111 protein-coding genes and 2 tRNA genes (1 of these 113 running past the window's edge) are annotated in these 115,343 nt (G+C 41.0%); 71 read left to right on the forward strand and 42 right to left on the reverse strand.

The window, feature by feature from the left end:
- From EXE30_RS11045 to ribF, 6 genes are all read right to left on the reverse strand, one after another.
- On the reverse strand, window positions 1-470 hold a 470-nt coding region (locus EXE30_RS11045), incomplete at its 3' end, for a DJ-1/PfpI family protein (RefSeq protein WP_130162432.1).
- Window positions 471-798: 328 nt separating this feature from the next.
- A complete protein-coding gene (locus EXE30_RS11050) occupies window positions 799-1,341 on the reverse strand; it encodes an NADPH-dependent FMN reductase (protein WP_130162433.1) in 543 nt (180 codons plus the stop codon).
- A 118-nt stretch (window positions 1,342-1,459) separates the two neighbouring features.
- On the reverse strand, window positions 1,460-1,942 hold the full coding sequence (locus tag EXE30_RS11055; protein ID WP_130162434.1) for an FKBP-type peptidyl-prolyl cis-trans isomerase: 483 nt from the start codon (window positions 1,940-1,942) through the stop codon (window positions 1,460-1,462).
- A 1-nt stretch (window position 1,943) separates the two neighbouring features.
- Entirely contained in the window at window positions 1,944-2,474 is a 531-nt protein-coding gene (lspA, locus tag EXE30_RS11060; protein ID WP_004667903.1) for a signal peptidase II, read from the reverse strand.
- A complete protein-coding gene (ileS, locus tag EXE30_RS11065; protein ID WP_130162435.1) occupies window positions 2,467-5,304 on the reverse strand; it encodes an isoleucine--tRNA ligase in 2,838 nt (945 codons plus the stop codon). Before ileS ends, lspA begins: the two co-directional genes overlap by 8 nt.
- 53 nt (window positions 5,305-5,357) lie before the next feature.
- Window positions 5,358-6,359: a riboflavin biosynthesis protein RibF gene (gene ribF / locus EXE30_RS11070; RefSeq protein ID WP_130162436.1), complete on the reverse strand. Its 1,002-nt coding sequence runs from the start codon at window positions 6,357-6,359 to the stop codon at window positions 5,358-5,360.
- A 206-nt stretch (window positions 6,360-6,565) separates the two neighbouring features.
- Between ribF and EXE30_RS11075 the strand changes: the two genes are divergently transcribed.
- The gene (locus EXE30_RS11075; protein WP_130162437.1) at window positions 6,566-7,699 is read left to right on the forward strand and encodes a TDT family transporter; all 1,134 of its coding nucleotides are present in this window, start codon (window positions 6,566-6,568) and stop codon (window positions 7,697-7,699) included.
- Between the two features lie 72 nt (window positions 7,700-7,771).
- On the forward strand, window positions 7,772-8,338 hold the full coding sequence (locus tag EXE30_RS11080; RefSeq protein WP_130162438.1) for a 5'-methylthioadenosine/S-adenosylhomocysteine nucleosidase family protein: 567 nt from the start codon (window positions 7,772-7,774) through the stop codon (window positions 8,336-8,338).
- Window positions 8,339-8,488: 150 nt separating this feature from the next.
- On the opposite strand, the gene EXE30_RS11085 is transcribed toward EXE30_RS11080, so the two are convergent.
- From EXE30_RS11085 to ubiG, 13 genes are all read right to left on the reverse strand, one after another.
- Window positions 8,489-9,928 carry an ATP-binding protein gene (locus EXE30_RS11085; protein WP_130162439.1) on the reverse strand — a complete coding sequence of 480 codons (1,440 nt, stop codon included), beginning with the start codon at window positions 9,926-9,928 and terminating at the stop codon, window positions 8,489-8,491.
- A gap of 133 nt (window positions 9,929-10,061) precedes the next feature.
- Window positions 10,062-10,505, reverse strand: coding sequence for a selenium binding protein (locus EXE30_RS11090; RefSeq protein WP_130162440.1), 444 nt, complete (start codon window positions 10,503-10,505; stop codon window positions 10,062-10,064).
- Between the two features lie 292 nt (window positions 10,506-10,797).
- Window positions 10,798-11,409 carry a TetR/AcrR family transcriptional regulator gene (locus EXE30_RS11095; RefSeq protein WP_004667910.1) on the reverse strand — a complete coding sequence of 204 codons (612 nt, stop codon included), beginning with the start codon at window positions 11,407-11,409 and terminating at the stop codon, window positions 10,798-10,800.
- 241 nt (window positions 11,410-11,650) lie between these two features.
- Window positions 11,651-12,451 carry an ABC transporter ATP-binding protein gene (locus EXE30_RS11100; RefSeq protein ID WP_130162441.1) on the reverse strand — a complete coding sequence of 267 codons (801 nt, stop codon included), beginning with the start codon at window positions 12,449-12,451 and terminating at the stop codon, window positions 11,651-11,653.
- 13 nt (window positions 12,452-12,464) lie between these two features.
- Complete coding sequence (ssuC, locus tag EXE30_RS11105) at window positions 12,465-13,268, reverse strand: aliphatic sulfonate ABC transporter permease SsuC (protein WP_130162442.1); 804 nt, start codon at window positions 13,266-13,268, stop codon at window positions 12,465-12,467.
- On the reverse strand, window positions 13,265-14,440 hold the full coding sequence (ssuD, locus tag EXE30_RS11110; RefSeq protein ID WP_130162443.1) for an FMNH2-dependent alkanesulfonate monooxygenase: 1,176 nt from the start codon (window positions 14,438-14,440) through the stop codon (window positions 13,265-13,267). The genes ssuC and ssuD overlap by 4 nt, the downstream gene beginning before the upstream one ends.
- 32 nt (window positions 14,441-14,472) lie before the next feature.
- Complete coding sequence (locus EXE30_RS11115; protein WP_130162444.1) at window positions 14,473-15,459, reverse strand: aliphatic sulfonate ABC transporter substrate-binding protein; 987 nt, start codon at window positions 15,457-15,459, stop codon at window positions 14,473-14,475.
- 9 nt (window positions 15,460-15,468) lie between these two features.
- Window positions 15,469-16,464, reverse strand: a complete 996-nt coding sequence (locus EXE30_RS11120) for a sulfonate ABC transporter substrate-binding protein (RefSeq protein ID WP_130162445.1) — start codon at window positions 16,462-16,464, stop codon at window positions 15,469-15,471.
- 307 nt (window positions 16,465-16,771) lie between these two features.
- Window positions 16,772-18,127, reverse strand: coding sequence for an amino-acid N-acetyltransferase (gene argA, locus EXE30_RS11125; protein WP_130162446.1), 1,356 nt, complete (start codon window positions 18,125-18,127; stop codon window positions 16,772-16,774).
- Between the two features lie 111 nt (window positions 18,128-18,238).
- Window positions 18,239-18,619 carry an RcnB family protein gene (locus EXE30_RS11130; protein WP_130162447.1) on the reverse strand — a complete coding sequence of 127 codons (381 nt, stop codon included), beginning with the start codon at window positions 18,617-18,619 and terminating at the stop codon, window positions 18,239-18,241.
- A 176-nt stretch (window positions 18,620-18,795) separates the two neighbouring features.
- Window positions 18,796-19,542, reverse strand: a complete 747-nt coding sequence (locus EXE30_RS11135) for a YciK family oxidoreductase (protein WP_130162448.1) — start codon at window positions 19,540-19,542, stop codon at window positions 18,796-18,798.
- A gap of 27 nt (window positions 19,543-19,569) precedes the next feature.
- Window positions 19,570-20,268: an HAD family hydrolase gene (locus EXE30_RS11140; RefSeq protein ID WP_130162449.1), complete on the reverse strand. Its 699-nt coding sequence runs from the start codon at window positions 20,266-20,268 to the stop codon at window positions 19,570-19,572.
- Complete coding sequence (gene ubiG, locus EXE30_RS11145; protein ID WP_018678339.1) at window positions 20,268-20,981, reverse strand: bifunctional 2-polyprenyl-6-hydroxyphenol methylase/3-demethylubiquinol 3-O-methyltransferase UbiG; 714 nt, start codon at window positions 20,979-20,981, stop codon at window positions 20,268-20,270. Before ubiG ends, EXE30_RS11140 begins: the two co-directional genes overlap by 1 nt.
- 169 nt (window positions 20,982-21,150) lie before the next feature.
- Here ubiG and EXE30_RS11150 point away from each other — a divergent pair, with 169 nt between their 5' ends.
- Window positions 21,151-21,771 carry a thiol:disulfide interchange protein DsbA/DsbL gene (locus EXE30_RS11150; RefSeq protein ID WP_130162450.1) on the forward strand — a complete coding sequence of 207 codons (621 nt, stop codon included), beginning with the start codon at window positions 21,151-21,153 and terminating at the stop codon, window positions 21,769-21,771.
- A gap of 54 nt (window positions 21,772-21,825) precedes the next feature.
- Here EXE30_RS11150 and EXE30_RS11155 read toward each other — a convergent pair whose 3' ends face one another.
- A complete protein-coding gene (locus EXE30_RS11155) occupies window positions 21,826-22,461 on the reverse strand; it encodes a TetR/AcrR family transcriptional regulator (protein WP_121930436.1) in 636 nt (211 codons plus the stop codon).
- Window positions 22,462-22,567: 106 nt separating this feature from the next.
- Window positions 22,568-23,218: a TetR family transcriptional regulator gene (locus tag EXE30_RS11160; RefSeq protein ID WP_130162451.1), complete on the reverse strand. Its 651-nt coding sequence runs from the start codon at window positions 23,216-23,218 to the stop codon at window positions 22,568-22,570.
- A 313-nt stretch (window positions 23,219-23,531) separates the two neighbouring features.
- Here EXE30_RS11160 and EXE30_RS11165 point away from each other — a divergent pair, with 313 nt between their 5' ends.
- From EXE30_RS11165 to EXE30_RS15915, 6 genes are all read left to right on the forward strand, one after another.
- Window positions 23,532-24,572, forward strand: coding sequence for a ferredoxin reductase (locus EXE30_RS11165; RefSeq protein ID WP_130162452.1), 1,041 nt, complete (start codon window positions 23,532-23,534; stop codon window positions 24,570-24,572).
- Window positions 24,573-24,601: 29 nt separating this feature from the next.
- Entirely contained in the window at window positions 24,602-25,792 is a 1,191-nt protein-coding gene (locus EXE30_RS11170) for a fatty acid desaturase family protein (RefSeq protein ID WP_130162453.1), read from the forward strand.
- 124 nt (window positions 25,793-25,916) lie between these two features.
- On the forward strand, window positions 25,917-26,633 hold the full coding sequence (rph, locus tag EXE30_RS11175) for a ribonuclease PH (protein ID WP_121930432.1): 717 nt from the start codon (window positions 25,917-25,919) through the stop codon (window positions 26,631-26,633).
- A 147-nt stretch (window positions 26,634-26,780) separates the two neighbouring features.
- The gene (locus tag EXE30_RS15910) at window positions 26,781-26,924 is read left to right on the forward strand and encodes a hypothetical protein (protein ID WP_165382406.1); all 144 of its coding nucleotides are present in this window, start codon (window positions 26,781-26,783) and stop codon (window positions 26,922-26,924) included.
- Between the two features lie 24 nt (window positions 26,925-26,948).
- Window positions 26,949-29,129: a phosphocholine-specific phospholipase C gene (locus tag EXE30_RS11180; protein ID WP_130162454.1), complete on the forward strand. Its 2,181-nt coding sequence runs from the start codon at window positions 26,949-26,951 to the stop codon at window positions 29,127-29,129.
- 238 nt (window positions 29,130-29,367) lie between these two features.
- Window positions 29,368-29,535, forward strand: a complete 168-nt coding sequence (locus EXE30_RS15915) for an ABZJ_00068 family colistin stress protein (protein ID WP_004667933.1) — start codon at window positions 29,368-29,370, stop codon at window positions 29,533-29,535.
- Here the strand turns inward: EXE30_RS15915 and nadC are convergent.
- Complete coding sequence (gene nadC, locus EXE30_RS11185; protein ID WP_004667934.1) at window positions 29,532-30,377, reverse strand: carboxylating nicotinate-nucleotide diphosphorylase; 846 nt, start codon at window positions 30,375-30,377, stop codon at window positions 29,532-29,534. The genes EXE30_RS15915 and nadC overlap by 4 nt on opposite strands.
- Before the next feature lie 144 nt (window positions 30,378-30,521).
- Between nadC and ampD the strand changes: the two genes are divergently transcribed.
- The 3 genes from ampD to EXE30_RS11200 all read left to right on the forward strand — a co-directional run bounded on the left by ampD (window position 30,522) and on the right by EXE30_RS11200 (window position 33,961).
- Window positions 30,522-31,103 carry a 1,6-anhydro-N-acetylmuramyl-L-alanine amidase AmpD gene (gene ampD / locus EXE30_RS11190; RefSeq protein WP_130162455.1) on the forward strand — a complete coding sequence of 194 codons (582 nt, stop codon included), beginning with the start codon at window positions 30,522-30,524 and terminating at the stop codon, window positions 31,101-31,103.
- A gap of 73 nt (window positions 31,104-31,176) precedes the next feature.
- Complete coding sequence (gene murJ, locus EXE30_RS11195) at window positions 31,177-32,727, forward strand: murein biosynthesis integral membrane protein MurJ (protein WP_171457365.1); 1,551 nt, start codon at window positions 31,177-31,179, stop codon at window positions 32,725-32,727.
- 46 nt (window positions 32,728-32,773) lie between these two features.
- Entirely contained in the window at window positions 32,774-33,961 is a 1,188-nt protein-coding gene (locus EXE30_RS11200; RefSeq protein ID WP_130162457.1) for a hypothetical protein, read from the forward strand.
- A 96-nt stretch (window positions 33,962-34,057) separates the two neighbouring features.
- Here the strand turns inward: EXE30_RS11200 and EXE30_RS11205 are convergent, their stop codons facing one another.
- The 5 genes from EXE30_RS11205 to EXE30_RS11225 all read right to left on the reverse strand — a co-directional run bounded on the left by EXE30_RS11205 (window position 34,058) and on the right by EXE30_RS11225 (window position 39,445).
- The gene (locus tag EXE30_RS11205) at window positions 34,058-34,750 is read right to left on the reverse strand and encodes an FKBP-type peptidyl-prolyl cis-trans isomerase (protein WP_130162458.1); all 693 of its coding nucleotides are present in this window, start codon (window positions 34,748-34,750) and stop codon (window positions 34,058-34,060) included.
- 59 nt (window positions 34,751-34,809) lie between these two features.
- Complete coding sequence (locus EXE30_RS11210; protein WP_004667945.1) at window positions 34,810-35,517, reverse strand: FKBP-type peptidyl-prolyl cis-trans isomerase; 708 nt, start codon at window positions 35,515-35,517, stop codon at window positions 34,810-34,812.
- A gap of 198 nt (window positions 35,518-35,715) precedes the next feature.
- Window positions 35,716-37,899 (reverse strand): polysaccharide biosynthesis tyrosine autokinase, encoded by a 2,184-nt coding sequence (locus tag EXE30_RS11215; RefSeq protein ID WP_130162459.1) that lies wholly within the window; start codon window positions 37,897-37,899, stop codon window positions 35,716-35,718.
- 17 nt (window positions 37,900-37,916) lie between these two features.
- The gene (locus EXE30_RS11220; RefSeq protein WP_130162460.1) at window positions 37,917-38,345 is read right to left on the reverse strand and encodes a low molecular weight protein-tyrosine-phosphatase; all 429 of its coding nucleotides are present in this window, start codon (window positions 38,343-38,345) and stop codon (window positions 37,917-37,919) included.
- Window positions 38,345-39,445 carry a polysaccharide biosynthesis/export family protein gene (locus tag EXE30_RS11225; protein WP_130162461.1) on the reverse strand — a complete coding sequence of 367 codons (1,101 nt, stop codon included), beginning with the start codon at window positions 39,443-39,445 and terminating at the stop codon, window positions 38,345-38,347. Before EXE30_RS11225 ends, EXE30_RS11220 begins: the two co-directional genes overlap by 1 nt.
- A 315-nt stretch (window positions 39,446-39,760) precedes the next feature.
- Between EXE30_RS11225 and tviB the strand changes: the two genes are divergently transcribed.
- The 16 genes from tviB (at window position 39,761) to pgi (ending at window position 58,226) form a co-directional block, all read left to right on the forward strand.
- On the forward strand, window positions 39,761-41,059 hold the full coding sequence (gene tviB, locus EXE30_RS11230) for a Vi polysaccharide biosynthesis UDP-N-acetylglucosamine C-6 dehydrogenase TviB (protein WP_130162462.1): 1,299 nt from the start codon (window positions 39,761-39,763) through the stop codon (window positions 41,057-41,059).
- 30 nt (window positions 41,060-41,089) lie between these two features.
- Window positions 41,090-42,040 (forward strand): Gfo/Idh/MocA family protein, encoded by a 951-nt coding sequence (locus tag EXE30_RS11235; protein ID WP_130162463.1) that lies wholly within the window; start codon window positions 41,090-41,092, stop codon window positions 42,038-42,040.
- Window positions 42,037-42,615, forward strand: a complete 579-nt coding sequence (gene wbpD / locus EXE30_RS11240) for a UDP-2-acetamido-3-amino-2,3-dideoxy-D-glucuronate N-acetyltransferase (RefSeq protein WP_130162464.1) — start codon at window positions 42,037-42,039, stop codon at window positions 42,613-42,615. The genes EXE30_RS11235 and wbpD overlap by 4 nt, the downstream gene beginning before the upstream one ends.
- A 1-nt stretch (window position 42,616) precedes the next feature.
- Window positions 42,617-43,696, forward strand: a complete 1,080-nt coding sequence (locus tag EXE30_RS11245) for a DegT/DnrJ/EryC1/StrS family aminotransferase (protein ID WP_130162465.1) — start codon at window positions 42,617-42,619, stop codon at window positions 43,694-43,696.
- A 7-nt stretch (window positions 43,697-43,703) separates the two neighbouring features.
- Window positions 43,704-44,981, forward strand: a complete 1,278-nt coding sequence (locus EXE30_RS11250; RefSeq protein WP_130162466.1) for a lipopolysaccharide biosynthesis protein — start codon at window positions 43,704-43,706, stop codon at window positions 44,979-44,981.
- Between the two features lie 59 nt (window positions 44,982-45,040).
- A complete protein-coding gene (locus EXE30_RS11255; RefSeq protein ID WP_130162467.1) occupies window positions 45,041-46,360 on the forward strand; it encodes an O-antigen polymerase in 1,320 nt (439 codons plus the stop codon).
- A gap of 71 nt (window positions 46,361-46,431) precedes the next feature.
- The gene (locus tag EXE30_RS11260) at window positions 46,432-47,502 is read left to right on the forward strand and encodes a glycosyltransferase (RefSeq protein ID WP_165382407.1); all 1,071 of its coding nucleotides are present in this window, start codon (window positions 46,432-46,434) and stop codon (window positions 47,500-47,502) included.
- 32 nt (window positions 47,503-47,534) lie between these two features.
- Window positions 47,535-48,650, forward strand: coding sequence for a glycosyltransferase (locus tag EXE30_RS11265; RefSeq protein WP_130162469.1), 1,116 nt, complete (start codon window positions 47,535-47,537; stop codon window positions 48,648-48,650).
- A gap of 15 nt (window positions 48,651-48,665) precedes the next feature.
- Window positions 48,666-49,889, forward strand: coding sequence for a glycosyltransferase family 4 protein (locus tag EXE30_RS11270; protein ID WP_130162470.1), 1,224 nt, complete (start codon window positions 48,666-48,668; stop codon window positions 49,887-49,889).
- On the forward strand, window positions 49,886-50,500 hold the full coding sequence (locus EXE30_RS11275; protein WP_130162471.1) for a sugar transferase: 615 nt from the start codon (window positions 49,886-49,888) through the stop codon (window positions 50,498-50,500). The genes EXE30_RS11270 and EXE30_RS11275 overlap by 4 nt, the downstream gene beginning before the upstream one ends.
- Window positions 50,490-51,149, forward strand: coding sequence for an acetyltransferase (locus EXE30_RS11280; RefSeq protein WP_130162472.1), 660 nt, complete (start codon window positions 50,490-50,492; stop codon window positions 51,147-51,149). The genes EXE30_RS11275 and EXE30_RS11280 overlap by 11 nt, the downstream gene beginning before the upstream one ends.
- Before the next feature lie 31 nt (window positions 51,150-51,180).
- Window positions 51,181-52,356, forward strand: a complete 1,176-nt coding sequence (locus EXE30_RS11285) for a DegT/DnrJ/EryC1/StrS family aminotransferase (RefSeq protein ID WP_130162473.1) — start codon at window positions 51,181-51,183, stop codon at window positions 52,354-52,356.
- A gap of 151 nt (window positions 52,357-52,507) precedes the next feature.
- A complete protein-coding gene (locus tag EXE30_RS11290) occupies window positions 52,508-54,382 on the forward strand; it encodes a polysaccharide biosynthesis protein (protein ID WP_130162474.1) in 1,875 nt (624 codons plus the stop codon).
- A 13-nt stretch (window positions 54,383-54,395) separates the two neighbouring features.
- Entirely contained in the window at window positions 54,396-55,274 is an 879-nt protein-coding gene (gene galU, locus EXE30_RS11295; RefSeq protein WP_130162475.1) for a UTP--glucose-1-phosphate uridylyltransferase GalU, read from the forward strand.
- Between the two features lie 16 nt (window positions 55,275-55,290).
- Complete coding sequence (locus tag EXE30_RS11300; RefSeq protein WP_130162476.1) at window positions 55,291-56,550, forward strand: nucleotide sugar dehydrogenase; 1,260 nt, start codon at window positions 55,291-55,293, stop codon at window positions 56,548-56,550.
- A 2-nt stretch (window positions 56,551-56,552) separates the two neighbouring features.
- Window positions 56,553-58,226, forward strand: a complete 1,674-nt coding sequence (pgi, locus tag EXE30_RS11305) for a glucose-6-phosphate isomerase (RefSeq protein WP_407641641.1) — start codon at window positions 56,553-56,555, stop codon at window positions 58,224-58,226.
- Between the two features lie 81 nt (window positions 58,227-58,307).
- Here pgi and EXE30_RS11310 read toward each other — a convergent pair whose 3' ends face one another.
- Window positions 58,308-59,678 (reverse strand): phosphohexomutase domain-containing protein, encoded by a 1,371-nt coding sequence (locus EXE30_RS11310; RefSeq protein WP_130162478.1) that lies wholly within the window; start codon window positions 59,676-59,678, stop codon window positions 58,308-58,310.
- Between the two features lie 117 nt (window positions 59,679-59,795).
- Window positions 59,796-61,001 (reverse strand): amino acid aminotransferase, encoded by a 1,206-nt coding sequence (locus EXE30_RS11315; RefSeq protein ID WP_130162479.1) that lies wholly within the window; start codon window positions 60,999-61,001, stop codon window positions 59,796-59,798.
- Window positions 61,002-61,427: 426 nt separating this feature from the next.
- On the opposite strand from EXE30_RS11315, the gene EXE30_RS11320 reads away from it, so the two are divergent.
- The 14 genes from EXE30_RS11320 (at window position 61,428) to EXE30_RS11390 (ending at window position 74,873) form a co-directional block, all read left to right on the forward strand.
- The gene (locus tag EXE30_RS11320; protein ID WP_121930457.1) at window positions 61,428-62,138 is read left to right on the forward strand and encodes a GntR family transcriptional regulator; all 711 of its coding nucleotides are present in this window, start codon (window positions 61,428-61,430) and stop codon (window positions 62,136-62,138) included.
- Complete coding sequence (prpB, locus tag EXE30_RS11325; RefSeq protein WP_004667983.1) at window positions 62,131-63,012, forward strand: methylisocitrate lyase; 882 nt, start codon at window positions 62,131-62,133, stop codon at window positions 63,010-63,012. The genes EXE30_RS11320 and prpB overlap by 8 nt, the downstream gene beginning before the upstream one ends.
- Window positions 63,013-63,316: 304 nt before the next feature.
- Window positions 63,317-64,474, forward strand: coding sequence for a bifunctional 2-methylcitrate synthase/citrate synthase (prpC, locus tag EXE30_RS11335; RefSeq protein ID WP_121930405.1), 1,158 nt, complete (start codon window positions 63,317-63,319; stop codon window positions 64,472-64,474).
- Between the two features lies 1 nt (window position 64,475).
- Window positions 64,476-67,085 carry a Fe/S-dependent 2-methylisocitrate dehydratase AcnD gene (acnD, locus tag EXE30_RS11340; protein ID WP_130162480.1) on the forward strand — a complete coding sequence of 870 codons (2,610 nt, stop codon included), beginning with the start codon at window positions 64,476-64,478 and terminating at the stop codon, window positions 67,083-67,085.
- A gap of 101 nt (window positions 67,086-67,186) precedes the next feature.
- Window positions 67,187-67,405 (forward strand): hypothetical protein, encoded by a 219-nt coding sequence (locus EXE30_RS11345; RefSeq protein WP_121930403.1) that lies wholly within the window; start codon window positions 67,187-67,189, stop codon window positions 67,403-67,405.
- A 67-nt stretch (window positions 67,406-67,472) separates the two neighbouring features.
- Window positions 67,473-68,411: a hypothetical protein gene (locus EXE30_RS11350; protein ID WP_130162481.1), complete on the forward strand. Its 939-nt coding sequence runs from the start codon at window positions 67,473-67,475 to the stop codon at window positions 68,409-68,411.
- A 112-nt stretch (window positions 68,412-68,523) separates the two neighbouring features.
- Window positions 68,524-68,667, forward strand: a complete 144-nt coding sequence (locus tag EXE30_RS11355) for a zinc ribbon-containing protein (protein WP_004667998.1) — start codon at window positions 68,524-68,526, stop codon at window positions 68,665-68,667.
- 124 nt (window positions 68,668-68,791) lie between these two features.
- Complete coding sequence (locus tag EXE30_RS11360) at window positions 68,792-69,367, forward strand: DUF4126 domain-containing protein (protein WP_130162482.1); 576 nt, start codon at window positions 68,792-68,794, stop codon at window positions 69,365-69,367.
- A gap of 148 nt (window positions 69,368-69,515) precedes the next feature.
- Entirely contained in the window at window positions 69,516-70,472 is a 957-nt protein-coding gene (locus EXE30_RS11365) for a carbon-nitrogen hydrolase family protein (RefSeq protein ID WP_130162483.1), read from the forward strand.
- Window positions 70,473-70,642: 170 nt separating this feature from the next.
- Complete coding sequence (locus EXE30_RS11370; RefSeq protein ID WP_130162484.1) at window positions 70,643-71,530, forward strand: DMT family transporter; 888 nt, start codon at window positions 70,643-70,645, stop codon at window positions 71,528-71,530.
- A 753-nt stretch (window positions 71,531-72,283) separates the two neighbouring features.
- The gene (locus EXE30_RS11375; RefSeq protein WP_130162485.1) at window positions 72,284-73,084 is read left to right on the forward strand and encodes a 4-hydroxy-tetrahydrodipicolinate reductase; all 801 of its coding nucleotides are present in this window, start codon (window positions 72,284-72,286) and stop codon (window positions 73,082-73,084) included.
- A gap of 121 nt (window positions 73,085-73,205) precedes the next feature.
- Window positions 73,206-73,871 carry a pseudouridine synthase gene (locus tag EXE30_RS11380; protein ID WP_130162486.1) on the forward strand — a complete coding sequence of 222 codons (666 nt, stop codon included), beginning with the start codon at window positions 73,206-73,208 and terminating at the stop codon, window positions 73,869-73,871.
- A gap of 24 nt (window positions 73,872-73,895) precedes the next feature.
- A complete protein-coding gene (locus EXE30_RS11385; RefSeq protein ID WP_130162487.1) occupies window positions 73,896-74,378 on the forward strand; it encodes a GNAT family N-acetyltransferase in 483 nt (160 codons plus the stop codon).
- Between the two features lie 129 nt (window positions 74,379-74,507).
- The gene (locus tag EXE30_RS11390) at window positions 74,508-74,873 is read left to right on the forward strand and encodes a ribonuclease E inhibitor RraB (protein WP_121930395.1); all 366 of its coding nucleotides are present in this window, start codon (window positions 74,508-74,510) and stop codon (window positions 74,871-74,873) included.
- A 54-nt stretch (window positions 74,874-74,927) separates the two neighbouring features.
- On the opposite strand, the gene EXE30_RS11395 is transcribed toward EXE30_RS11390, so the two are convergent.
- Window positions 74,928-77,018, reverse strand: a complete 2,091-nt coding sequence (locus EXE30_RS11395; RefSeq protein ID WP_130162488.1) for a TonB-dependent siderophore receptor — start codon at window positions 77,016-77,018, stop codon at window positions 74,928-74,930.
- A 79-nt stretch (window positions 77,019-77,097) separates the two neighbouring features.
- On the opposite strand from EXE30_RS11395, the gene EXE30_RS11400 reads away from it, so the two are divergent.
- Window positions 77,098-78,246, forward strand: coding sequence for a DUF1624 domain-containing protein (locus EXE30_RS11400; RefSeq protein WP_130162489.1), 1,149 nt, complete (start codon window positions 77,098-77,100; stop codon window positions 78,244-78,246).
- A gap of 79 nt (window positions 78,247-78,325) precedes the next feature.
- Here the strand turns inward: EXE30_RS11400 and EXE30_RS11405 are convergent, their stop codons facing one another.
- A complete protein-coding gene (locus tag EXE30_RS11405) occupies window positions 78,326-78,796 on the reverse strand; it encodes an Lrp/AsnC ligand binding domain-containing protein (RefSeq protein ID WP_004668012.1) in 471 nt (156 codons plus the stop codon).
- Window positions 78,797-78,933: 137 nt separating this feature from the next.
- Here EXE30_RS11405 and EXE30_RS11410 point away from each other — a divergent pair, with 137 nt between their 5' ends.
- The 4 genes from EXE30_RS11410 (at window position 78,934) to EXE30_RS11425 (ending at window position 83,312) form a co-directional block, all read left to right on the forward strand.
- Window positions 78,934-80,190, forward strand: coding sequence for a D-amino acid dehydrogenase (locus EXE30_RS11410; RefSeq protein WP_130162490.1), 1,257 nt, complete (start codon window positions 78,934-78,936; stop codon window positions 80,188-80,190).
- Between the two features lie 24 nt (window positions 80,191-80,214).
- On the forward strand, window positions 80,215-81,342 hold the full coding sequence (gene alr, locus EXE30_RS11415; protein ID WP_130162491.1) for an alanine racemase: 1,128 nt from the start codon (window positions 80,215-80,217) through the stop codon (window positions 81,340-81,342).
- Entirely contained in the window at window positions 81,329-81,688 is a 360-nt protein-coding gene (locus tag EXE30_RS11420) for a RidA family protein (RefSeq protein ID WP_005194535.1), read from the forward strand. Before alr ends, EXE30_RS11420 begins: the two co-directional genes overlap by 14 nt.
- Before the next feature lie 199 nt (window positions 81,689-81,887).
- Window positions 81,888-83,312 (forward strand): amino acid permease, encoded by a 1,425-nt coding sequence (locus EXE30_RS11425; protein WP_165382410.1) that lies wholly within the window; start codon window positions 81,888-81,890, stop codon window positions 83,310-83,312.
- A gap of 73 nt (window positions 83,313-83,385) precedes the next feature.
- On the opposite strand, the gene EXE30_RS11430 is transcribed toward EXE30_RS11425, so the two are convergent.
- Window positions 83,386-84,267, reverse strand: a complete 882-nt coding sequence (locus EXE30_RS11430) for a LysR family transcriptional regulator (RefSeq protein WP_130162546.1) — start codon at window positions 84,265-84,267, stop codon at window positions 83,386-83,388.
- A 166-nt stretch (window positions 84,268-84,433) separates the two neighbouring features.
- On the opposite strand from EXE30_RS11430, the gene EXE30_RS11435 reads away from it, so the two are divergent.
- The 8 genes from EXE30_RS11435 to EXE30_RS11470 all read left to right on the forward strand — a co-directional run bounded on the left by EXE30_RS11435 (window position 84,434) and on the right by EXE30_RS11470 (window position 93,686).
- Window positions 84,434-85,951: a CoA-acylating methylmalonate-semialdehyde dehydrogenase gene (locus tag EXE30_RS11435; protein WP_130162493.1), complete on the forward strand. Its 1,518-nt coding sequence runs from the start codon at window positions 84,434-84,436 to the stop codon at window positions 85,949-85,951.
- Between the two features lie 11 nt (window positions 85,952-85,962).
- Window positions 85,963-86,853: a 3-hydroxyisobutyrate dehydrogenase gene (gene mmsB / locus EXE30_RS11440; protein ID WP_130162494.1), complete on the forward strand. Its 891-nt coding sequence runs from the start codon at window positions 85,963-85,965 to the stop codon at window positions 86,851-86,853.
- Between the two features lie 90 nt (window positions 86,854-86,943).
- On the forward strand, window positions 86,944-88,593 hold the full coding sequence (locus EXE30_RS11445) for an AMP-binding protein (RefSeq protein ID WP_130162495.1): 1,650 nt from the start codon (window positions 86,944-86,946) through the stop codon (window positions 88,591-88,593).
- Between the two features lie 11 nt (window positions 88,594-88,604).
- Window positions 88,605-89,732 (forward strand): acyl-CoA dehydrogenase family protein, encoded by a 1,128-nt coding sequence (locus EXE30_RS11450; RefSeq protein WP_121930385.1) that lies wholly within the window; start codon window positions 88,605-88,607, stop codon window positions 89,730-89,732.
- 21 nt (window positions 89,733-89,753) lie between these two features.
- Window positions 89,754-90,527: an enoyl-CoA hydratase gene (locus EXE30_RS11455; protein WP_130162496.1), complete on the forward strand. Its 774-nt coding sequence runs from the start codon at window positions 89,754-89,756 to the stop codon at window positions 90,525-90,527.
- A gap of 13 nt (window positions 90,528-90,540) precedes the next feature.
- Window positions 90,541-91,566 (forward strand): enoyl-CoA hydratase/isomerase family protein, encoded by a 1,026-nt coding sequence (locus EXE30_RS11460; protein WP_130162497.1) that lies wholly within the window; start codon window positions 90,541-90,543, stop codon window positions 91,564-91,566.
- Window positions 91,567-91,686: 120 nt separating this feature from the next.
- On the forward strand, window positions 91,687-93,039 hold the full coding sequence (locus EXE30_RS11465; RefSeq protein ID WP_130162498.1) for an MFS transporter: 1,353 nt from the start codon (window positions 91,687-91,689) through the stop codon (window positions 93,037-93,039).
- A gap of 188 nt (window positions 93,040-93,227) precedes the next feature.
- On the forward strand, window positions 93,228-93,686 hold the full coding sequence (locus EXE30_RS11470) for a GNAT family N-acetyltransferase (RefSeq protein ID WP_130162499.1): 459 nt from the start codon (window positions 93,228-93,230) through the stop codon (window positions 93,684-93,686).
- Between the two features lie 49 nt (window positions 93,687-93,735).
- Here EXE30_RS11470 and EXE30_RS11475 read toward each other — a convergent pair.
- Together EXE30_RS11475 and EXE30_RS11480 are read right to left on the reverse strand one after the other, a co-directional pair.
- A tRNA-Gly gene (locus tag EXE30_RS11475) sits at window positions 93,736-93,811 on the reverse strand.
- Between the two features lie 41 nt (window positions 93,812-93,852).
- Window positions 93,853-93,925: transfer RNA gene (locus EXE30_RS11480), tRNA-Gly, on the reverse strand.
- Between the two features lie 189 nt (window positions 93,926-94,114).
- On the opposite strand from EXE30_RS11480, the gene EXE30_RS11485 reads away from it, so the two are divergent.
- From EXE30_RS11485 to EXE30_RS11505, 5 genes are all read left to right on the forward strand, one after another.
- On the forward strand, window positions 94,115-94,423 hold the full coding sequence (locus EXE30_RS11485) for a BolA family protein (RefSeq protein WP_004668077.1): 309 nt from the start codon (window positions 94,115-94,117) through the stop codon (window positions 94,421-94,423).
- Window positions 94,424-94,432: 9 nt separating this feature from the next.
- Complete coding sequence (locus EXE30_RS11490; RefSeq protein ID WP_130162500.1) at window positions 94,433-94,825, forward strand: SirB2 family protein; 393 nt, start codon at window positions 94,433-94,435, stop codon at window positions 94,823-94,825.
- An 82-nt stretch (window positions 94,826-94,907) separates the two neighbouring features.
- Window positions 94,908-95,750 (forward strand): ParA family protein, encoded by an 843-nt coding sequence (locus tag EXE30_RS11495; RefSeq protein WP_130162501.1) that lies wholly within the window; start codon window positions 94,908-94,910, stop codon window positions 95,748-95,750.
- A gap of 9 nt (window positions 95,751-95,759) precedes the next feature.
- Window positions 95,760-96,152 carry a hypothetical protein gene (locus EXE30_RS11500; protein ID WP_130162502.1) on the forward strand — a complete coding sequence of 131 codons (393 nt, stop codon included), beginning with the start codon at window positions 95,760-95,762 and terminating at the stop codon, window positions 96,150-96,152.
- 208 nt (window positions 96,153-96,360) lie between these two features.
- Window positions 96,361-96,951: a LysE family transporter gene (locus tag EXE30_RS11505; protein ID WP_130162503.1), complete on the forward strand. Its 591-nt coding sequence runs from the start codon at window positions 96,361-96,363 to the stop codon at window positions 96,949-96,951.
- A 22-nt stretch (window positions 96,952-96,973) separates the two neighbouring features.
- Here EXE30_RS11505 and EXE30_RS11510 read toward each other — a convergent pair whose 3' ends face one another.
- On the reverse strand, window positions 96,974-97,609 hold the full coding sequence (locus tag EXE30_RS11510; protein ID WP_130162504.1) for a DedA family protein: 636 nt from the start codon (window positions 97,607-97,609) through the stop codon (window positions 96,974-96,976).
- Window positions 97,610-97,841: 232 nt separating this feature from the next.
- Between EXE30_RS11510 and EXE30_RS11515 the strand changes: the two genes are divergently transcribed.
- Together EXE30_RS11515 and EXE30_RS11520 are read left to right on the forward strand one after the other, a co-directional pair.
- Window positions 97,842-98,264, forward strand: coding sequence for a DoxX family protein (locus EXE30_RS11515; RefSeq protein ID WP_130162505.1), 423 nt, complete (start codon window positions 97,842-97,844; stop codon window positions 98,262-98,264).
- A 130-nt stretch (window positions 98,265-98,394) separates the two neighbouring features.
- Window positions 98,395-98,763 (forward strand): NirD/YgiW/YdeI family stress tolerance protein, encoded by a 369-nt coding sequence (locus EXE30_RS11520; protein WP_130162506.1) that lies wholly within the window; start codon window positions 98,395-98,397, stop codon window positions 98,761-98,763.
- A 50-nt stretch (window positions 98,764-98,813) separates the two neighbouring features.
- Here EXE30_RS11520 and EXE30_RS11525 read toward each other — a convergent pair whose 3' ends face one another.
- Window positions 98,814-100,040, reverse strand: a complete 1,227-nt coding sequence (locus EXE30_RS11525; protein ID WP_171457366.1) for a DUF445 family protein — start codon at window positions 100,038-100,040, stop codon at window positions 98,814-98,816.
- Window positions 100,041-100,499: 459 nt separating this feature from the next.
- On the opposite strand from EXE30_RS11525, the gene guaA reads away from it, so the two are divergent.
- From guaA to EXE30_RS11565, 7 genes are all read left to right on the forward strand, one after another.
- Window positions 100,500-102,068 (forward strand): glutamine-hydrolyzing GMP synthase, encoded by a 1,569-nt coding sequence (gene guaA, locus EXE30_RS11530; protein WP_121930372.1) that lies wholly within the window; start codon window positions 100,500-100,502, stop codon window positions 102,066-102,068.
- Window positions 102,069-102,956: 888 nt separating this feature from the next.
- A complete protein-coding gene (locus EXE30_RS11540) occupies window positions 102,957-103,958 on the forward strand; it encodes a DUF1852 domain-containing protein (protein WP_130162509.1) in 1,002 nt (333 codons plus the stop codon).
- Between the two features lie 27 nt (window positions 103,959-103,985).
- Window positions 103,986-105,014, forward strand: a complete 1,029-nt coding sequence (locus tag EXE30_RS11545; protein WP_004668092.1) for a methionine synthase — start codon at window positions 103,986-103,988, stop codon at window positions 105,012-105,014.
- Between the two features lie 161 nt (window positions 105,015-105,175).
- The gene (locus EXE30_RS11550; protein WP_130162510.1) at window positions 105,176-105,667 is read left to right on the forward strand and encodes a flavin reductase; all 492 of its coding nucleotides are present in this window, start codon (window positions 105,176-105,178) and stop codon (window positions 105,665-105,667) included.
- Window positions 105,668-105,822: 155 nt separating this feature from the next.
- Entirely contained in the window at window positions 105,823-106,770 is a 948-nt protein-coding gene (locus EXE30_RS11555) for a pirin family protein (RefSeq protein WP_130162511.1), read from the forward strand.
- A complete protein-coding gene (locus EXE30_RS11560) occupies window positions 106,767-107,165 on the forward strand; it encodes an OsmC family protein (RefSeq protein ID WP_130162512.1) in 399 nt (132 codons plus the stop codon). Before EXE30_RS11555 ends, EXE30_RS11560 begins: the two co-directional genes overlap by 4 nt.
- A 98-nt stretch (window positions 107,166-107,263) precedes the next feature.
- Window positions 107,264-107,917: a glutathione S-transferase family protein gene (locus tag EXE30_RS11565; RefSeq protein WP_130162513.1), complete on the forward strand. Its 654-nt coding sequence runs from the start codon at window positions 107,264-107,266 to the stop codon at window positions 107,915-107,917.
- 56 nt (window positions 107,918-107,973) lie between these two features.
- Here EXE30_RS11565 and EXE30_RS11570 read toward each other — a convergent pair whose 3' ends face one another.
- The 3 genes from EXE30_RS11570 to EXE30_RS11580 form a co-directional block, all read right to left on the reverse strand.
- The gene (locus EXE30_RS11570; protein ID WP_130162514.1) at window positions 107,974-108,576 is read right to left on the reverse strand and encodes an SPOR domain-containing protein; all 603 of its coding nucleotides are present in this window, start codon (window positions 108,574-108,576) and stop codon (window positions 107,974-107,976) included.
- 126 nt (window positions 108,577-108,702) lie between these two features.
- Window positions 108,703-110,502: an arginine--tRNA ligase gene (gene argS, locus EXE30_RS11575; protein ID WP_130162515.1), complete on the reverse strand. Its 1,800-nt coding sequence runs from the start codon at window positions 110,500-110,502 to the stop codon at window positions 108,703-108,705.
- Between the two features lie 170 nt (window positions 110,503-110,672).
- Window positions 110,673-111,593 carry a Dyp-type peroxidase gene (locus EXE30_RS11580; protein WP_130162516.1) on the reverse strand — a complete coding sequence of 307 codons (921 nt, stop codon included), beginning with the start codon at window positions 111,591-111,593 and terminating at the stop codon, window positions 110,673-110,675.
- 162 nt (window positions 111,594-111,755) lie between these two features.
- Here EXE30_RS11580 and EXE30_RS11585 point away from each other — a divergent pair, with 162 nt between their 5' ends.
- The gene (locus EXE30_RS11585) at window positions 111,756-112,382 is read left to right on the forward strand and encodes a LysE family transporter (protein WP_130162517.1); all 627 of its coding nucleotides are present in this window, start codon (window positions 111,756-111,758) and stop codon (window positions 112,380-112,382) included.
- A 10-nt stretch (window positions 112,383-112,392) separates the two neighbouring features.
- On the opposite strand, the gene znuB is transcribed toward EXE30_RS11585, so the two are convergent.
- Genes znuB through EXE30_RS11600 form a run of 3 tightly spaced genes read right to left on the reverse strand, consistent with a single transcriptional unit; the run spans window position 112,393 to window position 114,464 of the window.
- Entirely contained in the window at window positions 112,393-113,202 is an 810-nt protein-coding gene (gene znuB / locus EXE30_RS11590; protein ID WP_130162518.1) for a zinc ABC transporter permease subunit ZnuB, read from the reverse strand.
- 3 nt (window positions 113,203-113,205) lie between these two features.
- A complete protein-coding gene (znuC, locus tag EXE30_RS11595) occupies window positions 113,206-113,994 on the reverse strand; it encodes a zinc ABC transporter ATP-binding protein ZnuC (protein WP_130162519.1) in 789 nt (262 codons plus the stop codon).
- The gene (locus EXE30_RS11600) at window positions 113,967-114,464 is read right to left on the reverse strand and encodes a transcriptional repressor (RefSeq protein ID WP_121930359.1); all 498 of its coding nucleotides are present in this window, start codon (window positions 114,462-114,464) and stop codon (window positions 113,967-113,969) included. Before EXE30_RS11600 ends, znuC begins: the two co-directional genes overlap by 28 nt.
- 258 nt (window positions 114,465-114,722) lie before the next feature.
- Here EXE30_RS11600 and EXE30_RS11605 point away from each other — a divergent pair, with 258 nt between their 5' ends.
- Window positions 114,723-115,343: the 5' portion of a metal ABC transporter solute-binding protein, Zn/Mn family gene (locus EXE30_RS11605; RefSeq protein WP_130162547.1), read on the forward strand. 219 nt of this gene lie beyond the right edge of the window; only the first 621 of its 840 coding nucleotides appear in the window; it begins with the start codon at window positions 114,723-114,725; the stop codon falls past the right edge of the window.

Raw genomic sequence — 115,343 nt, forward strand, 5'->3', positions numbered from 1 at the left:
GGCCATTCATGGGTATTACAGCGGTGGACGGCCTTATCTACCCAATGAGCGCCCGCATTTTCAAGATCTAAGCGGATGCTTTTATATGAGGTCAGATTCTTATCTTTGATTCGCTCTGCATTGATTAGAACCCAAGGTGCATGGCAAATTGCAGCAATAGGTTTTTTCTGATCAGTAAAATATTGAATAATCTTGTGTGCTGTTTCATTAAGGCGAAGACTATCTGCATTTACAGTACCGCCCGGAATGATCAAAATGTCATAATCTTCTGCTGAAACCTGATCTAAAGAAGTTTGAGGGGAATAGCTAGGCCCTATTTCTTTATCACTTTTCACTGTTTGTACTGTTTGAGATGTCTCTGCGGCATGTATGACTTCAACCCCTTTAGCTTTTAAGAACTCAAGGGGCTGGATAAGTTCATCGTGTTCAACACCAACATTTGAAGTTATAAATAATGCTTTTTTAGCCATCGTAGTTTCTCCTCAAGATTACTTTTAGTTAGGTTAGCAATGCAAAAGCGGGAGAAATGTAGTGCTTTAAGTGGCAGATTGTATCTTAAGAGACAAGATGTCTAGTTCTGTTACATCCTAATAAAAGTAATAAAAAAAGCCCCATCATCCTGATGGGGCTTTTTTCGTATTTAGTTTATTGTCGTTTATTTCCTATAAACAACCACTTCCTGTGGGTCTTGTTATTTTCAATGAGACTTCCTGTCTCTGTATGGTTTATATATTAAAGTGAATACAGGGCACTGTATATTCGTCAATGACCCCGATCACTGTACGTTCAGGCTTACAGCTAAGCTGAATGATATTTCTGTAATTTCTCAACCATTCCTTTTAAACCTTTCACCTCAAACTCATTTGCTTCAAAGGTTTGTTCTTTATTACGTTTGAAAATATCCCGAATTTCTAAGGTCGCATTAGAATCAATCATGCCAAGTTGTGTACCCACCTGACGGATCTGGTCAATTGAACGAGAGCCATTGGTTGAGCCATAACCGATGTAAGCAGCAGGTTTACCTTGCCATTCCTTACCTAAGTAGTCCAATGCATTCTTAAGCGCTGGGCTATAACCATGATTATATTCAGGGCTAATCAAGATAAAAGCATCAGCAGTTGCAATTTTATCGGCCCATTGTTGTTGTTTGGGTTGATCATAAATTCCTGTGGCAGGAGGGTTAGCACCTGCAAAAATAGGCAGATCCCATTCTTTCAAGTCTACGATTTCTGTTTGGATGTTTTCCAATGAAAATGCTGTAATCGCCTGCTGTAGCCAATTAGCAACTTTAATCGCAGTGCGTCCTTCACGAACACTTCCAACAATAATATGAATGAGCATTTATTAATTCCTATAATTTATTTGTTTGACGATTTAATTTTCACGAATATGAGAAGGTTTAAATAATCTTATACTTATCTTGAGTGATAAAAAAAGCTCTCATTTGAGAGCTTTTGTATTACATCAGTTTAATGGCTTGCTGACCCGCAGGGGTGACTTTAAAGATTTCGACCTCAAAAGTGATGTTTTTCCCTGCCAATGGATGATTAAAATCGATTTCTGTGATGTCATCATTGACTGATTTCACGATACCAAACAAGGTTGCTTTGGCTTTATCTTCGAATTCAATCATATGACCAATGATTGGGCGTTGTTCAAACTTAACAGTATCAAAGGTTTGAATATTTTCAGGATTCCAAGGGCCAAAAGCATCTTCAGGTGGCAAATGTACGGTACGACGGTCGCCTGCACGTAAGCCAAATAAAGCCTTTTCAAATCCAGGTAACAAGTTACCATCACCAATCACAAGACTAACCGGTTCTTCACGGCCGCGTGTGTTGTCAATCTCAACGCCATTTTCAATCGAAACAGAAAAATGCAAATCAACTTTTGAGCCATCTTGGATACGCGTTTCTTCGTTCGGTTGGATAATGTCAGTCATATTATGCATCCTTGTTTTGGTTGCGTTTCTTTTCAAGGAAGAAGGTATCAATCAATAGCAGAATAGTTCCTAAAGTAATGGCACTGTCTGCAATGTTGAATGCTGGGAAGTGGCTGTTTTGATAGTAAACATGGATAAAGTCCACCACATAGCCCAAACTGACGCGGTCAATTAAATTACCCAGCGCGCCACCAAGGATCAATGCAATCGCCATCGGTAAAACGATCATTTTCTTCGGCATGCGCATCAGCCAGAAAATAAAAATGACTGAAACTAATGCTGCTAACGACGTAAAAAAGTAGCGTTGCCATCCACCAGCGTCTGATAAGAAGCTAAATGCTGCGCCATAATTATGCAGCAATGTCCAATTTAGAAAAGGCAGTACTGGAATAGGATCTGCATAATTTAAATGCGAGCTTGCAATCCACTTGGTCCATTGATCCAACACAATGGCTAGGAGTGAAAGTCCAAGCCAAAGTAGATTGTGTGGGTAAAATTGGAACAAGCCCGTTTTGGTTTGTGAATTAGGCATACTTTCTCACTTCGCCACTGCCAGTGACGTTGACGATACAGCGGGAGCATAAACCAGCATGACCAACATGTGTATTTACATCAGGCAATACATGCCAGCAACGTACACATTTTTCACCTTCAGCAGCCGAAATTCGAACACGTAAACCAGCAAGGTCTGTGCTTTCACCTTGCTCAGCATAAGGGTGAACGATGACTTGAGAGGTGATCAAGACGAAACGGAGTTCGTTAGCCAATTGGTTTAATACTTTTTCTAGCGCTTCATCTGCCCAGAGTTCAACTTTAGCAGATAAGTTACTGCCCACCAGTTTAGCGTTACGTGCTGCTTCGATCTGTTTATTTACTGCTGACTTTACGCTAATCAATGTTTGCCAATCTGCTTCAGTGATTTGTCTTTCAGCTGAGGCAACAGGGATGTCATACCACTCAGCGGTGAACACGTATTTTTCAGTTTGTTCTGGAATCAGTGACCAAGCTTCTTGCGCAGTAAAGCTCAAGATAGGAGACATCCAGCGGACAAAAGCCTGAACGATATGATACAGCGCAGTTTGAGCAGATAGACGTGCTTGTGAATCGGCTTTAGTGGTGTATTGACGATCTTTGATGATATCGAGATAGAAACCACCCAAATCGTTAATACAGAACGTGGTTAATGCGCTACACACCGCATGGAAGTTCATTTCTTCATAAGCTGCAACAATGGTTTTTTGTACATCGTGAGCACGTTGTAAAATATATTGATCAAGCTCGATCAATTGGTTTACAGGGAGCGCATCGGTACTTGGTTTAAAACCATTTAAGTTGGCAAGTAAGAAACGTAAGGTATTACGAATACGGCGATAGCTATCGCTGACACGACTAAAGATCTCTTTACTCGCTGCGATTTCATAGCGGTAGTCGCTAGAGGCAACATACAGGCGTAAGCCATCTGCACCCAATTGCTTGATGATTTCTTCTAATGGGATGTAGTTACCCAATGATTTAGAGAGTTTACGACCATTTTCATCAACCGTGAAACCATGGGTTAACAATGCTTTGTAGGGTGCACGATTATGGGTTGCGATCGAAGTGAGTAGTGACGACTGGAACCAGCCACGATGTTGGTCTGAACCTTCTAGATATAAGTCAGCAGGACATTCAAGATCTTCACGCTGCTCAAGTACTGCATAGTGTGTCGTACCTGAATCGAACCATACATCTAAGGTATCGCGAATAGCATTATATTGTTCAGCATCTGCACCTATGAAGTCTTTTGCTTCACGATTAAACCACGCATCAATGCCTTCTTGCTCGATCAGTTTTGCAACTTCTTCAATCAGTTCAGGGGTACGAGGATGTAATTCATTGGTGTCTTTATGCACGAAGAATGGGATTGGAACACCCCAAGTGCGTTGACGAGAGATACACCAGTCTGGACGGCCATCAATCATTGACTCAATACGGCTCTTACCCCAGCTCGGTACGAACTCAATGTCATTCTCGATTGCATTGAGTGCTTTACTACGCAAGTTTTCTTGATCCATGCTAATGAACCATTGCGGTGTTGCACGGAAGATAATCGGTGTTTTATGACGCCAGCAATGTGGGTAACTGTGTTTGATCGGTTGATGTGCCCACAAACGACCTGTCGCCCCTAAAGCTTCAATGATTTTTGGATTGGCTTTATAGATGTGCTCGCCAGCAAAGATAGGGGCAGTCGGTAAATACACACCATTGCCACCCACTGGATTATCGACTTTAAGGTTATATTGTAAGCCGACTTTATAGTCATCCACACCATGTCCAGGTGCTGTGTGTACCGCCCCTGTACCGCTGGTTGCAATAACGTGCTCACCTAAAATGATTGGAACCTGACGATCTACCAGTAATGGATGCTGAAGCAACAAGTTTTCAAGTTTGTTACCGGTAAAATCAGCCAAAACAACAGGATGCTCAAGCTTGTAACGCTCAATCGCCGATTCAACTAAATCTTTTGCCAAAATAAAGTTTTGTTTAGCGCGATCAGTGCTGACCTGAACCAACTGGTAGTCAATTTCAGCGTGTAATGCCACAGCTTGGTTGGCAGGCAAGGTCCACGGTGTGGTGGTCCAAATCACGATATCAGTCACGTCTTGTACATCTATACCGAGACGTGCACTTAAATCTTTGAGATCAACAACGGTAAAACCAACGTCAATCGCATCAGATTTTTTATCTTCGTATTCAACTTCAGCTTCAGCAAGGGCAGAGCCACAGTCCATACACCAGTTCACGGGCTTTAAGCCTGGCTGTACGTGACCATTTTTTTGAATTTGACCTAAAGCACGCACAATATCGGCTTCTTGCTTAAAGTTCATGGTCAGATAGGGATTATCCCAATCACCTAACACACCTAAGCGTTTAAAATCAGCGCGTTGTATATCGATTTGTTGTTGTGCATATTCACGGCAGTGCTTACGGAACGTCGCAGCATCCACTTTCTCACCGACTTTACCGACTTTTTCTTCCACTTTAAGTTCGATAGGTAAACCGTGGCAGTCCCAACCGGGTACATAAGGCGCATCAAAACCTGCCAAAGTACGACTTTTGACGATAATGTCTTTAAGCACTTTATTGACAGCGTGACCTAAGTGAATGGTACCGTTTGCATACGGAGGACCATCATGCAAAATATATTTTTTCTTACCAATACGCGATGCACGAATCTGCTGATAAATGTTGTCGGCATACCACTCTTCTAACCATTTGGCTTCACGCACAGCCAAATTTGCCTTCATCGCAAATTTAGTGTCAGGCAAATTGAGTGTGGCTTTATAATCCACTGCATTTTCAGGAGTTTGCTTATCGCTCATGCAAGTTGTCTTCCAGTTTGATCAGTCTAAACTGACAGGTTTTACAATTAAATTTAAAAAGGAAATTCAGGTGTACGCTTACGATAATCTCGTAACTGCTGTACATCATCATCAATTCCAGCTTTGAGTGCTTCAAGCGAAGGATAATTCAGTTCACCATGTAAATAGTGAAGAAAGGTTACCCGCATTAATAAGCCATACAGATTAGCAGAAACATCGGGGAAATGTACCTCTAATCGCCATTCAGGTTGAGCTTGTTGAATCGCAGGGCGTGTCCCCACATGACCTGCACCAAACAAACTGTCACCTTGGTATCCTGCAATACCATTTAGCGCAGGATCTGCATGTTTTATTGTTGCTGTAAGTGAAGCATTTTCACATACGACATCTACAGCATAAATCCCACTTAAACACGGTCTATGGCGGTTTAAGCGGACATTAATCGTTGGGAAATCAAGCGTACGTCCTATTTGATCTCCGTATTGCACACGACCTGTGATGCTATAAGGGCGACCCAGTAACTTTGCTGCTAATGCGAGATCACCTTCTTGTAAGACTTGACGAATACGCGTTGAACTAACACGGTCACCATTTAAGGCAACGGTATTAAGGTTGATCACATCAAAACCATAATCGCGTAAAAAACTGCTATTGCCTTGACGATCTTTGCCAAAATGAAAGTCATCGCCTAACACCAAGCTTTGGGCATTGAGTTTGAGTTTGAGTAATTCAGCGAATTCAGTGGCGTTTAAACTTCTAAAATAATGATCAAATTTGGCTACAGCAATATAGTCGACGCCAAGCTCTGTCAAATATTCTACTTTTTCACGTAGAGAGCTAATGCGTGGCGGAGCTTCGTAACCTTTAAAAAATTCGAGGGGTTGCGGCTCAAAAATCATCACTAATGTTTTTAAGCCTTTGGCTGCTGCCAATGTTTTGAGTTGAGCAATCATCGCTTGATGTCCTAAATGGACACCATCAAAATTGCCAATCGTTACCGCAGTCGGAGGTAACTGAAAATCTGGCGATAAAGCGTTGAGACGAAGCAACTTCATGGGCGTTAAATTCAGCGAATTTTGCAAAGGCTGTATTTTGCCATATTCTCAGCGTTTCGTCTTGTTGTTGTGTTTTTATACAAGATATTTTCAATATTTAAGAAATATATATCAATTAAATTGATTCATTAAATAAAAATAAATCAATTTTTCTTATTTATGGATTGGAATAAGATTCCTTTATCGCCGCTTACTTAGAGCTAGAGATGAAAAAGCCATTTTACCAGTTACAACAGAGCAGAGATGTGATTCGTCATTTTACCCCGAACTGGTTTACTGCAACCATGGGAACGGGTGTCGTGGCAATGATTTTAGCACAGTTACCTTTTGCGTCATCGCTCATGTTTATGCTGGCAACCAAATTATGGCAGTTCAATATTCTGTTATTTAGCACTTTTAGTGTTCTCTATATCTTACGTTGGATTCTGTTTCCAGCAGAAGCCAAGCAGATTTTCACGCATCCCAATATGAGCTTATTTTTGGGTGCAATTCCGATGGGCTTGGCAACGATTGCCAATGGGTTTCTCAATTTTGGTACAGCGTTATATGGTGATATTGCCATTCAAATTGCACAATATCTTTGGTACATCGATGTGTTTCTTGCCGTTGTGATTGCGTGGCTCGTGCCATTTTGTATGTTTAGCTGTCAAGATCATCATTTACATCGTATGACCGCAGTCTGGTTATTACCCATTGTGGCGTGTGAGGTTGCAGCAAGTTCTGCTGGTCTGTTAGTACAACATTTGGCCGCAGATCAACATGCTTTTTATATTTTGATCACGGGTTATGTGCTGTGGGGAATTTCTGTTTTGCCTGCTTTTGCGGTATTGACGATTTTGATGTTGCGCTTGGCCTTGCATCAATTGCCTGAGAAAGAAGTGGCGATCTCAAGTTGGTTGTGTTTGGGACCGATTGGCACAGGAGCATTGGCCTTACTGTTATTGGGCGAACAAGCACCACGGATTATGCAAGCCATGGGTTTGGAAAGCTTAGCAATATTATTGCCAGCTCTTGGGATTGTGGCGAGTCTAGTGTTGTTAGGCTTTGGGGTATGGTGGTTTGGTATCGCCATTTTAACCACACTGAGACATGCACGAACTGGCATTCCATTTAACTTAGGGTGGTGGGGTCTGACCTTTCCATTTGGGGTCTTTATCTTAGCGATCTTTAATTTGGCACATCAGTTACATATTGATGCGCTACAGTATGTCGCTGTGGTTTTAAGCTTACTTTTAGTTGGCTTATGGGCTTTGGTCATGAAGAAAACAGTGGTGGGTGCATATAGTGGCCAATTATTTTTCTCTCCATGCTTGGTCGCATTGCAGCAGAAGATGCAATAATATTTGAGCTGTGGGAGACCACGGCTTTTTTTATATATGGTTTTCAATTTCACCTAAAACGAGTTCTAGTGTATGCGTGCTGATGTTGCCTTGATTATGGCTTTGCCAAATGAATCTAAAGGTCTGTTTGAACAGGCGGGGATTAATGTTCATTACAGCGGAATTGGCAAAATCAATGCGGCATTTAAAGCCTTTGAGGTGATTCAAAAAACAGGATGTAAGACTTTAATCAATTTGGGTAGTGCGGGAAGTTCGCATTTTAATGCACATAGTCTGGTTGAAGTAATCACATTTGTGCAGCGGGATATGGATGTTTCCCCCTTAGGTTTTGCGGTGGGTGTCACGCCAATGGATGATGATATTCCTGCCGAAATTCATGCACAGCCCCATTTTGAGTATTTACCTAAAGGGGTTTGTGGAACGGGAGACTCCTTCGAAACAGGGCAGCCGAAAGTAAGCTGTAATTTAGTGGATATGGAAGGCTATGCTTTGGCAAAAGTCTGCCGAAAGTTGGATGTGCGCTTGATTTCAGTCAAATATATTACCGATGGTGCGAATGATACGGCCCATCTAGACTGGGAAGAGAACTTGCTCTTGGGCGCTCAAAAATTATTGGCTTTGTATCAGGCACATTTTTAAATGTAAAGGTCTAGCCTTGTAGTTTGTATGGGTGGGCTTTTGCGTATCGGTAGATTGTTGAAATTAAAAGTTACTTTAGCTTGCAAGCTGGTTACGCATAAGAGATTTTATGTTAAACAAGCATCCTAATTAGGATGCTTGTTTATTTTTTTATTTGCCAATTCTTTTTAATGAGTTAAAACCAACTATATATGCGTATAAACTTGATGGTTTGAAAGTAAATAGTTCATCTCTATATATCAATTCATCATCAATAGTTTTACTAGTAACTAAAATAGAATTAGTTTGTAGGCTAGGATTTTTTCGTTTAAAGTTTATGCAGTTATCTAATTCTTTATGATCTGTAAATGGACGATCTGTCCATTTTATTTCGATGAACCACAGTGGCTTTTGTAGGTTACCTAGATAAACAATATCAATTTCACCATTATCCCATCTAGCATAATATAAAGAATCAATGGCTCCATGTTGCCATTGACTATAGATTGCTGTCTCTGTCAACGCTCCCATATGTGGAGAATCAGGTTCTATTTGTCCAAATAAGGCTGCTCTCATAGATGGATTAGTTAAATAGATTTTAAAGAAATTTGCTCTTTTAAATCGCTTACAGTTGTTGTCAATCCTTTCAACTCTTTTAATCAAGAAGGCTGCCTCTAGATATTCTAAATAGCGTTTGATCGTATTTTTCGCTACCCCAGAATCCTTTGACAGACCGTCTAAAGATACTTCCTGCCCTGTGTTATAAGCTAGGGTAGTAAATAATCTATTTAGTTCCTGAATATCATTAATACCATACAGACTAGGCAAATCTCTTAAAAGAACCTTATCGATGATGTCACTCTTAATATATTGTGACTGATTTTCTCGAATTGTTTTAGAAAAAACAGTTTCAGGATAGCCACCATAATTAAGATAATTAACAAACTCTTTATTTAGATCTTCAATATTATTTGTAGTGTATCCATGTTCATCATTTTCATCGTCTCCCTCATCTTCAATATAGTTAATTAAGTCAGACTCTTTACCTATAAAAGAAAGGTATTCAGCAAATGTTAAAGGTGGAAGTACATAGTCACTAAATCGTCCAGCACCAGATTCATTACTTTTTAAGCGTAATGCGGCAGCAGCAGATCCTGTAACCACAAATTTATAGTCTGGATATGAATCTACTAACGACTTTAGATGGACTTCCCAATCTCTTAGATATTGAATTTCATCGAAGTATATATATAGTTCATCGTGTCTTTTATGATCATGTAATGAATTAAAAATATTTAGAAGTTTTTCTAAAGCAATACCTGTATAAATAGGTGTTTCTAAAGATAAAAATAATATTTTTTTATGATCAACTGAATTTTTATGAATTAGCCCATAAATACTTTGCATGACCATCACAGTTTTACCCACACGCCTCGGTCCCATCAATACAAGCGCTCTGTTCACAGAACGATCTAAGATGTTTTCATAGAAGCTAAAAAAGTATTTCCTTTTGGGGTGTTTGCTATGGGGAATAGCCGTATCTCTATCTTCCCACCATGGATTATCAAATTTTAGGCGCGCTATGATTTCATTTTCCGAAATAGTTAGCATAAGAAATACTCTAAAGATTTTGTAGACATATATCTATAATACTCTAAAAAGCCAGAATAAGATCAGATCTCTGATCTTATTCTGGCTTTTTATTTTTTAGGTTCTTATACCAGCCATTATGTTAAATAAGCGATTAGAATCCTCTAAATTGATGCAGTTTAGTTGAAAGTTCTTCATTCAGCTTTATGAAATTCATCAAATATTCTTCAGTAATTCTCTCTTGTCTTCCATCTCTATGCTTAGTTGCGAGCATTTGATTATCTACGTCATCAATAACACCAGCTGGAGCTGTAATTTGAAAGCTATGTACTATTCGATTTCTTATATCAACGATATCACTAAAAAGTTGTGCAATAGTTGCATCTGAATTAGCTGTAATCGTCTGTTCAATATCACCACTAAGGCGACCTGACACTTTGTCTATGAGTTTATGCCATTCATATTGACCAGTCTGATCTCCTCTTAAGATGTTTTCGATCACAAAGCTATTATTTGAATTAAATACGCAAATAGCCGTTCCTATAAGTTCTCTATACTTTTTTGATGGCAAAGCTTGATGTGTATAACTTTCATACATGTTATGAAGTCCTGAATTTAAGTTTTTAAAGATTTTCTAAAATTAACATAATACGCCTTATGCGTAATTTTTTAACTTTTCCTTTTTATCTCAATATCTTAACGTAAGCCGTTCTAAGGTTCAGCACACTGGAACGGTTTTTCATAATTTTTTCATGTTCCATAAAATAAGTCTCTTAATATGTAAACTTATTTCAGGATGGGTCAGGTCACGCATTTAATAGAAAAAAGCGACTAATAAAGTCGCTTTTTAGTGTATTTCAAACGCTAAAATTAAGGCTTGTGAAGAAAATCTAACGTGGTAATGCGCCGTACAGCATCAAATGAACTGTGTGTTCAACAGAGCGTTGGTACATACTGCGATTGCGCAAGGTTTTACCCGTCACCATTTCCATTTGAGTGGAAAAATCAGCATAGTTTTGGGTGATTGCCCAAATATTGATAATAAACAGTTCAGGATCAATTTCTTTAGACAATTTACCTTGTTCTTGCCAAATCTGGATCACTTTGGTTTTGCGTTTAAATAGCTTTTTCAAAGGACCTTTTAAGATCGGTAAAATATGCGGTGCACCTTGGATAATCTCCAGTGCAAACAAACGCGATGCTTTCGGTTGATCGCGTGAGCTTTCTAGCTTTTGAATTAAATAGTGGGTGAGTGCTTCGGTCGGCTCAAGTTCTGATTCCAGTGTTTGCAAGGGCGCAAGCCACTTTTGCAACACCGTGGTTAGCACCTCGACGTATAGAGACTCTTTATTTTCATAGTAATAGAAAATATTAGATTTGTGCATACTAGCGAGTTGTGCAATCTCATCCAAACTAGCGCCACTGAACCCATAGACGGAAAAAACATCTAGGGCAGCATTCAGCAGTTGATTGCGCTTTTGTGTACTTTTTTTCTGTTCCATCTGCGAGCTTGATTCAAAAAATGTCATTGACATTGTAAGATAAATTGTCGGTTTTGTGCACAAGAACACAGTTTTTTATTAAAAAAAATGTAGTTCTTAGATTAACGGTAACGATGTGTTTGATAATGATGAATATCTAAAAATTGAATTACATGATTTGTAAATTATTCCTGCTGCATTGAAGGGCAAGCGCTTCGTATTTTTATGCTTTTAACCACATTTTAAAGTCGATGAGACGGTTTCAGGTAGCTAAAACCGCATCTAGGACGTGCTGTTCGAGTTGTGCAAACGCAATACTTTTTTTACGTGGACGTGGCAGATTGACCTGAAAGTTGTGAGCGATGTGTCCTTGATCGAGTAAAATAATCCGATCGGCAAGTTGGACTGCTTCACTAACATCATGCGTGACTAAAATCGCCGTAAAGCCTTGTTCTTTCCACAACTGTTCTATGAGCTTTTGCATTTCCAAACGAGTCAATGCATCTAATGCCCCTAATGGTTCATCCAGCAACAGAATACGTGGCGTATGGGAGAGGGCACGCGCTAAAGCTGCTCGTTGGCGCTGCCCCCCAGAAAGTTGTGCGGGCCACTGCATGGCTTTGTCTTTTAAACCGACTTTTGTTAAAAGCGTTTCTGCTAGGTGATGCTGGGTTTTGGTTAAACCTAATTGTACATTTTGTAAAACGTTCTTCCATGGTAGTAAGCGAGGGTCTTGAAACATCACTCGAATATCAGCACTGGTGATGCCTTCCCGAAAGTTACGTGCAGACTGGAATTTAATTTCACCATAACTTGGTTTTTCCAGTTGGGCAATCAGACGCAGTAGCGTGCTTTTGCCGCAACCACTACGCCCTACAATGGCAACAAACTCCCCAGCTTGAATATTCAGATCTAAATCTTCTAAAACTTTGACCTCGTCATAAAACTTATAGAGTTGTTCAATCAGAATGTCTGCACCATTTGCGGGAGCGGTTGGCGTTTCTGGCTCAGCCACAGGCTGGATCAAACTGTCATCAAAAAAATTTAAATTCAAGTTACTCATATTCGTCTCCTTTTTATTTTTGATAGCCTGCATGCCAGCGTAATAAATAGTGTTCTAAAGCTTGTGCCAATACGTCCGCTAATTTGCCCAGCAAGGCGTAGAGTAAAATGCCGACCAATACGATATCAGTTTGTAAAAACTCGCGTGCATTCATGGTCATATAGCCGATTCCTGCTTGCGCTGAAATGGTTTCCGCCACGATGAGCAAGACCCAAACCAACCCTAAAGAAAAACGCAGCCCGACCAAAATAGAAGGCATTGCGCTGGGTAAAATAATGTCTTTATAGAGTTGCCAACGATTGAGTCCGTAACTTTTACCCATTTCAATCAGTTGAGGATCGATTGAACGAATGCCATGATAAGTATTGATATACATCGGAAAAAATACACCGACAGCAACCAAAAATAATTTGGCCGTTTCATCGATTCCGAACCATAAAATCACCAATGGAATCAGTGCCAGTGCAGGGATGTTACGGATCATCTGTAAGGTGGTATCAAGCAAGGTCGAAGCAATCCTTGATGAACCATTTAACAATCCTAAAATCAGCCCCAAGCCACCCCCAATCAACAAACCCAACAACGCTCGACCAGCACTAACTTTGACGTGTTGCCAAAGCTCGCCACTGACCAATAAATGCCAAAAAGCACTCACGACAGCTGTAGGGGCAGGTAGAACTCGACTTTGTAATAAGCCAGAACTAGAAGCTCCTTGCCAAATCAAAACCAGTAAAATTGGAAACAGCCAAGGCAATAAACTTTTGCCTATTTTTTGTGTTCCACGTGAAACATCATTGAATAGCGTCTGTACACTCATACGCTCTCCTTAACCACTTTTCTGGGTTGCTTGACCTCAGGCACATAGTTATTGGCAATGATTTCACCGAATGGTCCTGTTAAATGCGGCTGTGCCAGTTTCTCTCGGGTTTTAAGCGGCAGTAATGGGAACACCAATTCAGCAAACCGAATTGATTCTTCTAGATGTGGGTAGCCAGAGAAGATAAAGGTATCAATCCCCAAATCAGCATATTCTTGGATACGTGCCGCAACGGTTTCAGGATCACCGACTAAGGCGGTTCCTGCGCCACCCCGAACTAGACCAATACCCGCCCAAAGGTTAGGTGAGACTTCAAGCTGATCTTTACGGCCCCCATGTAGCGCAGCCATGCGTTGTTGCCCAACAGAATCCATTTGTGCAAATTTTTTCTGTGCTGCGGCAATGGTTTCATCATCAAGGTATTGGATCAATTCATCCGCAGCAGCCCAAGCCTGTTCATTGTTTTCGCGGACGATGACATGTAAGCGAATACCATAATTCAGCGTACGTCCTTTAGCCGCCGCTTTTGCACGTAGGTGTTCGATTTTTTCTTTCACCGCAGCAGGCGGTTCACCCCAAGTCAAATAGGTATCCACTTGCTCAGCGGCAAGCTCAGTTGCCGCGTCTGATGAGCCACCGAACCATAAAGGTGGATAAGGCTTTTGTACGGGTGGGTAGAGTAGTTTGGCATCATCGACACTGAGACGTTCGCCGTGAAAAGTAAATGATTCACCCGTATGCGAGCGAGTGAGAATTTCTCGCCAAATTTTTACATATTCAGAAGCTGTCTGATAACGAGTGCTGTGGTCTTCATACAGACCATCACCTTTTAGTTCTTGCTCATCTCCGCCCGTAACAAGGTTGAGGAGAATACGACCATTCGACAAACGATCAAAAGTTGCTGCCATGCGTGCAGCAAGTGAAGCTGTGGTGATCCCTGGACGTAATGCAACGAGGAATTTAAGTTGTTTGGTTGCATCGATTAAGCTTGCCGCCGTAATCCACGGATCTTCACAAGAACGACCCGTAGGAATCAAAACACCGGCATAACCTAAATGGTCGACTGTAACGGCAATTTGTTTCATATAAGCATGATCGACCTGACGAGCACCCTTACTGGTACCTAAATAACGACTGTCACCGTGAGTGGGGATAAACCAGAAAATATTCATGTCGATGTTCCTCATGAAAATAAAAGCAATGATTATTGGGCAGACCAAACACTTTGTTGGATATCAATCTGCGTAGGAATGAGTTGCGCTTGTTTAAATAAATCGGCGATTTGTTGTTGATGCTGTATGACCTCTGGAAGGAGCGGCTGAACAGGTGAGGGTTTTGGTCGTTTGTCTAGTACCCGTTGGGCGACTGGTATACTGAGCCCCGTGCTTTTGGCATAAATCTGTAGTGCTTGATCTTGATGTTGCACAATCCATTGATCTGCAAGATTGTTGGTCTTGATCAGTTTCTGGACGGAATCAGGATATTTTTGAATGAAGTCAGGATTGCCAATATAAAAAGAATACGTGGTTGGGAACGCGCGACCATCAACCAACGTTCGGGTGTGACCTTGTATTTCGGCAGTGCCTAAGTAGGGTTCCCAAATCGCCCATGCATCAACCGCTTTTTTATCAAATGCGGCACGTGCCTCGGCTGGGGCTAACCAAATGGGTTGAATGTCTTGCCAAGATAAACCTGCTTTTTGCAAAGTTTTGGCTAATAATTCATGCGCACTTGAGCCTTTCTGTACAGCAACACGTTTACCTCTTAAATCTTGAAGTGAATTAATCGTGTGATCTGCGTGAACTAAAACCGCTTGTGCCGTCGGTGCCACTACTTCATAAGCAACATAGCTCAATGGTTTTGCTGCGGCTTGGGCAAAGATCGGTGGCGTGTTTCCAACATAGCCAAAATCGACAGCACCGACTGCGAGGGCTTCTAACATTTGTGGCCCAGCTGGAAATTCTCGCCACTCAATTTTGGCATTTGGAAATGCTTGTTCAAACAGCTTATGTTGTCTTGCAACCAATAAATTGAGTGATGATTTTTGAAAGCCAATTGAAAGGGTTTTGACGCTTTGTGTCTCAGTTGATGAAGTGGTTTTTCCAAGCGTTTGTTCTGATTTCTGGCATCCAATGAGTGTAAATGTGGTGAAAGCTAAACCAATGACCGAAATTTTAACGAACAACTTCATACTGAGCCTCTATTTTTTAAGTTGGTTTTTTAAGACAGCATCTTGAATCACCAATTGCTTTGGAATGAGTTTCTGAGCAAAGAACGCATCGGCAACATACTGCTGTTCTTTGGCGACTTGTGCAGAAATGGGCTGAACGCCAAATCCCATACGTGAAATAGAGGTTTTTAAAACATCAAACCCCAGTCCAGTCGGTTTTTCTAATAATTTTGCAGCATCGTTAGGATGGTTTTTAACCCAATCTGTGGTTTGATTGAGGGTACTGACCAGTGTTTTTAGTGCTTCAGGATGACTCTCCGCAAATTTACGATCTGCTAAATAAAATTGATGGTTATTGACCAAATGTTCACCGCTTGCAAGCACACGTGCATGAATTTGATGTTGTGCCGCTGCGAAGAAAGGATCCCAAATCACCCAAGCATCAACCGCACCCTTTTCAAAGGCAGCGCGGGCATCGGAGGGTGGAAGATAGACGGGTTGAATGTCATTTAAGCTGAGTTTATTTGCCTCTAAAAGCTTGAGTAATAGGTAATGCACATTCGAACCTTTATTGAGTGCAATACGTTTCCCTTTGAGATCTTGTATGGATCGAATAGTCGAGTCTTTTTGCACAATGAGCGCTTCGGCAGTCGGAGCAGGAGGTTGATTGGCGACATACACCAAGTTTGGATTGGCTGCTTGTGCAAAAATTGGGGGCGCTTCACCTGCTTCACCAAAAACTACACTGCCAACATTGAGACCTTCTAAAAGCTGGGGACCTGCAGGAAATTCAACCCATTTGACATGAACACCTTGAGCAGCAAGACTTTTTTCTAATTCACCTTTTGCTTTAACAATCGGCAAGATGCCATATTTTTGAAAGCCGATGCTTAATGTTGTGGTCTGTTGTTTTGTGGTGTCTTGCTGCTCAGTTTCTTTTGCACAACCTGCAATCCCGATCACGCTGGCAAGACCTGCTGCTAGAAGAGTGTATGTTGCCCATGAGCGATGAATAGGACTGGTCATGTTGGTGGTTCTCCCCGAAAAATCAAAAAAGACTTCAATAAGATGAGCAACCAAGCTAAAACTTTTTTTAATGCATAAAAAATAAATAATCGGGCATTACTTATGATGAAAAGTGCAAAAAAGAAGAACGAATAATCTTATCTTTAGATGGAATAACAGGAAATCATTTTTAATTTATTAAAATATTGTTTTAATTCATTTTTATTATTTTTGTAGATCAAGTGGATTGATGTTCTTGTCGTTGTTAAACAGAAATCATGATGAATTGGAGATATCTTTATCAGAAATAAAAATATCTCCAGTTTCATTAGGCCAGTACTTTTTTAAACACCAGCGAGTTACGTTGGTAGTTATATAGGGCTTGGCGCGCATTGGGTAAATCATCAATATGAGCGGGTACAAAGCCATGTTCTAAAAACCAGTGCGCTGTTCGTGTCGTGAGTACGAATAGCTGTTGAATCCCTTGTTGTTTGGCTTTGTTTTCTAAGAATTGCAGAATTTGACTGCCACGATTGGATTTGCGGTAGCTAGAATCAACCGCAACGCAGGCAATTTCAGCTGAACGCGTTTCATTTTCTGCCGATGAAATCGGGTAGAGTGCTGCACATGCCAAGATCATTCCATCGCGTTCAATTACTGCAAATTGCTCGATTTCACTTTCAAGCAGTTCGCGAGAGCGATAAACCAAAATTCCTTCTTGCTCAAGCGGGCGAAGTAAATTAATTAAGCCACCGACATCGTTGATATTGGCAATACGCACTTCTTCATAATGTGCATCGGTGATCATGGTTCCTATGCCATCACGGGTAAAAAGTTCCTCAATCAACGCGCCATCGTAGGTATAAGAAATCAAATGCACGCGATGTACGCCAGACAAAGAGGCTTGCTGTGCTTGTTTGAGATGTAAGGCAAATTCTGGATAGTGTGCTTGATATTGTTGAATATAAGATTCAAGCTGGCGAGGGCTTAACTCACGTAATAATTGTTGCTTTTCATTCATCAGGCCTTGTTTTTCACCCAAGAAAATCAGCTTATCCGCATTTAAGGCAGTCGCCGTTTTGGTTGCTACCTCTTCCGCCAATAAGTTGAAAACTTCACCTGTGGTTGAGTAACCCGTAGGTCCCAATAATACGATATTGTGGTTGTCCAAATGCCGCTGAATCGCATCGGTATCGATTGAACGAACTTCACCTGTCAATTGGAAGTCAACGCCATCACGAATACCGTAGGGCTTGGCCGTGACAAAATTACCTGATACGACATCAATGCGAGCGCCGTACATTGGCGAGTTTGCCAACCCCATAGAAAGAAGTGCTTCAATTTCTAAACGGATAGAGCCCACTGCGTTCATCACAGCGGGTAATGATTCACGTGTGGTTATGCGACGATTTTGATGAAAAGGTGTTTCAATTTCTCTTTCACCCAGATTCTGATTGATTTGCGGGCGTGCACCATAGACCAAAATCAGGCGAATACCGAGAGAGTGTAAGAGTGCGATATCATGAATGATATGTTGGAAATTTTGGTGTTGGACTGCTTCACCACTAAACATCAGCACAAAGGTTTTATGGCGATGCGCATTGATGTATGGTGCAGAATGGCGAAACCAATGTACATAATCTTGTGTTGTACTTTGTGAAGTTTCAGTGATTTGATTCGCCATGTCGATCTCAGATATACATCAATGAATCTGATTCTAACTAAAAAAACCAAAAGATAAACCGATTCCTAAAACAACAGTTCAATTTTCTTTGGTTTAACAAGCGTAAAGCGTCTAGAAAGCCATAATACGCACAATGCTATTATCATTTGAGTTAACTAAGATGTAATCATTATTGATTTTGTACCATTGTTGATCACGCCCAGGCTTAGGTAGATTATTGTCTTTATAATCAATCTTATAACCATTTCCTCGATAATGTTGAGGCATGACGTAACCTGCTTGCCAGCGATGTTGTTTTAATCGCTCTACACCACGTTCTTCACGCATACGACGTTCACGCATACGATTATCATTATCCGGACGTTCAAAATTTCGACCATGTTTATTACCACGTGAATCATCATCACGATCAAATCGTGGACCTGCAAAACTGCCCATGCTGCTAAACAGGGTGGTTGAACTTAAGATTAAGATAATGAAAAATTTTTTCATGATGCACCTAATATCGGATGTCTCTCATGTGAAAACTGTACCTTAAAAATGCAGAGAAACTGTGAAGATCGATTCAGTATTCCATTAATAATATGGAGCATCTCTCCTCGTTTCGATCATAAAGGCAAGTTTAAGGTCAGTTTGCAATGTTGTTTTGAATTGTTCTGATCAAGTTGTTAACTTTGCGCATCAATACTTTGGCCATTCATCTCTAAACTATCATCGCCCATCAAATAAAGATAAGCAGGCATGATGCTATCAGGTGTTGGCAATACTTTAGGATCTTCATCTGGATATGCTTTAGCGCGCATTGCGGTACGCGTTCCACCTGGATTGATGCAATTAAAGCGAATATTTGGATAACTGTTTTCTAAAGCAAAAATTTTGCTCATGGCTTCAGTCGCGATTTTAGAAACTGAATAAGCACCCCACAAGGCACGTGCTTCACGGCCCACACCAGAACTGGTAAAGATCACAGAAGCATTTTCAGATTTTTCGAGTAAAGGTAGCAATGCTTGAGTCATAGCAAAGGGTGCACGTAAATTCACCGCCATCACATCATCCCAAACATCTACAGGATAATTTGCCAGCTCAACCCGATCGCCCAACATACCAGCATTATGCAAAATACCATCTAAACGTCCGAATTGTTGTTGTAGCGTATCAACTAAAAGCTCATAGTCATGGCTAGACGCTGTTGAAAGTTGCAAAGGCAAAATAGCAGGTTGTGGAGCGCCTAATCCCTCGATTTCATCATAGATGACTTCGAGTTTATTGAGGGTTCGGCCATGCAATACAACTGTTGCGCCGTGCAGGGCATAACTCATCGCAGCAGCTCGACCAATACCATCACCCGCACCAGTAATGAGGATGATACGATCTTTAAGTAAATCTGGACGAGGTTGATATTCTGAATATTTCATTGTTATGCCTCCTGTTATCTTGCTTATTTAACTAATCATACCCTGATTTTCTGACAACACCGTGATTTTCTGTTTGAGTAGTTGATGAAGTTCAGGGACGGTTTGAATAACTGCATCTGCTTGCCAAGCGGCGAGATCATCTCGTGATTCGACTGGTAAATAACCATAGGCAGCTAAGATGGTATACATGTCTGCGTTGCGACCTGCGTCTATATCACGTGGATGATCACCAACATAAATAATGTCTTTCGCATCGAGCTGGAGCTGCTTTGCTGCTAAATACATCGGTTCAGGATCAGGCTTCGTTTTACTGACATCTTCGGGACAAACCAGCACCGCACAACGCTCTGTCAGCTGTAAGGCAGCAAGCAGTAATTCACTTAAGCCACGGGGTTTATTGGTCACTATGCCCCACGGAATCTGATGTGCTTCCAGTTCTTCTAATAAAGGATACATGCCTTCAAACAGATTGGTATCAACCACGATATTTTCGCCGTAAACATCTAAAAAGCGTTGGCGGTGTGCGAGAAATACGGGATCAGTAATATCCAATTCTGGATAAACCAATTTCACCATGGCACGCGCCCCCTCAGAAACCTGAGTGCGAATGGTTTCAGGGTCTACAACTGGACGTTGTTCATCCCGACACATCTGCTGAATAATACGAATAAAGTCCGCAGCCGTGTCAATCAGCGTACCATCAAGATCAAATAAAACAGCTTTCATTACGCACCTGTATTCGTGGTGTGAACCATGTAGTTGACGTCAACATTCGGCGCTAACCAATAATGTTTGGTGATCGGGTTGTAATGTAAGCCGGTCATCTCTTTAAGGCTTAGACCTGCATTACGAATATCATGTGCCATTTCTGATGGACGAATGAATTTATGATAGTCGTGGGTGCCTTTAGGCAATAAACGTAACACATATTCCGCGCCAATAATCGCGAATAAATAGGATTTTGGATTACGGTTAATGGTGGAGAAGAACACGTGTCCACCAGGTTTGACCAGTGTTTGACAGGCTTTTACGATAGACGCTGGATCTGGTACGTGCTCCATCATTTCCATGCAAGTGACCACATCGTATTGACCTGCTTGTTCTTGTGCCAATTGTTCTACCGGAATTTGACGATATTCAATGTTTTGCACATTGTCTTGTTGGGCATGTAAGCGACCAACAGCAAGTGGCGCTTCACCCATATCAATACCTAATACATCTGCACCACGACGCGCCATGCTTTCTGCCAAGATGCCGCCCCCACAGCCGACATCAAGGACTTTCTTGCCGGCTAAGCCGCCAACGCGTTCATCAATCCAGTTAAGACGTAAAGGGTTGATTTGATGCAGTGGACGGAACTCCGAATGTTGATCCCACCATTTGGCAGCCAATGCTTCAAATTTTGCGATTTCTTGCGGGTCAACATTCAATTGCGACATGGAGTCACCTCTATTTATTGGCATAATGATCTGACCCTAGTGTAGCGATTCTAGAAAAAAAAGCGATAAATCGAATAAAAAACTTCACAGAAGCAAAACGAATTGCTCGTGTTTGTTTTATATTTAGCATATAAACTTACGAAAAATGCTTAGAGGAAAAGCAAAGGCAATGAAAAAGTTAGTATTTGGTGTTTTAAGCACGGCTGTTATCTCATTTTCGATGAATGCAATGGCTGCAGATTTTGTGGCAGGCAAAGATTATACCGTGGTGGCAAATCCTGTTAAGACCGTAGCACCTGCTGGTCAACTCGAAGTGCGCGAATTTTTTTGGTACGGTTGTGGGCATTGTTTTAACCTTGAACCACACATGCAAACTTGGTTAAAGAAAATTCCAAAAGATGTTTATTTCCTGCGTACTCCAGCTGCTATGAATAAAGTATGGGAACAGGGTGCTCGCGGTTACTATGTGTCTGAAGCTTTAGGCGTGCGTAAGAAAACCCATATTCCACTTTTCCATGCCATCCATGACGGTGGTCAGCAGATTTTTGATCAAGCGTCTCAAGCAAAATTCTTTGCGCGTTATGGCGTGCCAGAACAGAAATTTAATAGCATGTTTAACTCATTCCCGATTACTGCAAAAATCGCGGAGTCAAATAAATTGGCACAGCAATATCAGTTGACTGGTGTTCCTGCGGTGGTGGTGAACGGTAAGTATGTAGTACAAGGTGAAGATGCTAAAGTTACTCAAGTGGTTGATTATTTGTTAGAAAAAGAGCGTAAAGGTAAGTAAATTACCAATCCTTTAGGCTAAAAAAGGACTGTATTAACAGTCCTTTTTTTGTATTTATTGTTGTTCTTGTTGGAACGCAGTTAAATCAATTTGCACCGTTTGGGTCGGCAAAGACAAAGCCTGATTAATATATAGATTAATCAGTTTTTCGCGGGAACCGATCGAACGCTGGTAATAGCTCGAATTGAGTAAAAGCGCTGCACCATAAGTCAGTGACCAGATATAGGACAAATAATCACGAATCGACATATCATAATTCAGTGATTTTAAATATTTCTCAGTCATGTCTTTGAGTGAAACAATACGTTGCTGACGAATTGCATACAGCTCATCAAAGAGATGCTTGAGCTTAGACTCCGTCATGGTCAAGTGTTCTTCTAGCTGATGCAGCAAAATAGTACGACTAGGGGCCATGAGATGATGCAACATATAGCGAGGCGCATATTCTTTGATATCAGTATGGTATTGGTCTGAAATTTTTAAAATTTCTTTTTCGTTTTGAATAATAAGTTCAAGTAATAACTCATTTTTACTTCTGAAATGCTTGTATAAGGTACCTTTGGCAATGTCCAATTCGGCAACCAGTTCATCGAGGGTCATTTCTTGGTTATTTTCTAATAATAACTTTTCAGCAACCTGTAAAATTTTTTCTTTACGAATTAAGAACTGAGTATGACGATCAGGATTCATGATGCTTTTAAGCTCCTCATAGTGTTCTAAACGGCATCGCGTTATTGTCTAATGCATCATAACGCTAAGCAATGCTTTTATATATCAAACTGTGGCGTCGATATGATCAAGCGTTTTGTGGTTCCCAGTTAGAGATACCCCGGAACAACAACCGTACTTGAGTGGTTGCATTCTCAATAAACAAATTTTGTTGTTCTAATAAATCATCAATCGAAAATTGTTTAGGTAGATTGATCCACGTCATCGCCCACGTAAAGGACATGTTGATCAAGATGGTTGAGAGTACTTGTAGATATTTGTCTTCTTTAATGTGCTTAAAGGTGTCGAGTTTGTATAAATCAACCGCCAAATCTTCAATCAGAAATTCAATCTCGCGTGCGATAGCAATGCGTACCGTTTCAGAGCCACCCCAACGTTCTGCGATCATAAACTGCCATTGTTGTGGGCTATGGTTCACGGCTTGTACAAAAAGTTCGATGCTATTGCGAGTTTTGGCTGCGCCACTGTGTTGTAGGTAGCTTTGACCCAACTGATGAATCAAGCTCTTGAGATGTAATGACACCTGATCAACCAGCTCTTGCCCCAGTGCCTCCATATCTTGGAAATGACGATAAAAAGCGGTTGGTACTAAACCAACTTCGCGAGCAACTTCACGCAAACTAATACTACTAAATGAGCGCCCAGACGTGCTGAGATGGAGCGCCGCATCCAGTAGAGCCTGACGACTCTGTTGTTTTCGTTCATCTCTAATCGACATGAATAAGATCCATAAAATTTATACTATAGAGTCTAGCAAAAAAAATAGGTTTTTTTTAGTCTTAATCGGCTGCTAAATCAGATAGATTCTTTGGCTTTTGAAATGAATGGCTTTGTTTTAACGGCTAAATGTGCTCCATGCCTTACTTATTTCTTCATTCTTTTTAATTATTTAAAAAAAAGTAGAAAAAATAATCAAAAAATTAGTGAACAAGTGTTGACTCAGTGAACACAAATAAATATAGTGTACACATGTTCACTATACGAACAGTTGTTCACTCAATATAAATAGCCAGATACAAAACGAGGAACTTATGAGCGCACAGTTAAGCTATCAGCCACATTGGGTTAGAGAAGATTTCGTTGATTTTATCCTTGCAAAGGTTAACCCGATGTGGACTTTGCGCCGCATTATGGCAAAAATCGAAGCGATTGAGCCTATTGCAGATGAAATGATCAAGGTCACTTTAAGCACTAACAATAAATTTACAACCTATCAGCCTGGTCAATTTGTGATGGTGACGGTTCGTATTGATGGTGTGCAGCATCAACGAGCGTATAGCTTGGTAAGTTCACCAAGTCACGACAAATTGGTGTTAGGTATCAAAAAACAAGGTTGTGTATCTAACTATTTAGCTAACAGCGCACGTGCTGGTGATGTGATTGAAATTACTCAGGCGATGGGCGAATTTACGCTAAAAGACTTTGATACAGAAGAAGGTAAACAACCGATTCTTTTGGTATCTGCGGGTAGTGGTATTACGCCGATTATTCCGATTGCGAAACAGGCATTAGCACGTTCAAATCAACCTGTGACGTTGATTTATTACTCACGTGATCCAGCGTTCCGTACTGAATTGGAAACACTGGCAGCAGAATATGCGCACTTTAACCTACATATTATTGTCGATAGTGCTGAACAACCTGCTTATTTTGATGAAGAAACTTTGGACCGTTTGTGTGCCGATGCTGTTCAACGTCAAACTTATGTGTGTGCTGCTCCAGGTTTGATGAAAGCGACACGTCAAATCTGGACGAAACGTGGTTGGTTAGACCGTTTAACGCAAGAAAGCTTTTTGCCAGTGACGATGGATGTGGATGCTCAAATCCAACCAGTCAATTTCCGTCGCAGTATGCAAGAATTTGAAGGCCGTGGCAACCTGTTGGCCAGTGCTGAAGCTGCGGGTTTGAAACCATCTTTTGGTTGCCGTATGGGGATTTGTAATACCTGTGTTTGTACCAAGATCAGTGGTGCAGTGAAAAATCAACTTACAGGTGAAATCGATAACCAAAACAATGTGCAAATCAAGTTGTGTGTGAGTGAAGCAGTGAGTCCCGTTGAGATTGACCTTTAATTCATATTGACCAGATAGAGTATAATATTATGAACATGATGACAGTAAATCCGACTAAAACGATTCCTCCAATCAAATTTGGCAGTAACACAAGCCGTGCATTAACACCAGAAGAAGTACAAGAGTTTGGCCGTAAGATTGATGCCATCCGTACTGAAACAATGGCTAAAATTGGCAAAGAAGATTCTGATTATATCTATAAAGTACGTAACTTTGTACGCTACACCGAAATTGCATCACGTGGCATGTTGATGTTCGGTGGCTGGATTCCACCTGTTTGGTTGCTTGGTACAGCGATGTTGGGTGTGTCTAAGATCGTCGAAAACATGGAATTGGGCCATAACGTGATGCACGGTCAGTTTGATTGGTTAAACGATCCATCGCTTAACGGTGCAACCTATGACTGGGATACGGTGTGTACCGGTGAAGACTGGAAATATACCCATAACTATAAGCATCATACTTATACCAATGTGTATGGCATGGATCATGACATTAGCGGTTATGGTGTGATGCGCATGAGCCGTGAGCAAGAGTGGGAACCACGCTTTTTGTTCAACGTGCCAATGGGATTGTTTTTATCGACGGGTTTTGAATGGCTATTGGCTTTGCAACGTCTAGAGATGGAAAAAGTGTTGTTTGATGGCACCAAAACCTGGAAAGAAGTATATGTAGAATCTAAAAATCTACGTAAAAAAATGCTACGTCAGTTTGGTAAAGATTATGTGTTGTTCCCAGTGATTGCAGGACCAATGTTCTTGCCAGTATTGGCTGGTAACTTTGTTGCTAACTTGATCCGTAACTACTGGGCATCGACCGTGATTTATTGTGGTCATTTCACAGAAGACTCTGAAATTATCACTGACAACATTGATAATGAAACCAAAGCAGAGTGGTACTTACGTCAGATTCGTGGTTCAGCAAACTTTACTGGCGGTAAAATCATGCATTTCTTGAGCGGTAACTTGAGCCATCAAATTGAACATCATTTGTTCCCTGATGTGCCTGCCAACCGTTATATCGAGATGGCACCTAAAGTACGTGAAGTCTGTGCAGAGTATGGTCAACAATACAATACTGCTCCCTTTGGATCTCAGATCGTGAGTGTGTATAAACGTCTGGCGGTTCACTCATTGCCTGACAATGTGGTAGATCGTTTGGTGGCGACCAAACGTACCTTTACTGCTGCGGTGAAAGGCATGTTTGGTAAAGCTGCTTAATCAAGATAGAGCATCGTTTGAGCCATAAAGCGGTGCTCGTCACCAATAAGTAAAAGGGAAAGTGCGTGTAATTGAGATATACTATGGTGCAATTATATTTGTGCCATCGTTTTAAGGAATCATTATGCGTATTGACCAAAGAGCATTAGACCAATTACGTGAGGTAAAAATTACCCGTAATTATACCCGTTACGCAGAAGGTTCAGTTCTGGTTGAGTTTGGTCATACCAAAGTGTTGTGTACCGCCAGCATTGATAATTCGGTTCCACGCTTTTTAAAAGGAAAAGGACAGGGTTGGGTAACTGCAGAATATGGCATGTTACCGCGTTCAACCCATACCCGTAGTGATCGTGAAGCAGCGCGTGGGAAACAGTCGGGCCGTACTCAGGAAATCCAACGTCTGATTGGTCGTAGTCTCAGAGCGATGGTTGATCTGAAAAAACTCGGTGAAAATACCATTACGATCGACTGTGATGTGATCCAAGCTGATGGCGGTACACGTACTGCAGCGATTACAGGGGCAGCTGTGGCATTGGTTGATGCTATGAATGTGTTGTTAAGTAATAAAAAGATTAAACATGACCCGTTAAAAGGTTTAGTCGCAGCCATCTCGGTAGGGATGTATCAAGACGAAGTTCACCTCGACTTGTGCTACGAAGAAGATTCAAATTGCCAAACTGATTTAAATGTGGTGATGACACAGGCGGGCGAATTTATTGAGATTCAAGGAACGGCAGAAGATAAACCGTTTACTCGCCAACAGTGTAATGACATGTTAGAGATTGCTGAAAAAGGAATCGCGGAATTGATTCTGAAGCAACAGCAAGCACTCGGTTGGTAAGCTCCAGTTGATAGTGCGGGCGGTCTGTAAATTTTAGACCGCCTTTTTTTTTGTCCGGTTTTCTGTCATCGAATTGCTATCAAAGGATCATCGTATTGTCATTGATATTGTATTGACTATCTGCACTGATATTTAACGGATAGTAAAATGCGAAACGTCCTCTTAGCGTTACTCAGCAGTAGTTTTTTCTTATTAAGTGCTTGTAATGAAAGTGATAATGGCGATAACAATAATACCACGCCAAATCCAAAACCGCCGACCTCAAACTGTACCATTCATTGTGCACCCTAAATAATAAGAATAAGGAAATAATTAATGAACCGTCGTGACTTTTTATTAAATTCAACCAAAGCATTATTTGGTACCGCTGCACTTACCAGTTTTCCAATGAGTATTCAAAAAGCCCTCGCGATTGATGCTAAGGTCGAGACTGGAACCATTAAAGACGTTAAACATGTGGTGATCTTGACCCAAGAAAATCGTTCTTTTGACAATTACTTTGGGACGTTAAAAGGGGTACGTGGCTTTGGTGATCGTTTTACCATTCCTTTAAGTGAAGGTCGTACAGTGTGGGAACAATATGATGCCAATAAAAATAAAGTTTATCCCTATCATTTAGACAGTAGCCGTGGCAATGCACAGCGGGTGAGTGGCACACCACATTCATGGACAGATGGTCAGTATGCTTGGGATCATGGACGGATGGGCAATTGGGTGCAATATAAGCAGCCACAGTCAATGGGCTATTACAAGCAACAAGAGGTTGAATTCCAATTCGCATTAGCCAATGCCTTTACCCTATGTGATGCATATCACTGTGCCATGCATACAGGCACCAACTCAAACCGTATGTTTATCTGGACAGGAACCAATGGCCCAACAGGCGCCAACGTTGCCAGTGTAGTCAATGATTTGGACTCAATCGGGCCATCCACCGTTGGTTATGACTGGACCACATATCCTGAACGCTTACAACAGGCGGGTGTAACGTGGAAGGTCTATCAAAACATGCCTGATAATTTTACCGACAATCCCTTGGCTGGTTTTAAACAATACCGTCGTGCCAATGTGTTATCAGGTAAACCGGTGAATAATATTACCATTTGCCCAGCCTATGATCCGGCTATTGATGCCGCTCAGCCTTTGTATAAAGGGATCGCCAATACCATGCCAGATGGTGGTTTTTTGGGTTCGTTTAAAGAAGATATTGCCAATGGACAGTTACCCCAAGTAAGTTGGTTAATTGCACCAGCAACCTATAGCGAACATCCTGGACCGTCTAGCCCAGTTCAAGGAGCGTGGTATATCCAAGAAACGTTAAATGCGTTAACTGAGCATCCAGAAGTATGGAGTCAGACAGTTTTCTTAATCAATTTTGATGAAAATGATGGTTTCTTTGATCATATACCTTCGCCAAGTGCACCTTCGATGGATGCTTCAGGTGTAGTACATGGCAAATCCACTTTAAGCCCAGAGCAGATGTCCTATGAGTATGCCACGCATGCCAAAGCTTCAGTAGGACAACCAAACTTTACTGATCCAAAAGTGAGTAATGGCGTGGGTGTATACGGCCCTGGTGTTCGAGTACCGATGTACATTATTTCCCCATGGAGTCGTGGTGGCTGGGTCAACTCTCAAGTATTTGACCATTCTTCAGTGATTCGTTTCTTGGAACAATGTTTTGATGTACAAGAACCTAATATTAGTCCGTATCGTCGTGCGGTGTGTGGGGACTTAAGCTCAGCATTTAACTTTAAAACGCCAAATCTTTTACCTTTGCCTGATTTAGCTGGTAAGAAAACAAAAACAGAGGTTGATGCGATTCGTAAAGCTCAGGAACGCTTGGCACAGGTCAGTCGTCCTTTAAGCCAAACCTATCCTGTTCAAGACATGGGAATACGACCATCACGTGCATTGCCGTATGTTTTGCATAGCAGTGCCAAAGTCGATGTGGTTATGAAAACTGTTAAATTAATGTTCTCCAATACAGGAGCACAAGCCGCAGTATTCCATGTTTATGACAAATTGAATTTAGACGCGATCCCACGCCGTTACATGGTGGAAGCGGGGAAGCAACTCGATGATATCTGGCAGACTAAAGATCATCAATATGATCTATGGGTGTTGGGACCGAATGGTTTCCATCGCAGTTTTGCTGGGAACTTGATACAAGCCACGCAGTTAGAAGCACTTCCAGAAATTCGCGTGTGTATGGAGGAGTGCGATTCCAAGCTTTTCTTGAAAGTGCGAAATGATGCAGCCCAAACAGCGCAGTTGGTTGTGACAGCCAATGCTTATTTACCCAATAAAACATGGCAAATCGAAACTGCGGCGAATGAAAAAGAACTCAGTTGGGATATGTCTGAGTTTGGTGGATGGTATGATTTCACAGTCAGCATTCAAAACGAACCAAGTTATCGCCGTCGTTTTGCTGGGCGCATTGAAACCAATGAAGATTCTATTTCTGATCCATATATGGGCTTTATTCAATCATAAGCGCTTTATATGTGTTTGAAATAAGCAGTCTAGGCGGATGCTAGGCTGCTTATGCTGAAAGCTAACGAAAAAAGAACCAGTAAACACAAAGTAAAATAATCAATAGCCAAGTGAGGAAGCCGATACGACTCATATCTTAAACATAAGCACACTGAGCCTTTGCATACTGTAACAGAGCATGCAAATTTGCCCCATTTTGCTTTGCTATATTGAGGGCACTGCAAGAAAAGAGATAATGATGTTACAAGTTTTTTTAATATTTCTCACCGCCGTCACTTTTATTTTAATGGCGATTGACCCACGATCTAGCCAATCGACTGAAGCGAAATCAGCATGGCAAGAGACTGAATCTCAAGCACTGGATTCGCCACAATCGACTCAGCAGCAAAAAGACCAACAGGTTTAAGCATTAAAACGCATAGATAAATCCACAGCGCGAACATCTTTGGTTAAAACACCCATCGAAATGTAATCCACGCCAGTGCTGGCAACTTCACGCAAATTTTCAATGGTGATATTGCCAGAGGCTTCTAATTTACAACGCCCCGCAACATGCTTCACTGCATCAATCATTTGTTGTTGGCTGAAATTATCCAACATCACAATATCAGCACCTGCTTCAAGTGCTTGATTAAGCTCATCCCACGTTTCAACTTCAACTTCGACGGGTTTTCCAGGTGCAATCTGATGGGCTTGAGCAATCGCTTGAACAATACCACCAGCCGCCATAATGTGATTTTCTTTAATCAAAAAGGCATCAAATAAACCAAGACGATGATTTTGACCACCACCTACGGCAACGGCATATTTCTGCGCGATACGCAAACCCGGAAGTGTTTTACGGGTATCAAGCAATTTGGTGTGTAAACCATCGAGCTGTTTCACGTAGCTGGCTGTTTTGGTCGCCACAGCGGAAAGGGTTTGTACAAAGTTTAAAGCTGGGCGCTCCACAGTTAATAAACTACGTGCCGAACCAGCAAGTTTTAAAAAAGCTTCATTGGCCGTAACCACATCACCTTCTTGTTTTAACCACGTGATTTGTACTGAGCTGTCAAAAGCCTGAATTAAAGCGTTAACCCAAGGTTGACCTGCCAAAACCATATCCTCACGCGTGATAATGGTGGCTGTAGCTTGTTCATCCGCAGGTGAAAGCATGGCGGTAATGTCGCCGTCCCCAATATCTTCTTGTAATGCTTGTTGAATATTGATTTGAATAGATTGTTCAAGCAAAGATTGAGGAATACTCATAGCATTTCCAGTATATTCTGACCAAAAAACGTGTGCGTTATATTAGCATCGTCCTCGTAAAAAATAAGTATTTGATCTCGATTATTGCGAATAAAGCATGTCAGAATGGGAAATATTAATATTAAATTGCTGATTCGAGTGACAATGCCGCAATCTAGATTTGCTCAAGTTCGAGATGGAATATTACAAGGTGCAACGCAAATTGCTTCACCTAACTTTAATGCGCGTCCTGCAGAGACGGACATTCAGCTGATCGTGATTCATAATATTAGCTTGCCGCCATCTCAATTTGGTGGGGGTTATATTCAACAATTCTTTCAGAATCAGCTGGATTGGTCGGTACATCCTTATTTTCAAACCATCGAAGGTATGCAAGTTTCAGCGCATCTGCTGATTTTACGCACAGGCGAAGTGATTCAATTTGTCAATTTTAATAACCGGTCTTGGCATGCAGGTCGTTCTAGTTATTTAGCCCAACCAGAATGTAATGATTATTCGATTGGCATTGAGCTAGAGGGGAGTGATGATTTGCCGTTTGAACCAGAACAGTATCAGTCACTGGTCGAGGTGGTACAGATATTACGTCAAGCTTATCCCAAAATCCAAAATCATCTTGCAGGTCATTCTGATATTGCACCTAAACGTAAAACAGATCCAGGTTTGCACTTTGATTGGTCGCTGTTCCGTCGTTTGCTAGCGATTCAGGCAAGCTCTAAAAAAACATGATCGAATTTATGATTTCACAACGAAATCTATTTTTACTTTCATTACAATAACGCTTTTGAAAGATAAGCCGTAGGTGAGTGCGATGGCATTGTGGCGATCGACAGTAATTGTCAGTGCAATGACGATGTTATCCCGAGTTCTGGGATTGGTACGTGATATCGTGCTGTTGAATGTATTTGGGGCGGGCAAAGATTTTGATACCTTTGTGGTTGCTTTTCGTATTCCCAACTTTTTTCGGCGCTTGTTTGCTGAAGGGGCATTTTCTCAAGCTTTTATTCCTGTTCTGACGGAATATAAAACCAGTCGTACCCATGCAGAAGTTCAAATTCTAATTAGTCGTGTTTTTGGTTGCTTGCTGACCGCAATGACATTGCTCACTTTTGCGGCGATGGTTGCTGCCCCTGTGATTATTTATATCTATGCGCCCGGTTTCCATAGCGATACTGAGAAGTTTAACCTTGCTGTGGATCTGTTTCGTCTAACCATCCCTTATCTGATGTTTATGTCATTGACGGCTTTTGCCAGCAGTATTCTAAATAGTTATGGTTCGTTTGCTTCACCTGCATTTGCTCCAGTATTGCTGAATATTGCCATGATTGCAGGAGCATGGTGGCTAACTCCCTATATGGCAGAACCGATCATGGCGCTTGGATGGGCCGTGGTGGTCGCTGGTGTTTTGCAGCTTGCCATTCAAATTCCTGAACTCTGGAAGAAAAACTTACTGATACCACCTAAAGTTGACTTTAAACACGAAGGTGTGAATCGTATCTTAAAGTTAATGTTACCTGCTTTATTTGGAGTATCTGTTACGCAAATTAACTTATTGCTAAATACGATCTGGGCATCCTTTATGCAGGATGGCTCGGTGTCATGGTTATACAGCGCAGAGCGTATGACTGAACTGCCACTGGGTTTGATTGGGGTTGCGATCGGGACGGTGATTTTGCCATCACTCTCAGCACGCCATGCTGAACAAGATCAGAGTAAATTTAGAGGTATGTTGGATTGGGCTGCTAAAATCATCATGCTGGTAGGGATTCCAGCCAGTATTGCTTTATTTATGCTGTCCACACCGATTATTCAAGCGCTTTTTCAACGTGGTGAATTTACTTTAGAAGATACACAAATGACTGCTTTGGCGTTGCAGTGTATGAGTGCTGGTGTGATCTCATTTATGTTGATTAAGGTGTTTGCCCCGGGTTTCTATGCCCAGCAAGACACAAAAACACCAGTACGGGTCGGGTTAATCGCCGTGGCGACCAATGCGATTTTAAACGTGATATTTATTGGTATCTTTAAGTTGAATGGTTGGCAAGCAGAGCATATGGCGCTGGCGATGGCCTCTTCAGGTTCAGCTTTGGTCAATGCAGGTCTACTTTATTTCTATTTACACAAACGCAATATCTATCGCTTTGGCGCGCATTGGAAAAAACTGGCATTCCAGTTTGCAGTGGCCAATCTCATCATGATTTTAGCGTTATGGTATGGCCTTACGTGGTATCAAGGTGATATTTCTCAATGGCTACGTGTGGCTGAAGTTGCTGGTTTGTGTGTGCTTGGTGTGGTGGCGTATGTTGTCGGATTATTGCTAACAGGGTTTAGACCGAGACATTTGAAATCTTAAATAATGAATGTCTCTTAGTATTTAAATAGTATGTAAGGAAATAACAGTGATTATACGAATAGTTTTTTTATATATAATATTGATACTAAGTAGACAAGTTTATGCTCAAGATCCATTGATATTAGGAGCAGAAGCATATCTCTCTCTTGATACTTGGAATACAAATGAAAGATATAATGCGTCACATGCATTAATGGTACCTTTGCACTACGCTTACAAACATAATAACCAGCCCTTGAAAAAAGATTTTGAATCAAATGTGAGTCGATTTTTGAAGGTGGGAAAAAATGAGATAAATATAAGAAAGAAAGAGGAGCGACTAAGCGGGTTACAATATTTATATTTTTTAAGTGAGTATGTGGGTTTAAATGAAAATAAAGAATTAGCTGACTATTTACTTATACAAGTTAGGGGGATTTGGAATGATATTCCTGCATGGCAATGGGGGCGAGAACCTTTTAATAATATGAAAGAAAGAATTTCATGGAAGCTGCAGGCGAACAAAGATGTTGGGTATAAAAGAATTATTATTGATGAAGAGTTCTTTAGTTTTGGAATCGCTGCTAATTTAACCAAAATCTATCCTAAAGATCCTGTGCTAAAGGAAATAAACCAATATGCACTAGAAGTATTTAAACAGAGGAGCCATTTTGAGGATGGGCGATGGTTATTTGATAAAGGTAATTACGATGATTATAAAGATCATGCTTTTGCTGGGTATGTAAATAAATTTGTTAAAGAAAAGAGACCATTAACGGGTATGGTATCAGACTCCTCCCATTTCTTTAGAATGCCTAAAATTCTTTCATCATTGCAATACTCCTATCCGATTGGAAGTTATAACTTTAATTTATATAAAAGTTATAGAAAGGGGCTTACCAAACAATTTTTGAATAAAGTTGTCCATATTAGGGATAATAAAATATATCTAACAAATTATATGGATGGTCGAAATGGGATCTATAGATGGGAATACCCTAGTTTGGGTAAGGGCAATGGTTATGGTCCCTATGAACTCACAGGCTCATTTAGTATAGGGTGGTGGGGATTCTTAGAAAATAAAGAAGTTAGCAATCTTTACTACAAATATTATCGAATGCTTCGAGTAAAAGATGATAAAGGTTTATGTCAAAAGATTATAGAAGAAACAAAACAAAAACAGAGCATTCTTGATTCTAGAAAATTTCATAATTGTGTGCGAATATATAATTCTTATATGGCCTCAAAATTATAAATGAAACTTATTAGGTTTTGATTTTAATATAAAAAGTATCTTTCATTTTGGAGATATAAATATCTAATCTGAAAGATACTTTTTAAGGCGATATGGTTACTTTTTAGATGAAATTTCCAGTAATTCAATATCAAAAATCAGGGTGCTATTTGGGCCAATTCCATCACCAGCACCAACTTCACCATAGGCGAGATTGGCTGGGATAAAGAAACGGCTTTTACCGCCTACCTTCATGGTTTGAACGCCTTCAGTCCAACCTGCGATCACTTGATTCAGTTGAAACTCGACAGGGTGGTTGCGTGCGATCGAACTATCAAACACGGTCCCATCAAGTAAACGCCCTTCATAATTGACTTTAACCGTAGAGCTCGCTCTCGGTGATTTACCTTTGCCCGCTTGAATGACTTGGTACTGTAAACCTGATCTGGTGGTTACAATATTGGCCTTTTTCGCATTTTCAGCGAGAAAGGCTTTTCCTGTTTGATCATTCTTTTGAGCGATCTCTTGAAATTCAACCAGTTGCTTTGCTTCTATACGTTTTTTATATTGATTAAGCACATTTGCCATGTCTTCATCAGTCAAAGATGCTGCTTTTCCCTGTGTCGCTTCTTTCAAGCCTTGCACGAATGCATTAATATCCAAATCTTTCAGGGTATTGGCATTGCCTTTACCCATCAAATAACCGTAACTATAACCCAACTGTTCTTGTTGTGGGCTTTTTAAAGTAATTGGTGCTGCGTGAGCAATACCCATCACGGATGTTATTAAAATAAGACTTAATTTTTTCATTATTTCTTCCAAAATGCTTTTCCGAAAATAAAGGAGAGCATATGCTCTCCTTATATCCGTTATTTTACTGCAATGAGTTCGACATCAAAAACTAAAGTACTATTCGGTGGAATAGAACCAGGCACACCTTGTTCACCGTAGCCTAAGTTGGCAGGAATATAAAGTGTTGCCTTACCGCCTTCTTTCATTAATTGTAAGCCTTCAGTCCAGCCAGGTATGACTTGATTGAGCGGGAATTCGATTGGTTCACCACGGTCATATGAACTATCAAACACAGTGCCATCGGTCAATTGACCTTTATAATGAACTTTGACGACAGACGCAGCCGTTGGTTGTTTACCTGTTCCTGCTGTAATAATTTTATATTGCAATCCTGAGGCTGTAGTTTTCACACCTTCTTTTTTCGCATTTTCAGCTAAGAAGGAGTTACCTGTTGCTTCTGCTTTCTGGGTTGCTTCGATTTGTTTTTGCTGTAATTCTTTTTGGAATTCTACATAAGCAGCTTGTAGTTCTTCCTCGGTATAGGCGGCAGGTTTTTCTGCATGGCCATCGCGGAAACCAGTGATGAAAGCAGCTGTTTCTAATTCTGGTGGAGTTTGTTTCGCAACTTCATAACCTAAAGCATAACTGATTTTTGCGCCTGGCCCTGCATTTTTGTCTGCTTTTGCGCCAAGTTCAGTGGTAGGGTGTTGAGTTGCATAATAAATCGGTATAAGGGCTGCTCCGCCTAAAACGGCTGCGACAATAACAGGTAAAGCTTTACTCATGAGATGTCCAAAGGTGAGATTTTAGTAAAAAATATGGCACTGATCTTAGCATGTCTACGCTTCAGCATTGAATAACTGATCTGAAAAATGCGTGTATTTTTTATAGGGTTTATGTTTATTCAGTTTTGTTATATTTTCAAAATAAGTATAAAAAAGCCAGATCATGCGATCTGGCTTTTGCTCATCTTTTCGGATTAATTAATCATCTTTGTGTGCTTTATAGGCATAAGCATAGTTATAGCCATAGCCATAGCCAGCACTTGCACGTTGGATATCATTCAGAATAAAGCCATTCACTTTAACGCCAGCCTGCTCAAAGCGATTTAAGCTGAGTTCAAGCTCTTTCATTTGTGATTTAGCATAACGAGCAACCAACAAATTGACGCCGACATATTGCGAAATGATAATCCCATCAGTCACTGCCAAAATAGGCGGCGTATCAATAATGATATGGTCATATTCGGAACTGAGTTTTTCAAGTAAAGCTTTAAATTGCTCAGAACCTAAAATCTCAGAAGGATTGGTTGGGTTTTTCCCTCGAGTAATCATACTTAAGCCCGCGACTTCAGTTTCATGAATCACTTGACCTAGCTCAGCTTGACTACTCAGCAACTCAGATAAGCCTGGTTTTACGTCTAAATTAAAGTACTTATGCAAATAACCACGACGTAGATCCGCATCAATCAATAAAACCTTTTTATTGCTTTGGGCAAAGATGGTTGCAAGGTTGGTGGAAATAAAAGACTTACCAACCTCAGGTGATGGACCTGCGACCATAATAATATTATTTTTTGCATTACTTAGTGCAAAATGGATCGCGGTACGAATACTACGTAAGCTTTCAATCGCAATATCATCACTGTTTTTAACCGCAAGAATAGGAATACTCTTCTTTTTCTTCAGAATACTCATACGAGTTTCTTGAACAGGAGAGCGGGGAACCGTTGCATAGACAGGTAGATCAAGCTCGCGCTCAATTTGGCTTGAATCCTTAATTCCCGTACGTAACATATTGCGTAGTAGGGCAATTAAAGTACCAAGGAAGCCACCTAGGAAAACAGCAAGAATAAGGATTTGAAGTTTCTTTGGTTTAATCGGCTCGACGGGTTCAACTGCAGTGTCGACAATACGGACATTACCGATCTCACCTGCTTTTGCGATTCTTAACTGTTGGTAAGAGTTTAAAAGTGCCGTATAGAGCTGCGTTTTAACTTCCACTTCACGATACAGCTGCAAATATCTTCTTTGTAAATCTGGCAATTGTTTTAAGGTGCTATTCAGTTCACCAATCATTTTATTTAATGCTGCAATTTGAGCATTAATCTCACGCATCGCAGGATGTTCAGCAGTATATTTGGCAGCGATATCCGCCTGTTGCTGTTGTAATTCAATTTTTTTGGTTTCTAAGGTAATACTTTGCGTCAGGTATAATTCAGACTCTTTCGTGACATCAACAGTATTATATTCTTGGCGGAATTTATTGAATTCTCTTTCAGCAACATCAAGTTGTTGTTTTAACTCAGGGAGTTGTTCATCGAGAAATTTCAAGGTTTGGGCGGTTTCTGCAGATTTGCGTGCCACATTTTGTGCGCTATAAGCAGATAGGATTGCATTGAGTACTTTGGTAATGTGCTCTTTGTCTTGGCCTTGATAACTAAGACCCAATATACCAGTCAACTTGCCCTTTTCAGCAACAGAATAATTTGCACTGATGGCGCTAACAGCAGTTGGTAAAGATCGCTTACGGATTAAATAATCGTTAGTGAATTGATCTTTTGAAAAAATACTAACTTTCCAAATGCCATATCTGTTTGACAGTTGATTGATCTGATTTAACGGTGCAGCAAGTAAGATATCATCAGTTTTGCTATCTATTAATTGGAATTTCCCTTCGTTTAAGTTTAGACGGAGAGTTTTATCGAGGAAGTTTTGTGGTACCTCAAACTGACGAAATTGAAGAGATTTTTCAGCGTCACGAAAAATCACAGCTTTAGGTGTGTACTCCGTGGCATAACTGGGTTTACCTAATAAACGCTGAGCAAATGTATCGTCAGCACTGGAAATACTTAAATCAAGATGCATTGCCTCAATTACTGAACCTAACACTAAGCGTGATTTTAATATTTCGATCTCAGATTGAGCCGGGGATTTTTGATCCACCATTTGTGAAAGATCACCTAATAGTGCGGCAGAAGCACCTTTACTACTTTCAACCTGTACTAGGGCATCAACAGCATATGTATTTGGTGTCGTGCGCAGATACAATAATGCACATACAAGACTCAGAATGACGCATAACGCGATAAGCTTCCATTGCGCAAGCAAGGAGAAGAAAAGTTCTTTTAGGTCAATTGTATCTTCAGTATTGATATTTTGGCTCATAATCTTAAATCTAAAAGTTAAATGTAATTTTTCCAATCAGTCACACACTGCTGAATCAGCTGGCATGTACTATCAAAAAAAGCTTGATCGTGTTGATAGGGATCTGACACATTTTTATTTTGCCAATGTCCGAGGCGGAAGACTTTACCTTTAGCAAATGGCCAAGTTTGCTCAATATGTTTTTGCTGATTCTGACTCATGACTAATACTAAATCCGCTTTTTTGAGATGTTCAGCCGTGAGTTTTTTGGCGATATGCGCACTCATATCAATATTGAGTGCGTGCATACAGTGTTGAGCCTTTTCATCTGCCGGATGGCCAGTTAATCCAGAGATACCAGCAGACTCAATATTGAGTTGGGGGTGAGCTTGTTTGAGCAAATATTCTGCCATTGGACTGCGACAGATATTTCCCACACAAATCACTAAAATATTCTTAATCTGCATTAATTGCCCAAACGATCAATATTATATAACGCATTAGAGAATGGAATGACTTGATTGACGATACGTTGCCAACGTGTCAAACCTGTTGCATCGACATACACAATATCATTGCTACGCAACCTAAACTGGTTAGCCAAGCCAAAATCACCCAAGCTCATTAAGTTCATATGATAGAGTGCAGTACTACGATCATTTGGATTGCTTCTGAGTACATAGATACGGCTAGCGCTGGCAGAATTTGGGTTAATTCCTAAACTTTCACCTAAGGCATCGCTCAGTGTCATGCCTTGATCGCGCATCGGCAAGGCTTGGTTTTTACCTGATTCACCCATAACATAAACTTTTTGATTTTCTCTGGTGCTGACATAAATGGTGTCATTGGGCTGAACCAAAAGTTTATGTAATGAATAGCCTGCTTTTTCAAGCTCTATGGTGTTGAGATCATAGGTTTGACCATTGCGAATCAATTGGATATAGGTATTTGCACCTTGATCATTGATACCACCAGCCATCCCCAGTGCTGTATAAATACTGGTTGGTTGGTCATTTAAATAGAATTGTCCACCTCTCAGTACGCTACCTTGTACCGAATAGCGCTGTCCTTGATATGACAAGACACGAACAATAACATCAGGTGTTTTTACATAACGTGCAAACTGGCCGCGTAGCTCGGTATTGAGTTGGGCCAAGCTTTTTCCAGCGGCTTTATAGCGGCCAACTAACGGGAGTTGAATATAACCGCTCGCATCAATCGGATAGCCCAAAGCCTGAACAGCTTGTTCGTTGTTGACCGTGGTGGTCGGCGGGGTAATTTCTGGGTATGCCCAGAGTTGAATAGAGAGTACATCACCTGCACTTAATCGATAGCCTGTTTGTTGTTTTTGAAATAAAGCTTTGTAGTCATGTTGATAATCGATTTGCGCTGGCTGTACCGCAACTAAGTTTTCCTGATCAATTTTAATGACATTCACAGTTGTTCCAAGGTCAGTGGTGTATACCCCTTCAGTTGGAATGTCATACGTTTGCAAACCGGAGGTAACAGCACAACTTGTAGCAGCGATACTTATGCTAAGAATAGAAAAAAGCTGATAGTACTTCACACATGACCCTTGGATTATTTATATCTAATTAATATCAGTTGCCAAAAAACAATTCGTTTTGAGGCCCAGAATTTGTCCAATTCTAGCTGAAAAGGAGTAAAAAAGCATAGATAAATGTCTTGGCTTTGTATGTTTAGTATTTCTAAAAAGAAATCCTTATAAGTGGGCTTTCGCCTAAAATGTGAACCAGCACACAGCTTGTTAACACATTCATACAATTGCAATGTGGCTGTTATAAATATTCTGATATAGTACGCGCAAATATTCATGACTGTTTATACACAGCAAAAACTGTAAGGGATAAGGCTTTAATTTATGTTAACACTTGCCGAATTAAAAATAGCAATTATTGGTTTAGGCTATGTCGGGTTGCCGCTGGCCGTGGAATTTGGGAAGAAATTCCCAGTTGTTGGTTTTGATATTCATCAAAAACGTGTAGATGAGCTTAAGAGTGGTCAAGATCACACTCTAGAAGTTTCACCTGAAGAGTTAAAACAAGCAGAACATTTGACATATACAGCAAATTTAGAAGATTTAAAAGACTGTAATTTCTTTATTGTCACCGTGCCTACACCTGTTGATCATGTGAATCGTCCAGATCTTAGCCCTTTAAGAAAAGCCAGTGAGAGTTTGGGTAAAGTACTTGCAAAAGGCGATATCGTAGTTTATGAGTCTACGGTTTATCCTGGTGCGACTGAAGAGGTATGTATCCCTGTGTTAGAGCAAGTATCTGGTCTGAAATTTAATCAGGATTTTTTTGCAGGTTATAGTCCAGAACGTATTAATCCTGGTGATAAAGTTAACACCCTAACTAAAATTACAAAAATCACCAGTGGTAGTACTCCTGAAGTAGCAGATTTTGTTGATCAAGTGTATGCCAGTATTATTACTGCAGGAACGCACAAAGCTTCGAGTATTAAAGTCGCTGAAGCTGCCAAAGTGATTGAAAACACCCAGCGTGACTTGAATATTGCCTTGGTGAACGAGCTCTCTGTGATTTTTGATCGGATTGGCATTGATACTCTAGATGTACTTGAAGCGGCTGGTAGTAAATGGAACTTTTTACCTTTCCGCCCAGGTTTGGTCGGTGGGCATTGTATCGGTGTAGATCCGTATTATTTAACCCATAAAGCCGAAGAAGTTGGTTACCACCCACAAGTAATTTTGGCGGGACGTCGTATCAATGACAATATGGCGCGCTATGTTGCACGTAATACTATTAAACTTATGTTACAAAATGGCATAGACGTACCGCGTGCTAGAGTTGGAGTTTTGGGCGTTACTTTTAAAGAAAACTGTCCAGATATTCGTAACAGTAAAGTCTCTGATTTAATCAAAGAGTTTGAGGCATGGGGTGCACAAGTTGTGGTGGCAGACCCGTGGGCAGATGCAAATGAAGTGAAGCATGAATACGGGATTGAATTAGGTCTTGTTGATGCAGAACATCCTGTCGATAGTCTTGTGGTCGCTGTAGGACATAATGAGTTTCGCTCCCTTTCAACCGCTGAACTTAAGTCGTATGTCAACAGCGCAAAACCAGTGTTGGCGGATGTGAAGTGTTTGTTTGACCGCAAAGAGATGGCCGATCAAGGTTTTACTGTATTCCGTCTCTAGCTTAAACGATTGAATTAAATGGTTTTAAATATGAAGAAATTTGCCCTTATTGGTGCTGCTGGATATATTGCACCACGTCATTTGAAAGCGATTAAAGAAACTGGAAACACATTGGCTGTGGCCATGGATGTGAATGACTCAGTTGGAATTATGGATAGCCACTTCCCAGAAGCAGAATTCTTTACTGAGTTTGAAGAATTTGAAGCCTATGTGGAAGATCAAAAATTAAAAGGTGACAAACTCGACTATGTTGCGATTTGCTCGCCAAACTATTTACATGCCCCACACATGAAATATGCTTTAAAAAATGGCATTGATGTAATTTGTGAAAAACCATTAGTATTAACATCAGAAGATCTTGATCTTTTATCTACCTATGAAAAACAATATGGTGCAAAAGTAAATTCAATTCTACAGTTACGTTTACACCCTTCAATTATTGCTTTACGGGATAAAGTCCAATCTGCGCCAGCAGGTAAGATTTTTGATGTCGACCTTACTTATTTAACTTCCCGCGGTAAATGGTATTTAAAATCATGGAAAGGGGTAGACAATAAATCAGGTGGTGTGGCAACGAACATTGGTGTGCATTTCTACGATATGTTGCATTTTATTTTTGGCAAAATTGTAAAAAATGAAGTGCATTTCCGTGATGAGAAAACAGCGTCAGGTTACTTAGAATATGAGCGTGCTCGTGTGCGTTGGTTCTTATCTATTGATGCGAATAACTTGCCAGAGAATGCAGTGCAAGGTGAGAAACTGACCTACCGCAGTATTACGATTGAGAATGAAGAATTAGAATTTTCGGGCGGTTTCACCGATTTACATACACAAAGTTACCAACGTATTTTAGAAGGTAAAGGCTACGGTGTAGAAGAAAACCGTGCAGCGATTGAGACTGTTGAAGTAATTCGCGTATCTCCAATTGTTGAAAATCCTGCGAACCCTCATCCACTTATGGCGAAGGTGAAGCAAAGATGAGTTTCTACAAGCATGACAGTGCAATCGTAGATGATGGTGCGCAAATTGGTGAAGACTCTCGAGTTTGGCACTTTGTTCACGTGTGCGGCGGTGCCAAAATTGGTAAGGGTGTTTCTCTAGGACAAAACGTTTTTGTTGGAAATAAAGTCGTGATTGGCGACCATTGTAAAGTGCAAAACAATGTTTCCGTTTACGATAATGTGACTTTGGAAGAAGGTGTCTTTTGTGGTCCAAGCATGGTGTTTACCAATGTCTATAATCCTCGTTCGCTGATTGAGCGCAAGGATCAGTATCGAAATACATTGGTAAAAAAGGGTGCAACACTCGGGGCAAACTGTACCATCGTGTGTGGTGTGACCATTGGTGAGTATTCATTTGTTGGGGCGGGAGCCGTAGTCAACAAAGATATTCCTGCGTATGCTTTGATGGTCGGTGTTCCTGCGAAACAAATTGGCTGGATGAGTGATTTTGGTGAGCAGCTTGATTTGCCATTACAGGGACAAGCACAGGCCATATGCCAACATACAGGCGCAGTTTATCAACTTGATGGAACGACACTGACCAAGCAGGTTTAATATGATTGACTTTATTGATTTAAAAGCACAGCAACATCGAATTAAAGATAAAATTGATGCGGGTATTCAAAAGGTTCTTCAGCATGGGCAATACATCTTGGGGCCAGAAGTTACCGAACTAGAAGAAAAGCTGGCTGCGTACGTAGGTGCAAAATATTGCATCACATGTGCCAATGGTACCGATGCTTTACAGATTGCCCAAATGGCTTTTGGTATCGGTGTGGGCGATGAAGTCATTACCCCAGGATTTACCTATATAGCGACCGCAGAAACAGTTGCACTTTTGGGGGCAACACCTGTATATGTTGATGTTAACCCTAAAACATATAACCTTGATATAGAAAGGCTAGAAGCTGCGATTACACCACGTACCAAAGCCATTATTCCTGTAAGTTTGTATGGTCAATGTGCGGATTTGGATGCGATTAACGCGATTGCTGCAAAATATAATATTCCTGTCATTGAAGATGCGGCGCAAAGTTTTGGTGCGACCTATAAGGGTCGTAAAAGCTGTAATTTAAGTACGGTCGCCTGTACCAGCTTTTTCCCAAGTAAGCCATTGGGTTGCTATGGCGATGGCGGTGCTATTTTCACCAATGATGATGAGTTGGCGAAAGTGATTCGTCAGATTGCACGTCATGGGCAGGATCGTCGCTATCATCATATTCGTGTTGGTGTAAATAGCCGTTTAGATACGATTCAGGCTGCCATTTTATTGCCAAAACTAGAAATTTTGGATGATGAGATGCAGGCGCGCCAAAAAGTAGCTGAAGTTTATAATCAGTTATTTAACCAAGTTGGTATTCATACCACACCATATGTTGAGTCACATAATACCAGCGCTTGGGCACAGTATACGATTCAGGTTGATAATCGTGTAGAAATTCAAGAGAAGCTGAGAGCTGACGGTATTCCAACGGCTGTGCACTATCCAATTCCCTTGAATAAGCAGCCTGCTGTGGCAGATAAAGATGTTGTATTAGTAGTAGGTGATACGGTTGCGGAAAAAGTGATGAGTTTGCCAATGCATCCTTATTTAACTATTGAAGCTCAAGAGAAAATAGCTCAGGCATTAGGTTGATTTAGTAGTGAAAAGCCTTTTTGAAAAAGTTACTGCAAAGTTAAATGCTCAAGGAGGCTTTTTAAAAGCTGTATCAGTTCTAGTGGGGGGGACGGCTTTTGCTCAAGTTGTTGGCTTAGTTTGTTTGCCTATTCTAACTCGATTGTATAGCCCCGAAGATTACTCAGTACTAGGAATATATGTTGCAATAGTTTCTATTTTAGCAGTAATTTCTTGTTTGCGGTTTGAGATTGCGATTCCAATCCCAGAAAAAGATGAAGAAGCAAAGGCACTATTTTTTCTTTCTTTACTTAGTAATATTTTTCTAATTCTAATTCTATATATTGTACTATATTTAACCTACCCATTTTTGCAGGGTTTCGAAATTATCCAGAAATTAGCTATATGGATTTGGCTAGTTCCATTAGGTGTTTTTTTATCTGGATTATATTCAGCACTTCAATATTGGTCTACTCGTAGAAAAAGATTTAAGGAAATTGCTCTAACTCGCATGACACAGGCTGTCTGGGGCAATGGAAGTAATCTTGCTATAGGCTTTGCGACGGGTAGTTTTGCGGGACTTATTGTAGGACAACTGATGAGTTTTAGTGGGGGGCTTCTAAGACTCGGGAATAGTACATATTATGATTTGAAACATATACATAAAACTAGTTCTTTAAAAGAAACTATTTATAAATATAAAGATTATCCAAAATATTCAACGTTCGAAGCTTTAGCTAATATAAGCGCAGTACAGTTACCCCTTCTTATTATTGCAAGTTATTTGATGGGTCCAGAAGTTGGTTATTTAATGTTAGCAATGAAGGTCTTAGGAATTCCTATGGGCCTGATTGGAAGGGCAATGGCACAGGTGTATTTATCCCAAGCACCAGGGTATTTTAATAAAAAACAATTATATGGTTATACAATTTCTATTTTAAAGAAAATATTTAAAATTATTGTTATTCCTTTTATTTTATTAGCTTTATTAAGTCCCTATATATTTGACTTTGTTTTTGGTGAAAAATGGGTTGGGTTGGGGGGGTATATCCTAGTAATGATACCATGGTATTTTATGCAGATTTTATCTTCTCCGGTTTCTATGGCATTGCATATAATAGGTTCTCAGAAAACTGCTCTGATTTTGCAAATGTTGGGTTTTATATTTCGTGTGGTTGTTTTATTGTGTTTGGCCATATTTGGAAGTGATCTAATAGTAGATTACTATATATTCTCTGGTTTTTTATTTTATCTGATTTACATGGGGGTCGTTGTTGCCTCAATAAAGCGGAAAAATATTATATGATGTATTTTATCTTTTTTTAGTTGTTTTTCTAATTGCACATTTTAGAAAATGGAGATTAAATGTTTGAAATCTTATTCTTAATTTTATTTATTTTATTTCCTTTTTTGATGGTCTTATTGTATAAAACTTTATTGCAAGAAAGTTTTCTTAAGGTTGGTATTCTAAATCTTCTTATAGTTAGTATTTTTGTTTTTGCATATGCTGGTATAGTATTTTTATTCTTTCATATAGACCCCCTTAGGGTTGCCACAGGCGTGGTTGATAAAGAAACTATATTTTTGGTGTGGTGTTTTTCTTCACTTTCATTGTTTTTTATAATATTGGGTGCTTACTTCTCAAAAAAAACTTTTTCAATATTAGAGGTATCATTTAATCCATCGAATATCCAAGAGAATAGTAAGATTCAAAGATATAAAATATATATATTTATATTGATAGGTGTGGCAACTCTTTTTTTATATATTAGACAAGTACCTGATCTAGCAATACTTAGTATATTTTCTTTTGAGGGGAAAAGTGATATACAAGGGTTGAGAAGTGAAATGGGTAATAACTTCCAAGGTTCTTATTTTTTATATCGTCTTTTTATGAAAGATGTTTTGCAATTTTTAATGTTTTCATTCTATGCTCAGTGGCTAGTTTTTAATAAAAAGAAAGATTTTTATGTTGTTGTTATTTTGTTTGCTATTAATTGCTTTACTGCATTAATGGCAACTGAAAAAGCTCCTATAATATGGTTGATTGTAGGGATGTTTTTAGTTCACCTTATTCTTAGTAAGAATGGTGTAATTCCTGTTAAATCTATACTTAAAATTTTAATACCAGTTTTTTTTATATTAATCGGTATGTATATGTTTTTTATGAAAAGTGCATCTATATCAGATGCATTTAATTCTGTATTATCTAGAACCTTCACAGGTAGTATTACTCCTGCTTATTTCTATTTGGATTTATTCCCAGAACATCATGAGTATCTGTATGGAAAAAGCTTTCCTAATCCTGTAGGCATATTTCCATACGAACCTGTCAGACTTACCGTTTTAGTTATGAATTGGGTAAATCCTCACCTAGAACAGTTGGGAATAGTTGGGTCTATGCCGACCGTCTTTTGGGCTGAGATATATGCTAATTTTGGACCAGTACTTATTGCACCTTTTTCTTTTTTTATTGGTTTTATATTGAATTCTCTGGATGGATTAATTAAGAGATTCAGGAATCTTCCTATGTGTGTTGGGTATTATGTTTGGGTTATTTTATATTTTCGATATTTATCTGCTACAAGTTTCTCAAATTTCATTTTAAATATTGATTTGATTGTTATTACTCTAATCTTTGTTTTTATTTCAACAAAAAACTTTAAGTTAAACTATGTTAAGTAGGATACATTATGAAGGTCCTTAATGTCGTGTTAAATAACTTTACAAATGATAGTAGGGTATTAAAGACCTCTATGTCATTAAAAGAGTCAGGTTATAATGTTACTATAGTTGCATATCATGATGAACAAGTGAAAGAGGAGGAGGTTGTACAAGGCATCTCTGTAAAACGCTTGAAGCTTCTCTCTAAAAAGGTAGGCTCTAATCCAATTGCTATATTGATTAAGTTTTTAGAATTTATTTTTAAGGTTGTTTTTCTATCTAAGAGGATGGGTATAGAAATTGCACATGTTAATGATTTACAAGGTCTTATGGTTGGTGTTTTTTTAAAAATATGTAAACCAAGTATTAGGATTGTATATGACTCACATGAGTGGCAAATTGATCATGTTCCAAATCAGTCGATATGGAAGCAAAAAGTATTATATATAATAGAGAAAATGGCTATTAACTTTGCGAATAAAGTGATAGTTGTCAGTGATTCTATAGCGGATGAATATGTTAAGGTTTATAATATTGATAAGCCATATGTTATATTAAATTGTCCTTATTATACAAAAGTAGAAAAAGATGATATTTATAGGTCTACTTTCAACATTTCTAAAAATATGAAAATTTTTCTTTATCAAGGGGCTCTTAATAAAGGGCGTGGTATTGAATGTCTAATTAGAGTGTTTGAGTCTTTAAGTAATGATTCAGTTTGCATCGTTTTTATGGGTTATGGTGCTCTAGTATCTGAGATTAAAGATGCGGCATTAAGATCGAATAAAATTTATTATCATGATGCGGTGAGACCTGAAATAATATATCAATATACTAGTTCTGCCGATGTGGGAATATGTTTAATAGAAGATTGTTGTTTAAGCTATCGCTACTGTTTACCAAATAAATTATTTGAATATACTATGGCTGGTTTGCCTGTATTAGTTTCAGCTTTACCTGAATTAGAGCGATTTGTTACTAAAAATAAGAATGGCTTAACTGTGGATATTAATGATAGTCATATGATTCTAAATGCTTTGGATGTGCTAAGCCAAAATTCTAATCTTATTGATGAAATGAGTAAGAATGCTGAGAAATTAAGTTCAATTTATCATTGGGATGAGCAAGCTAAAATACTTTTAGACATTTATAATAATCTATAAATTATTTTACTTAGTGGAACTAGGAGTTTTATATGTCATATGAAGTCGTACACCTGACAACAGTTCATCCAAGGAGTGATACACGAATTTTAATTAAAGAGTGTTCCTCATTAGCCCGAAAGTACAAGCTTGCATTAATTGTTGCTGATGGGCTTGGGGGAGAATGTAAGAATGGTATTAATATTTTTGATATAGGGAAATTTAATGGTCGCTTAAATAGAGTCAAGAATGCCTCTAAAGCAATGTATCTTAAAGCTATTGATCTTGATGCTAAGATTTATCATGTTCATGATCCAGAGTTAATACCTGTTGGGCTAAAATTAAAAAAAGCAGGAAAAAAAGTTATTTTTGATGCACATGAAGATCTGCCCAAACAAATTTTGACTAAGCATTATTTAAACCCTTTAGTAAAAAAAATATTGTCGACTTTAATAGAGTTTTATGAAAGAAAACAATGTTGTAAGTTTGATGGGATTGTTGCAGCTACACCCTATATTCGTGATAAATTTAAAAAAATTAATAAAAATGTTGTAGATATTAATAATTTTCCAGTTGTAGATGAATTTTTTTATGATCCTAATTTGTTTAATTCAAATCCTTTGAATTCCGTTTGCTATGTTGGTGCAATAGATATTGCTCGTGGTGTAGGGAATAATATAGAAGCACTACCTACTGATGGTTATATAAGTCTACTATTAGCTGGAAGATTTAGTAATGATAAATTCCATGATAGTTGTCGCAAGCAGTCAGGCTGGGAGAATGTCAAATATTACGGTTTTGCTGATCGAAAATTAGTACAAGAAATTTTTTCAAATTCATTTGCTGGGCTTGTGACTTTATTGCCTATGCCAAGTTATTTAGACTCCTTACCTGTCAAAATGTTTGAATATATGGCATATGGATTACCCGTTATCGCTTCTGATTTCCCATATTGGAGAGAAATTATTGAAAAATATGAATGTGGCATATGTGTTGATCCTTGCGATGTAAATGCTATTAGATCAGCAATAAGTCTTTTATCCAGTGATTTACAGCTTTGTAAAAATTTAGGTAATAATGGTCGTAAGGCGGTATTAGAAATATTTAACTGGGATAAAGAGGAAGAGAAACTTTTTGATTTTTATTTAAAATTACTAAATGAAACTTAATTAGGAAGAAATAAAATGAAAGTTGTTTATCTCCATCAATACTTTAACACACCTAATATGTCTGGTGGTACGAGATCATATGAGATGGCAAAGCGGTTAGTTATTGCTGGACACGAAGTTCATATGGTAACTTCATGGGTGAGAGAAACTGAGGAAAAAGAATGGTTTAATGAGGATGTTGAAGGGATTAAAGTTCATTGGTTTCCAAATCCATATAATAATAAAATGTCTTTTAAGCAGCGTATTCAAGCTTTTTTCCGCTTTGCCTATGCAGCAATGAAAAAAGTATCATCAATTGAAGCTGATGTAATTTTTGCTACTAGTACACCATTAACTATTGCTATTCCTGCTGTATTGGGTGCACGAAAACAGAAAATTCCAATGGTCTTTGAAGTGAGGGATTTATGGCCTGAAGTCCCTATTGCTATGGGTATTCTAAATAAGCCATATCAAATTTTCTTGGCTAAAAAGTTAGAAAAATGGGCATACAAAAATTCTAGCCATGTGGTAACTCTATCTTCAGGAATGAAAGAAGGTGTAGTAAAAACGGGGTTTCCATTAGATAAAATAACGGTTATCCCGAATAGCTCCGATAATGCTTTATTTGATGTAGAAGAGGCTGCTTTTGAGCAATTTAAAAAAGAGAATACATGGTTGCCAAAAGGCAAGGTATTAATCTATACAGGTACCTTTGGAATGGTAAATGATGTCGGAGTTGCTGTTCAATTAGCGAAAGAGTTGAAAAGTCGAAAATCTGATATTTGTATTTTACTGATTGGTGATGGATTAGAATATGACAAAATTTACAGAGATGCTCAAAATTCAGGAGTATTGAATGAGACACTGTTTATTCGTAAACAAGTACCTAAAAATGAAATACCATTTTTTCTTAAATATGCTGCGATAGCATCGAGCTTCGCTATAGACATTCCTGCTATCCAAGCAAACTCAGCGAACAAATTTTTTGATGCTTTAGCGGCATCTAAACCCATTTTAATAAATTATGGTGGATGGCAAAAAGATATTATCGAACATAAGCAGTGTGGGATAGTTGCTTGGAAAATGACTACCGCACAGATTGTGGATGAACTAGAGTCTTTATTAAATGATAAACGTAAATATGATACTTTTTGTAGGAATGCAAAAGTGCTTGCCTTAAATGATTTCTCTCGCGACCGCTTGGCAAAACAATTAGAAATTGTATTAAGAGAAAACTGTAAAGAAAAGGTTGTAAATTGATGAAACGTTTACTAGATATCATCATTGCTTCATCTGCGCTGATTCTACTCTCACCTTTATATTTTTATGTCGCTTATAAAGTAAAAAAGAATTTAGGTTCGCCTGTGTTATTTCGCCAAGTACGCCCAGGTTTACATGGGAAGCCGTTCGAAATGATCAAGTTTCGCACGATGAAGGATGCAGTTGATGCACACGGCAATCCATTACCTGATAATGAGCGTTTGACTCCATTTGGTAAAATGTTACGTTCTAGCAGTTTGGATGAAATGCCTGAGCTGTGGAATGTGATTAAAGGTGATATGAGTATAGTTGGTCCTCGTCCTTTATTGATGGAATATTTACCACTTTATAATAAAGAGCAGGCGAAACGTCATGATGTGCGTCCAGGCATGACAGGGCATGCCCAGGTCAATGGGCGTAATGCGATTAGTTGGGAAGAAAAATTCAAACTGGATACTTGGTATGTTGAAAATCGATCGCTTTGGTTAGATTTTAAAATTATGTTGCAGACGGTTAAAAAAGTCATTGCCAAAGATGATATCAATGAGGCAGGCGAAGCAACGATGACCAAATTTACAGGTTCAACACCGGACAAGCAGAATGAACGCTAATATTTATGCTGTTTATGGAGCTTCGGGGTGTGGACGAAGCTTAATGCCTGTCGCTCGTCAGCAATTACAGCGTTTGGGAGTTCAGGCTGATCTTTATTTTATCGATGATAGCCTAGAAGATTCTCAGACGGTTAATGGCCATATAGCCATAAATTATCAAACTTTTAAAAATTTGGATGCTACTGATAAACATGTACTGATTGCGATTGCGAATAGTCAAATTCGTGAAAAAATTGCAAATCAGCTATCCATTGATGGTATCCAATTATGGACAGTAAAAGCGGATAATAGTGTGATGATGGATAATATTGAAATCGGTGAAGGAGCAGCATTAAGCCCTTTTGTTTCAATTACATCAAATATAAAAATCGGTAAATGCTTTCATGCAAATTTATATAGCTATGTAGAACATGACTGCATCATTGGTGACTATGTCACTTTTGCGCCAGGTGTAAAGTGTAATGGCAATATTCATATTGAAGATCATGCTTATATTGGTACTGGTGCGGTGATTAAACAGGGAACACCTGACAAGCCTTTAGTCATTGGAAAAGGTGCGATTGTTGGCATGGGTGCTGTGGTGACTAAGAGTGTTCCGCCAGGCGTGACTGTCGTAGGAAATCCTGCACGGATTTTAGAGAAAAAATAAACTTTGTAGTGAACGAATTGGGAATATAAATATGTTAAACACAGCATTTGAGCCATGGCCGAGTTTTACTCAACAAGAAGCCGATGCCGTATCGAGAGTATTACTTTCAAACAAAGTAAACTATTGGACAGGGCAAGAATGCCGTGAGTTTGAGAAAGAGTTTGCAGCATTTTCAGGAACACGATTTGCTGTTGCCTTGGCAAATGGAACGGTGGCATTAGATGTTGCGCTCAAAGCTTTAGGCATCGGCGCTGGTGATGATGTGATCGTAACTTCACGAACTTTCCTTGCCTCAGCGAGTTCAATCGTGACAGCCGGTGCAAACCCGATTTTTGCTGATGTTGAATTAGACTCTCAAAATATTTCTAGACGGACCATCGAAGCGGTTTTGACACCGAAGACCAAAGCGATTATTTGTGTGCACTTGGCAGGTTGGATGTGTGATATGGATCCGATTATGCAGCTTGCTGAAGAAAAAGGTTTATACGTCATTGAAGATTGTGCTCAAGCACATGGCGCACAATATAATGGTAAACCCGCTGGATCAATTGGTCATATTTCAGCTTGGTCATTTTGCCAAGATAAAATTATGACTACCGGGGGCGAAGGTGGTATGGTCACCACCAATGATGAGAGTCTTTGGAAGAAAATGTGGTCTTATAAGGATCATGGCAAAAGCTTTGACAGTATTTATAATAAACAGCACCCGCCAGGTTTCCGTTGGTTACATGATTCATTTGGAACCAACTGGCGTATGATGGAAATGCAAGCCGTGATTGGTCGAATTCAATTAACACGAATGCCTGAATGGACTAAAAATAGAACCCAACATGCAGAGAAAATATTCAAGGCATTTGAAAACTCTCCGTACTTCACAGTACATCGTCCAGCAGATAACTATGTACACGCGCACTATAAATGTTATGTACAGATAAATTTGGATAGGCTGCCTGAAGGGTGGTCGCGTGATCGAGTGATGCAAGAAATCAATGCTCTACAAGTGCCGTGCTTCAGCGGTTCATGTTCTGAGGTTTATTTGGAACATGCTTTTGATAGTACCCCTTGGCGACCTGCTGAACGTTTGAAAAATGCAAAGCAATTGGGTGAAACTAGTTTAATGTTCTTAGTTCACCCTAATTTGAGTGAAGAAAGCCTTACAAAAACTATAGATGCTATTCAAAAAGTACAAGCAGCTATAGCTAGTTAAAATCAGTAACTAATCAATAGAAAATAGCAGGATATGAGACGTATATCCTGCTATTTTAAGTATTGCGTATTTGATGTGTAAAAGTTATTTCTAGTTACATCAGAAGTGCGTATAAAGATCAAACTGAATGTGGGATGATTAGAAGATCACTGTGAAAAAGATTATTCATCAATTTGCCTCAGCGCCAAGGCTATATAAACAGTTTTTCCTTGTTTTTTTGGATATTTTAGCTTTTCCTGTCATTTTGTGGCTGTGTTATGTCATTCGTTTATTTGATTTGAAAGCAGATGTTGTTTCAGGCCTTGATCATGGGGCTGTTTTCATTAGCTTGATTGCGATTTGCTGCCTTGCCCTTACAGGGGTATATCGTTTTATTGTCCGAACCTTTAATGAAGTCTTTATCGTCAAATTAGCACTGGCTGTTTTTCTGACTATGCTGGCTTTATATGTACTGACATATATCACCAAAGCATATATTCCGATGTCTATTCCGTTTATGTTCGGTTTTATGATGTTTACGTGGGTTTGGACGAGTCGGGCGTTTATTCGTTTTGTGGTCAAAGTTTCATTTTATTCAGAGCTGGGGCGTAAACGGATTGCAATCTATGGTGCTGGTGATGCGGGACAGCAAATTGCAGCGGCATTACATCGTTCAGATGATCATCTGCCGATCTTTTTTATTGATGATTATGCTTCGTTACAAGGGCAAATCGTTGGCGGTTTAAAAGTCTACTCTGTTGAAAAAGCATTACAATGTTTTGAAAAAGAACATATTGATGAAATTTTACTTGCACTGCCTTCGGTTGGACGAGTACGAAAAACTGAAATTATTCAACAATTTGAATCTTCCGGTTTAAAGATCACTGAATTACCAGGTTTGACTCAGTTAGTCGATGGGGAAATCAGAGTTTCCGACATTCAAGAAGTCGATATTATTGATTTACTCGGACGTGATCCTATTCCTCCAATTGCACATCTTTTGGTTAAAAATATTCAAGCCAAAGTAGTGATGGTCACGGGTGCAGGTGGTTCGATTGGTTCAGAGTTGTGTCGTCAAATTATTAAAAATCAACCGAAACTATTGGTTTTGTATGAGTTAACCGAATTTGCTTTATACAGTATTGATAAAGAATTACGTTTAACTGCAAACTGTGAGATTGTATCGATTTTGGGTACAGTACAAGATCAACAAAAATTAGAACGAATTATTGAACAGTACCAAGTGCAAACGGTCTATCACGCTGCTGCTTATAAACATGTGCCTTTGGTTGAATGCAATCCAATTGCAGGTTTAAAAAATAATGCGATTGGTACTGCAAATAGTTTAAATGCAGCCGTAGAAAAAGGCGTTGAAACATTTGTTTTGATTTCAACTGATAAAGCAGTTCGACCGACCAATGTCATGGGGGCATCTAAGCGTATGGCAGAGTTATATTGCCAAGCGGTTGCTGAAACTAATCCCTCTACTCAAATTAGTATTGTTCGTTTTGGTAATGTTTTAGGTTCTTCAGGTTCAGTTGTACCCTTGTTTAAACAGCAAATTGCAGTCGGTGGTCCGATTACTGTGACTCATCCCGATGTAACGCGTTATTTTATGACCATTCCTGAAGCTTCGCAGCTGGTTATTCAAGCTGGAGCATTAGGTGCAGGTGGGGATGTGTTCTTGTTGGACATGGGTGAACCTGTTCGAATTCAAGATTTGGCACGTCAAATGATCAAATTGAGTGGCCTAAAAGTTCGTGAGCTTGGTTCTACTGAGGGTGATATTGAAATTGCTTATAGCGGTTTACGCCCAGGTGAAAAGCTCTATGAAGAACTATTGATTGATCAGGATAATACTGAATATACGCAACATACTCGGATTTTACGTTCATTTGAAAAGCATTATCCATTACAAGAAATACAAGCGATTTTTGCTAAAATTAATCAAATGACCGCAGTCGATCATGATGTGGATTGGGCTTTAACACAGCTTGAGCATTATGTAGACGGTTATAAGCGTAGTGGTGACGTTCGAGTTAACTAAATTGAGAAATAATATGATCAAAAAAGCAATCTTACCTGTAGCGGGTTTAGGTACACGGTTTTTACCAGCGAGTAAGTCAATTCCAAAAGAAATGGTCACTGTGGTCGATCGTCCAGCGATTGAATATGTGGTTCGAGAGGCGGTCGAGGCAGGTATTGAACAAATTATTTTAGTGACACACTCCTCCAAAGCTTCGATTGAAAATTATTTTGATCGTAACTTTGAACTTGAAACCACGCTAGAACAAAAAAAGAAATTCGATTTACTCAAAGAAATTACGGATATTTTGCCTAAGCATGTCAGTGTGATTAGTGTGCGCCAGCCTCAACCTTTAGGGTTGGGTCATGCAGTATTATGTGCTAAAGATATTGTGGGTGATGAAGCTTTTGCTGTGTTATTACCCGATGTTTTAGTTAAAAATAATCAGTATACAGAAAATGATCTGTCTTTGATGATTCAGCGGTTTCAACAATCTCAAGCGTCCCAGATTATGGTTGAAGCTGTGCCTGATCATTTAGTTGATCAATATGGTATTGTGGATGTTGCCGTTTCGCCGAATGAAGGTGAAAGTGTCATCATGCAAGGGATTGTTGAAAAGCCAGCAGTGGGCAGCGCACCCTCGAATTTGTCGGTGGTGGGGCGTTATATTTTGCCAGCGCAAATCATGGCATTGTTAGAAACAACACCTCGTGGGGCTGGAAATGAAATTCAATTGACTGATGCGATTGCGGCATTACAGCAGTCACAGACAGTCGAAGCTTATCGTATGAAAGGTCAAACTTTTGACTGCGGAAGCAAGATCGGATATCTCAAAGCGGTATTGCACTATGGTATTGAACATCCAAAGTTGGGTGCTGATTTTAAGGGCTTAATTCAAGAATTGGCCCTCTAATTTAGGGTTAATGGTTATGAAAGTCGCAATCTTTGGTAATACTTTATATGCTGGAGTGATGTCCGCGTTATTGTCGGAATCAGGGCACTCCGTATATTGGTGTTCGCATCTCCATGTTGCAACGGATGATCTGCAATATTCATTTCATGATGAAAATGTCAGTCATTTATTGGAGAAACAACGACAAAGCGGTTTTCTAAAGTATAGTGAGTTTGAACAGATACCTTTAGATATTGATGCCTATCTTTTTAGTTTTAATCAGACCCAAGAACCGCAAGTTTATCAATTATTAAATGCGCTCAAACAACGTCCGATTATTCATCCCAAATTAATGATCAATGCTTCAACCTTTGGTTTGCATGGCACAGAAAGATTCCAACAGATATTGTCAGATGATGACTGGGTCTATTTACCTGATACCGTTCAGGAAGGAAATGCTTTACAGAGCTTAACAGAGGCAAAACAACTAATCGTTGGATGTATTCAGGTGGATGTGCAAGCCAAAGTGAAAGAGCTGTTAAGACCCTTTTTTCCTTTAGCACAGCATTATTTATTTATGCCGGTTTTAGATGCGGAATTTACTAAGCTGAGTATTTCTGGCATGTTGGCGACACGGATTAGTTATATCAATGATCTTGCGGTTGTGGCAGAAAAGTTAGGCATTGATATTGCTTCAGTCCGTCAGGGAATGGCTGCGGATAATCGGATTGGCACGGCTTATTTAGCGCCTGGTGCTGGTTTTGGTGGTGAAAACTTTTCACATGATATTTTGACGCTTTCAAATACTGTGGCCAATACGGGTGTCAAAAGCCAGTTGCTTGCTCAAGTTTGGGAAATCAATGAACAGCAGAAAGAAATTCTCTTTCGTAAGTTCTGGAATTATTATCGGGGTGACTTACAAGGCAAAACAGTTGCCATTTGGGGCGCTTCTTTTAAAGAGAATACCTCGAGTATTCAACAGTCCCCGATTCATCAAATGTTGGCTGCACTCTGGGCGCAGGGGGTTACTGTTCAATTACATGATCCACAAGCCTTAGAAGAAATTAGTACGATGTATGGTCAGCGTGATGATCTTATCTTATGTGATGATCAATATGACGCTGTTCAAGCTGCGCATGGTTTATGTGTCTTGACGGCGTGGAAACAATATTGGAGTCCTGACTTTAAGCAATTGGCACAGTGCATGGCACATCCTTTAATTTTAGATGGGCGTAATATTTATGACCCACAATATGTCAAAGCACAAGGCTTTGCATATATGGGTGTGGGGCGTTAATTATGATGAATGATATGCATCCATTTCCAGTTAAAAACCAAAAAGTCGTATTGCAACAGTTATCTGATTTGAAAGAGCAGTTTAAAGAAACGCATCTCAATCAATTGTTTGCAGCGGATACTTCACGTTTCACCAAGTTTTCCGTTGAATACGATCAAATTGTTTTAGATTTTAGTAAACACCGAATTGATCAGCACATTTTAGCGGGATTAGTGGATTTAGCGGAGAGTAAAGATTTAAGTCAGTGGATTAAAAAGTTATTTTCATCAGAGCAAATTAATTTTACTGAGCATCGTGCTGCGATGCATTGGGCCTTGCGGTTACCGAAAAACAGTCCAGATTTTCCTAACCTCAACCAGCAGGTCCAAGCTCAACTTGAGAAAATGTATGCTTTAGTGGAAAAGATTCATGCTGGACAATATCGCGGTGCAACGGGTGAGGTTATTCAGGATGTGGTGAATATTGGGGTCGGTGGATCAGATTTAGGTCCATTGATGGTGACGCATGCACTGTCAGACTTTAAGGTCAGCACGGCTAAATCCTTGGATGTTCATTTTGTCTCGACCATGGATGGTAGTCAGCTTTCTGCATTACTCCATCAACTTCGCCCAGAGACAACCTTATTTATTATTTCATCAAAATCTTTTGGTACGATTGATACGCTTTCGAATGCCGAAACGGTACGCCAATGGTTAGAAAAAGCCTTGGGTACAGATGCCAAAATCTTGAAAAACCATTTTATTGGGGTTTCAACCAAAGCAGAAAAAATGACGGAATGGGGAATCGCCCCTGATAAGCAGTTGTTATTGTGGGATTGGGTGGGTGGTCGTTATTCACTGTGGTCATGTATCGGTTTACCGATCGCTTTAATGATTGGCGTATCAGGATTTAAGCAACTTCTAGCGGGTGCTTATGCGATTGACCAACATTTTCAAACTGCACCGTTTGCTCAGAATATTCCCGTATTGATGGGGTTGTTGGGTATTTGGAATAATAATTTTCTTGATATTCAGACCCATGCTGTTTTGCCTTATGATGGGCGGCTTAAGTATTTTGCCTCCTATCTACAACAATTAGAAATGGAGTCCAACGGTAAATCGACTCAGCGTAATGGTGAAAAGGTAGAGACGGCAACCTGTCCAATTGTATGGGGGGAAGTCGGACCAAATGCGCAGCATGCGTTCTATCAGTTGTTACATCAAGGCACACATTCGGTCAGCTGTGATTTTATTGCCCCTGTTAAACGCTACAATGCCAATCAGTTTACCTATGTGGAAAGTGCAGATGCATTGGTTGAGCAGCATCATCTTGCCTTATCAAACTGTTTAGCCCAATCTCGTTTATTGGCATTCGGTAATCAGGCGCTTGCCGCAGACGAACTCAAAGATTTACCTACTTATAAGCAATACGAAGGCAATCAGCCAAGTTCAACCATTTTACTAAAAGAGTTGAATCCGTATAGTTTAGGTATGTTGATTGCACTGTATGAGCATAAAGTTTTTGTGCAGTCGGTGTTATGGAATATCAATCCCTTTGATCAATGGGGTGTGGAAAAAGGCAAAGAGATTGCCAATCAACTTTTACCGATTTTAAACCGTGAACAAGAGGATTTATCTGCATTTGATGCATCGACTCAAGGCTTGCTTAAAATCTTGCTAGGTCGGTTGGAATATTAGTTTTTTGCTTTTGATATTTCTGTACTTGATTGTTGTTGTGATCGACGCCTCTTTTTTAATAAAAAGAGGCGTTTAACTTATTTAACCCTGAATCAATGCCGTTAACTCATCTACATAAACCTGCATCGGTTGAGGATTTTTGTCGGCACGGCTTTCAATATTTAAGCGCAACAATGGCTCTGTATTTGAGGCGCGTACATTTAAACGCCAAGCACCAAAATCAAGACTTACCCCATCAGTACGGTCGATCTGTGGGTTTTGATCGGCATAATGATCAAAGATCTTTTGTACTGTTGTTTGAGTATCAGCCACTTTAAAGTTGATTTCACCGCTACATGGAAATTTTTCAATCATATTTTCAACGAGAGTCGAAAGTGATTGATCTGTCTCAGAGAGTAGGGCAATTGTTAGTAGCCAAGGGATCATCCCGCTATCGCAATAAGCAAAATCACGGAAATAATGATGTGCACTCATTTCGCCACCGTAAACGGCATTGTGTTCACGCATCACATCTTTAATAAAGGCATGACCAGATTTTGACTGTACCGCAATCCCTTGATATTTCTCTACAATATCAAAGGTGTTCCAAACAAGACGTGGATCATGCACGATCTTCTCACCTGATTGTTTAATCAGGAACGCTTGAGCCAATAAGCCAACAATATAATAGCCTTCTATGAACTGACCTTTTTCATCAAATAGGAAGCAACGGTCAAAGTCACCATCCCATGCAATCCCCATATCGGCTTGATGTTTAAGTACTGCATCACGAGTGCTGTCACGATTCTCGATCAGGATTGGGTTAGGAATGCCATTTGGGAATGTGCCATCTGCTTCATGATGAATCTTAATAAATTCCACTGGAATATTGAGCTGTTGGAACTTCTGTTCGATCGCATCAATCACATGACCAGCTGCACCGTTACCAGCATTTACCACCAATTTAAGCGGTTTAATTTTTTGTGGGTCAATATAGGTCAGTAGGTGCTCGATGAACTCAGGCAGAATATTATAGTTTTCTGTCGTACCTTTTTGTGCGACTTCAACGAACTGACCTGATTCAGCCAATGCTTGAATCTCTTTTAAGCCAGTATCCGCACTGATTGGACGGGCATTTTCACGGACCAATTTCATGCCGTTGTAATCCATTGGATTATGGCTGGCAGTGATTTCAATACCGCCCTGAACATCGAGGTGGAATGCACCGAAATAGACTTCTTCCGTCCCTGTCATCCCTAAATCAAGGACATTTACACCTGCATCATTGAGTCCACGAATGGTGGCTTGTTTTAAGCCTTCACTGCTTAAACGGATATCACAACCGATCACAACGCTGTTCGGTTGATAGATTTGTCCATAAGCGCGACCAATCTTATAGGCAATTTCTTCATTGAGTTCTGTACCAAGTTTGCCGCGAATATCGTAGGCTTTAAAGCAAGTGAGTTGTGTCATTGAGGGTTACGCTGTTATTAGTCATTGCTAAGCAGTATACAAAGACAGCGGGAAATAAAAAATGGCTGCTTCAATTGAAACAGCCATTGTTAAGTAAAGATGTGTAGATGTTACAGGTTAAGCAGATTTCGCTAAAACTTCAGCAACCGCTTTCGCAACTTTATAGACATTATTCATGTTTAAACCAGCAACGCAGATACGACCACTACGAACGAGGTAGATTGCGTATTCTTCACGTAAGGTGTCTACTTGTTCAGCCGTTAAGCCTGTGTAACTGAACATACCTTTTTGATTCACCAAATAGCTAAAGTCACGTTCTGGCAATGCTTTGTTCAGCTCATCTCTTAAGATGCTACGCATTTTAAGGATACGCTCACGCATTTCTTTGACTTCATCTTGCCACTGTTGGTTCAGTTCAGCGTCATTTAACACTTGATCCACTAGCCATGCACCTGTTGTTGGTGGGCTAGAGTAGATACGACGAACCGTTGCTTTCAACTGACCGAATGTGCATTTTGCTGCTTCTGCATCGTCACAAACGAAAGTCAAACCACCAACACGCTCACCGTAAAGCGAGAAGATTTTAGAGAAAGAGTTACTGACGATGAAGTTCAAACCAGCTTGGTCTAAAGCACGAATCGCATAAGCATCTTGCTCCATACCATCGCCAAAACCTTGGTAGGCGATGTCTAGGAATGGAATCAAATTGCTTTGTTTTAATACCGCAATCACTTGATCCCATTGTGCTGGATTCAAATCCGCACCTGTTGGGTTATGGCAGCAAGGATGTAACAACACAATGCTTTGTTCTGGCAATGTTTTTAGCGTAGACAACATGCCATCAAAATCGACACCACGCGTTTCAGCATCGAAGTATGGATAGAAATTACTTTTGATTCCTGCACCATTGAAGATGGCAACATGGTTATCCCAAGTTGGTTGGCTGACCCAAACTTCTGAATTTGGGAAATATGTTTTTAGAAAGTCAGCACCGACTTTCAATGCACCTGAACCACCCAATGTTTGAATCGTCGCAACACGACCTTGTTGAATTGCTGGGCTATTTGCGCCAAACAATAAGGCTTGAATCGCTTCACGGTAAGGTTTGAAACCTTCCATTGGAAGATAAAGCTTGGTTTGCGTATTCTTCGGTGCAATCCGTTTTTGCGCTTCGATAATGGTATCAAGCTGAGGAACGATGCTGTCTTCGTTATAGTACAAACCAATACTGAGGTTCACCTTTTCAGCGCGTGGATCAGCATTGAACTGTTCCATTAATGAAAGAATTGGATCGCCTGCATAAGGTGGGATATGTTGAAACATTAACAATGTCCTTTTATTCAACAAGGGGCATGGAGGTGTTTTTGAATGCCCAATAATGTACCAATAAAGTGCAGATGAAGCACTCTATTATTTGCATTTCTAGTGCAGTATTTACTTACAAAATCAGTCAAAGACCAACAGATTATCAGGATTGTCGACAATCAAGCTGTCATACCATCGTCGTAGAATAAAAAAGATAAAGTCAGCTTTGTAACAAGGATCAAAACAACATTGAGTTGATCGTGTTCTATAAGTTTTTGTTTTATTTGTTATTAATATGACTCTTGATTTGGTTGCTGATTTGTTTAGGCAGGGGCTGCCACTGGTGAGATTGTCCGAGACTTGATTTTTATTGTCGACAATCCTATTGCATTTTTGCTTATATTTCGTTATAAAATCATCAAAATGATAGAGATTGTTGACAATATGCAAGATACCCTTGTTCCACAAGCCATCAGCACAAGTCAGGGAAGAACACTGACGGAACACGTATTTAAGCAAATTCAGTCTGCGATTGTTTTGGGGCAGATTCCTGCGGGAAGTAAAATTTCTGAACCGGAATTGGCACGTGTGTACGGGATTAGTCGTGGGCCTTTGCGTGAAGCGATTCATCGTCTAGAAGGGCAGAAGCTGGTAGAGCGTACTGCACATATTGGCGCACGTGTTGTTTCTCTCTCGCTGCAACAGTTCCAAGAGCTGTATCAGATTCGTGCTTCTTTAGAAGGGTTGGCTTGCAAACTCGCTGCGCAACATATTGATAAAAAACAAATCTTGGCATTACGCGATGTATTACGGTTGCATGCTGAGGATGAAAATTTTAAAGCAGGTAAAGGCTATTATTTACAAGAAGGGCAGGATGATTTCCATTACTGCATTATCAAAAGTAGTGGCAATAAGACCCTCGAAAAAATGTTGTGTGATGAGCTATATCACCTCATTCGCATGTATCGAATCCAGTTTTCAAATACCACTGATCGACCAAGTAAGGCTTTGGACGAACATATCCGCATTTTAGATGCGATTGCTGAAGGTGACGGTGAACTCGCCGAAATGCTGATGCACCGTCACATCAATGCATCCTACAAAATTGTTGAGCAAACATTGCTGCAAACTCAAGGAGAATATCAACATGGCTAAACAGTCTGCTGGTCAGCTATTCCGCGACGCGGTCGCACAAGAAAAACCATTACAAGTGGTGGGTGCAATTAATGCAAACCATGCTTTATTGGCAAAACGTGCAGGTTATAAAGCCATTTATTTATCAGGTGGCGGTGTCGCGGCAGGTTCGTTGGGCTTACCTGATTTAGGCATTAGCAACCTTGATGACGTATTGACAGATGTGCGTCGTATCACTGATGTTTGTGACTTACCATTATTGGTAGATGTGGATACGGGTTTCGGCGCATCTGCATTTAATATTGCTCGTACCACCAAGTCGATGATTAAGTTCGGTGCAGCAGCGATGCATATCGAAGATCAAGTGGGTGCTAAACGTTGTGGTCACCGCCCAAATAAAGCAATCGTGACACAACAAGAAATGGTTGACCGCATTAAAGCAGCGGTTGATGCACGTACTGATGACAGTTTTGTGATCATGGCACGTACGGATGCTTTGGCGGTTGAAGGCTTACAAGCAGCGATTGATCGTGCAGGTGCATATATTGAAGCAGGTGCGGATATGTTATTCCCTGAAGCAATCACTGAATTGGCCATGTATAAGCAGTTTGCTGATTTGACCAAAGTGCCTGTATTGGCGAACATTACTGAATTTGGTTCTACACCATTATTCACCACCGAAGAATTGGCTTCTGCCGATGTCAGTATTGCTTTATATCCACTTTCTGCATTCCGTGCGATGAATAAAGCAGCAGAAAATGTCTATGAGACTTTACGCAAAGAAGGTACACAAAAGAATGTGGTAGACACCATGCAAACTCGTCAGGAATTGTATGAGCGTATTAACTACCATGCGTTTGAACAATATCTAGATGGAACTTTTGAAAAGAAATAAGTCATTTCGCCCCCTCCTAACGTCCCCCAGAGGGAGAGGGATTTCACGAATTGAAGACTTTCTAGCGGAGATAAAAGAGTATTTTTATTAGTTCCATGAAAGTCTCAATAATCGTGAAGGCGGCATGGATGCCGCCACGTTGGGCTGCGGTAACAAGGACGTACCGTCAGACCAACAAAGGATTTTTGCTTACTTTTGATCCATCAAAAGTAAGTCCAGCCGAAGGCTTATCCACAAATAAGATGAGAGTTCGGTATGACACCGCTTGAAATTCACCCTAAAGATATAAAAAAAGGACAATCTTATGAGCAGTAATGAAACGCCAACAGGCTTCAAACCAAAAAAATCAGTTGCACTCAGTGGTCAAGTTGCTGGTAACACGGCATTGTGTACTGTAGGGCGCAGCGGCAATGACTTACACTATCGTGGCTATGACATTCTTGACCTCGCAGTGGGCAGCCAATTTGAAGAAGTGGCACACTTGCTGGTCCATGGCAAACTGCCAAACAAAGCTGAACTGAAAGCCTATAAAGCAAAATTAAAAGCATTACGTGGCTTACCTGCTGCACTTAAAACTGCGCTTGAGCAACTTCCACCTTCGGCACACCCGATGGACGTGATGCGTACTGGCGTTTCAGTTCTGGGTTGTTTAACGCCTGAACACGAAGATCACAACGAAGCGGGTGCAAAAGACATTGCTGATAAATTGATGGCAAGTCTAGGCTCAATGTTGTTGTATTGGTATCACTTCAGCAACAACGGTCGCCGTATCGAAGTTGAAACTGATGATGACTCGATCGCTGCACATTTCCTGCATCTACTTCATGGCGAAAAACCATCAGAGCAATGGATTGAAGCGATGCATACCTCTTTGATTCTGTACGCAGAGCATGAGTTCAATGCATCAACATTTACCTCCCGTGTGGTGGCAGGTACAGGTTCAGACATGTACTCAGCGATTACAGGCGGTATTGGTGCGCTACGTGGACCAAAACACGGTGGTGCCAATGAAGTTGCGTTCGTGATTCAACAGCGTTATGACAATGCCGATGAAGCAGAAGCAGATATTCGTAGTCGTGTTGAAAAGAAAGAAGTGATCATCGGTTTTGGTCACCCTGTATATACCATTTCTGATCCACGTAACGAAGTGATCAAGAAAGTGGCTTATGATCTTGCTGAAGCGCAAGAAAATAACAAAATGTATTTGATCGCTGAACGTCTAGAAGCGGTGATGAAAGAAGTGAAGAACATGTTCCCGAACCTTGATTGGTTCAGTGCAGTGAGCTATCACTTGATGGGTGTTCCTACCGCTATGTTTACGCCATTGTTCGTGATTGCACGTACCGCAGGTTGGTCAGCGCATGTGATTGAGCAACGTCAAGACGGCAAGATCATTCGCCCAAGCGCGAACTATACAGGTCCTGAAAATCTAGAATTCAAACCTTTGGCGGAGCGCGGCTAATATGAATAACACACAATATCGTAAACCGCTGGCAGGTACCCAGCTCGAATACTATGACGTGCGTCAAGCCGTTGAAGATATTCAGCCAGGCGCATACGCAACTTTGCCGTATACCTCGAAAGTATTGGCAGAGCAATTGGTACGTCGTTGCGACCCAGCATTGCTCAACGATGCCTTAACTCAGTTAATCGAACGCCGTCAGGACATGGATTTTCCTTGGTATCCTGCACGTGTAGTTTGTCATGACATCTTAGGTCAAACCGCTTTGGTTGATCTCGCAGGTTTGCGTGATGCCATTGCGGAGCAAGGTGGCGATCCAGCGAAAGTCAATCCAGTGGTTCCAACACAATTGATTGTGGATCACTCACTTGCAGTTGAGTTTGGTGGTTTTGATCCTGATGCGTTTGAAAAAAACCGTGCCATTGAAGACCGTCGTAACGAAGACCGTTTCCACTTTATTGAGTGGACCAAAACAGCGTTTAAAAATGTCGACGTGATCCCTGCAGGTAACGGCATCATGCACCAAATCAACTTGGAGAAAATGTCTCCAGTGATTCAGGCGCGTGATGGAATCGCATTCCCAGATACCTGTGTCGGTACTGACTCACATACTCCACATACCGATGCGTTAGGTGTGATTTCGATTGGTGTCGGCGGTTTAGAAGCTGAAAATGTCATGTTGGGTCGTGCATCGTGGATGCGTCTACCTGACATTATTGGGGTTGAGTTTGTCGGTCAACGTCAAGCAGGCATCACTGCAACTGATATCGTTTTGGCGCTCACAGAGTTCTTGCGTAAAGAACGTGTGGTCGGTGCTTACCTTGAGTTCTTCGGTGAAGGCGCAGACACCATGTCGATTGGTGATCGTGCGACCATTTCCAATATGACCCCAGAATATGGTGCAACTGCGGCGATGTTCTACATCGACCAAAACACCATTGATTATTTAACCTTGACAGGTCGTGAAGCAGACCAAGTCAAACTGGTTGAGCAATACGCTAAAGAAATTGGACTTTGGGCTTCGGATATGACCCAAGCACAATATCCACGTGTACTTCGTTTTGATCTTTCAAGCGTAACGCGCAACATCGCTGGTCCATCAAACCCGCATGCGCGTGTTTCTACGGCTGATTTGAAAGCCAAAGGCATTGCTGGTGTGGTTGAGAACCGTACTGATGGTTTGATGCCTGACGGTGCGATCATCATTGCCGCAATCACTTCGTGTACCAATACTTCAAACCCACGTAATACCGTGGCGGCAGGTCTATTGGCACGTAAAGCCAATGAACTTGGTTTAACACGTAAGCCATGGGTGAAGTCATCATTTGCACCGGGTTCAAAAGCTGCTGCGCTATATCTTGAAGAAGCGGGCGTACTGAAAGACCTAGAGAAACTTGGTTTTGGTATCGTGGCTTATGCATGTACTACGTGTAACGGCATGTCAGGTGCATTAGATCCAGTCCTTCAACAAGAAATTATTGATCGTGACTTGTACGCGACTGCGGTACTTTCAGGTAACCGTAACTTTGATGGGCGTATTCATCCATATGCAAAACAAGCATTCTTGGCATCGCCTCCATTGGTTGTTGCTTATGCGATTGCAGGAACGATTCGTTTTGACATCGAAACCGATTCACTTGGAAACGATAAAGATGGTAATCCAATTTACCTGAAAGACATCTGGCCATCGGATGCTGAAATTGATGCCTTAGTGAAAGAATCGGTCAAGCCTGAACAGTTCCGTAAAATCTACATTCCAATGTTTGATTTGGGTGTCAATGAACAAGCGGCAAGCCCATTGTATGATTGGCGTCCAATGAGTACTTATATTCGCCGTCCGCCGTATTGGGAAGGGGCATTGGCTGCGCCACGCACTTTATCCAATATGCGTCCACTTGCGATCTTGGGTGACAACATCACCACCGATCATTTGTCTCCATCGAATGCGATTGTCCTCGACAGTGCTTCTGGTGAGTATTTGGCGAAAATGGGTGTACCTGAGGAAGACTTTAACTCATACGCAACCCATCGTGGCGACCATCTCACCACGCAACGTGCGACATTTGCTAACCCGAAATTGTTTAATGAAATGGTCGTTCGTTCAGACGGCACCATTAAGCAAGGTTCAAAAGCGCGTGTCGAGCCTGAAGGGGAAGTGATGCGGATGTGGGAAGCGATTGAAACTTACATGAATCGTAAGCAACCGTTGATCATCGTTGCGGGTGCGGACTATGGTCAGGGTTCTAGTCGTGACTGGGCTGCCAAAGGTGTACGTCTCGCGGGTGTTGAAGCGATCGTGGCTGAAGGTTTTGAGCGTATTCACCGCACGAACTTAGTGGGTATGGGTGTTTTACCGCTTGAGTTTAAACCAGGTGTTAACCGTAAGACTTTAAAGTTAGATGGTACTGAGCTTTATAGTGTGATTGGTAATATCTCACCACGTTCTGACTTAACTTTAGTGATTGAACGCTCGACGGCGGATGGTCGAAATGAAATCGTTGAAGTGCCTGTAACTTGCCGTTTAGATACAGAAGAAGAAGTTTCTGTGTATGAAGCAGGCGGTGTATTACAGCGTTTTGCGCAAGACTTTTTAGAAGGTCAAGTGGCTTGATTAAATATTAAAAAATAGCTTGATTTTTGTACAATAAAGCCATACTTTAAATATGGCTTTATTTTTAGGCCTTTATTTTTAAATGATAAATGGGGACGTTAATGGATAAATATATTATTAATAAAAATGCTCAACCTAATGGAGATCATGAAGTACACAATGTCACAAGGGGGTGTAATTATCTACCAAATTTAGAAAATCAAATAGCTTTAGGTAATTTTTCTACTTGCCAGCAAGCTGTAGCTCAAGCTAAATCTAATTGGCCAAATAATAGAATTAATGGTTGTTATTGGTGTGCAACAGCATGTCATACATCATAACGTTGAGTTGATATTGTTGTGAAAAGATCCTACTTTAGAGTAGGGTCATTTATTTTTAGAGGCTTTAATGAGGTTTAAAGATAGAAATTTGAGAAGTATTGCTGAATGTATTATTGGAGATCAGAAATATTTTCCTTACAGAAGCAGCAGTTATATTACAGAGTTTTTTGATGAATGTGATTTATCTTATGTACATGATGGTACTACCAGATGGTGGTGGACATCAGAAAGATTAAAAGAATTATTAGAAGAGCCATGTCTTAATGATTCTTTACCAGATAGATTTATTCATGTTCTTAGAATATTAATGCATAAATCTGATGCTACCGAAGATGATCCTGAACGTATAAATGCTTTAATTGAATTAAATAAGCCTCTAAGTAGAGAAGGGTATGAGGCTTTTTATGGTACAGATAATAATTTATATATTAAAAATTTACATAATAATCAGAGTGTAAAGCCTATTGAAAATCCACATCGAATATTTTCTGAAGTTGAAATTAAAAAAAGAGAGCAGTTAACAAGTTATTTAGAAATGTGCTCTGAGGATCAACTTATAGAAAATGTATTATTGCCATTATTTCGAATTTTAGGCTTTCAGCGAATTACTGTGGCTGGGCACAGAGACAAAGCACTCGAATATGGCAAAGATATTTGGATGAAGCTTATGCTACCAACTCAGCATATAATTTATTTTGGTATACAGGTGAAGAAGGGAAAACTAGATTCTTCTGGTATGACAAAAACAGGTAATCACAATATTGCTGAGATATATAACCAAACAACAATGATGTTAGGACATGAAATTTTTGATCCAGAAACGAATAAAAGAGTTTTAGTTGACCATGCTTATATTATCGCTGGTGGTGAAATAACTAAAGCTGCACGAAATTGGTTGGGGGGTAAATTAGATGCAAATAGAAGAAGTCAAATAATTTTTATGGATAGAGAAGATATTTTAAATTTATTTACGGTTAACTCGATTGATGTTCCTGAAATAGTTTAGGTAATTGTTATTTTACTTTTCCGCCACAAACACTTGTCAAAAAGGTCAATAAATAATCAATACTATCAAGTTATAGTATATGTACCATTTCTAAAATCTATGGAGAACAAAGATGGTGACTGCTGGCGAAAGACCCGGAACTGGTTTCTATTTTTGTGTCCAATGCGGACATCGCGCTTATTTAGAAATTGGTACTGATCGTTTACCTCCGTGTACCAAATGCCTTGGCAATCAATTTAACAGTAAGATTGCTTAAGCCGCAAACACCAAACAGTTATCCACTGTTTGAATAAAAGCCCTGTCACTTGATGGGGCTTTTTGTTACCTTAAAAATATGAAACAACAAGACCGATCATCGGCATCAAACAAGGAAAACCAATATGGAAACAATATTAGCTTTATGTATTGGCGTAGGCTTAAGTGCAGCCTGTGGTTTTCGAGTATTTGTTCCTTTATTGGTCATGAGTATAGCCACTCTAATGGGATGGTATGAACCCGCTAAAGGTTTTGAATGGTTGGCGATGCCCACCGTTTGCGCGGCGCTCGGTTTTGCGACGATCTGTGAAGTCGCGGCATACTATGTGCCATGGGTCGATAATTTATTGGATACCGTCGCAACGCCTGCGGCAGTGATTGCTGGAACGCTGACCACGATGGCCGTAATTAGTGGAGAAATGTCTCAGTTTGCAACTTGGGCAGCCGCGATTATCGTTGGTGGTGGAACTGCAGGTGCAGTTCAGTTAAATACCGTCGCTTTGCGTGGAATATCTACAGCCACTACAGGTGGTTTAGGAAATTTTATGATTGCGACTGGGGAATTGATTGGCTCAATTTTATTGTCAGTTTTGGCTTTTGTGATACCTGTGGCGATTACGGTATTGGTGATTGTTTTTGTAGTGGTGGCTGTACGTTGGGTGCGAGCAAACAAGCGAAAAAATATAAGCCCTTCATTGTAAGTTTATATATGGTGCGATGAATCTAGAGTTTATGGTCATTGCTGGAGTATTAGATAAATAAGCCGAAAATGTATCGAGCAGTGCCACAGTTTTTTTAAGATTTAATGCTAATCTTTTGAGAATAAAATTTCGACAAAAAAGGGTTCTCATGAAAATTGTGGCGATTCAACCTGCATTATTAGTTGGACAAGTCGAAGCAAATTTAAAAAAGCTTGAACAACTGATTTTAGCGGCATATCAGGAGCATCAACCTGATGTTATCGTGCTGCCTGAGTCCATGACTTCCCCAAATGTTTATTCACCACTGGCATTGCAGACACCACAACCATTACAAGGCGAACCTTTACAACTATTAGTTCGATTAGCAACGCAGCTCAATGTCGTTATCACCGGCGGATTTGTTGCAATTCGGGATGGGCACGCCTATGGCACTTATATCTTGGTCGAGGCGAATGGTGACTATCATCTGCACGACAAAGATATCCCAACGGCATGGGAGCAAAACTTTTATCGTGGTGGTGTCGATGATGGCGTAGTCGATTCAACCACCTTGAAATGCAAAGTTGCTTTAGTGTCAGGGTGGGAGTGGGCACGTTACGGTACTGCGAAACGCATCCGAGATCAGCGCGCACAATTGATTTTAGGCGGCATGTGTTGGTACTCCATGCCGATTAATTGGTATGGGGTGTTAGGTAAGTGGATGCGACACGAACATCAAATCTATAAACAACAAAGTGAAGCTTTGCCTGCCCAAATGGCACGTTTGACAGGCATACCTGTGGTGCATGCCGCACATGTGGGTGAGGTAATGAGTGATATGCCACTGTTACCGCATGTGAAATGGTTAACTGAAATGGTGGGTGAGACTCAAATCTGCGATGCATCAGGCAAGGTGTTGGCACGGATGAGTTTGGAGGATGGCGAGGGCTATATTGCCGCCGAAGTTGAAATCGCTGAGCCGCAGCCTTTGGATCAAGTGCAGCCGCGTTACTGGATTCCAGACATGACCGTAACTTCAAAATTGGCGTGGCATCTAGGCAATCTTCATGGTGGCTTAATGTATCGACTCCGTCATCGTTTTAAAAAGTTTCCATGGCAAAACTAAGCATCAGCCCACTATTTTTGATTTTCAGTAACGCCGTACTTTCGGTGATCTTTCACTTAAAAACAAGCAATTAAAACCGTATCAATCAAGGTGATTTTTCTAAACTAACGCTCGAAAAATCACAGTGAAGCGAGTAAATTACACGCATATTTGATTTTGCGCTCAAGCTTATGGCAATCACTTGGATCTTGTTCACCCTCATGGCTGCATTTATGCAGGCTTGGCGCAATGCATTTCAAAAACAACTCAGTACCACTGTTGATGTGTATGGCACGACACTCGCGCGGTTCGTATTTGCTCCGATTTTTGCCTTTAGTTATCTGGCTTTTCTCTATTTTCACCAACCTGTTACTGCTGACGTGCATTTTTCCAATAAATTTTGGTTCTATGTAGTGATTGCAGGGATCAGTCAGATTTATGCCACAGCATTGATGGTCAAATTATTTCAACAAAAAAACTATGCGATTGGGGTTGGACTGGCCAAAAGTGAAGCGATCTTGGCAGCCTTAGTCGGGGTATTGTTCTTACAGGAACATTTAAGCGTTTGGGGCTGGATTGGTGTTTCAATCGGCGCTGTAGCGGTTTTTCTCTTGAGTAAAGGTCATCAGCACGCTCAATTATCGGTCAAAACCTTGTTAATTGGATTAGGCAGTGGTTTATGCTTTGCGATTACGTCATTGTTGGTGCGCGAAGCCAGTTTAGAACTGGGCATGTTGCCATTTCTACATCGTGCAGCTTGGGTGCTGTGCAGTCTGATCAGTTTTCAATGCATTATTATGCTGTTGTATTTAGGGCTATTTAGTCGGAAAACCTTGTATAGCATGTGGCAACGACTCGGGCTCACATTTAAGGTCAGTGTCTGTAGCTTCCTTGCTTCATTGGGCTGGTTCAGTGCTATGAGTATGCAGACGGTGGCGATTGTTAAAACGCTGGGACAGGTTGAAATTCTATTTAGCTTATTGATTTCAGCATTTTTCTTTAAAGAGAAACTGGCCAGAACAGATCATCTTGGTTTGTGGTTGGTGATCGTTGCTGCGATTATGGTGATTTGGGCGTAGTGGCGGTTTATCTTGAAAATATACCATTCCTCTAAGTCTTTTTTGATTAAAATTTCGATTAAATGTGGTTTATAGAGAATTTTAACCGTATTTAAAACTCAATGATGGTAAATAATTCTGATTTTAAAAATAAAGATGCAAAATTATTTCAAAACTGGCAGAAAATGACATCTTTTAGGAAAACAATCCCACACCGATCCCCCTAAACTATGTCTCAAGGGTGTGAAAGGGATCGAAAAGAGTAGCATGCGCCGAAGCTTACAAAGCAAGTGTGTACTTACCCAAAAGGTCTCGATTCGGCTTAGGACGCTATAAACCAAAAGTTTATAGGCAAAGGTTGTGACTTACAAAGTCATAGGTGTTGAAGTAAACAACATGTTTTCCCTTGATACCCTTAAAAATTCTGCGAAACAACAATAAATAAGAAAAATAAAAAAACCATCTCACTTTTTCTCGCTGCAAAGATTCCCATCCTCCTCAATGACCATATCTAAGTGATTGATTGTCAATAATTTGCCGCTGACTAAACATCATGTGACATTTAAATAAATTAAGTATTTTCAGTTGCTTAGCCTGCTTTGGCTGAGATTCCGTTCATGTTGCTTGATTGACAGCTTTAAGCTGAGTTGCTAGTTTGGGCCTAACTTTGGGACCTTGGAGATTTTTTACACTATTTATGAGGTGGTTTGCATCTGATAAATCTCGATCAGAGGGATGTTTGGAAGCCCTCAAGCGCATGAAAGGACGATTAAAATGAAAGTGGGTATTATAGGCTTTGGTAAAACAGGCCGTGCAGTTGCATCAGTATTATTAGAGTCAAAAAAGACCAGTTTACAATGGGTTATTCGTCAGTCCAAACAGCTTGAGCATCGATCTGTTCCTGAGTTCTTAGGGGTTGAAGCAGATGATCCAGGCATTATTCATTCAAAAGATGAGTACTCTATCGTAGAGCTTCTAGATCGTTATCCTGTCGATGTGATTGTCGATTTTTCCTCAGAACAAGGCTTAGATTATTACGCTGAAGAAGCAGCAAAAAGAGGCATTACCATTGTCAGTGCCGTGTCCCAGTATCCCGATGAAAGAATCAATCAGCTCCATCAATTGGCTGAAAGCACCTGTGTCTTGCACTCACCGAATATTACGATTGGGATTAACTTTCTGATCCTTGCTGCCAAAATATTAAAAAATATCGCCCCTTATACGGATATTGATGTCATTGAAGAACACTTTAAAGCCAAATCCGAGGTGTCAGGCACAGCTAAAGTGATCGCACGTGAATTGGACTTAGCAGAAGATACGATTAAATCTGTGCGGGCAGGGGGGATTGTGGGGGTGCATGAGATTTTATTTGGCTTCCCGTTTCAGACGGTCAGACTCAAACATGAATCGATTACCCGTGAAGCTTTCGGCAATGGCATCTTATTTGCGATAGAAAACCTCAAAGATAAGCCCAAAGGCTTTTATAGTATGGAAGGATTGTTATTGCCATTTTTCAAGTTAGAGGAACCTGACAGCAGTTTGTTGATCAAGTCAAACAACCTAGAACAAAGATAGATTTATTTGTTTCACGTGGAACAAATATTTTTTTGATGTGATGATCCACCATAAAATGCTTTTGCTGAATGGTGGAAATTTCTTTATGATTTGCGCTTTTCTTTAACACCATTTTCTGCTCATGCCTTTAAATGACAACTTTATTTATATACCCCCTCAAGCGCCGCTTGAAATCTTGTATGAAGATGAGGACTTGGTGGTTATAGATAAGCCTGCAGGGCTTTTGTCGGTGATGGGGCGTTTGCCTGAGCATCAAGACAGTGCTTATTTACGGATATTAGAACGTTATCCAGCAGCCAAAGTAACGCATCGTTTGGATATGGCAACCTCAGGTTTGTTGATGTTTGCCAAGCATCGTGATGCCGAAGTTGCAGTCAGTAAAATGTTTCAGGCACGAACCGTCAAAAAATATTATGTGGCTCTGGTTCAGGGCCAGATATCGGCTGAAGGCAGTGTTGATGTTCCGTTGATCACGGATTGGGAAAATCGTCCACGTCAGATGGTGCATTTTGAATTAGGCAAAGCAGCCAAAACCTTATTTCAATCGCTAGACTATGATGTTACAACCGATCAGAGTCGAGTCCGTTTGGAGCCTGTGACGGGGCGTTCGCATCAACTTCGGGTCCATATGATGCATATTGGGCATCCGATTATGGGGGATAAACTCTATCATCCTGAACCTGCCAAGTTTCATTTAAAACGGATGGCTTTGCATGCCGCTTATCTGGCATTTCAACATCCCTTAAATATGCAAAATGTTGAAATTCACGCTGAGGTAACGTTTTAATCATCATCTGCAAGAGGTAGAACCATGTATCCCGTTCAACACAGGTCGTGGGTCGGACTATCCGAACAACAACAAGCCCAATTAAAGTTGTTGTTATTGGAAGCAGACCCTGATTGGGCGCAAATCTCGACCTATCTAGGACAAGCAAATATCTTTGTGATTGTTGATGAGCAGGATCATCTCCTTGCGCAACTGTGTCTAACTCAAAATGATCATGAGGCGGAGATTCAAAATCTGGCGGTAGATCAAAGGATGCAAGGGCAGGGTTTGGCGAAGGTTTTAATTCAATCTGCGATTGAATATGCCGCGCAATTGGCAGTTCAAAACTTATGGGTGAAAACAGGGAATTCGAGTTTAAATCAACTCGGGCTGTATCAGAAATGCGGTTTTCGCATGTCGCATATCGAGCGCGATGCTTTTAAAAACTATCCTGAACCAATTTTTGAAAATGGCATTCGATGTCTTGATCAAGTGGTGCTTTCAATTGAATTTAAGCATCCTGTGTGATAATTCACAGCGATGATTTGGCTCAAGTTCTGGCTACAATAATTATATTAATGCGTCTAAAAACTGACATAAAAATGGGTTAATCTATAGCCAAACAATCAAGTCAAATACATAACAAAGGATACTCTTATGACACGTGACCATGAACAATTTCCTGATGACGACAACGGCAATGTGCTATGGCAAATGTTTGAAGATGGCAATGACCTGAGCGAACCCCATGAGGTGGAATTTTCGATTGTGTTTGAGAAACAAGAGCAAATTGAAAAATGTGCTTTGCATCTTTTACACCAAGAGCAAAAAATCTCAATGTTTCAAGAAGAATTGCATTCAGATGGTTCGGATATGTGGGTGCTGAATATTCATGTCAACATGATGCTTGAACATGAAGATATTGTAGATTTGGAAGAGTGGATGACTCGGATCGCCCAAGAGTTTGATGGTGAATATGATGGTTGGGGCTGTATGAGCTACATCTATGATGAAGATGAATAATAATAACTGAGTTGAAGCACTCAGCTGCTGTGACACAAGCTGAGTGCGGTTTCACTAAAATTTAAACTGTGCAGAAATAGAGGCATTCAAAGGTTCACCCGGTTGAACCCACAAATCACTATAACTTGAAACATAATAGGTCTTATCAAGTAGATTATTTAGGTTGAACTGATAGCGCAAGCGATCAGACGGTGCGTAATAGGCATTTAAATTGACCAAACTATAACTTGGCAAATCAAAACCATTATCTAGATTGTGTCCACTACGTTCGCCAACATAACTGATGTTTGCGCCCACGCCAGCGCGTGTTGCGCCTTGTTGTAAAAACTCATAGTTGCTGCTGATCGAAGCTTGATGCTTAGGAATATTACTTAGACGAGCGCCTGCTGCTAGATCTTGATCTTTTTCAATCTTGGCATCGGTATAACTATAATTGGCGTTGAGTGACCAGCGATCCGTGAATTGGCTGTTGAAGTCAAGCTCGATTCCTTGGCTGCTGACTTCCCCCGCAGCAGTTTGAAAATTGCCATCCATAGGGTCGGTCGTCAGCACATTTTGCTTCTGCATTTTGAATAATGCGAGGCTGAGCAGACTGCGATCATTGAACTGATATTTACTTCCAACTTCATAGCTTTGACCTTTTTCAGGAGCAAAGTTTTCACCGTTGCGATCCATCCCGCTGTTCATTGCAAAGGAACGACCATAGTTACTATAGAGCGACCATTGATCCGATGCTTTGAAATTGATACCGAAGCGTGGACTGGCTTGGTTGAGGGTCTGCTTGTGTTGAGTTTGGCTCAGATGATTTTCAAAGTTTTGTTCGACTCGATCAAAGCGAGTACCGACTAATATGCTCCATTGATCATTCAAGAACATCTGATCTTGTAAGTTGAGTGCAAAATAACGTTGTCGCTCATCGGTATCTGTAAATGGCGCTAAACTTGGCAAATATTGCCCATAACGTGGTTGATAAATATCAATCGTATTGGGATGCTCAGCACTATGGTTACGACGTTGTTGATATTGACGATAGTCCAATTGTCCCAATTCTGTTGAAACAACGACCTCATGACGTGCCCAAGAACTGTCTAACTTTCCGAGTAGTTCCGCTTGCGCTAATAGGTCTTCACTTTGATAATTACGGTAGCGACGTTGACGTTCCAAGGTTCGTCCATCGGCTTGCATACGGCGGGGTTCAGTTGAGAAACCTGTCAATTGCGCATCTTTATAGCTTAACGCGCTGTTGAGCTTCCAAGCATCATTAAATTCATGGCTTAGACGCAATTGATAAAAATGATCTTTGACCCGCATGTCGCCATCACGTGGTTCACCTGTGAAGGTTTTAGGATTCATCACAAATTTTTTCTGAACGGTGCTGATGCCACGGTCAAATGTGCCGAGCTGTTGGGTCAATTCACTGTCAAAATCGAGTCGGGTTTGATCGGAAATTTTCCATGTCAGTTGTGGTGAGAAAAACCAACGTTCGCTACTGACATGATCTCGGAAGCTTTGGTTGTCTTCATGAGCCATCGCAAATCGATAAGCCAATGTATCATTGATCGGGGCAGTATGTTCGAGGCTGATGCGGTATTGCTCTTGGCTAGTGGCACGAAGATGAATTTCGCTCTCGCTTTCCCACTGTGGTTTTTTACTATTGATATTGAGTAGACCTCCCGTTTCACCGCGACCATATAATGCAGCCATGGGGCCTTTTAAAAAATCCAGTGATTCGATATTGACCATATCTTTCGGTGCGCTAATGCCTCGGTTGACACTTAAACCATTTCGGATCATGGCCGCCCCCAAATTCGGATCGGTGCTAAAGCCACGGATGGAGTAATTATCCCAAAATCCTCCCCCCAGCGTGCTTTGATGAAACACACCACTCACCAGTGTTAAAGCATCATCGATGCGTTGCACATCTTGCTGTTCGATCACTTGTTGAGAGATAAAAGAGCGGTTAAAGGGGATATCGAGTACATCGTGGGAGAATTTGGTTCCGCTACTGTTTTGTTGGACATCCTGGTGAGATGTATCCGCTTGAATACGGATGGTTTCAAGTACCGTGGTCGGGTCATCTGCCCATGTTGTTGTAGAGAAAAGACCAAGCCCCAAGCAAGACCAAAATCCAAGTGTGCGTTGCATAAATCATCAACCAAAGAAAGACAAAAGGAGTGTTTTGTAATAGTATAACATTACATTAATTTTTAAATCTTTTTTTGTTATGTCCTCAGTGAAAACGAGCCAACGGTTACAGTCGATTGACGCATTACGAGGTTTGGTCATTCTGATCATGTTGCTCGATCATGTCAGAGAAACTTTCTATCTGCATAAACAAGTACCAGATCCAATGGATGTATCCGCGACTGAACCCGCTTTATTTGGCAGTCGTGTGTTGGCACATCTTTGTGCACCTATTTTTGTGTTGTTAACGGGTATTTCAGCTTTTCTGTTCTATTCAAAAACACAAAGTTTGCAACAAACACGGGCTTTTTTATTAAAGCGTGGTCTGTTTTTAATTGCACTTGAGCTGACGTTGGTCAATTTTGCTTGGACCGCAACATTCCCGCCAGACGTGATTTATTTACAAGTGATTTGGGCGATCGGGATCAGTATGGTGGTCTTGGCGGCGTGTGTTAGTTTGCCTTTACCTGTGATGGTCCTGAGCGGCCTGACTATTATTTTTGGGCATAATCTTTTAGACAGCGTGCATTTCTCCGAAGGAACTGCAATGCAGACATTGTGGCTGGTTTTGCATGAGCGTGGCTGGATCGAGTTTGCAGGAATCAAATTACGTACTTCATATCCTATTTTACCGTGGATTGGGGTGATTTTATTGGGCTATGCCTTGGGACATTTCTTTAGTCAAAAATACACCGCCAAACAAAGAAATCAGTATTTATTGGGCATCGGCTTGATCAGTCTCGGATTGTTTATTTTACTGCGTTTGATCAATGTCTATGGTGATCAGCCTTGGCAGCATTTTGATAGTTTACAACTCAGTATCATGAGCTTTTTTAATCTGACGAAATATCCACCCTCATTACTTTTCCTTTTGTGGAATGTCGGTGTGGGGCTGATCCTTTTGGTGGTATTTGATCGTTGGCAACAACGACAATGGTTTAAACCGTTGGTGGTGTTTGGTTCAGTGCCGATGTTCTTTTATCTACTGCATTTGTATGTGTTGAAATTGCTCTATGTGCTTGCGGTAAGTATTTTGGGGGTCAATCAAGGCGCTTATCTTTCGGTTGCGCATGTATGGATGCTGTGGCTGATTTCGATTGGGTTGTCTTTTGCGCTTTATCCTGTGGTGAAGTGGTTTTCAACATTCAAACATCAAAATAAACACATCGCGATTTTAAAATATTTTTAATCGTGAAATATCTGTATCTCTAAAGCGTGTCCGAGCCAGACGCGCTTTAGCTTAGGGCTGTCATAAACGACTGTGAACGTCAGCTCCTACTCATATCTAAATATAAAGATTCTTTTACTTCCTCCATCACCACATAGCTATGTGAAGATGCAGATGCGGGTAATTTTTTCAATAAGTCACCCAATAAGCGTCGATAAGCACTCATTTCTTTGAGTCGTGCTTTCACTAGATAGTCAAACTCACCTGAAATCAAATGGCATTCTAATACTTCAGGAATATCGACCAGATCTCTCGCGACCTGATCAAATACATCACCTGATTTGGCAGATAGCTTAATTTCTAAAAATACCAATAAGCTGCGATCCACATATGCAGGGTTGAGCCGAGCATAATAGCCCATGATCACACCTTCACGCTCCAATCGTTTCACACGTTCTGAGCAGGGCGTGGTCGATAAATTGACACGTGATGCCAGCTCACTTATTGCAATACGACCTTCACGCTGCAAAATCTCTAAAATCAGGCGATCAATACGATCTAATGTACGCATAGATTATTTCCTTTTATTTTAATTTTTTCATGACAAATCGATTAAATTACCTAGATTATAAGCATAAAAACAGTCAAAAAAACTATTGATACGAAAATATACTAGTTAAATAAACTAGTGGGCGAGAGGGACCTATTATGCGCGTTATCGTTTTAGGAAGTGGTGTTATTGGTGTGGCAAGTGCTTACTACCTTGCGCAACAAGGTGCTCAGGTGACTGTACTTGATCGTCAGTCTGGCCCTGCCCAAGAAACTAGTTTTGGTAATGCAGGACAAATCTCGCCAGGTTACTCAACACCGTGGGCTGCACCCGGTATTCCATTTAAAGCAGTGAAGTGGATGTTCCAACATCATGCACCGCTTGCAATAAGTGTGGACGGTAGTATGTGGCAGCTACAGTGGATGGCACAAATGCTAAAAAACTGTAATCCACAAAGTTATGCGGTCAACAAAGAACGCATGATGCGTGTGGCTGAATATAGCCGTGATTGTTTACGTGACCTCAGAGCGCAAACAGGGATTCATTATGAAAATCGCTCTAAGGGCACACTACAAGTGTTTCGCAATGAGGCACAACTTGAAGCGGTACAACGTGATATTCAGGTGTTAAAAGAATGTGGTGTGGACTTCAATTTACTCAATGCTGAACAACTGGGCAGTGTCGAACCCGCATTGGCGCATAGCGATAAACTGGTGGGTGGTTTGCACTTGCCGAATGATGAAACAGGCGATTGTTACCTCTTTACCAATGCTTTGGCAAAAATCGCCCAAGACTTGGGTGTCGAATTCAAATTTGATCAAAATGTGGAAAAACTGATTGTTGAAGGCGATCAGATTAAAGGCGTGATGGTCAATGGTGAAATCCTGACTGCAGACCGATTTGTGCTGGCTTTTGGCAGTTATTCACGTGACTTCCTGAAACCACTTGAACTGAATTTACCTGTTTATCCAGTGAAAGGTTATTCACTCACCGTGCCGATTGTTGATCCTAGCCTTGCGCCACAATCAACTGTATTGGATGAAACCTATAAAGTTGCGCTGACGCGATTTGATCAACGGATTCGTGTCGGTGGTATGGCGGAGTTAAGCGGTTTTAATCTGGGCTTGAATGAAGACCGCCGTGGCACTTTAGAAATGGTGACACGAGATCTATTTCCCGGTGGAGACTTAGAACAGGCATCATTCTGGACTGGCTTACGTCCGATGACCCCAGACAGTACCCCGATCATTGGTGCGACCAAATATAAGAACCTATTCTTGAATACTGGGCATGGCACGCTAGGTTGGACCATGGCTTGTGGTTCGGGCAAGTTGATCAGCGATTTGGTCATGAATCATCGTACTGAGATTAGTACCGATGGTCTGTCAATTCAGCGTTATTCACACGCGGCATAATTTGAAGTTACAAGGAAGTTGATTATGCCTCGTCCAATTACTGCGGTGATTCACAACCAAGCGTTACGCCAAAATCTTGAGCGTGTTCGGCAATCTGCGCCGAATAGCAAGGTGTTTGCTGTGGTGAAAGCCAATGCCTACGGGCATGGGATCGAACGTGTTTACGATGCTTTTAAAACAGCGGATGGCTTCGCCTTACTCGATATTGATGAAGCCAAACGTTTACGCGCATTGGGTTGGTCAGGAGCGATTCTGTTGCTTGAGGGTATTTTTTCACCCCAAGACTTGTTTGACTGCGCGCAATATCAACTCAGTTTCACCATTCATAATGAACAACAAGTGGAATGGTTACAACAACATATCTATCCTGCCCAGTTCGATATTTTCTTGAAAATGAACAGTGGTATGAATCGTTTAGGGTTCAAGCCACAACAATATCGCCAAGTGTGGCGACATCTTCAGCGTCTTAACAATGTCGCGAAAATCACCCATATGATGCATTTCTCCGATGCGGATGGGGAGCGTTTTGGTCAAGCGGGCGTGGACTATCAACTGACTGAATTTGAGAGCAATATTCAAGATTTGCCCGGTGAAAGATCGATCAGCAATAGTGCCGCCATCCTCAGATACGCCACTCAACTGCAATCTGATTATGTCCGTGCTGGCATTATGCTTTACGGCAGTTCGCCTGATTATCCAAAACACACGATTCAAGATTGGGGACTCGCCCCAAGCATGAGTCTGCGCAGTGAAATTATTGCAATACAACAATTAAATGCCCATCAAAGCGTCGGTTATGGCTCTAGTTTTGTCGCTGAACAGCCAATGAGCATAGGCATCGTCGCCTGTGGTTATGCCGATGGTTATCAACGTATTTCACCGACAGGCACACCTATTTTAGTGGATGGCATTCGTACCCGCACCATTGGTCGAGTCAGCATGGATATGTTGGCTGTCGATTTAACGCCCATCCCAAATGCTGTGATTGGCAGTGAAGTTGTGCTTTGGGGGGCCTCAAAAATAGGAAGTATTTTACCCATTGATGATGTTGCAGCAGCCTCAGGCACCGTCGGTTATGAACTGATGTGTGGGGTGACCGCACGTGTCAAATTTATCAATCAAGACGAAGGAAATCATCATGTCACATTCTGATATTCAGAAAATCAACTCGACTGAGGTCATGAGTGCCGTCACTGTTTTTAACAAGGTGGTGTATTTATCAGGACAAGTGCCTAAAAATCCAGACCTCGATATTGAAGGACAAACTCGAGATATTCTGGCGACGATTGAGCAGCTCTTGGCTTCGGCAAATACCGATAAATCACGCTTATTGTCGGTTCAACTGTTTTTAAAAGATCTCTCTGATTTTCCGACGGTCAATGCGATTTATGTGGATTGGTTAAAAGGTTGTGTCGCACCGTCGCGTGCCACGATTCAAGCCGATTTGGTCAATCCGAACTGGCTCATTGAAATTGCAGTGATTGCAGCACAAAAATAAAGCGAACAGTGATCGTTTTGCTTAAATAATATTAAAAAAGATGAAAAGTAACGTATTTATTGTAGATAAAACAGCAGCAGATGCGTATTTTCTTGCAATGAATATGCGCCAGCCATTTTAACAGAGCGTGAATCAACGCAACAAAATAAAAAGGCTGGCTCATACAGGAATAAGAAAAAGGGAACTTTTTATGACGGTTATGCAACAGCATTCAGAAGATCAACACGCACCGAACGACTTACAACGCAAGCTTTCCAATCGTCATTTACAAATGATTGCCATTGGCGGTGCGATCGGCACTGGACTATTTATGGGTTCAGGCAAAACCATTTCTCTGGCAGGTCCCTCGATTCTCTTTATTTACATCATCATCGGGACCATGTTCTTTTTTTTGATGCGGGGACTTGGTGAGTTATTGCTTGCCAATTTACAGTATAAATCTTTCGTGGATATGGCACATGATCTGATTGGACCATGGGCAGGCTATTACATCGGTTGGACGTATTGGCTCGGTTGGGTGCTGGTTGGGATTGCAGATTTAGCTGCGGTGATCAATTATTTGGGTTTCTGGCTGCCAGATGGGGTGTCATTTACGCCGATGGGTCAGGCTTTGATTAGTGCGGGTTGTGTGCTGTTTGTACTGGGTCTTAATTTGTTGACCGTACGTCTATTCGGTGAGATCGAATTTTGGTTTGCCTTGATTAAGATCCTCGCGATTCTCGGCTTGATTGGTGTCGGTGGTTATATGATTTTTAGTCATTTCCAAGCGCCTGAAGGTGCTGTGGCATCGTTAAGTAATGTCTGGTCACATGGTGGCATGTTCCCCAAAGGTTTGGATGGCTTTTTAGCGGGTTTCCAAATTGCAGTTTTTGCCTTTGTTGGGGTGGAGCTGGTTGGAACCACTGCGGCTGAAACCAAGGATCCGCATAAGAATCTCCCGAAAGCGATTAATGCGATTCCGATTCGGATCATCTTGTTCTATGTCTTGGCATTATTGGTGGTGATGGCGGTCACGCCGTGGGATAGTATTCGTGCAGATAAAAGCCCATTCGTGGAGTTATTCATGAATGCAGGGATTGTCACCTCTGCGATTATTATGAATTTAGTGGTGCTCTCGTCAGTGATGTCATCCATGAACAGTGGCGTGTTCTCGACCAGTCGGATGTTGTTTGGTTTATCTAAAGATGGTCAAGCGCCTGCGGCATTAGGGCGATTGTCGAAAAAAGCCGTACCTGCCAATGGCTTATTTTTCTCTTGTGTTTTTATCATGGGCGGGGCAGTGCTACAGTACTTTGTACCGAATACGCTAGAAGCCTTTACTTTGGCAAGCGCACTGTGTGTGATTTTATTTATCAGTGTTTGGAGCCTGATTATGGTGTGCTATATCCGCTACCGTAAGTTACGCCCTGAGTTACACTTGCAATCGAATTTTAAAATGCCGGGTGGGGTTTGGATGTCTTATCTGGTGATTGCATTCTTGCTGTTTGCCTTGGTGATCTTGGCACTTGAACCCGATACTTTAAAAGCACTCTATGTCAGTCCAGTTTGGTTGCTGATTTTAGCTGTGACCTACCAGTTCGTGTACAAACCACGGATGCGAAAATTGCAACGAGAGTTGGCATAATCTAGGTATCAAACGATAGTTAAAAGAGCTGATCCTAAAGGATTGGCTCTTTTTTTATCTGCCATTTAAATCGTTAATCAATGAGCAAATGTTGATATTGATCAGCTTGTTTACGTAAATAATCCCAAACCAGTTTAATCCGTGGTTCATGTTGTAAATCGACAAAGGTCAGCATCCAGAAGGTATGGTTAAAGCGAACCTGTTGCTCTAAAACTTCTTCAAGCTCAGCTTTGTCGTCTGCCAAAAACTTGGGCAAAATCGCCAATCCTGCACCTGCACTCACCGCAATCTGTTGTGCCAAAATACTGCTACTGCGAAAGTTCGCATTCAGTTTTAGGGGTAAGCGTTCTAGGCAATACAATTCTGGGCTATACACCAGATCATCAATGTAGTTCACAAAACGATGTTGGGTTAAATCTTCCAGCCGACGAATCGGTGGGTTGTGCGATAGATAATTTTTGCTGCCATAAATTTTTAAACAATAATCTGACAGACGCGTAATGATATAAGGGCCTGAGGTGGGGCGATCAATCGATACTACGATATCGGCTTCACGATGTGAAAGCTTGATCATTTTGGGAACGGGGATCAGGTCGATGGTCAGTAACGGATATCGAATCGAAAACTCTGCCAGCAGTCGTGCAAGAAATGCCGTACCAAAGCCTTCAGGTGTGCCAATTCGCACACGACCTTGCAACGGTTGATGTGGTTTTTCGATTTGTAAGAACGCTTGTTCCATTTGTTCAACCTGCGGAACAAGTGCCAGTCCCTCGAAGGTTAGTTCATATCCGGTGGCTTCACGTTTAAAGAGTGTGGTGCCTAAAGCCTGTTCCAAAGCCTGAATACGCCGTGCCACGGTACTGTGTTCGACACCAATGATCCGTGCGGCACTGGTCAAGGTCTTGGTCCGTGCCAGAACCAGAAAAAATTGCAGATGATCCCAATCCACTTTCATTGTTGTTGTATCCATTGTGCATTTTTGCACACCAATCGTGCATTAATTTGCGTTGGTGGTCAAAGATTTGTTTGTTAGTCTCAACCAAAGGTTAAAAAAAGAAAATACGACGAATCGCTATTTTCGAACATATGAACACAATAAAAATAGTGCCTATGGAGAGGTTATGAATACAATCCAAAAAATCGAATTGGAAACCGCTAAATTACTCATTAACGGACAATTCATCGAATCTGAAACACAGCAATGGCAAGACATCGTCAATCCTGCGACTCAGGAAGTGATTGGTCGTGTGCCTTTTGCGACGATTCAGGAAGTGGATGCTGCCATTCAAGCTGCACAAGATGCTTTTGCTTCTTGGCGTCAAACCCCGATTCAGGCACGTATGCGTATCATGCTCAAGTTGCAAGATTTGATTCGTGCCAACATGAAAGAAATTGCACAGGTGCTTACCGCTGAACAGGGTAAAACTTTGGCAGATGCGGAAGGTGATATTCAACGTGGCTTAGAAGTGGTTGAGCATGCGTGTTCCGTCGGTACACTGCAAATGGGTGAGTACATCGAAGGTGTGGCACGTGGGGTTGATACTTATACCTTGCAACAACCGTTAGGTGTTTGTGCAGGTATTACTCCATTTAACTTCCCAGCCATGATTCCGTTGTGGATGTTCCCAATGGCAATCGTCTGCGGCAATACTTTTGTGTTGAAACCCTCTGAACAAGATCCTTTAAGCACCATGATGTTGGTTGAACTTGCGCTTCAAGCCGGTGTACCTGCTGGTGTGTTGAATGTGGTTCATGGCGGCAAAGAAGTGGTGGATCGTCTCTGTACACATCATCATATTAAAGCGATTTCATTTGTCGGTTCGACTGCAGTGGGTACCCATGTGTATAACCTCGCAGGACAATATGGCAAACGTGTGCAATCGATGATGGGCGCGAAAAACCATGTCGTAGTCATGCCAGATGCCAATAAAGAACAAACCCTCAATGCCTTGGTTGGTGCGGCCTTTGGTGCAGCAGGACAGCGTTGTATGGCGCTCTCGGTTGCCGTGATGGTCGGTGAGAGCAAGCAATGGGTTCAAGAGCTGGTTGAAAAAGCCAAAACTTTAACCGTGAATGCAGGGCATGAGCCGAACACGGATATCGGACCTGTGATTTCACAACGAGCCAAAGCACGCGTGATTGACTTGATTAATAGCGGTGTCGAGCAAGGTGCAGAGCTGTTACTCGATGGTCGTGATGTGCAAGTTAAAGGTTATGAATCAGGTAACTTTGTTGGTGCGACCATTTTTAATGGCGTGACCACTGACATGCGCATCTACAAAGAAGAAATCTTTGGACCAGTGCTCGCAATTATTGCTGTAGACACTTTAGAAGAAGCGATTGAGCTGATCAATGCCAATCCATTTGGCAACGGTGTCGGTTTATTTACTCAAAGCGGTGCGATAGCTCGTACTTTCCAAAACTTAATTGATATTGGTCAAGTTGGGATCAATATTCCAATTCCTGTACCTGTGCCATTCTTTAGCTTTACTGGTTCTCGAGGTTCAAAACTGGGCGATTTGGGACCATACGGCAAGCAGGCCGTGCAGTTCTATACCCAAACCAAAACCATTACCAGTCGTTGGTTTGAAGACAGCCATGAAGTGGGCAGTGTAAACACCACCATTAGTTTACGTTAAGGGGATCACGGATGAATATCGCCTTTATCGGTCTCGGAAATATGGGCGGCAGAATGGCCCATAACCTGCTCAAAGCAGGACTTACAGTCTATGGTTATGATCTCAGTGACGTGGCAAATCAGCACTTCGCTGATGCGGGTGGCATCGTTTGTGACAGTCCACAAGCCGCAGCCAAACATGCAGATGTGGTCATCAGTATGTTGCCAGCAGCAAAGCATGTTAAAGAGGTTTATCTCGGTGAAGATGGTGTGTTGGAGGTCTTGAAAGCAGGTGCTTTGTGTATAGACAGCAGTACCATTGACCCACAAACCATTAAAGATATTGCGGTAGTTGCACAAAGTAAAAATATTCACATTTGTGATGCACCTGTTTCAGGGGGCACCATTGGCGCGCAAGCGGGTACCTTAACGTTTATGGTGGGTGCCAATGATCAGACCTTTGAGGAAGTTAAACCTGTACTCAGTCACATGGGCAAAAATGTCATTCATTGTGGCGATGTTGGCGCAGGACAAATTGCCAAGATTTGCAATAACTTAATTCTCGGTATCTCGATGGCTGCTGTGGCAGAGGGCATGGCATTGGGTGCGAAACTGGGGATTGATCCACAAGCATTGGCAGGTGTGGTGAATACTTCAAGTGGTCGTTGCTGGAGTTCAGAGATCTGTAACCCGTGGCCACATATCAATGAGAATGCACCTGCCTCTCGTGGCTATCAAGATGGTTTCGCGACACAGCTGATGCTGAAAGATCTAGGTCTCGCAGTCGAAGCGGCAGGGCAGGTTAAACAGCCGATTTTGTTGGGCGGCATGGTGCAACAGCTATATCAGCAAATGTGTATGCGTGGTAATGCCCACCTTGATTTCTCCAGCATTATCCAGCAGTACCTTCCAGAAGAAGTCTAAGTACCAAGCTATAAGCACGAAGCCATAGGATGGCTTTGAATCATGAAACTCTGTCATGAATAACTACAAATCCAGACTGAGGGAATAGAGATGTTAAATTATAAAGATGTCGCACAAGCTTTTGATTTAGAAAGCACAGCGAAACAAATGCTGTCAGGTTCATTAGACGCACTCAATGCGTGTTATGAGTGTTGTGACCGACATGTAGACGGTGAAAAAGTGGCTTTGTATTGGCAAGGCAAAGATGGACGCAAGCAACAATATACCTTTGCTCAATTACAACAGTGGTCCGGTCAATTTGCCAACTTTTTAAAATCACAAGGCGTACAGGCGGGCGATCGTATCTCGGGATTATTGCCAAGAACACCTGAATTGATCGTAACGATTTTAGCAGCATGGCGAATAGGTGCAGTGTATCAGCCATTATTTACTGCCTTTGGTCCTAAAGCCATTGAACATCGTATTCAACTTGCACAAAGCAAGTTAGTCGTGACCGATGTAGGCAATCGCAGCAAGCTGGATGAAATTGAGCAATGCCCCGCCATTGTGACGGTTGCGGATGCTGCAGGCACAGCACTGCATGTAGATGATTTTAACTTTTGGGATGAGCTGAATCAGCAATCTGATCAATGTGAATTGGTCATGCGTACAATCCAAGACCCGTTCCTATTGATGTTTACTTCAGGCACAACGGGACCCGCCAAGCCACTCGAAGTACCACTAAAAGCCTTAATTGCTTTTGGACGATATATGCAAGATGCGATTGGCTTAACTGAAGACGATGCCTTTTGGAATATTGCCGATCCGGGTTGGGCTTATGGTTTGTACTACGCGATTACTGGGCCATTATTCTTAGGACATGCCACTTTGTTTTATGAGGGCGGTTTTAGCTCAGACAGCCTATGCCAAATCGTGAAAGATTATCAGATTACTAACTTGGCAGGCTCACCGACAGCTTATCGTATGTTGATGGCGGCGGATCCTGTACAAATGGCATCGTTAAAAGGGCAATTCCGTGTGGTGAGTAGTGCAGGTGAACCGCTCAATCCTGAAGTGATTCGTTGGTTTAAACAGGCTTTAGATGCACCGATCTTTGATCATTATGGACAAACAGAAGTGGGTATGGTGGTGTGCAATCATCATGGTCTAAATCATGAAATACGTGCAGGTGCCGCAGGTTTTCCAACGCCGGGATATCGCGTTGCAGTGGTGAATGAACAAGGCGAAGAACTTCCGCCAGACACCGCAGGAATTTTGGCGGTGGATATTAGCCAATCACCGATGATGTGGTTTGGTGGCTACAAGGAAAGTCGTAAATCGCCTTTTGTCGGTCATTACTATTTGACGGGTGATACTGCTGAATTACATGCCGATGGGAGCATGAGTTTTGTTGGACGAAGTGATGATGTGATCACCACATCAGGCTATCGAATTGGACCCTTTGATGTCGAAAGTGCGTTGCTCGAACATGATGCTGTGATCGAAGCTGCCGTGGTTGGTGTACCTGATCCAGATCGGACTGAATTGGTCAAAGCCTTTGTGATTTTAGCGGCAGGCGTTCAGCCTTCAAGTGTGCTGATTGAAGAATTGAGTCAATTTGTAAAAAAACGCCTTTCCGCACATGCCTATCCACGTTTAGTTGAATTTGTGACAGAACTGCCGAAAACACCAAGTGGCAAAATTCAGCGCTTTTTATTACGTAATCAGGAAATTGCGAAACAACAAGCGAAAGCAGGTTAAAGGACGAAAATATGCAATTGACCGAAGAACAATTACTCATTCGTGATATGGCGAAAAGCTTCGCCCAAGAACAAATCAGACCTTATGCCAGTGATTGGGATCGAGACGGCACTTTTCCCAAAGCTGCTTTGGCGCAAATGGGGCAGCTTGGCTTTATGGGCATGCTGGTGCCAGAGCAATGGGGAGGATCTGATACTGGCAATCTCGCTTACGTATTGGCACTGGAAGAAGTCGCAGCTGCGGATGGCGCGACCTCGACTATTATGAGCGTGCACAACTCGGTCGGTTGTGTGCCGATTTTAAAATTTGGCAATGACGAGCAAAAACAACGTTTTTTGAAGCCCTTAGCACAAGGTGAAATGATCGGTGCATTTGCTCTAACTGAACCACATACTGGTTCGGACGCCGCTGCGCTTAAAACCCGCGCGGTCAAAGATGGCGATGATTACATTCTCAATGGTGCGAAACAGTTTATTACCTCGGGTCATAATGCAGGGGTGATTATTGTGTTTGCGGTTACTGATCCGAGTGCAGGCAAAAAAGGCATCAGTGCCTTTTTAGTACCGCGCGATACGCCAGGTTATGAAGTTATTCGTGTCGAAGAGAAATTAGGTTTACATGCTTCGGATACCTGTCAGATCGCCTTGACTGATGTTCGTGTGCACAAAAGTTTGATGCTGGGCAAAGAAGGTGAAGGTCTAAAAATTGCACTCGCGAACTTGGAAGGTGGTCGTATTGGTATTGCTGCACAAGCGGTGGGTTTAGCACGAGCGGCACTAGAAGAAGCGACGCGCTATGCCAAAGAACGTCTGACTTTTGGCAAACCGATTTTTGAGCATCAAGCGATTGCCTTTCGCTTGGCCAGCATGGCCACCGAAATCGAGGCAGCACGACAGTTGGTGCACTATGCCGCACGTCTGAAAGAAGCAGGTCAACCCTGTTTGAATGAAGCATCCATGGCGAAACTATTTGCCTCGGAAATGACGGAGCGCGTTTGCTCAAATGCGCTACAAGTCTTTGGTGGCTATGGCTATCTCAAAGATTTTCCGATTGAGCGAATTTATCGTGATGCACGAATTTGTCAGATTTATGAAGGCACCAGCGACATTCAGCGTTTAGTGATCGCACGTAGCCTATAAAACCAAAACAAGGAATGAATGATGCAGTGGCAAACTATTTTATTGGAAAAGCGTAATGGTGTTGGGTTAATTACCCTCAATCGTCCTAAAGCGTTGAATGCCCTAAACAGTGAATTGATCAGTGAAGTGAATCAAGCCCTCGATCAATTAGAAAAAGATCGTGAGATTGGGTGTATCGTGTTAGCGGGTTCTGAAAAAGCCTTTGCAGCAGGTGCGGATATTAAGGAAATGGCGGAGCTGAATTTTCCTGATATTTATTTTGATGATTTTTTCCATCTTGCCGATCGTATTGCTCAACGCCGTAAACCTTTGATTGCCGCTGTCAGTGGCTATGCTTTGGGTGGTGGCTGTGAATTAGCATTGATGTGTGACTTTATCTACTGCGCTGATAATGCCAAGTTCGGCTTACCTGAAGTCACTTTAGGTGTGATTCCGGGGATCGGGGGTACACAACGTTTAACCCATGCGATTGGTAAAGCCAAAGCCATGGAAATGTGCCTCACCGCACGACAAATGGGTGCAGTAGAAGCTGAGTTAAGTGGTTTGGTTGCACGTGTATTCAACAAAGAAGACCTACTCGAACAAACCCTACAAGCCGCTGAACAAATTGCGACACGCTCTCTGACCGCAAACATGATGCTGAAAGAAACTATTAACCGTGCGTTCGAGGTCAATCTAACCGAAGGATTACGTTTTGAACGACGTATGTTCCATTCTATTTTTGCCACTGCGGACCAAAAAGAAGGCATGCAAGCGTTTGTAGAGAAACGGCAAGCCAATTTTAAAAATAAATAAGAGATCTATAAAAATGAATACAGTACATCACTTAATGATTGAGCAACAAGGTGGTCTGGGCATGATCACATTAGATCGAGTGACACATCTGAACGCACTATCGCTTGAGATGATTGAGGGGATTCGAGCCCAACTTGAGCTTTGGCGAGATGATGTTGCTATCCAAGCGATTTTAATTAAATCGAACAGCCCGAAAGCCTTTTGTGCAGGAGGCGATATTCGCTATCTGTATGACAGTTATAAACTGGGCACGACAGATCATCAGGGGTATTTTAGTGCCGAATATAAGATGCTCACCACCATACGTGAGTACCAAAAACCTGTTATCGTTCTGCTCGATGGTTATGTGCTTGGTGGTGGTTTTGGCTTAGCGCAAGCCTGCCACATCATTGTGAGTAGTGAAAAATCACGCTTTGCCATGCCTGAAACAGCGATTGGTTTTTTCCCAGATGTCGGCGCTACTCATTTCCTATCGCGCTTGGATGACATAGGCGTGTATATGGCGATTACAGGCGAGCAAATCAGTAGCAGTGATGCCCTTTATTTGGATTTGATTGACTACCATGTGCCCAGTGAAAAACTGCAAGCCTTGCAAGATGCCTTGGTTGCAGAAACCGATTTAAGCCAACAGAACATTGAACACATTGTGAGTTGCTTTATCACCCGCCCAGCAGAAAGTGAATTGAAACAGTATGCTGAAGCGATTCGTAAACATTTTGGTTTCCAACATTTAGATGAGATTGAGCAGAGTCTTGCAAATGAACAAGATGAGCATTTAAAAGCTTGGGCGGACAAGATGCTCAACATTTTGCAACAGCGTTCATTCAGCGCGAAACAAACCAGTTTGAAACTACAATATTTAGGTCGTGGACTTTCCTTGCAGCAATGTATGCAACTTGAGCGTGATTTGCAGGATATTTGGTTTGAGCATGGCGACTTTATTGAAGGGGTACGTGCGCTGATTGTTGATAAAGACAAACAACCTCAATGGAAGAAAGCCAACCCTGAACTGGAGCAAATTTTAGAAAAACTTAGCTAAACACATTATAAAAAAAATAAAAAAGCGCACAGAAAGACAGCGGGATTTGAAATGCTTATGGTCAGGGTTGTCCATAAGCGTCAAAGTTAAAACAAAAAGATCTAAATAAGGATAATTGTGATGCAAGCAACAGATGGAAACGGTTCGTCCCCTAAAAAGTCGTCACATCGATTGGCAGGGATTTCTAGCATGGTTGGTACCACCATCGAGTGGTATGACTTTTTTATTTATGGTGCGGCAGCGGCACTGATTTTCAACAAATTGTTTTTTCCTAATCTTGACCCACTGACAGGTGTACTCGCAGCATTTGGTACCTATGCAGTGGGTTTCATCGGACGACCTTTAGGTGGTCTAGTATTTGGTCACTTTGGTGACAAGATCGGGCGTAAGTCCATGTTGTTACTGACTCTCATGTTGATGGGTATTCCCACCGTATTGATTGGATTGTTACCCACTTATGAAACAATCGGCTATTGGGCTGCGATTTGTTTAGTGATCTTGCGCTTTATTCAGGGTATGGCAATGGGTGGTGAGTGGGGCGGCGCAGTGCTGATGGCGGTTGAACATGCACCTGACGGCAAAAAAGGGTTTTGGGGCAGTTTGCCTCAAGCCAGTACCGGTGGCGGCTTGATGTTGGCCTCGATTGCACTTGGGCTTGTGTCCTTGCTTCCTGAACAAGCATTGTTTAGTTGGGGTTGGCGTATTCCTTTCCTCGCGAGCATTGTTTTACTCGGTGTGGGGTGGTATATCCGCGTCAAAGTACCTGAATCACCTGACTTTGAGAAGGTCAAGCAACAAGCTGAAAACATCAAAGTTCCTGCGTTACAGGTGTTTAAACAACATCCTAAACAACTCATTACCATTATCGTGGCGCGTGCCGCTGAAAACGCATGGTTTTATATTGCATCCACTTTTACTTTGGCCTACACCACGGCCCAATTGGGGATTCCACGACAAGATATTTTATTTGCCACCATCTGTGGTGCAGCGGTGATTTTATTTATGACGCCGCTGTGTGGACATTTGTCAGATAAAGTTGGTCAGCGCAATATGTTTATGTTTGGCTTATGTGTGTTGGCACTATTTAGCTATCCATTCTTTAGTATGTTAAACACCAAAGATCCTGTATTGGTCTGGACTGCGATTGTTTTGGCAATCGGTGTGGTTTTCCCAATTATGTACGCACCACAAGCACAACTGTTCGCACGTCAGTTCCCTGCTGAAATTCGTTATAGTGGCATCTCGATCTCAGTGCAATTGGCAGGCGTATTGGGTGGTGGTATTGCACCGTTGATTGCAACCAAGTTATTGAGTGTCGGTGGTGGCAATCCATATTTGATTATGATTTATATTGGTTCGATGGCAATGATTGCGATAGTCGCAACAACCTTTATGCCACGTGACCGAATTGCTCAAACTTATCAGCAATCAAATGAATTAGATTTAAAAACGAAGATTACTGATCAATCCTAGTTGTGAAATCTATATATAGATAAAAAAAAAGCCCTCATCTTTCGATGAGGGCTTTTTTTGAATCTGGAGCGGGAAAGGAGGCTTGAACTCGCGCCCCCAACGTTAGCGATAGTCACCAACATAAATTACGCTAGATGATAATCTATGGAACTATCATTTATTGCAAATCGTTGTTTTGAGGTTTAAATATGATTGAAATTGCTCAACAGCAAGATGCAAAAGTAATCTTAAATGTTATCAAAAAAAGTATAGTGTCTTGCTCTCTAGATCATCAAGGTAATCAAAATGTTATTGATGAATGGTTATCAAATAAAACTGAAGAAAATATCATTAATTGGATAAACAACTCTTATTCGTATGTGTACAAAAAGGACAATAAGATTGTAGGTTTTATTTTGATGTCTAAAGGGGGAGTCATCCTTCTAAATTATGTTTTACCTGATTATCAAGGCGATGGCATAGGAAGTGCAATGATTGATTTCATCATTTCTCTTTCTCACCAACTCGATAAAATTACGCTTGAATCTACGCTAACTGCGAAAAAATTTTATGAGCGTAAAAACTTTATCATTCTGGAAGAAATCTACGAATATGAAAAGTTAGTCGGCTTTAAAATGCAATTAAGGCTAGCTGGCAATCTTGCTTAAAAGATAAGAAAAAAAGCCCTAATCTTTCGACTAGGGCTTTTTTTGAATCTGGAGCGGGAAAGGAGACTCGAACTCCCGACCCCAACCTTGGCAAGGTTATGCTCTACCAACTGAGCTATTCCCGCTTATTGAGCAGTTTTTTCTAAAACTTACACTAAAAAATTTGAGCGGGAAAGGAGACTCGAACTCCCGACCCCAACCTTGGCAAGGTTATGCTCTACCAACTGAGCTATTCCCGCATGCCGTGTATAATACATTATGCAAAAATAGGGTCAATAATTTTATGCAAAGAAATTGATTAATTGCATAAAATAAAAGCACTTCTGGGATTAAAAAATGCAAAAAGCGAAATTTTGTATAAGCGTTTTACTCAAGGTACGCTCATGTATACTAGTGGACTACCTCAATCTGAACCTACGGAGTGACTGATGAAATTAGAACAACAGTTGATTGAACGTTTACAAACCCTCGCTCCGAGCCATCTTGAAGTGATCAATGAGTCGGCAGGACATGGCGGTTATTTTCCTGGGAAAGAATCACACTTTAAAGTGATTGTGGTCAGTGATGCGTTCCAAGGCCTACGTTTGGTACAACGTCATCAAAAAATTTATGCGGTTGCCGCTGAGCTGATGAGTCCGGGACAGATTCATGCTTTAGCTATTCATGCCTATGTGCCAAGTGAGTGGCAAGGCCAAGCACCGGCAAGCCCTGAATGTGCACATGCACCAAAACCTTAAGGATTGATTATGGATGCACATTTAATCACCAAGATTATTCATATGTCAGCAGTCAGTTTGTTGATACTGGTCTTTGTTGCACGCGCTGCGACTTTATTCGTGGGGACACAACAGCAACAACCTAGTCCTAAAGTACGCAAAGGCTTTGTGGGTTTACAACATTTGTCGCTGACGCTGATTATTATCACTGGCGCAATATTACTGGTGATGAATAACTTTGAAGTACAGCCTTGGTTCTATGCCAAAGTGATTCTATTTTTTGTACTTTGGTCTTCTATGATTAAAACTTATCGAGAAGATAACAATATTTTATTGGTGCAACGTCGTGTCGGTGTTTTGATCGGTGCAATTGCATTGGTGGGGATTCTTGGCTTGGTGATGATGAAGCCCGTTTTTGGGTAATTGTCTGACATTGTTTTAGTAATTGTTGGGGCACTAGGTTAAACTGTGTGCAATTTGCAAAAAAATCGTGTAGAGGGAAATCATGTTAACTCGTGTGGTATTTAACCAAAAAGGTGGTGTGGGGAAATCAAGTATCACTGTAAATTTAGCCGCGATTAGCGCTAAACAAGGGCTTAGAACCTTGGTGATTGATCTAGATCCGCAAGCAAATTCAAGCCAATACCTTTTAGGTGAAGATGCGACATATTCTGCGGACAAAGCCGCATTAGAGCCTAATATTGAAAATTTCTTTGACGATATTTTAGCGACCACACAGCAAAAGGGCTTGATTGGCAATGCCATCGGCTCAATTCTTAAAGCACCGCGCAGCAAAGGTTTAGACAGTTACGTACATCGCACATCTTTTGAAAACTTGGATGTGATTCCTGCGAGCCCAAGTTTAGGTACGCTCGAGCATGCTTTGGAAAGTAAGCACAAAATTTATAAGTTACGTGATTCGATTCAGGTCTTGAGCTCGCGCTATGACCGTATTTATATTGATACACCACCTGCATTTAATTTCTTTACTTTATCGGCGTTGATTTCAGCACAACGTGTGTTGATTCCATTTGATTGTGATGTATTTTCAAAACGTGCGTTACAAACTTTGATTGAAAATGTGCTCGAAACCCAAGATGATCATAATGATCGCTTGGAGATTGAAGGAATCGTGGTCAATCAATTCCAGTCTCAGGCAAAATTACCGCGTGAAGTGGTTCAACAGTTAAAAGATGAAGGCCTGCCTGTGTTAGCAAGCATGCTGCCACCATCTGTATTGATGAAAGAATCACATCAAAAGAATTTACCATTGATTCATTTGGCATCTGAACATAAGTTGACCCTTGCTTATGTCACCTTGTTCAATGAGATTGAATCAAAGCAATAAGAGAACCTTATGAAACGCTTATATTGGATGCCTGTTTTGGCCGCGACGATGCTATTAGGTGCTTGTGCATCAACGGTTAAACCCGCTTATGTCTCACCGACACAGTACCAAGCTTTAAACTGCCAACAACTGCAAGCGGAATACAACCGTATTCAGCATTATATTGACAATGGTGTACAGACGCCGAAACGAACAGGTGTCGGGGTTGGCGTGGGACTTGGTGGCGGCTGGGGTGGCAAAAGCGGTTGGGGCTTTGGTCCTTCTGTTTCCGTGAATATGGGTCAGTCGATGAATACCAAAAATACAGAACTTGCGAAAGTTTTGGGTCAGCAAGATGCAATTGTGCAAGCAGCACAGTTTAAAGGCTGTCCAATTATTGTGAAACCACGACCGAAATCTTAGTTTTTAGCGATTATTGCCGTAGTTCGCTACGGCAATAAAAACTAAATATTAGCAAAATGTTTCAAGAAAAAAATATAAAAATCAAAATCTTAATTAAATTTACTCTGCTGTTTTCCTAATCTTGTCTATTGACGTGATCGCTTAAAACTTGTCTATTCCCCCTAAATTCGTTTAAGGTGGCGACCACGAACAGTCATTCGGTATATATATGATAGAGAGTTGGTTTTTTGTTTTGGCAATGTTGGCGGTGTTACTTATTCCCGGTCCAACTAATGCTATGCTTGCCAGTGCAACACACCAACAAGGTGTACCTAAAACACTCGCTTTTATCCCTATAGAATGGTTAGGCTATATATATGGTGTGAGTTTATGGGCATTGTTTATCCATCTTTTCGAACCAATTTGGCCGGCACTTGGCGTCATTCTTCATACGGGCGGTTTACTGTATGTAGTGTGGATGGCATTTCATCTCTGGAAAAGCTCTCATCTACAAAAACATTTTCAACATCATCAACATATACGCAAAACACAACTATTTGTCTCGACTTTAAAAAACCCAAAAACGGTGCTGTTAGCAGCAGGAATTTTCCCGCTTGAGACATGGAATTCGGTCCAAAATGCGGCATTGGTGTTTATGATTTTTACGCTGGTATTGATCCCTGTTTCTATTTTTTGGATGGTATTTGGACGTGCGTTATTGGCGGGGAGTTTAGCGGGTATTAAAGCCGACCATTTATATAAAGGATCGGCCATGTTGTTGCTAATCTGTATGCTTCCAATGGTATTCCGTTTCTTTTAAATCAAGAAACAAAGCATCCTGATTAAGCTTTTTGTCGATTCATTCTTTGGCGAATAAAGCCGATAATGCCTGGTAAGACACTGATAATAATGATACCGAAAATCAAATAGGTGAAATTATCTTTCACAATTGGCATGTTTCCAAAGAGATAACCTAAAGTAATAAACGATGCAATCCAGCAGAACGCACCAATCACATTATAGGTAAGGAAATATTTATAGTTCATGCTACCTGCGCCCGCGACAAAGGGTGCAAAGGTGCGTGCGAAAGGAACAAATCGAGCAAAAATAATGGTTTTTCCACCATGACGTTCAAAAAACTTCTGCGTTTTAAGTAAATGCTGTTTATTGATGAGGCGGGAGTTAGATTCGAATACACGCGGACCGATATAGTGACCAATATGATAATTAACGGTATCGCCTAATACAGCCGCAATAAACAGTAAAATACCTAATATCCATGGATCCATCACACCTGTTGAAGCGGCAAGTGCACCAGCTGCAAAAAGTAAACTATCACCTGGTAGAAATGGCATGACCACGAAGCCAGTTTCAACAAAAATAATGAGAAACAAAATGGCATATATCCATACGCCGTAATTGGTGATAAATTCTAAAAGGTGTTCGTCAACGTGCAGAATAAAATCAATGAGTTCCATGAAAATGTTAACACTATAAATTTGAGCTAAATCCTAACAGTGCATGTGTGGAATGTCAGTATAAAAAGCAAATTAATTGGTAACTTTACTTGAGTCACAGACGAGGTTATGCAAGAACAAAAAGCTTTCTTTGTTTCAAATATAGAACGATGCGTGAACAAATATAGTGTTTATCGCAAAATAAAAGATACATAAACTAGCTTCATCTTAAAAAAATTACGTGGAATAAATTATGTTAAATCCGAATGTTGTTGTAAAAAATATCGTGACGCAGCCTGGTGTAGAAAATACCGTGGCGCTGATTGCTCGTATCTTGATGGCTTATATATTTATCATTGCAGGGTGGGGTAAACTTACCGCCTATGGTGCTACGGCAGGTTATATGGAAGCTATGGGCGTCCCAGCGGCATTGTTGCCGCTGACTATTTTGGTTGAATTTGGTGGTGGTTTAGCACTGTTATTTGGTTTCCAAGCACGTTTTGCTGCTTTTGGCTTAGCGATCTTTAGTATTCTGACCGCATTTCTTTTTCATGCTGCCGATGATCAAGCACAACAAATTAACTTTATGAAAAATTTAGCAATGTCGGGTGGTTTATTTTATCTGATGCTGCATGGTGCTGGTCGTTTTAGTCTTGATCATGCCATTGAAAAATAATAATCGATGAAAAATAACCCTCACTTGAACAAGTGAGGGTTATTTTTTACCCATAAATTTTACCGATGATTACAAACTTAAGCCTGAATATCTGCTTAGATTATAAGGTGTTAAACAAAGCGAGATCAGAATGAAAAGATTGATGATAAGTTGCGGACTTTTGATTGCATTCGGATTATCTTCAAGCGCTTGGGCGGGTAAAGATGATCATGTGCTGGTACAAGAAGCCGCTAAAAATATTGTGACGGTGAGTCAAGCAGCTAAAATGGCAGATGAAACTGGCGTTACTTTAACGGGTCAAATTACCAAGCATCTCAAAAGTGATCACTATGAGTTCAAAGATGCCAGTGGTACGATTGGTGTGGAAATCGATGATGATATTTGGCGTCAAGCAGGATTAAAGGTCGGTGACCATGTACGACTCGTGGGTGAAGTGGATACGCATCGTTATAAACCAACTGATATTGAAGTGATTAGCATTGAGAAACACCACCATTAATTAAAAATAAAAAAGGAAGCAAGTGCTTCCTTTTTTTATTGGGGGGAAATTTAGAGCATAAAGAGAATTTGCATCTCACCGACCATAAAACCAAGTACCGCACCCACGATGATCAATGACCATTCATCTTCTTTAAATGCAGGGCGTAGCATACCTTCAAACTCTTCAGGACTGAGTCGTTGCATGCGTTTGACCAGCGTATTGCGGACATCCATAGCATCTTCGGCATAAGATTCTACATAACGCATCGTTTCTGGTAGCTGTTGCAAAATACGTTCAGTTACTTCTGTTTTGATATTTTGATACTTTTCACCGCCAATCGCATAAACCACGAGCGGACGAACCACGCCAGCTTGTAAGTCAATTTCTTGTTTGACATGTCGACTGACCAGATCAATGACTTTATCTGAGTGAGTACCAGAAAAAAGCTCTTCCATCATGTTGCGAGACGTGAGCAACTGTTTAGAAATTAAAGCAGCATAATCGGCTGCAACTTCATCTTGGCGCTTAATGAAAAGACCTTGCCATGTATAGCCCATAACCTTTTTAGGGTGTAGCGGTCTAAACATCATTTGTAAAGCGATCCAGTCACTGAAGAAGCCGACAAAACCACCAAATAATGGGAGCATCCATGGATATTGACCTTGGGTCACCACCCAGCACACCATCTGAATCACACCGATCCCGAAACCAAAAATAAAGCCGACATTACTAAAGAATTTGAATTCTTGTTTGCCGACTTTCTTAAAGATATTGTTGAGGAGGCGTTTGTCTTTGAGTAGATTGTTGACCACCATGTGCTTAATATCGAAGTACTTAGTGACATCTTTTTGTACTTCGCCCATGATATGTTCAACAATTTCAGGCGCTTTAGCTTGGACTCGCTTAATTAATTTTTGACGAGCAAACTCTGGCATACCTTCCCACAAGCCGGGTTGATATTGTTGAGCAACTTCACGGGTAATATCCTCTGCGGCCGCCATTAATGGTTTTTCAATTTCTTGGGCGATACGCTTTGGGTCGAGTCTGGCAAAAATTTCTTCAGGTTTAATTAGCTTTGAGGTCATCAGCTCAACGGCAGTGGTTGCCATTTTTTCAGCTTTGCGTGGAACGATACCTTGCCATCCAAGCGGCAAACCAAATAATTTAAGTCCTTTAAATTCAAGTGGCCCAAACATCATTTGAATTGCGATGACTTTGGTTATATAACCAATAAAGCCACTAATAAACGGGATGGAAATATATAACCAGAAATTCTGTTGAAAATCCGCAATCATTTCTTGAAACATTATTTTATTGGTCCTTCAAGTCCTAATTGTTGCTCGTGATAGGGCAAGCCATAGATAAATAGTTAAATATTTGAGGAAAGATGTTGATGATTCACCTATACATGTATGTATTAGGCTTTGAGTCCCCTTTTGTTAGTTTTCCTTTTTCAAGGACATCGAAATCGCAAAAAAATAAGGAAACGATGGCGTCGTTTGAATACCTTTCCATGGTAATGCAAATTTTCGCTTCACCATATTAGCACCAATTTTTGCTTTGTGTTGAGCAGAATTGGCAAGAAATGTTGATTTAGCTCTCTTTTTAGATATTGTGCAGCAAAATTTTAATTAAATATCAGGGACAGTTGATGAGTAGCGCTAAAAAATAAGATAGGTGATGAATTGCGGTGCGCCAAAGCATGAAAAATGTTAGAATAGGGCGCTTATTTCATTTGCTTTTTATGTTTAGCTATGACGACCAATACTCAAATTACTGAAGATCGTATCCTTATCTTGGATTTCGGCTCTCAATATAGCCAGCTGATTGCACGACGTGTGCGTGAAGCAGGTGTCTACTCTGAAATGTATGCCTTCGATATGTCTGAAGAAGACATTCGTGCATTCAATCCAAACGGGATTATTTTATCAGGTGGCCCTGAAAGCGTACATCAAGAAGGTAGTCCACGTGCACCTCAAGTTGTATTTGAGCTGGGTGTGCCAGTTTTGGGTATTTGCTATGGTTTGCAAACCATGTCTGAACAACTAGGCGGAAAAGTAGAAGCCGGTACAGTTCATGAATTTGGTTATGCTGAAGTTGATATTGTGGTGCGTGATCAGTTAATTGGTCATTTGCAAGATCGTGAAAACCAACTGCATGTTTGGATGAGCCATGGCGATAAAGTCGGTGCGATTCCTGAAGGTTTCCAAGTTACAGCGAGCACGCCAAGCTGTCCATTTGCCGCAGTGAGTGATGAAACACGTCGTTTCTATGGTGTGCAGTTCCATCCTGAAGTCACGCATACAGCAAAAGGTGCTGAGTTACTTTCAAACTTTGTGCATAAGATTTGTGGTTGCCGTGGTTTGTGGACACCTGAACACATCATTGATTTGCGTATCGAGCAATTACGTCAACAAATTGGTAATGAAAAAGTTCTGTTAGGTTTATCTGGTGGTGTCGATTCATCTGTTGTGGCTGCATTGTTACACAAAGCGATTGGCGATCAGTTAACTTGCGTATTTGTAGACAATGGTCTGCTTCGTTTAAACGAAGGTGATCAAGTGATGCAAATGTTCGCAGAGAACATGGGGATTCGAGTCATTCGTGCGGATGCAGAACAACGGTTCTTATCTGCTTTGGCTGGTGAAGTCGATCCTGAGAAAAAACGTAAAATCATTGGTCGTGAGTTTATTGCCGTCTTCGCTGAAGAAGCGCGTAAATTGGATGGCGTGAAATTCTTGGCGCAAGGTACGATTTACCCAGACGTCATTGAATCTGCAGCAAGCAAACAAGGTAAAGCACACGTCATCAAATCACACCACAATGTGGGTGGTTTACCTGATGATTTAGAGTTTGAATTGGTTGAGCCATTACGTGACTTGTTCAAAGATGAAGTACGTAAATTGGGAACCACAATTGGCTTGCCACACAGCATGATTTATCGTCATCCATTCCCAGGTCCAGGTTTGGGCGTGCGTATCTTGGGTGAAGTCAAAAAAGAATATGCAGATATTCTTCGTCTTGCAGATGACATTTTCATGCAAGAGCTTCGTGCAAGCGGTTGGTATGACAAAACAGCTCAAGCATTCGCGGTATTCCAACCTGTAAAATCAGTCGGTGTAGTTGGTGATGGTCGTCGTTATGCATGGGTAATTGCACTTCGTGCGGTTGAAACGGTTGACTTTATGACGGCTCGTTTTGCTCACTTGCCATACGAGTTAGTAGATAAAATCTCAACACGTATCATGAACGAAATCAAAGATGTTTCACGCGTTGTCTACGATGTGTCATCTAAACCACCAGCCACGATTGAATGGGAGTAATTCAGGGATTTCAAGAAGCGAAGCTTCTTGCCTGAATTACGCCAAGAGCTATGCTCGCGGCAGTAGGATTTCAAAATGCAACGCATTTTGCCGATTTTACGCCATGAACGAGTTTTAAAGTGAAGCTTTAAACTGAAGTGCAAGACGTTTGCTGCCGTAGAAATCGCTAAAGCTCATCAAGAAAAGCCGACTTGGAAAAGTCGGCTTTTTTAGTTTTTTATTTTTTAAAATTTAATGAGTTTTTTAATCATTTTATGTAAGGTGTAATATGTTAGTTTTAGTAAGTCTGAATATATAAGCTTTAGTATTAGCTATAATTTTTACTTTCTTGCTTTATTCTTCTTCGAATTCTGACCATTGATCTGTTCGTGAAAAACCTTCCATATAAGTACTAAAATCAATAAATGTTGTAGGAGATATATTTTTCATATCAAACCATATAGCATCGCACTCATCACAAATAAAAATATGCTGTTTATTAAATTTTAGAACTTTTTCAAGAATAACACCTTGCTCGCATCGGGGACATATCTTCATATAGTTTACCTCATTGGATACTCTAGACGATCAAGGATTGAATAGTACGTCTTAAATGAATAATTTCCCACTTTTCTTATTCTTAATAATCTGACATTACAGTAAAAAAGTTACACCTAAAAAAGATCAACCCCATCACTTTAAACATGAAACCCGTTTAATTACACCCTCGACCATAAATCTAAGCGGCTCTATATTTACATAACCTATTGTTAATAAATAATAAATCTAAGAAGATGAATTTCACTCACTTTTCTATGAAACTAAATCATTTTTATTCATGTTGTGAATCGGGTATAAATCACATCATAAAGAAATTAGATTTATCACGGAAATTAGGGTGTCAGATCAATGAGTAAAGAATTTAAATTTACGATAAAGAGTATTCGTTTCGATGAAGACTATCGCCCTTCAGACAATACTCGCATTACCACCAACTTTGCGAATTTGGCTAGAGGCGAAAGTCGTCAAGAGAATTTACGCAATACCTTAAAAATGATCGACAATCGTTTCAATACTTTGGCACATTGGGATAATCCAAATAGCGATCGCTATTCTGTCGAACTTGAAATTATTTCCGTTGAAATGAAAATTGATGCTGAAAGCAATACAAATGCATTGCCTTTGATTGAAATATTGAAAACCAATATTGTTGATAAAAAAACCAATCAGCGCATTGAAGGCATTGTCGGGAATAATTTTTCTTCTTACGTACGTGACTATGATTTTAGTGTGTTATTGCTTGATCATAATAAAAATCAGTCAGAATTTAAAACACCAGAAAACTTTGGTGATCTACATGGCAACTTATTTAAGAGCTTTATTAATTCTGATACTTACAAAGCAAACTTCAAAAAACAGCCTGTGATTTGTCTCAGTGTTTCAAGCAGTAAAGTTTATCGCCGTAGTGATAATCAACATCCAGTTTTGGGTGTTGAATACCTGCAAGATGAATACTCTTTAACTGATGAGTATTTCCAAAAAATGGGCTTAAAGGTTCGCTACTTTATGCCGCCAAATAGTGTTGCACCTTTGGCTTTCTATTTCTCAGGTGATTTATTAAGTGATTACACCATCCTTGAGTTGATCAGTACGATCAGTACGATGGAAAGCTTCCAAAAGATTTATCGTCCTGAGATTTACAATGCTAACGCTGCGGCAGGAACATCTTATCAACCGAGTTTGAAGAACCAAGATTATTCACTTACTCGCATTGTGTATGATCGAGAAGAGCGTAGCCGATTGGCGATTGAACAAGGCAAATTCGTTGAAGAGCAGTTCATCAAACCCTATCAGAATATTCTTGAGCAGTGGGCGAAGAACTACGCTGATCAAAACTGTGCTGCTGTTTAACTATTCATATTGAGAAGATGATTGACGATGAAAATATTATTACCGACTTCAACAGCTGGCAGCTTACCAAAACCATCTTGGCTTGCAGAACCAGAAAAGCTTTGGTCACCTTGGAAGTTGCAAGATGAAGAACTGATTCACGGCAAACAAGATGCGTTACGTTTGTCATTGCAAGAACAGCAGCATGCAGGCATTGACATCGTTAGTGATGGTGAACAAACCCGTCAGCATTTTGTCACCACTTTTATTGAACACCTTGACGGTGTAGATTTTGAAAAACGTGAAACCGTTCGAATCCGTGATCGTTATGATGCGAGTGTACCGTCAGTTGTAGGTGCAGTGAGTCGTCAAAAACCTGTTTTTGTTGAAGATGCCAAATTTTTACGTCAACAGACTAAGCAACCGATCAAATGGGCGTTGCCTGGTCCGATGACTATGATTGATACGCTCTATGATGGGCATTATAAAAGTCGTGAAAAACTGGCTTGGGAATTTGCCAAAATTCTTAATCAAGAAGCAAGAGAGTTAGAAGCCGCAGGTGTAGATATCATTCAGTTTGATGAACCAGCATTTAATGTGTTCTTTGATGAAGTGAATGATTGGGGTGTTGCCACCTTAGAAAGAGCACTCGAAGGTCTTAAATGTGAAACTGCCGTGCATATTTGCTATGGCTATGGCATCAAAGCCAATACCGATTGGAAAAAGACTTTAGGTTCAGAATGGCGTCAATATGAAGAAGCATTCCCTAAGCTGCAAAAATCGAAGATCGATATCGTTTCATTAGAATGCCAAAACTCACGTGTGCCTATGGATCTGATTGAATTGATTCGAGGCAAGAAAGTGATGGTGGGTGCGATCGATGTAGCAACGAATCAAGTTGAAACCCCTGAACAAGTTGCCGATACCTTACGTAAAGCGCTTCAGTTTGTTGATGCTGACAAGCTTTACCCATCGACCAACTGCGGTATGGCACCTTTAGCGCGTGAAGTCGCGAGAGGCAAACTCAATGCTTTAAGTGCTGGTGCGGAAATCATCCGTAGAGAACTTTCTGCTTAATACTCACCAAAATCGTGATGTGTAAAGGGATGAAACAGTTTGATTGGATTTTTTCATGATCAAACTGCTTCATCCCACTCCATAAAGATGAAGTGCTTGCGTGACGGAATAGCTTGGTATCACTAAATCTCAAAACTAAGGTGCAATTTAGGAACAATGTGATGATTGAAGCAACAGACTTTAGAAATGCAATGTCTTTGTTAACCAGTGCAATTAGTGTCGTTACTACGGCAGGCTTATCTGGTCGTTATGGATTTACTGCATCTGCCGTGTGTAGTGTTACAGATACGCCGCCGACATTGTTGGTCTGTATGAATCAAGCCTCTAGTTCACATGTGCATTTTGTAGAAAACAAAATTCTAACTGTGAATGTTTTAGGTGCGCATCATGAGCATGTTTCTAAAGTATTTTCGTCTAAATTGAGTCCAGAAGAGCGTTTTAAACATGGAGTTTGGACAGAATTGGAAACTGGTGCACCAGTTTTAAATGATGCTTTGGTGAGTTTTGATTGCGAGATTGATCAAATTCAACAGGTTGGAACACATACTATTTTTATTTGTCCTATTGTTTCAATTCAACAAAGTCAGCACGATCAAAGTTTAGTTTATTTCAATCGCGCTTATCATCAAGTGGGGCAGACGGAAATCGCTTAAAACAATTTTTGTATGTTCTTATTCGCTATAAAAATAGATTATCTCATTCATGACACTCTGCGTTTTACTAAAAGACTATATTGATTGATGTTTGTATTGTTAAGATCAATAAAACAACTCATTGCAATAGCATAGGTAAAAAAGAGAGCGATATCATGAGCAATAACAACGATTACGATATTTCTGATTCAAAAGACTGCGAAACTTATATCAATCAATTTATTCAAGATTTTACAATTCGTTCGGCTGAAATTGGTAAGGGCACCGTGATTAAACGAGCTTTGCCAAGTCGACAGAAACGCCTAGTGGGAGCGTGGTGTTTCCTTGATCATGCAGGGCCTGTAACGTTTCCGGCAGGTGATGGTTTAGATGTAGGACCACATCCACATATTGGTTTGCAGACCTTTACATGGATGATTGAGGGTACCATGATGCATACTGATAGCCTTGGTTCAAAACAGTTGATTCGTCCAAAGCAGGTCAATTTAATGACGGCGGGGCGCGGGATTTCGCATACTGAAGTTGCCCCTGATACTGAAACTAAAATGCATGCGGCGCAGCTCTGGATTGCATTACCAGATGATAAGCGCGAGATGGAACCGAGCTTTGAACATTATCCAGAATTACCTGTGGTCACCAAAGATCAGGTTGAATTTACCGTTCTGGTGGGTGACTTCTTAGAAACGTTATCACCTGTACAAGTGCATACCCCTTTGGTGGGTGTAGATCTCACCGCCCAAGCCGATACGAAAACACGTATTCCTCTTAATCCTGAATTTGAATATGCCTTTATGGCACTTGAGGGAACGGCTTGCGTCAATGGTCATGAGCTAAACATAGACAATATGGTGGTCTTGGAAAAAGGTTTAACCGAAATATCAGTAGAGCTGACAAAAGGTCATCGTGTGTTATTGATTGGCGGTGAACCATTTGAGTCACCTATTTTACTGTGGTGGAATTTTGTAGCACGTACCATGGATGATTTAAAACAAGCACGCCAAGATTGGATTAATCACGATGCGCGCTTTGGCGAAATTACTGACTATCAAGGCAAGCGCTTAGAAGCACCAGTATTACCTGATCAAATGAGGGCGTCGAAATGAGTGTGATTGCAAGTGCAAAAGTACAGACTTTGACCGCACCGTGGAAAGGTGAGGTGACGAGTGGTACGCATCAATTTATTACCGATAAACCTGAAGCTGCTGGCGGACATGATACTGGCCCCGCACCTTATGATTTTCTCACTGCGAGTTTGGCATCATGTACCATGATTACCTTGCGGATGTATGCCAAACATAAGGAAATAGAGTTGGGTGATTTTCAAGTTGAGGTCGATTTTCATAGTAATCGTGAACAACAGGAAAAAATAGAGCGCCGTGTAATCTTTACGCAACCTATTTCACAAGACTTAAAAGAAAAACTTCTAAACGTGTGTAGTAAAACCCCAGTGACTAAAACTTTGTTACGCAGTTTAGACATAGAGACCGTGATTCTTTAAGACTAAAGTGCTATTGTGCTTGGGCAAAACATAATTCTAAGTGTGATTGTTAGAGGGATCAAAAACAGCAATCACACAGCTAAAAAGCAGGCACAAAAATGATTACCTTACATTACCTCCAATGCTCGCGTTCATTTCGGATATTATGGGCACTAGAAGAGCTGGGTGTGGATTGCCAAGTTGAGTATTATCAAAGGTCATCCAGTTATACAGCGCCAGAAAGCCTAAAACAGATTCACCCATTGGGCAAAGCGCCAATTTTAGTGGATGATGGGCAGGTGATTGTTGAATCAGCTGTGATTTTGGATTATCTGCAACAAAAGTATGATGAGCAACAACAATTCAAACCACAGCAGGCCAGTGCTCAGATGCAATATTCCTATTGGATGCATTATGCAGAAGGCTCTTTAATGCCGTTGTTGGTCATGACTTTGGTGATGAACAGTGTCAGTAAACATGTGCCGTGGGTGATTCGCCCGATTGCTCAAAAGATTACGGATGGGGTTAAGGCAAGTTTTGTACGTCCGCGTGTCAAAGAGCATATTCTTTATCTAGAGAGTTATTTGGCAGAGCATGATTATTTTGCAGGAGATTTTTCTTTTGCTGATATTCAGATGGCATTCCCGCTTATTGCAATTCAAAACCGTTTACATGGTAAATATCCGCATATCCAAGCCTTTGTCCAACGTGTTCAGCAGCGTTCGGCATTTCAACGTGCAGAGCAAAAGAGTTTAGATTCTGAATGTGTATAAGCCATTAGAAAACAAAAAAAGGAACGGTGATCGTTCCTTTTTCGTGTTTGAGCGGTTTAGCGTTTAATGACGATGGAATCAATGCCACTATGTTGTAAAGTTTGTTGTGCAGCTAAAGCGGCTTCTTGACTATCATAAGGTCCAGAAAAAACACGATACCAAGTTTGTCCATTTTCAACAGTTTTCACGACATCAGCAGACAATCCATTCAAAATAATTTCTGCACGACGCGCATCTGCACTATCAGGATCTGGATAGCTACGCACTTGTAAAATATACGTGGTCGGTGCAGGCGGCGTTTGCTCACTTGGGGTGAGACTTGCTGAATCTTCTGTTGTTTCGACTCTAGGTGATTCAATAATCACAATATTGCCTTGTTGTTTGGTTTCGGGCACAGCTTGTTGTGGAATCGGAGTCACTTGTTGTTGTGGCAACAAGTCATAGAAACGATAATCTTTATTGGTGTTTTCTTCTTGATAGTGCTCAGAAGGCACCTGAGTTTTTGTGGGAACAGGTTGCCATGGCTGCCATAGCATCAGCATGACGATAGCACATAGAATCGCTAGAATGGCGACAAACATGCCTAGCCATTTCGGAATAAGCGGTTTTTTTGGCTTATTTGGTCGTTCAGATACACCACGTTGCGTTTTTCCAAACACCTGAAATTCCTCTTGATTCTATTATGTTATTTCTAGCTTGAATCTTCTGGGAAACAAAGCATTATGTTTAAAATAATGCTTTGTTTACTGTATTTTATCCACTGTTTCGTAAGAGCGTTGCTTTGCTTACATGGTCTCAGGAGCGGACACACCTAGTAATGTTAAACCATTTCGAATCACTTGCTGTACGTTTATTGATAACAATAAGCGGGCTTGTGATAATGGAATATTTGTTTCATCTACAAACTTCACACCATCTTGTGCATACCAACCATGGAATAGCGCAGCTAAATCTTTAAGATAGTTGCCAATTTGATGTGGTTCACAGACATTCGCAGCTCGCACCACAATTTCAGGATAAGCTGCTAATTTCGCGAGAATTTCAGTTTCAGTATCTAAAGTCAATAGATCAGCAACCTGTCGTGCAGATGTCACATCAAATGCAATGCCTTTTTCTTTAGCACGATTCACAATACTGTTCACACGTGCATATGCATATTGAATGTAATACACCGCATTGTCTTTACTTTGCGAAACCGCAAGGTCTAAGTCAAAGTCAATGTGTTGCTCAGATTTACGCATCACGTAGTAGAAACGCGCAGCGTCATTGCCAACTTCTTTACGTAAATCACGCAAAGTTACGAACTGGCCTGAACGAGATGACATTTGTACCATCTCGCCACCACGCCATAAGCTGACGAACTGAACCAAAAGAACGGTTAACTTCTTCGAGTCATAACCCATCGCATCAATCGCCGCTTTCACACGAGAGATATAACCGTGGTGGTCTGAACCCCAAATATCAATCAGGTCAGTATAACCACGTTGTAATTTATTGAGGTGGTAGGCAATGTCTGATGCAAAGTAAGTGGTTTGGCCATTGCGACGCTTTACAACACGGTCTTTTTCATCACCAAATTCAGTTGATTTAAACCAGATGTTGCCATCTTGTTCATAGAGGAAGCCACGTTGATCTAAGGTTGCAAGTGCTTCATCAATCTTGTCCGCCAATGATGCTTCGCTAAACCATTCATCAAAGGTTACGCCGAAGTCAGCAAGATCATCTTTGATGTCATCTAAAATGGCATGTAATGCTGCCTGATGGAAAACGCGATAACCTTCACCTAACTGTTGTTGTGAGTTTGCGATTAAGCCATCGATGTGTTTCTCTTTGTCACCCGAAAGCACGACTTTGTTACCTTCGGCATCTAATTCTTCTGCGTATTGAACGTCTTCTGGTACATCTTTATAGATGTCAGCGACTGGACGAACGTGCGCATCACCATCTTGGTCAATAATACTTTGTGCGATTTCTTTGACGTAGTCGCCTTGATAAGCGTTTTTAGGGAATACCAGTGTTTGGCCAGTAAGTTCTAAATAACGTAAATAAGTTGAAGTCGCCAAAATATCCATTTGACGGCCAGCATCATTAACGTAATATTCGCGGTCAACTTGAGCGCCTGTGGCTTCTAATAAGTTTGCAACCGTCATGCCATACGCTGCACCACGACCATGCCCAACATGTAGGCTAGAGGTTGGGTTTGCAGACACAAACTCGACCTGAATTTTTTTGGCTGCATTGGCTTGGCTGCGACCATATTGATCTTTTTGTGCATGAATCTGATCGAGCACAGCAAAGCGTTGGTCTGCATTTAAAAAGAAGTTAATAAAACCAGGACCAGCAATTTCTGCTTTATTAATGTCAGCGACTTCAGGCAGTGCTGCTAAAATCTTTTCAGCAAGATCACGTGGCTTCATGCCTGCCGCTTTAGAGCCGATCATGGCAATATTAGAAGCAAAGTCTCCGTGACTTCGGTCTTTGGTACGGGTTAAATGGCTCGTGTTTGTCCAATCTGAAGGGAGTACACCTTGTTGTTGAAGGGATTGTACCGCATGATCAAGAGCTGCTTGTATTGCCGTATTCATAGTTACCGAAATAAATGTCGCGGAAAAACGTTAAATATAGCAAATTTTGATGGCTTAAGGGGAGAGTCTACGCAGGGAATTCACATATTCCGATCAATCTTTTTTAAGTACTTTGTTTGGTGGCATTTATAAAGGTGCTACACCAGCCAATGGTGTAGCACCTTGCGGTTCTAATCTTCCAAAATTTGTTCTAGCAATGCATCACTTGGCGCAAAATAATAAGCACCATCCACAGCCGTTGTGAAGTGCAGTAAACGGTCATGAATACCATCACCTGCTGTCCCAAACATGCGTTTTAACATCGCATCAATAATCGTTAAATTATTAGTGTAAGCAACGAAGAACAAGCCTTGTTCACCTTTTCCATCGCCATAAGGCAAGCTGTGACGCAAGATTTCCATTTCCTCGCCTTCATCGTCCTCAACCACTGTACGAGCAACATGAGCATTTTCAGGCTTAGTCTCATCATCTAGCTCAATGGATTCAAGCTTGGTGCGTCCCATGACATGCTCTTGTGTATCGACTTTCAGTTGTTGCCATTTCGCTAAATCGTGTACATAACGTTGTGCGAAAATAAAACTACCCTCTTGGAAGATACCAGCGGATTCGGGTAGCAACGTTGCTTCGGCACGATCATCGGGGAATTGTGGATTTTCAGTTCCATCAATAAAACCAGTTAAATCACGACCATCAAATTGGCGGAAGCAAGCGCGCTCATCGAGTACCTCAACCTTATCTTGAATGCCTGCAAAAAAAGATTGGCTCATCGCAAAACATAAATCTGCACGTGCACTGGCAATGTGAATAAACACATCGGCAGGCACGACCGGCATATTGAAAGCCCCTTGTTGTGGGTCGAGTTGCTTAAACCCTTCTGGCATTTGTGCATGTAATTTAGGCCACAGTTCAGGGCCGAAGGCTATTGCAGTTTTGATCTGAGCATCTGGGTGTTGAGTAATCAAGCGATCACGAGTTAAAAGCAGCGCTGAAATTTGTTGTTTTAATTCAGCGATCGTTAGATCTTTTAAACGGAGAACAATAAAACGCGCATGATCAGAAGGTAGTGGAAGAATGACAGATTGAGCAGCCATTAAGATCTCCTTAGTCATTTTTAAGGCGGCAAAAAAAGAAATCATTGTGCCTGATGTTGAGGGGGCATAAAAGTTTATTTATTCATTTTTTGTGGTTTTAAATGATGCAATCATGGCAAAATAAAACGATATAATTCCACCTTTTATTTCTTTAGTATTCCTATGTCTTTTCAAGTCTGGTTCACGTTTATGCTGGCTTGCTGGGTGATTAGCATTTCTCCTGGTGCGGGGGCAATTGTGTCAATGTCGAGTGGTCTAAATCATGGGTTTAGGCATGGGTATTGGAATGTTATCGGACTGCAAATTGCTTTATTGATCCAGATTATGATTGTTGCCGCTGGCGTTGGGGTACTTTTTGCGACGACACCATGGGCTTTTCAGGTGGTGAAATGGTTTGGTGTCTTGTATTTGCTTTACTTGGCTTATTCACAATGGGTCGCACCTGTGCAGATGGTTGAAATTAAACAAGAAGACAACCATAAGTCTGCTTCAGCTTTGGTGTTTAAGGGATTTGTCGTCAATATGAGCAATCCTAAAGCCATTGTATTTCTATTAGCAGTGCTGCCGCAGTTTTTAGATTTAAGTCGACCACAATGGTTACAATATCTGATTATGGCGATCACGATGGTGACAATCGACTTAATCGTAATGGCAGGCTATACAGGATTAGCCGCGAAGGTATTGAGATTATTACGTTCGGCAAAACAACAGAAATACTTAAATCGGAGTTTTGCAGTCATGTTTAGTTGCGCAGCGTTGTTGCTTGGGGTTATCCAACAATCTAATTAACAACGCATCGCTAGTTTGTCTTGATGTGTGGAAGTACTTTTTGTGCCGTGAAAATCAGCGCAAAGCAAAGTGCCATACATAAGACAATACTTAAACCCGTGGCAATGTTCAGTGCGGCACTTGACCATAAGCCTACAGTGATGCCGAATTGAGCCAATATAAATGCCCAAATCACCATTTGTTTAGGGGAATGTGCCAGTAAGCGGGCGCTTAGCGCAGGGATGACTAATAAGGCACCCATCAGTAATGAACCGACTGCACGTAATGCCAGTACGGTAAACAATGCCAGTAATAACATGAAAATCAGACGCTGCCAGTTTGCATTTACGCCTTCACTCATCGCCACATCTGGGTCTACCGCAATTTGAATTTGTGCGGACCATGAGCGATACAGCACCACCATTGCAGCTGCAATCACCGCAGCAAATATTGGTAATTCAGTCCATCCGACACTGAGTAAATCACCAAACAGATAGCTTAATAGTTCTGGCCGTAAGCTTGGAATTTGTTGGATGAGTAATAAACCTGAACACAGTAGTGTGGCTGAGCACAAAGCAAGCAGCGCATCATTGGGCAGGCGTGAGTCGTGCAAAATCCATAAAATTGCAACCAACAACGCAGCTAAACAAGCCACCCCCAACCAAAAAGGTAAATTCAGGATGCCTGCAATTGCGACTCCTAATAAGGTGCCATGAGCCATGGTATCAGCGAAGAAAGACATTCTGCGCCACAACATGAGGCAACCCAATGGTGCAGTCAGAAATACAAGCAGCGTGCCCATAATCCAAGCAGGTAATAGCAGTTGTAACCATTCCATCATTGCTTAGACCTTTGGTTCAGGGTGGATGTGAGGGCGTGGATCATGTGTGCATGGTTCTACGTGATCGCTATGCCCACAATCATCGTGATGGTGCTGATAGAACATCCGTTGTGTCCCAAAAATAGCTTGGTACTCAGGATGCTGTTGAATGCTTTCAGGCAAGCCACTACAACAGATGTGTTTATTGAGGCACACCACACGATGTGTCCCTTGCATGACCCATTGTAAGTCATGTGAAACCATGAGTACGGCACAACCATATCGCTCGGGCAAGCTGCGGACATATTCATACAGTTCGGCTTCAGATTGAATATCTAAGCCTTGCATCGGTTCATCCAACACTAAAATATCAGGTTGACGCAATAAAGCACGCGCCAGTAACACGCGTTGGCGTTCACCGCCTGAGAGCTGTTGTACTTTGGAATGTTGCAATTGCTGGATGCCAGTATCCGCTATGATTTCTTGGCGCAAATGTGCTGCACAGACTTCTAAATCAAGTAAGTCTTGGACACGTAACGGTAGACTGGCCGATGGATTGAACTTCTGTGGAACATAGGCCATCTTAAGTTTTTTAGCAAAGTGAACTTTGCCTTTATTTGGAGACATGATGCCCAGTAGCACTTTAATAAGGGTTGACTTACCAGCGCCATTTGGGCCAATCAGCGTGACAATTTCTTTTGCTTGTAATGCAAAATCCACATTTCTCAAAATAACACGCTCATCACGTTGAACAGAGATATTTTCAAGCTGGATGAGGGGAGAGCTTACTGCGATGTGCTGCACTGATGACATTTTCCAGAAATTTCAATGATGCTGTGTTGAGCAGAAAACTGATCGGAGGTTGCAAGTTGATCAAGTTGCTGAAGCAGCCCTTGTGCGGAAGCCTCTTTGACAGAGCGGCATTCCGTGCAGATTAAAAACGCAGCTTGATGTCCTTCACGAGGATGGCAGCAAGGAATATAGGCGTTAATAGACGTTAAACGATGGATTAGACCCTTTTCTAATAGAAAATCCAAGGTTCTATATACTGTCGGTGGTGCAGCAGGACGATCTGCTTGACCTTTAATTTTGGCCAACAAATCATAAGCACCCATGGGTGCAGATGCATTTAATATCAGTTCAAGGACTTCTTTACGTAGAGGAGTCAGTCGAGCGCCAGTTGCAGCACATAAAAGTTCTGCTTCTGCGAGTCGAGCTTTAATATCATGATGACCATGAACACCGTGTAAAGCGTTGTCATGTTCATGTGAGCAAGAACTCATAAATGGACCTCATTGTTTGCCTTGAATCGGTTGATCTATCACGGATAACTTTAACTAACCAAATACCTTATGCTGTAGATGAGCGCGCTAAGTATCTGTGAAATGTCAACGGACCGTATATCATAACATGCAATTCATTTGGAACTAACTATATAAGTCATCCAAGCAAGGAATGATGTTAAGAAGATAAAATAGACATAGGTATTTTTTAACTTTTGTTATATTATAACATGCTTTGCAAAGTTGAGTAGTGTTGTGATGTTGCGCCTTTTCCTGTTTGTCTCGTTTTCAATGTTAAGCACATGGGGCTGGACACAAAGTTTGGTCGTGTCAACACATCCAATTTATTTGATTGCAAAAGAAGTCACTAATGGGATAGAAACCCCAGTACTTTTACTGAGTGATCAAACGGGGCATGATGTGCAACTCACACCAGCACATCGTAAAACAATTCAAGAGGCTTCTTTGGTAGTGTGGCTTGGCAAAGCACACGAAGCGCCATTAGAGAGACTGCTACATCAAAATCGCAAAGCCGTCGCACTCTTAGATATGGGTCTCTTAACGATATTGCCGCAACGTAATTTGCGTGGTGCGTCTTTGGAAAATACCATTGACAGCCATGTTTGGTTAGAACCAAATAATGCGGTACGCATTGCTTTTTTTATCGCAACATTACGTTCACAGCAGCACCCTGAAAATAAAGCCAAATACTTAGCCAATGCTAGAGATTTCGCACAACAGATGCGACAAGCAGCTCAACAGTATGAGGGGAGTAATAAAGCCAAACCTTATTGGTCATACCATGATGCTTATCAATACTTAGAAAGAGCGTTGAATTTAAAGTTTGCAGGTGCGTTAACGAATGACCCACATATTGCA

Origin of the sequence: Acinetobacter halotolerans, assembly GCF_004208515.1 — a bacterium.
Lineage (GTDB): Bacteria > Pseudomonadota > Gammaproteobacteria > Pseudomonadales > Moraxellaceae > Acinetobacter > Acinetobacter halotolerans.

Coding starts and splice junctions, on each gene's coding strand:
- argS (WP_130162515.1), bottom strand. CDS start 110,502: ATGAATACGGCAATACAAGCAGCTCTTGATCATGCGGTACAATCCCTT.
- EXE30_RS11280 (WP_130162472.1), top strand. CDS start 50,490: ATGAACGCTAATATTTATGCTGTTTATGGAGCTTCGGGGTGTGGACGA.
- EXE30_RS11490 (WP_130162500.1), top strand. CDS start 94,433: ATGGATGCACATTTAATCACCAAGATTATTCATATGTCAGCAGTCAGT.
- EXE30_RS11085 (WP_130162439.1), bottom strand. CDS start 9,928: ATGCTAACTATTTCGGAAAATGAAATCATAGCGCGCCTAAAATTTGAT.
- EXE30_RS11170 (WP_130162453.1), top strand. CDS start 24,602: ATGAACATGATGACAGTAAATCCGACTAAAACGATTCCTCCAATCAAA.
- EXE30_RS11385 (WP_130162487.1), top strand. CDS start 73,896: ATGTATCCCGTTCAACACAGGTCGTGGGTCGGACTATCCGAACAACAA.
- EXE30_RS11150 (WP_130162450.1), top strand. CDS start 21,151: ATGAAAAAGTTAGTATTTGGTGTTTTAAGCACGGCTGTTATCTCATTT.
- acnD (WP_130162480.1), top strand. CDS start 64,476: ATGAATAACACACAATATCGTAAACCGCTGGCAGGTACCCAGCTCGAA.
- EXE30_RS11095 (WP_004667910.1), bottom strand. CDS start 11,409: ATGGAACAGAAAAAAAGTACACAAAAGCGCAATCAACTGCTGAATGCT.
- EXE30_RS11350 (WP_130162481.1), top strand. CDS start 67,473: ATGAGGTTTAAAGATAGAAATTTGAGAAGTATTGCTGAATGTATTATT.
- EXE30_RS11450 (WP_121930385.1), top strand. CDS start 88,605: ATGCAATTGACCGAAGAACAATTACTCATTCGTGATATGGCGAAAAGC.
- EXE30_RS11375 (WP_130162485.1), top strand. CDS start 72,284: ATGAAAGTGGGTATTATAGGCTTTGGTAAAACAGGCCGTGCAGTTGCA.
- EXE30_RS11585 (WP_130162517.1), top strand. CDS start 111,756: ATGTCTTTTCAAGTCTGGTTCACGTTTATGCTGGCTTGCTGGGTGATT.
- lspA (WP_004667903.1), bottom strand. CDS start 2,474: ATGCCTAATTCACAAACCAAAACGGGCTTGTTCCAATTTTACCCACAC.
- EXE30_RS11425 (WP_165382410.1), top strand. CDS start 81,888: ATGCAACAGCATTCAGAAGATCAACACGCACCGAACGACTTACAACGC.
- EXE30_RS11115 (WP_130162444.1), bottom strand. CDS start 15,459: ATGAAGTTGTTCGTTAAAATTTCGGTCATTGGTTTAGCTTTCACCACA.
- EXE30_RS11255 (WP_130162467.1), top strand. CDS start 45,041: ATGTTTGAAATCTTATTCTTAATTTTATTTATTTTATTTCCTTTTTTG.
- EXE30_RS11300 (WP_130162476.1), top strand. CDS start 55,291: ATGAAAGTCGCAATCTTTGGTAATACTTTATATGCTGGAGTGATGTCC.
- EXE30_RS11140 (WP_130162449.1), bottom strand. CDS start 20,268: ATGAAAGCTGTTTTATTTGATCTTGATGGTACGCTGATTGACACGGCT.
- EXE30_RS11315 (WP_130162479.1), bottom strand. CDS start 61,001: ATGTTTCAACATATCCCACCTTATGCAGGCGATCCAATTCTTTCATTA.
- ampD (WP_130162455.1), top strand. CDS start 30,522: ATGCCGCAATCTAGATTTGCTCAAGTTCGAGATGGAATATTACAAGGT.
- EXE30_RS11465 (WP_130162498.1), top strand. CDS start 91,687: ATGCAAGCAACAGATGGAAACGGTTCGTCCCCTAAAAAGTCGTCACAT.
- EXE30_RS11215 (WP_130162459.1), bottom strand. CDS start 37,899: ATGAGCCAAAATATCAATACTGAAGATACAATTGACCTAAAAGAACTT.
- znuC (WP_130162519.1), bottom strand. CDS start 113,994: ATGTCATCAGTGCAGCACATCGCAGTAAGCTCTCCCCTCATCCAGCTT.
- EXE30_RS11510 (WP_130162504.1), bottom strand. CDS start 97,609: ATGGAACTCATTGATTTTATTCTGCACGTTGACGAACACCTTTTAGAA.
- EXE30_RS11470 (WP_130162499.1), top strand. CDS start 93,228: ATGATTGAAATTGCTCAACAGCAAGATGCAAAAGTAATCTTAAATGTT.
- EXE30_RS11405 (WP_004668012.1), bottom strand. CDS start 78,796: ATGCGTACATTAGATCGTATTGATCGCCTGATTTTAGAGATTTTGCAG.
- EXE30_RS11580 (WP_130162516.1), bottom strand. CDS start 111,593: ATGGCTGCTCAATCTGTCATTCTTCCACTACCTTCTGATCATGCGCGT.
- ribF (WP_130162436.1), bottom strand. CDS start 6,359: ATGAAGTTGCTTCGTCTCAACGCTTTATCGCCAGATTTTCAGTTACCT.
- EXE30_RS11515 (WP_130162505.1), top strand. CDS start 97,842: ATGTTAAATCCGAATGTTGTTGTAAAAAATATCGTGACGCAGCCTGGT.
- EXE30_RS11435 (WP_130162493.1), top strand. CDS start 84,434: ATGAATACAATCCAAAAAATCGAATTGGAAACCGCTAAATTACTCATT.
- EXE30_RS11210 (WP_004667945.1), bottom strand. CDS start 35,517: ATGAGTAAAGCTTTACCTGTTATTGTCGCAGCCGTTTTAGGCGGAGCA.
- prpB (WP_004667983.1), top strand. CDS start 62,131: ATGGCTAAACAGTCTGCTGGTCAGCTATTCCGCGACGCGGTCGCACAA.
- EXE30_RS11165 (WP_130162452.1), top strand. CDS start 23,532: ATGAGCGCACAGTTAAGCTATCAGCCACATTGGGTTAGAGAAGATTTC.
- EXE30_RS11075 (WP_130162437.1), top strand. CDS start 6,566: ATGAAAAAGCCATTTTACCAGTTACAACAGAGCAGAGATGTGATTCGT.
- EXE30_RS11485 (WP_004668077.1), top strand. CDS start 94,115: ATGAAATTAGAACAACAGTTGATTGAACGTTTACAAACCCTCGCTCCG.
- EXE30_RS11390 (WP_121930395.1), top strand. CDS start 74,508: ATGACACGTGACCATGAACAATTTCCTGATGACGACAACGGCAATGTG.
- EXE30_RS11130 (WP_130162447.1), bottom strand. CDS start 18,619: ATGAAAAAATTTTTCATTATCTTAATCTTAAGTTCAACCACCCTGTTT.
- EXE30_RS11320 (WP_121930457.1), top strand. CDS start 61,428: ATGCAAGATACCCTTGTTCCACAAGCCATCAGCACAAGTCAGGGAAGA.
- EXE30_RS11120 (WP_130162445.1), bottom strand. CDS start 16,464: ATGACCAGTCCTATTCATCGCTCATGGGCAACATACACTCTTCTAGCA.
- EXE30_RS11220 (WP_130162460.1), bottom strand. CDS start 38,345: ATGCAGATTAAGAATATTTTAGTGATTTGTGTGGGAAATATCTGTCGC.
- EXE30_RS11055 (WP_130162434.1), bottom strand. CDS start 1,942: ATGACTGACATTATCCAACCGAACGAAGAAACGCGTATCCAAGATGGC.
- EXE30_RS11355 (WP_004667998.1), top strand. CDS start 68,524: ATGGTGACTGCTGGCGAAAGACCCGGAACTGGTTTCTATTTTTGTGTC.
- EXE30_RS11380 (WP_130162486.1), top strand. CDS start 73,206: ATGCCTTTAAATGACAACTTTATTTATATACCCCCTCAAGCGCCGCTT.
- EXE30_RS11500 (WP_130162502.1), top strand. CDS start 95,760: ATGAAACGCTTATATTGGATGCCTGTTTTGGCCGCGACGATGCTATTA.
- EXE30_RS11135 (WP_130162448.1), bottom strand. CDS start 19,542: ATGAAATATTCAGAATATCAACCTCGTCCAGATTTACTTAAAGATCGT.
- EXE30_RS11370 (WP_130162484.1), top strand. CDS start 70,643: ATGGCAATCACTTGGATCTTGTTCACCCTCATGGCTGCATTTATGCAG.
- EXE30_RS11100 (WP_130162441.1), bottom strand. CDS start 12,451: ATGAGTAACTTGAATTTAAATTTTTTTGATGACAGTTTGATCCAGCCT.
- ssuC (WP_130162442.1), bottom strand. CDS start 13,268: ATGAGTGTACAGACGCTATTCAATGATGTTTCACGTGGAACACAAAAA.
- EXE30_RS11160 (WP_130162451.1), bottom strand. CDS start 23,218: ATGTCGATTAGAGATGAACGAAAACAACAGAGTCGTCAGGCTCTACTG.
- EXE30_RS11445 (WP_130162495.1), top strand. CDS start 86,944: ATGTTAAATTATAAAGATGTCGCACAAGCTTTTGATTTAGAAAGCACA.
- znuB (WP_130162518.1), bottom strand. CDS start 113,202: ATGATGGAATGGTTACAACTGCTATTACCTGCTTGGATTATGGGCACG.
- EXE30_RS11360 (WP_130162482.1), top strand. CDS start 68,792: ATGGAAACAATATTAGCTTTATGTATTGGCGTAGGCTTAAGTGCAGCC.
- EXE30_RS11265 (WP_130162469.1), top strand. CDS start 47,535: ATGTCATATGAAGTCGTACACCTGACAACAGTTCATCCAAGGAGTGAT.
- EXE30_RS11525 (WP_171457366.1), bottom strand. CDS start 100,040: ATGATTGCGGATTTTCAACAGAATTTCTGGTTATATATTTCCATCCCG.
- galU (WP_130162475.1), top strand. CDS start 54,396: ATGATCAAAAAAGCAATCTTACCTGTAGCGGGTTTAGGTACACGGTTT.
- EXE30_RS11260 (WP_165382407.1), top strand. CDS start 46,432: ATGTCATTAAAAGAGTCAGGTTATAATGTTACTATAGTTGCATATCAT.
- EXE30_RS11345 (WP_121930403.1), top strand. CDS start 67,187: ATGGATAAATATATTATTAATAAAAATGCTCAACCTAATGGAGATCAT.
- EXE30_RS11545 (WP_004668092.1), top strand. CDS start 103,986: ATGAAAATATTATTACCGACTTCAACAGCTGGCAGCTTACCAAAACCA.
- EXE30_RS11430 (WP_130162546.1), bottom strand. CDS start 84,267: ATGAAAGTGGATTGGGATCATCTGCAATTTTTTCTGGTTCTGGCACGG.
- EXE30_RS11540 (WP_130162509.1), top strand. CDS start 102,957: ATGAGTAAAGAATTTAAATTTACGATAAAGAGTATTCGTTTCGATGAA.
- EXE30_RS11155 (WP_121930436.1), bottom strand. CDS start 22,461: ATGAATCCTGATCGTCATACTCAGTTCTTAATTCGTAAAGAAAAAATT.
- EXE30_RS11050 (WP_130162433.1), bottom strand. CDS start 1,341: ATGCTCATTCATATTATTGTTGGAAGTGTTCGTGAAGGACGCACTGCG.
- EXE30_RS11455 (WP_130162496.1), top strand. CDS start 89,754: ATGCAGTGGCAAACTATTTTATTGGAAAAGCGTAATGGTGTTGGGTTA.
- wbpD (WP_130162464.1), top strand. CDS start 42,037: ATGAGTTTCTACAAGCATGACAGTGCAATCGTAGATGATGGTGCGCAA.
- EXE30_RS11505 (WP_130162503.1), top strand. CDS start 96,361: ATGATAGAGAGTTGGTTTTTTGTTTTGGCAATGTTGGCGGTGTTACTT.
- ubiG (WP_018678339.1), bottom strand. CDS start 20,981: ATGTCGCAATTGAATGTTGACCCGCAAGAAATCGCAAAATTTGAAGCA.
- ileS (WP_130162435.1), bottom strand. CDS start 5,304: ATGAGCGATAAGCAAACTCCTGAAAATGCAGTGGATTATAAAGCCACA.
- ssuD (WP_130162443.1), bottom strand. CDS start 14,440: ATGAATATTTTCTGGTTTATCCCCACTCACGGTGACAGTCGTTATTTA.
- EXE30_RS11495 (WP_130162501.1), top strand. CDS start 94,908: ATGTTAACTCGTGTGGTATTTAACCAAAAAGGTGGTGTGGGGAAATCA.
- nadC (WP_004667934.1), bottom strand. CDS start 30,377: ATGAGTATTCCTCAATCTTTGCTTGAACAATCTATTCAAATCAATATT.
- EXE30_RS11395 (WP_130162488.1), bottom strand. CDS start 77,018: ATGCAACGCACACTTGGATTTTGGTCTTGCTTGGGGCTTGGTCTTTTC.
- mmsB (WP_130162494.1), top strand. CDS start 85,963: ATGAATATCGCCTTTATCGGTCTCGGAAATATGGGCGGCAGAATGGCC.
- guaA (WP_121930372.1), top strand. CDS start 100,500: ATGACGACCAATACTCAAATTACTGAAGATCGTATCCTTATCTTGGAT.
- EXE30_RS11310 (WP_130162478.1), bottom strand. CDS start 59,678: ATGACACAACTCACTTGCTTTAAAGCCTACGATATTCGCGGCAAACTT.
- EXE30_RS11245 (WP_130162465.1), top strand. CDS start 42,617: ATGATTGACTTTATTGATTTAAAAGCACAGCAACATCGAATTAAAGAT.
- EXE30_RS11270 (WP_130162470.1), top strand. CDS start 48,666: ATGAAAGTTGTTTATCTCCATCAATACTTTAACACACCTAATATGTCT.
- tviB (WP_130162462.1), top strand. CDS start 39,761: ATGTTAACACTTGCCGAATTAAAAATAGCAATTATTGGTTTAGGCTAT.
- EXE30_RS11565 (WP_130162513.1), top strand. CDS start 107,264: ATGATTACCTTACATTACCTCCAATGCTCGCGTTCATTTCGGATATTA.
- prpC (WP_121930405.1), top strand. CDS start 63,317: ATGAGCAGTAATGAAACGCCAACAGGCTTCAAACCAAAAAAATCAGTT.
- argA (WP_130162446.1), bottom strand. CDS start 18,127: ATGGCGAATCAAATCACTGAAACTTCACAAAGTACAACACAAGATTAT.
- EXE30_RS11555 (WP_130162511.1), top strand. CDS start 105,823: ATGAGCAATAACAACGATTACGATATTTCTGATTCAAAAGACTGCGAA.
- EXE30_RS11600 (WP_121930359.1), bottom strand. CDS start 114,464: ATGAGTTCTTGCTCACATGAACATGACAACGCTTTACACGGTGTTCAT.
- EXE30_RS15910 (WP_165382406.1), top strand. CDS start 26,781: ATGCGAAACGTCCTCTTAGCGTTACTCAGCAGTAGTTTTTTCTTATTA.
- alr (WP_130162491.1), top strand. CDS start 80,215: ATGCCTCGTCCAATTACTGCGGTGATTCACAACCAAGCGTTACGCCAA.
- EXE30_RS11365 (WP_130162483.1), top strand. CDS start 69,516: ATGAAAATTGTGGCGATTCAACCTGCATTATTAGTTGGACAAGTCGAA.
- EXE30_RS11090 (WP_130162440.1), bottom strand. CDS start 10,505: ATGTATGAAAGTTATACACATCAAGCTTTGCCATCAAAAAAGTATAGA.
- pgi (WP_407641641.1), top strand. CDS start 56,553: ATGATGAATGATATGCATCCATTTCCAGTTAAAAACCAAAAAGTCGTA.
- EXE30_RS15915 (WP_004667933.1), top strand. CDS start 29,368: ATGTTACAAGTTTTTTTAATATTTCTCACCGCCGTCACTTTTATTTTA.
- EXE30_RS11410 (WP_130162490.1), top strand. CDS start 78,934: ATGCGCGTTATCGTTTTAGGAAGTGGTGTTATTGGTGTGGCAAGTGCT.
- EXE30_RS11520 (WP_130162506.1), top strand. CDS start 98,395: ATGAAAAGATTGATGATAAGTTGCGGACTTTTGATTGCATTCGGATTA.
- EXE30_RS11205 (WP_130162458.1), bottom strand. CDS start 34,750: ATGAAAAAATTAAGTCTTATTTTAATAACATCCGTGATGGGTATTGCT.
- EXE30_RS11285 (WP_130162473.1), top strand. CDS start 51,181: ATGTTAAACACAGCATTTGAGCCATGGCCGAGTTTTACTCAACAAGAA.
- rph (WP_121930432.1), top strand. CDS start 25,917: ATGCGTATTGACCAAAGAGCATTAGACCAATTACGTGAGGTAAAAATT.
- EXE30_RS11400 (WP_130162489.1), top strand. CDS start 77,098: ATGTCCTCAGTGAAAACGAGCCAACGGTTACAGTCGATTGACGCATTA.
- EXE30_RS11080 (WP_130162438.1), top strand. CDS start 7,772: ATGCGTGCTGATGTTGCCTTGATTATGGCTTTGCCAAATGAATCTAAA.
- EXE30_RS11460 (WP_130162497.1), top strand. CDS start 90,541: ATGAATACAGTACATCACTTAATGATTGAGCAACAAGGTGGTCTGGGC.
- EXE30_RS11550 (WP_130162510.1), top strand. CDS start 105,176: ATGATTGAAGCAACAGACTTTAGAAATGCAATGTCTTTGTTAACCAGT.
- EXE30_RS11235 (WP_130162463.1), top strand. CDS start 41,090: ATGAAGAAATTTGCCCTTATTGGTGCTGCTGGATATATTGCACCACGT.
- EXE30_RS11180 (WP_130162454.1), top strand. CDS start 26,949: ATGAACCGTCGTGACTTTTTATTAAATTCAACCAAAGCATTATTTGGT.
- EXE30_RS11420 (WP_005194535.1), top strand. CDS start 81,329: ATGTCACATTCTGATATTCAGAAAATCAACTCGACTGAGGTCATGAGT.
- EXE30_RS11560 (WP_130162512.1), top strand. CDS start 106,767: ATGAGTGTGATTGCAAGTGCAAAAGTACAGACTTTGACCGCACCGTGG.